This window comes from Streptomyces sp. NPDC021100, from assembly GCF_044333095.1.
Taxonomy (GTDB): domain Bacteria; phylum Actinomycetota; class Actinomycetes; order Streptomycetales; family Streptomycetaceae; genus Streptomyces.
Genome location: NZ_JBIRQH010000007.1, coordinates 105,188 through 218,006 on the forward strand (window position 1 = coordinate 105,188; position 112,819 = coordinate 218,006).

Genomic DNA, 112,819 nt, shown 5'->3' on the forward strand with positions numbered 1-112,819 from the left:
CGGCCCGCGGCCTACCGGCCCGCGGCCTACCGGCCCGCGGCCTACCGGCCCGCGGCCTACCGGCCCGCGGCCTACCGGCCCGCGGCCTACCGGCCCGCGGCCTACCGGCCCCGGTCCGGAACGGGCCGGGCGCCCGGCAGGTCCCGCCCCTGCTCAACCGCCGGGCGGCTACACGCCCGTGACCCCGTCCACCGCCTCCCGGAGGAGATCCGCGTGCCCGTTGTGCCGCGCGTACTCCTCTATCAGGTGGATGAGGATCCAGCGCAGGGACACCACCTCCGAGCCGAGCCCCTCCGCCTCCTCCGGCGACAGCCGCCCCACGTCGTCCAGCGACGCGTCCGCGATCAGCCCCCGCCCCTCCGCGATCTCGGCCCGCCAGGCGGCCAGGGCCTCGTCCAGCCCCTGCGCGGGATCGAGCCCGAAGCCGGCGTGCGCCGGGACCTCCGGCACCGTCCGTCCGGCGAACACCCGCTGGAACCAGTTGCGTTCCACTATCTCCATGTGCCGGACCAGGCCCAGCAGGGACATCGTGGAAGGCGAGACGGAGGTGCGGCGCACCTGCTCGTCGTCGAGGCCCCGGCACTTCGTCTCGAGTGTCGCGCGCTGGAAGTCGAGCCAGCTCTCCAGCGCCTCGCGCTCACCGGCGAGCGGGGGCGGAACGGGTCGGCCGTCGGGTGTCGTCGTCATGGAGCCACCCTCCCACGCACCACTGACAATCGCCCCGGATCGTCAGCCTTCCCGAACTTCCCCGCAGGTCACGGCGTTACAGCCGCTCCACCACGAAGTCGACGCACGCCGTCAGCGCCTCGACGTCCGCCGGGTCGATCGCCGGGAACATGGCCACGCGCAGCTGGTTGCGGCCCAGCTTGCGGTACGGCTCGGTGTCGACGATGCCGTTGGCGCGCAGCACCTTGGCCACGGCCGCCGCGTCGACGTCGTCCGAGAAGTCGATCGTGCCGATGACCTGCGACCGCTTGGCCGGGTCGGTGACGAACGGGGTGGCGTGCTTGGACGCCTCCGCCCAGCCGTAGAGGGCGCGGGCCGAGGCGGCCGTGCGGCGGACGGCGAAGTCCAGGCCGCCCTGGCCGTTCAGCCACTTCAGCTGCTCGTCGAGGAGGAACAGGGTGGCGAGCGACGGGGTGTTGTACGTCTGGTTCTTCAGCGAGTTGTCGATCGCGGTGGGCAGCGAGAAGAACTCGGGGACGTGCCGGCCGGAGGCGTGCACCCGGGCGGCGCGCTCCAGCGCGGCGGGGGAGAAGACGCCGATCCACAGGCCGCCGTCGGAAGCGAAGGACTTCTGCGGCGCGAAGTAGTAGACGTCCGTCTCGGCGATGTCCACGGGCAGGCCGCCCGCGCCGGAGGTGGCGTCCACCAGGACGAGCGCGCCCTCGTCCGCCCCCGCCACGCGGCGGATCGGCATGGCGACGCCGGTGGACGTCTCGTTGTGGGTGAGCGCGTAGACGTCGGTGCCGGGCTCGGCGTGCGCCTCGGGGTGGGTGCCGGGGTCGGCGGAGACGACGGTCGGCTCCGCGAGCCAGGGCGCGAGCTTCGCGGCCTTGGCGAACTTCGAGGAGAACTCGCCGAAGGAGAGGTGCTGCGACCTGGACTCGATCAGGCCGTGGGTGGCGATGTCCCAGAACGCGGTGGACCCGCCGTTGCCGAGGATCACCTCGTAGCCGTCGGGGAGGGAGAACAGCGCGCGGATGCCGTCGCGGACGGATCCGACCAGGTTCTTCACCGGCGCCTGGCGGTGGGACGTGCCGAGCAGGGAGGATCCGGTGGCCGCCAGGGCGGCGAGCGCCTCCGGGCGCACCTTGGACGGGCCGGCGCCGAAACGGCCGTCGGCGGGCTTGATGTCGGCGGGGATCTGGATATCAGCCTGGATGTCAGCCACGGGGGCAGCCTAATCCGTCGTACGGCCGCGGGTGGAGGGATGTCCATCGGGTGAGACGTGCGTTCGGGCAGGCGGGAGCGCGTGGTTGGGCGTGGCCGGGCCGCGCCGAGGCACCGGCCGGGCGGGGCGAGGCACCGGCAGGCGTGGTGAGGCACCGGCGGGCGGGCGAGGCACCGACGGGCGGGGCGAGGTACTGACGGGCGGGGCCGGGCGTCTGGTGCGGAGCAGCCGGCGTCACCTATTCTCATTCTCGTCATAGTCGGAAAGCCGGACAAGGTGAGGTCCCGTTGGCGATGCCGCAGGCGGCGTGGACGCGCGCCGTGCTGAACCTGTGCCTGCTGGGCATCCTGGACGGCGAGGGCCCGAGCTACGGCTACGCGCTGCTCAACCGGCTGCACGCGGCCGGTCTGGACGCGGTGAAGCCGGCCACCCTCTACCCCGCGCTGGCCCGGCTGGCGGAGGAAGGCGCCGTCGACGTGCGGTGGGAGGCGGGCGAACAGGGCCCCGGCCGCAAGTACTACGGCCTCACCGGTGAAGGCCGGCGCCGCCTCGCCGAGCAGCGCGCGGCGTGGACCGCCTTCCACGGCACGGTGACGCGACTGGCGGGAGCGGGAGAGACATCGGGAGCGGGATCAGGAGGGGACAGGGCATGACGTCGGCCGCGGACATCCGATGGGAGCGGAAGGCCGACGAGGAGTGGGCCGCCGCGTTCGAGTTCCACCTGGTGATGAGGCACCTCCCGCCGCGGAAGGTGACCGAGCGGGCCCTCGCCGACGTCCACGAGGCGGTGCGCGAGTCGGGCGGCCCGGCGCGGGAGCTGTTCGGCGAGCCGACCGCGTACGCCGACGCGGTCGCGGCGGAGACCGAGACCGAGACCGGCGAGACGTCGCCGACCGGGGCCGGCCTCGACGGCGTGACGGCGGGCGAACGGTTCGCCCACACCCTCCTGGTGGGCGCACTCATCGGCGGCGGCCTCGCCGCGCTGCGCTGGTTCGAGGACGGGCTGTGGCTCGGCTTCTCGTGGGTCTCGCTCGCGGCCGTCGCCATGGTCGCCACGGCCGTGCTGCTGGTCTGCGGCGCGGTCGCGCTCCGCACGGCGGGCCGGGTACGGGCCGTGTGGGCGGCCCTCGGCGCGGCCGTGGCCACGGCCGCGGGCGGCTCGTTCGTGATGTCCGTCCTGCCGGATCGGCACCTGTTCGCGCTGCCGGCGCCACTGCTGGTCGCGGCCTGCGCCGCCCTGGCGGCGGGCGCGCACCGCCTGTCCGCCGACAGGGTCGACACCTGGTTCGCCCCGCCCCGGCCGCGCGGCGCCGAGGCGTGGCTGCGGCGCCTGGAGGGACTGCTGCGGGGGCGGCACGGGATGTCCCGCAAGGAGGCGTACGAGCACGTCGCCGAGGCCCGCTCGCACGTACGCGAAAAGCCCGGCGCGCTGCGGGAGTTCGGTGACGTCGAGGCGTACGCGGCGGCCCTCGCCGCCGGCCCGCGCCGGGCCCACCGGGCGGAACGCCGCAAGGCGCTCGGCGCCGCCGGCTTCGTCCTCGCCGTCGGCGTCGCGGGCTTCGACACCCTGCGCGCGGCCGACCTGTCGTCGTTCTGGTTCTGGCTGACGGCGGCGGTGCTGGTCTACGCGGTCGCCGAGGCGATCGGCCCCCTCCGGAGAGTGGTCGGCGGCCGTCGCGGACCGGCGTGAGGGCACCCTGACCCGTTCCGCGGGCCCCCTCCCCACCGGAGAACGCGGCCCGCTACCGTCTCCGGATGACCGAATCCGACGCCCTCCCCACCACCCGTGGGGCATACGACGCCGTCGCCGCCACCTACGCGGACCTCTTCCGCGACCACCTGCGCGAACGCCCCCTGGAACGCGCCCTCCTGAGTGCCTTCGCCGAGCTGGTGCGGACGAACGGCGACGGCCCGGTCGCCGACCTCGGCTGCGGGCCGGGCCACATCACGGCTCACCTCCACGAGCTGGGCCTGAACCCCTTCGGCGTCGACGCCTCGCCGGCCATGATCGAGCTCGCCCGCGAAGCGCACCCCGCCCTGCGGTTCGAGACGGGTTCGATGTCCGCCCTGGACATCGAGGACGGCGTGCTCGGCGGCGTGCTCTCGCGCTGGTCCGTCATCCACACCCCGCCGCGCGATCTGCCCGCCATCCTGGCCGAGTTCGGCCGCGTCCTGGCACCCGGCGGACACCTCCTGATCTCCTTCCCCGCGACGGACGCCCCGGACGACGAGCCGCAGCCCTACGACCACACGGTGGCGACGGCCTACCGCTGGTCCCCCGACCGCTTCGCCGCCCTCCTCCGCGAGCACGGCCTGACGGAGTCGTCCCGCCTGCTGATCGAACCGGAGCCCACGGACCGCCGGCAGTTCCGCGAGGTGCAGCTCCTGGCGCGGAAGGCGTAACCGGAAAATGTAGGCAGCCGCCCGAGGCCCCCGCCCGGCCTGCCGGGCCTGCCGGGCGAGGGCACCGGCCCCCGCCCGGCCCGAACGCGCCGTCGGCCGACGCTCCGTCGGAGGCCGACGCCGCGCGGAAGCGGTCGCCGGAGGGGCGGATCGTTTCATCGGACCGTGTGCGTGACGGGCAAGCCTCAGCGCCGGGAGGCGGGTTCCGCCGAGCCGCCCCGAGTCAGCACCCACAGCAGGAACCCGAGGAAGCCGAATCCGGCCCCCAGGGCGCAGACGGCTCCCCAGCCCGCCGCCGCGTAGAGGGAGGTGGCGGCGAGGGCGCCGGTGGCGCTGCCGATCGAGTAGAAGACCATGTAGCCGCCGATCAGCCGGCTGCCCGCGTCGGGGTGCAGGGCGTAGATCAGCGTCTGGTTGGTGACGTGGACCGCCTGGACGGCGAGGTCGAGGACGATCACCCCGACGACGAGGGCCCAGAACGAACCGCGGGTGAAGGCCAGGGGCAGCCAGGAGGCGGTGAGCAGGGCCAGGGCGATGCCGGTGGTCCGTTGCGAGAGCCCGCGGTCGTTCAGGCGGCCGGCGACGGTCGCGGCGAGGGCGCCGGCGACCCCGATCAGGCCCAGCGCCCCGATCGCGCTGTGGGAGAGGTGGTACGGGGCCTCGCTGAGCGGCAGGGCGATGCTGCTCCACAGGGTGCTGAAGGAGGCGAAGACCAGCAGGCAGAACGCGGCCCGGAGCCGCAGGAGCCGTTCCCGGGCGAAGAGGGTGAGGGTGGAGCGCAGGAGCTGTCCGTAGCGCAGAGCGGTCGGCGCGGTGGCGCCGCGGCGCGGCAGCACGCGGTGCAGGACGAGGGCGAGCAGCGCGGTCAGCGACGCCGAGGCGATGTAGACGGACCGCCAGCCCGCGAGGTCGGCGAGGAGGCCGGACGCGGTGCGCGCGAGCAGGATCCCGGTGACCACGCCGCTGGTGACGAGGCCGACGACCCGCCCGCGCCCGGCGGGCGGGGCGAGGGAGGCCGCGAAGGCCACCAGCGTCTGCGTGACGACGGCGAGCAGTCCCGTCGCCGCCATGCCCACGAGCAGCAGCGCCGCCGAGCGGGCGGCGGCGACCAGGGCCAGTGCCCCGACGAGGAGCAGCAGTTGGGCGACGACGAGCCGCCTGCGGTCGGCGACGTCGCCCAGCGGCACGAGGAAGAACAGCCCGAGCCCGTACCCGACGTGCGTGAGCGTCACGACGCTGCCGACGACCGCCGGGCTCATGGCGAGGTCGTGGCCCATGGTCACCAGGAGCGGCTGGGAGAAGTAGACGTTGGCCACGGCCGCCCCGCAGGCCACGGCGAAGAGGAGGACGAGGCCGCGGGTGAGCGTGAACGCGGGCACCTCCCCTTCGAGTTCACTGGTCCGTCGCGTCACGGCCTTGCTGTCGCCGGACATCGGCATCCCGCCTTTCACTGGTTGCAATTTGCCACCAGGGTCCGACCGTAGACCTGCTTGGTAGCATGTTGCAACCAGCCTGAGAGTGAGGACCCCATGGTGACCAGGACCCGCTTCGACGACAGCGAATGCCCCGTCGCCCGCTCGGTGGACGCGATCGGCGACTGGTGGTCCCTGCTGATCGTCCGCGACGCCTTCGACGGGAGCCGGCGCTTCGGTGAGTTCCAGCGCAGCCTCGGCGTCGCGAAGAACATCCTCACCGCCCGGCTGCGCACCCTCGTCGCCGGCGGCATCCTGGAATCCGTCCCCGCCTCGGACGGCAGCGCCTACCGTGAGTACGTCCTGACTCCGAAGGGCACGGCGCTCTTCCCCGTCATCGTGGCGCTGCGGCAGTGGGGCGAACAGCACTTCTTCGCCCCCGGAGAGCCCCACTCGGAGCTCCTCGACCGCCGCCGGGAGCGGCCTCTGCGCCCGCTGGAAGTCCTGTCCGCGGACGGCCGCCGGCTGGACCCCGGCGACACCGTCGTCCACAAGCTGCCCGCCCGGTGAGCCGGGCCGGGGGCCGGCCGGTGTCCCCGCCGGGCGCGGCGGGGCGGTCGTGCCGGCGGAGGGCCGCGCCCCGCGCCGGAACGCGGCCCCGGCTCATGCGCCTACGCCGGCCATCCGCCGTACGGGACGGTGATGAGCTCCATGGCGTGATCCGACGGGTCCATGAAGTACACGCCGCGGCCACCGTCGTTGTGGTTGACCGTGCCCGGCCGCTGTCGCCGCGGGTCGGCGTAGTGCTCGATGCCGCGCCGCGTGATCAGCGCGTACGCCGCGTCGAACTCCTCCTCCGACACCAAGAAGGCGTAGTGCTGCGGAGCGATCTGTTCCGCGGGGATCGTGGCGAAGTCCAACGTGACGCCGTTGTTCAGCTCGACCGCGATGAACGGACCCCACTCCGCGGTGATCTCGAGGCCGAGCAGTTCCGTGAGGAACTCGGCGGATTCCCGGTTGTCCCGGGCGTGGACGATGGTGTGGTTCAGCTCGACTGGCAAGGAATGCCTCCAAGGGCATCTCCCCGGCACCTCCATGCCTCACCCGGCCGGTGACCGGCACGCGATGCCGTCGTCGATCTTACGGCGAGACGCGACGGCGTCCGAGCGCGGCTGCGAAAAGGAGCGGCTGCGAAAAAGAAGTTGAGCGAGCCGGCGCCCCTCGGTTACGTTCATGGCGGACCGCGAAGTCGTCGTATGGAGGTGAGACCCGTGAACGCAGTTACCCGTGGGTGCTCCCTCAATCCGTCACGGTCCGGCGGCTGACGTTCGGTGTCGCCAGGAGCGCCTGAGACCAAGGCACTCCTGAAGGAGACTCCGATGAATACGAAGCCTTTCCCCTCCGGCCTGAGCGAGAACGCCGTGGTGATCACGCGCGTCGCGGACAGGCAGTGGCACGCACTGGACGACGGCCTGGTGGTCGGCCGCGGTTACGCGGAGCGCCGGGCCGACGGGCGCCTGTTCGCCTGCGTCGACGCCTGGCACGACGCCGTCTTCGACCGGCTCGCCGAGGCGATGCTGGCCGAACTGCCCACGCCGCTCTACACGGTGGTCGACGAAGCCGACGCCGGACTGACGGCCTGCTGGCGGCGGGCCGGATTCACGGTCCGGCGCCGCGAGTGGGAGTACACCGTGCCGACCGACCCGCGCGCCACCGGGCTCGGGGCGGTCCTGCCGCCCCCGGGCGTGACGATCGTGCCCGCCGGTCAGGCGGACGAGCGCCTGCTGCGGGAGGTGGACCGCGCGATACGTGACGAAGTCGGCGCGACCGCCGGGTGGCACTCGATGCCCGCGGAGGTGATCCCCCTCCCTCCGGGCGACACCATCGTCGCCCCGTCGAAGTACGCGGTGGCGGCGGGGCCGGACCGCTACCTGGGCCTGATCCGCGTGGTGACGGTGATCCGGCCGCGCATCGGGCTGCTCGCGGTCCGGGCCGGCGAGCGGCGCCGCGGCATCGCGCGGGCGCTGCTGGCCCACGCGCTGGGGACGCTGCACCACGCCGGGTACGCGGCGGCCTGGGCGGAAGTCCAGGAGGCCAACCGCGCGGCCACGGCGCTGGTCGAGGGCTTCGGCGCCCGGCCGATGAGCAGCAACCTGGAGCTGGAACTGGAGCTGGGCCGATGACCAGGAACAAGAACGTCATCGAGGTGCAGGGCAGGGTCGTCGAGTGCCTGCGCAGCGCCATGTTCACCGTGGAGCTCGACAACGGCCACCGGGTGCTCGCGCACATCAGCGGGAAGGTCCGCAAGAACTACATCAAGATCATGCTGGAGGACCGTGTGCTGGTGGAGCTCCCGCCGTACGACCTCACACGCGGCCGGATCACCTTCCGGTACCGGAACTAGAGTCGGGTGCGCTACCGGCGCGCGCTGATGCCGTCCGCCTCGGCGGGCGGGAACCGGGCGCCGGTGATCGCCCAGCCGGTCCAGGCCGACGAGGACACCGTGCGCGATGTGATCGACGGCTTCCGCGGGATCGGCCTGACCCGCTTGGACCCCTGATCCCGCCTGAACCCTGATCCGTTGACAGCGGCGCCGGTTGGCGTCGTCGTCGCCCGAAGCCAACCGGGCTGTTCGACGCCGGGGTCGTCACACCTTTCCGGACCCAGCCCATGGGGCCTGCACCGAGAATGGCGGACGGCCCCGCCGGCACGCGCACTGCCGGCCGTCGCGGTGACGCGCGCGGTGACGCGTGCGGCGACGGCCAGGGCGACGGTCGCGGCCCGTGCGGGGCGACGGCGCGCGGACTTCGTGCGGGACATCGCGGACTTCGTACGGAACATGTGGACGCCCCCGGTGGCCGGGCCACCCACCCCCTAAACCACCTCTTAAAACCTTCTTAGGACATTTCGCCACGCTGTGGCCATGGCTACAGCACACGACGCCACCCTCTCGGTGGTCATCGGGGCGGGCGGCACCGGCGGCCACATCTATCCGGGGCTGGCCGTCGCCGAGGCGCTGCGCAGAGCCGTCCCGGACGCGGTCGTCAGCTTCGTCGGGACGGAGCGCGGCCTGGAGACGCGGCTGATACCGGAGGCCGGGTACCGGCTGCACACGGTCGACATGATCCCCTTCGACCCGTCGCTGGGCGTCCGCAGATTCCTGCTTCCCGCGGACCTGCTCCGCTCGGGACTCCAGGCGCGGCAGGTGATCGAGGAGCAGGGCGCCCAGGTCGTCATCGGCATGGGCGGCTACCCCGGCGCGCCCGCCGTGCTCGGCGCACGGCTGGCGGGCCGGCCCGCGCTGGTGCACGAGTCCAACGCGGTACCGGGGCGCGCGAACCGCTTCGCGGCGACGCTCACCCCGCATGTGGCGCTGGCCTTCGACCGGACGCGCCGGCATCTCCCGGCCCGGGCCGCCGGGCGGGCACGGACCGTGGGCATGCCCCTGGTCGGGGCGGTGGCGGGGCTCGACCGGGCGGCCCTTCGCGGCACCGCCCGACGCGTCTTCGGCCTACCGCCGCACGCACGGCTCGTGCTGTTCAACGGCGGCAGCCTCGGCGCGGCGCGGCTCACCGAGGCCGCGGTCGGTCTGGCGCGGCTCTGGCGCACTCGGCCGGACGTCCATCTGCTGATCAAGACCGGCCCGGCGGCGCTGGAGGCGGTCCGGGCCCGGCTGGCCGCGGACGGATCCGACCGCGTCGCCACGGCCGTCGGCTACCTGGACCGCATGGACCTGGCCTACGCGGCCGCCGACCTCATGGTGTGCCGGGCGGGCTCGGCCACGGTGGCGGAGCTGTCGTCCCTCGGGATGCCCGCCGTGCTCGTCCCCTACCCGCACGCCCCGCACGACCACCAGACCCACAACGCCCGGGTGCTGTCCGACGCGGGCGCCGGGCTGCTGCTGCCGGACGCGGAGGCGGACGGCGACCGGCTGGCGGAGCTGATCGGCCCGCTGCTCGCCGCACCGCACCGGCTGGCCGCGATGGGCGCCGCGGCTCACCCCGGCACCCACGCGACGGCCGCCGACCTGATGGCGACGTGGGCGCTGCGCCTCGCCGGCCGTACCCCCGCCGCCCTGACGACGAGTTGAGAGGCACGAGGACATGAACGCGAACGACGACCGGACCGCCTGGCGCGACCGGACGGTCCTGGTCACCGGCGCCGAGGGATTCATCGGCTCCACCCTGGTGGACCTGCTGGTGGAGCGCGGGGCCCGGGTACGGGCGCTGGCGCACTACAAGCCGTACGCCGAACGCGGCCATCTGGCCCGGTACTTCGGGCCGGAATCCCCCGTGGAGATCCTCGCCGGGGACGTGCGGGACGCGAACCGGGTGGCGGACGCCGTCGCCGGGTGCGACACCGTCTTCCACCTGGCGGCGCTGATCGGCATCCCGTACAGCTACGCGGCCCCCGAGGCGTATGTGCAGACCAATGTGGCCGGTACGGAGAACGTGGCCGCGGCCTGCCGCCGCCACGGCGTGCGCCGCATGCTGCACACCTCGACCAGCGAGGTCTACGGCACGGCCCGGACCGTCCCGATCCGGGAGGACCATCCGCTGCAGCCCCAGTCGCCGTACTCCGCCTCGAAGATCGGCGCGGACATGCTGGCGCTGTCGTACGCGCACTCCTTCGAGCTCCCCGTCACGGTGGTGCGCCCCTTCAACACCTACGGGCCGCGCCAGTCCGCGCGTGCGGTGATCCCCGCGATCCTGGCCCAGCTGCACTCCGGCGCCGACGAGATCCGGCTGGGCTCGACCACGCCCACCCGTGACTTCACCTACGTCACCGACACCGCGGAGGGCTTCCTGGCCCTCGCCGACTGCGACCGGGCCGTCGGGCACGCCGTCAACCTCGGCACCGGGCGCGAGATCTCCGTCGGCGACCTGGCGGCCTCGCTCATCCGCGCCTCGGGCCGGGACGCGAAGGTCGTCGTGGACGAGACGCGGCTGCGCCCGGCCGGCAGCGAGGTCGAGCGACTGCTCTCGGACAACTCCCGCGCCCGCGAATGGGCCGGCTGGAGCCCGCGGGTGGACCTGGAGGAGGGCCTCGCCCGCACCTCGGACTGGGTCAGGGACCACCTGCACCTCTTCGCCCCCGACCGCTACCAGGTCTGAGCGAGAACGGGAACGACGGCATGACGACGACCGAACACCGCCGGACAACGACCAAACACCGCCGGACAACGGCCAAACGCCGCCGAATATGGGCGGTGGCCTGCGTGGCCGCCCTGGCCCTGATCGCCTGGCCGGTACTGAAGTGCACCGGTGCCTTCTCCGACGAGGGCGATCCGATCACCTTCGGCGACGACAGCGGCGGGGTCACCGGCGCCCGCGGCACCCTCATGCCCACCGGACCGAAGGCCGACTTCCGCGTCGCCAACACCGTGCGGGACGGCACCAAGATCGGTGTGGTGACCCTGGACGGCAAGAAGTCCGGCTTCAAGGGCAAGGTGTGGGTCTGGGCCCCGAAGCAGTACGACGACCCCAAGTACGCCAAGTCCGGCTTCCCCGTCCTGATCGCCCTGCCCGGCGGCAACGGCTACCCGGTCAACTACTGGATGGGGACGGACCTCAAGCTCCAGTCGTCGATCGCCCAGTGGTCGGAGGAGGGCAAGAGCCTGCCCTTCATCGTGGCGATGCCGGTGCTCAACCCGGACGACAAGAACTACTACGACGGCAGCGACATCCCCGGGCAGCCCAAGATGGGCACCTGGCTCACCGAGGACGTCCCCGACTTGATCAAGGCCAACTTCCGTACCCTGAAGGAGCGTGACGGCTGGGCCTTCATGGGCTCCTCCTCCGGTGCCTTCGCGGGCCTGAAGGCGGTGCTCCAGAAGCCGAATCGCTTCAAGGCCGTGATCGCGTCCGGCCCGGACATCGTCCCCGACTCCCCGCTGTGGGCCGGCCACTCCGAGGAGAAGGCCGCGAACAATCCTCAGGTGCTGGCGAAGCGGCTGACCGACGGCAAGGGGCCGGACGTCTACCTCGCCTTCCAGGTCGGCACCAAGGAGCGGACGTCGATGAAGAACACCAAGGACTTCATCGCGTCCCACGGCGACAAGGGCCCGGTGCACACCATGCTGCGGGAGATCCCGGACGGCGAGCACAACGCCAAGACCTATGTGCCGAGCATGGGAATGGGGCCGATCCAGTGGATCAGCAAGCACATGACGGGCCCCACGCCGTCCTAGCGCCGTGACCGGGGTCCGCGGGCTCAGAGCCGGCGCTGAGCCGCTTCGACGCTGTCCCCGCCGCTGCTGTTGAACGCGATGGCGGCCTGTGGCGCGTGCTGGCGGATCAGGTTCACGATCTGCTCGAAGAGGGGCAGCAGTTGCTCGGTCTTGCGGATCCCGCCGCCGATCACGACCACGTCCCACGGACGTTCGGTCAACGACGCGACGAGTGCCGGCTCGGCCGACGCGTCGAAGCGGACGAGTGCCATGGCCGCCTGGATGCCGTGCTCGCCGAAACGGGCCAACTCGGCGTCCAGGGCGGCCCGAAGAGCGGTACCGTCGGCACCGGGTATGCCCTGAGGGTCGTAACCGATCACAAGTGCAGAAGACATGCGCCTAAGCTACCGAGGTCCGTCGACGACCGAGCCCCGGCCGGCACGGAGCCGCCCCAGGAGGGGCCCGCCGTAGGCGGCGGCGCTGTGCGCGACGAACCACAGGACGTAGGCGTAGGGGGACACCCAGGCGAGAGCGGCGCTGAGGACGAACCAGAAGCCGACGGACCACGAGGCGTCGGCCTGGCGGCGCGTGCCGGCAGGAGCGCCGACGACCAAGCCGGCGCCGACGGCGATCTCCTTCACGGCCGCCTCGCAGCACACCATGGCGGCCATCGTGCCCGCGAACAGGGTCTGCGCCAGCGGATTGGTGATCGAGGCGCCGATGACCGCCGTCGGGAACGGCAGGAACGCCACCAGGAGCAGGAACGGCGCGTGCCAGAACGCGAACGCCCTGGACAGCCGGCGGACCCCGTCCATCAGCACGTGATGGCGCCGCCACACCGACCAGAGCAGCATGAACGCCAACGCGAACGCCAGGTAGGAACTCCGCTGGCCGGCCAGGAAGCCCCACAGCGCGCGCCCGGAGCCGAGCTGCCCTTCGTCCGGGTGTTTGAGTTCCACCGCCAGCAGGGTCATCGCGATCGCGAAGATCGCATCGGTGAAGAAGGCCAGCCTCTCCGGCGAGAGCCCGGCTTCGAGCCGCGCGTCGGTGCTCATCTCGGTGCTCATGAGGACTCCCTGTCGTCGGGATCTTCGACGTGGTGGGGGCGGGCGCGAGCGCACGGGAACCGAGGGGGCGGCTCAGAGGGTCTGATCGAGCCAGTCGTACATGTGCTGGTGGAGGGTGGAGCGGCCGCCGTACGCGCAGTGCTCGCCGAGCCCGTCGGCCGCCGGCAGAGTGATGAGGGTGCTGGGCGCCCGGAGGGCCTGGTGCAGCCGGGCGGGCTCGCCCTTGAAGAAGGCGTCGTCCTCCGGGTCGAAGATCAGGGCGGGCGTGGTGATCCGGTCGACGACGCCGTCCAGCGTGTAGGCACGGGAGTGGCGGACGTAGTCGGCGATCGAGTCGGCGCCGAACGTCCACACCCCGTTGCGCAGCGCCCACCGCAGGGAGGTGCTGCCTGTCATCGCCATCCTCAGGACGCGCTCCGCGTCGTCGTCCCGGCCGTCCAGGGTCCACTGGAGCAGCCACGGCGGGAGCGGCCGGGTGGTGGCGTCGAAGTAGCTGTAGATGCCGCCGTCGAGGACGAGCGCGGCGGCCCGGTGCTCGAACGCGGCGGCGCGCGGCACGAGGTGGCCGCCGAAGCTGTAGCCGTACAGGACGACGCGGTCGGGGTCGACCTCCGGGCGGGTCAGGGCGTAATCCAGTACCGGGGTGACGACCGCCTCCCAGTCGGGCCGGAAGAACAGCCGCTGCTCGCGGAGTGCGGCGCCCTGGCCCGGGCCGTCGTAGGCCAGGCAGTGGTAGCCGCGGCGCAGCACCGACGCCGCGACGGCGAAGTACGCCTCCTCCAGGATGGAGTCGAACCCGCTGGTGAAGACGATCGTGGGGCGCGGTGCACCCGAGTCGTCGGCGAGGAAGAGGCAGCCGGGCAGGGTGGTGTCCCCGTACGGGATCGCCACCCGTTCCACCGGAGTGTCGAGGTGCGCGGCGGCGGTCGCGAACGTGCTGCGGGCGAGGCCCGCCAGTTCCTTGGCCCGGTCGTCGCGGAACGGGTCGTCGCGGAGGTAGAACTCGGCGGTCCGGTAGTAGTTCGACGCCCGTAACAACGCCTCGCGCGCACCGACGCGCTGCCCGGCCGCGAGCGCCTTGTCGCCCTGCTCATGGACGCGGGCGGCGGTGGCGCGCCACCGGCGGTACCAGGCGTCCTCGTCGCCGTCCGCGATCGCCCGCGCGGTGACGATCACTTCGCCGAGATCGGCCCCGCCGTACGCGGCGAAGCACGCGGTACGCAGGGTCTCGAAGGAGAACGACTCATCCTCGAAGAGGGATTTCACGGCGGGTTCTCCTCGTCTGGGGACGAACGGCACCATCTCGCCCTACCCAGGGCGGCCCGGTGCCAACCGGAGCGCCTGGTGGCGGGAGGCGCTCCGGTCGGCGCCGGGCCGCCCGGTTCGCCTAGGGCCAGTTGTGAAAGTGCTGGTCACAGCCACTCGTTGAGGACTGCGACCAGCACGGTCGCCTCGTAGCGGACCGCGAGCTCGTCATACCTCGTGGCTACAGCCCGGTGGCCCTTGGGGCGGTTGACCCCGCACTCGACCGCGTGCCGCTGCCTGTCGTAGTCCTTGTCGAACTTGGGCGGTCGTCCGCCTCGCGAACCCCGCTCGGGACGGTCGCGGACGCGGTCCGTCGGCACCGGGATCGCGGCCTTGATCTCGCGTCTGCGCTGGGAGGCGCGAGTGCTGCGGGAGTCGTACGCCTTGTCGGCCCGGATTCGGTCCGGCCGTATGCGAGGCCTGCCGATGCCGAGCCGGGGCACCCGGATCGCTTCCAGGACCGACTCGAACCGAGGCGAATCGCCCTGCTGTCCGGTGGTGTTCACCACCGATGGCGGCAGCTGACCCTGCTCGACGGCGAGGTGGACCTCGCTGGTCAGGCCACCCCGGGAGCGTCCGAGCCCGTGGCCGGCCGGCTCGCCGGTGGTCCCGCCGGGCGGTTTCTTCTGGAGGTGCCCCCCTTTTTTTCGCCGTCCCAGCTGCGTGCTGGTGGGCCCGGCAGACCGTGGACTCGATGTTCACGTCCCAGGCGATCAGGCCCTTGGCATCCGCCTCGGCCTGCGGCTGAGTGACGATCCTGGCCCAGGTGTCATCGCGCTGCCGGCGCAGGAACAGGTCATGGACCCGGTTTCACGGCCCGTAGCGTTCCGGCACGTCAGGCCAGGGAGCACCCGGCCGGGTCCGCCACCGTAGGCCGTCTATCAGCTGCCGCCGCGTCCATACCGGCGGACGGCCCGACGTCATGCCCCGCGGCAACAGCGGCTCGAGTCGTGCCCACTGGCCGTCCGCTAGGTCCCCACGTCCCGCAGGACGTAATCATCTCGATCTAGAACAACTCTCGCGAACAGACCTTAGGTGGCCTACGCGGTCGTGGCGATGCCGCCGTCCACGGGGATCACGGCGCCTGTCAGGTATGCGCCTGCCCGGCTGGCGAGGAACACGGCGACACCCGCCATGTCGTCGTCGCGGCCGATCCGGCGTAGTGGGGCCGCCGCCGCGATCGCCTCGCCGAGCTCATCGAGGGTTGCGGCCATCATCATCGACGGGAACGGTCCCGGTGCCACGGCGTTCACGGTGACGTGCTGCGGTCCTAGTTCCTTGGCCAGCACTCTGGTGAGTTGATGCAGTGCGGCCTTGCTGCTGGAGTACGAGTAGTTGGGCCGCTGGGGGATGTGGATGGCGGCGATGCTGCCGACGTTGATGATCCGCGAGGGATCGTCGGCGGTGCCCGCCCTGCGAAGTGCGGGCAGCAGCGCTTGGACCAGCCAGAACGGCGACTTCAGGTTGAGGTCGACGACCGTGTCCCAGGCCGCGTCCGGGAACGTCGCCAGCGGCTCGTCCCACATGGCGCCCGCGTTGTTGACGAGGATGTCGAGGCGTTCCGAGTCGGCGGTGACGAGGTCGGACAGCCGCCGACACTCGTCGTGGCGGGACAGGTCGGCGGGAATGGCCCGCACTTCACCGAATTCGGACAGCTGTTCCTGTACCTGAGCGCACACTTCTGCGTTGCGTGAGCTGATGACCACGCGGGCGCCTGCCTGGAGAAGGCCACGCGCGATCATCATTCCGATGCCTCGGGTGCCACCGGTGACGAGCGCGCGCTTTCCACTCAGATCGAAAAGTGCTGCATGCGTTGTGAATTGGTTGTCTACCACTTGCCGCCATTCTCGTTGGTCGTGCGGGGTGAAGCGTCGACGCGTTGGGTGTTCGGTTCGGCTGTCTCAACGCTATGACCTTAGAGTGCACTCCAAGCAAGCGGATCCCGGTGCCGACGGACCGCGTCCGCGACCGCCCCAAGCGGGGTTCGCGAGGCGGACGGCCGCCCAAGTCCGACAAGGACGACCACAAGCAGCGGCACGCGGTCGAGTGCGGGATCGACCGCCTCAAGCGCCACCGGGCTGTAGCCACGCGGTATGACGAGCTCGCGGTCCGCTACGAGGCGACCGTGCTGGTCACATTCCTCAACAAGTGGCTGTGACCAGCACGTTCACAACCGGCCCTCACGGCCATCCGGCGTCCTCAAGGCCGTCGCCGCCCCGGTGATGAGGAGGTGTTCGTGTGGGCTGACGCCCTCGGCGATGCCGGGGTAGTCGACGAAGGCGAAGGCGGTGATCTCCGTTCGGGCGCCCGGTAGTTGGATGCGTGCGATGTCGTCCGCCTGGAGGTTGTCGCACGCGAACAGGTACGCGCTGGAGCCGGTGCCGACGATCGGCTCCATGCCGAGGACGAACCGGGGCTCGACCCGGATGTGCAGGTCCCGGCGTACGTGGTAGGCCATCGCGTTCCGGGCCGACTCGTTGGGGAGCGCCGGGCCGCCCGGCAGTCGCCAATTGCCCTCTGCGGTCTTGAGCATGAGGAGACGGCCTTCGGTGTCGGTGAGGTGCGCGAGGCCGGCGATGTGGGGGGTGGGGGGCATGGCTCACTTCCTTGCGCGGGCGGATGGTTCCCCTGGGGGAGAGTGGCGAACGCGGAGGTCGGACAGTGGCAGTGCGGCGACCCGAACTGCCTGCCGCGCCCGGCGAGTTCCTGCGGCGCGGTTCGACGTCGCCCGGAGCAGTGGCGACGTACGGAAGGTAGCGGCGCACGGAGTCCCGGTGCAAGGGTTCACCGGTGAACGGTTGCACCGGCATATGACAAACGCCCCCCACCTGCACAGGTGGAGGGCGGCCGAGCTTGCTGGTGCACTAAATCGGGTGACTCAATCCACCGGCCTTGACGCCGGAGATGAAGGTGCGCAACTTGGCGCGAGACGCCTTGATGGTCACTCCTGGTGCATCGCTCTCGCGAATCAGCACTTCGCCGGGGATCTCACTCGCCAGTTCTATGCACTCGTCTCTGTCGTTGGAAAAGGAAGACTTTTGCCACTTCGCTTCCGACATCGGTATGCCTTGCCTTCACAATTGGTTCGCGACGCTGCGGATGAAATCCCGGGAGGCCCTCGGGGAGAGGGCGGTCTTTTTGGCGTGCCGCAGGATGCATCGATAGTTTTCGAGGTGCGAGTCGGTGTCGAGAAAGAGCGACCCGTGCGCGGTGTCGATCTGTACCGTATCCAGTCGCGGAACCGGCCCCGCAGCGTAGGTGCAGGAGCTGTTGGCCCCCGGAAACGAACCGTGGGAGAAGGGGATCACGTGAAGGGTGAGGCCGTCGTGGGTGCTCATCTCCAGCAGTCGCTCCAACTGTCGGAGCTGACCCTCCTTGCCGGGGTGGATCATCCGCAGCGCCGCTTCGTGGATCACGAAGGTGCACGGTGTCGCGGGGTCGCGCTGCATCACGCACTTTCGGCTCATTCGATGCGATACCCGGCGTTCCACCTCTACTGAGCTCAGCGGCGGAACGGTGTTCCGAAAGAGGCTTGCCGCGTATTCCTCGGTCTGGAGGAGCCCCGGGATGTACGCGAACTGCATAACCGTCAAGCTCGCGGCGTGGTATTCCAGCTCCGCGAGGTCGAGCATGCTGGTGGCCAGGATTCCCCGAAATTGCTCCCACCAACCCTTGTGACGCTCCTCCGCCATCCGAACCAAGGTCTCGACGAAGTCGCCGTCCGAGCATGCGTAGAGACCGGCGAATGTGCGGATGCGCTCCGCGCTCACACCGAGCCGTCCGGCCTCGATGTTGCTGATGCGGCTGCGATCCGCGCTGATCAGGCGCCCGGCTTCGGCGACGTTCAAGCCCGCTTGCTCCCGCATCCTGCGCAACTCGGCGCCGATTCGCTGTTGCCGCGCAGTGGGTGCCGTCCTTGGTGGCATGCCGCTCTCGCTCCTTCTCCTGGGCCTGCGGCACAGTCTCGCGTGTGCCATCTGACGGGTCTAGCCGGTGCATGAAGCTTCCAGCGTGGTTGCAAGCGTGCAACGGCGGCCCCTATGGTCCTGCGCAGCACCGGGCCACACGCCGGGAAGGTCCGAAGTGCAGTCGTCTGCACGCCCGTTGGGGCGTCCCAGGAGGCGGCCGAGCCACGGACGGCGTCGAGGGCGCGGTACCGAGATCCGCGAGGGAGGTGACCTCATGAGGGCAGCCCTGGCCAGGCCCGTGCCGTCGGAGCGCGTGGCGCGGCGCCGACGTCCACGCGACGTGCGTTCGTCAGTAGTTCGGATGATGCGAAGCGCCTGTCGGATCATCCGCTCGTTGTCCCGGGCCGGGGACGTACCCGGACGTCAGGACACAGGCGGCGGCGCCGCCGACGCCGCCGCGTGAGGAGGCCACGCATGACCACAGAAACGGCCCGCAGCGCGGCCACCGGCAGGAGCCTGCGCCTTGGGGCCGTTGCGCTCGGCGTCGTCGCACCGTTGCTCGTGCTGCCCGGCGCGCCCCCGGCGCGGGCGCAACAGGCGGCTGGGAAAGCCGTGTTCACCACTCCGGGCGATCACCGTGGCAGCGCCCGGCGGGAGTGAAGGAGGTGACGGTCTACCTCTGGGGCGCCGGTGGTGGCGGAGGAGGGGGTGCGGGCGGGGGCGGTGGAGGCGGAGGAGAAGCGTTTCTCACCCTGGGGAACGTCGGGGAGCCGGGTGAGAACGGTGGCGGAGGAGCCGGCGGGGCCAGCGGCGGTGGCGGAGGCGGGGGTTGGTATCTGGCGTGCCCCCTGAACGTCGAGGACCACCCCTCGTACATGGTGAAGGTCGGCTACGGCGGATCGGCCGGCGGCGGCGGGCGCGCCGGACGCGGCGGCGCCGGCGGCAGCAACCGCTTCGGCCAGGACGGCCGGGACCTTGCGCGGTACCGGCGCCGGATCCGGCCACGTTCCCACGGTGGTTACCCGCCGCGCACATCCGCGTGGACCCCCTCACCGGCGCGTCCACGCGCTACGTCCCCGGCCGGAAACCGAGCAAGCACGCTTGCTTGTTTCCCGGGCCGCTGCCACGCTCCCCAGCGTGCTGAGGATCGGGAACGCCTCCGGCTTCTACGGTGACCGTTTCGACGCGATGGAGGAGATGCTCACCGGCGGCCCCCTGGACGTGCTCACCGGGGACTACCTCGCCGAACTGACCATGCTCGTCCTCGGCCGGGACCGGCTGAAGGCCCCGGAGCGGGGATATGCCCGCACGTTCCTCCGGCAGTTGGAGAGCTGCCTCGGGATCGCCGCCGAGCGCGGCGTGCGGATCGTGGCCAACGCGGGCGGGCTCAATCCGTCCGGACTGGCGTACCGCATCAGCGCGTTGGCCGAGCGGCTCGGCACCGGCACCCGTGTCGCGTACGTCACCGGCGACGACCTGCTCCCCGCCCGCGACTGGGGCCCCGGCGTGCTCACCGCCAACGCCTACCTCGGCGGGGCCGGGATCACCGCCTGTCTGCGGGCCGGGGCGGATGTCGTCGTGACCGGCCGGGTCACGGACGCGGCGCTGGTCAGCGGAGTGGCGGCCGCCCACTTCGAGTGGCGGCCGGGGGCGTACGACGCCCTCGCGGGCGCCGTCGTCGCCGGACACGTGCTGGAGTGCGGGGCGCAGGCGACCGGCGGGAACTACGCGTTCTTCCGGGAGCACGACGTCCGTCGCCCCGGCTTCCCGATCGCCGAACTGCACCCCGACGGCAGCTCGGTGATCACCAAGCACCCCGGCACCGGCGGTGCCGTCACCGTCGGGACCGTCACCGCGCAGCTGCTGTACGAGACACAGGGCGCCCGCTACCCGGGCCCGGACGTGACGGCCCGGCTCGACACCGTCCGGCTCGCGCAGGACGGCCCGGACCGGGTGCGGATCGGCGGCGTCCGGGGGGAGCCGCCGCCGGCCGCGCTCAAGGCGGGGCTGACCCGCCTGGGCGGGCTGCGCAACGAGGCCGTGTTCGTCCTCACCGGCCTGGACATCGAGGCCAAGGCGCGGCTTGTCCGGGAGCAGATGGAGGACGCGCTCGCCCGCCGCCGGCCCGCCTCCGTCCGCTGGACCCTGGCCCGCACGGACCACCCCGACGCGGCCGTCCAGGAGGAGGCGAGCGCGCTCCTGAGACTGGTGGTGCACGACCCCGACCCCGAGACCGTCGGCCGGGCGGTCGGCGCGGCGGCCGTCGAGCTGGCCCTGGCGAGCGTGCCGGGGCTGCACCTCACCGCGCCGCCGGGGCCGGGTTCCCCGTACGGCACGTTCGAGGCGGTGCCCGTGGACCCCGAGACCGTGCGGCACGTCGCCGTCCTGCCCGACGGGACGCGCGTCCCCGTCCTCCCGCCGCCCGTCCGGACCGACGACGCGCCGCCGCTGCCCGACCCCGCGCTCCCGGAACCGCTGCCCGCCGGGCCCGTGCGCCGCGCGCCCCTCGGGCGCGTCGTGGGCGCCCGCAGCGGCGACAAGGGGGGTGGCGTCAACGTCGGCGTGTGGGCACGGGACGAGGACGGGTGGCGGTGGCTGGCCCACGCGCTCACCGTCGACCGGTTCCGCCAACTCCTCCCGGAAACGGACGCGCTGGAGGTCACGCGGCACGTCCTCCCCGGCCTCCGCGCCCTCAACTTCGTCGTCGACGGCCTCCTCGGGCGCGGCGTCGCGGAGAACGTCCGCTTCGACCCACAGGGCAAGGGCGTGGGGGAGTGGCTGCGCGCCCGCTGCACGGAGATACCGGAGGCGCTGCTGTGACCGTCCTGACCTCCCGGCTCGACACCGCCGGACCCGACTACGCGGCCAACCGGGCCGCCATGCTCGACCGCCTCGCAGAGGTCGAGGCCGCCCACGCGCAGGCCGTCGCGGGCGGCGGCGAGAAGTACGCGGCCCGGCACCGGGCCCGGGGCAAGCTCCTGCCGCGCGAGCGCGTCGAGTTGCTGCTCGACCCGGACACGCCGTTCCTGGAGCTCTCCCCGCTGGCCGCCTGGGGCACCGAGTACGCGGTGGGGGCCTCGCTCGTCACCGGCATCGGCACGGTCTCCGGCGTCACCTGCCTGATCAGCGCCAACGACCCGACCGTACGCGGCGGGGCGAGCAACCCGTGGACGCTGCGGAAGGCGCTCCGCGCGCACGAGATCGCCCGCGCCGACCGGCTGCCGGTGATCAGCCTGGTGGAGTCCGGCGGCGCGGACCTCACCGGGCAGAAGGAGATCTTCGTCCCGGGCGGCGCCCTCTTCCGCGACCTCACCCGCCTCTCCGCGGCCGGCATCCCCACCGTCGCCGTGGTCTTCGGCAACTCCACGGCCGGCGGGGCGTACGTGCCGGGCATGTCCGACCACGTCGTCATGGTCAAGGAGCGCGCCAAGGTGTTCCTCGGCGGGCCGCCGCTGGTGCGGATGGCCACCGGGGAGGAGGCCGACGACGAGTCGCTGGGCGGCGCGGACCTGCACGCGCGCGTCTCCGGCCTCGCCGACCACTTCGCCGTCGACGAGCACGACGCCCTCCGCCAGGCGCGCCGCATCGTCGCCCGCCTCCACCAGCCGCCCGCGCCCGCCGCTCCCTGGCCGTCCGCACCGCCCCGCTACGACCAGGACGAGCTGCTGGGCATCGTTCCCGGCGATCTCCGGGTGCCGTTCGACCCGCACGAGGTGATCGCCCGCATCGTCGACGGCTCGGACTTCGACGCGTTCAAACCGCTGTACGGCGCCGGGCTGACCACCGGCTGGGCCCGGCTGTACGGCCGGCCGGTCGGCATTCTCGCCAACGCGCGGGGGGTCCTCTTCAGCGCCGAGTCGCAGAAGGCCGCGCAGTTCATCCAGCTCGCCAACCAGCGGGACATCCCGCTCCTCTTCCTGCACAACACCACCGGCTACATGGTCGGGCGCGCCTACGAACGCGGCGGCATCATCAAGCACGGCGCGATGATGATCAACGCGGTGGCGAACTCCCGGGTGCCGCACCTCTCCGTCCTCCTCGGCGCGTCCTACGGCGCCGGTCACTACGGGATGTGCGGGCGGGCGTACGACCCCCGGTTCCTCTTCACCTGGCCCAGCGCCCGCGCCGCCGTCATGGGACCGAAGCAGCTCGCCGGCGTCCTGTCGATCGTCGCCCGCGCGTCGGCGGCCGAGAAGGGGCTGCCGTACGACGAGGGGGCCGACACCGGGCTGCGGGAGGCGGTGGAACGGCAGGTGGAGGCGGAGTCGCTGCCGCTGTTCCTCTCCGGGCGGCTGTACGACGACGGGGTCATCGACCCGCGTGACACCCGGACGGTGCTCGGGCTGTGCCTGGAGGCGGTGTACGGCGCGCCCGTGGCGGGGGTCAGGGGCGGCTTCGGGGTCTTCCGCATGTGACCGGTTCGGGGAAAGGGTGACCGTGATCGAGACCGTGTTCGTCGCCAACCGGGGTGAGATCGCCTGCCGCGTCGTCCGCACCTGCCGCGCGCTCGGCATCGCGACGGTCGCCGTCCACTCGGACGCCGACACCGGAGCGCTGCACGTCCGCGCGGCCGACACGGCCGTCCGCCTGCCCGGCACCGCGTCCGCCGACACCTACCTCCGGGCCGACCTGCTCCTCCGGGCCGCCGTCGCGGCGGGGGCGGACGCCGTGCATCCGGGGTACGGGTTCCTGTCGGAGAGTGCCGCGTTCGCGCGGGCCGTGCGGGCGGCGGGGCTGGTGTGGATCGGGCCGCCGCCCGAGGCGATGGAGGCGATGGCGTCGAAGACCCGCGCCAAGGAGATCGCGGCCGGCGCCGGCGTCCCGGTGCTGACGCCCCTCGAACCGGCCGCCGTCCGCCCTGCCGACCTGCCCGTTCTCGTCAAGGCGGCGGCGGGCGGGGGCGGCCGGGGCATGCGGGTGGTGCGCGAACGCTGGGCGCTGGGCGCCGCGTTGGCGTCGGCCCGCGCGGAGGCGGCCGCCGCGTTCGGCGACGGCACGGTGTTCGTCGAGCCGTATGTGACGGGCGGGCGCCATGTGGAGGTGCAGGTCCTGGCCGACGCGCACGGCACGGTCTGGACCCTCGGCACCCGCGACTGCTCCCTCCAGCGCCGGCACCAGAAGATCGTCGAGGAGGCCCCGGCGCCCGGTCTGCCCGCCGGTCTGGAGGACGCCTTGTGCGCCCACGCCGCCGGACTCGCCCGCGCGGTCGGGTACGAGGGGGCGGGGACGGTGGAGTTCCTGCTCGGGGGCGACGGGCGGCCGTGGTTCCTGGAGATGAACACCCGGCTGCAGGTGGAGCATCCGGTCACGGAGTGCGTGTACGGGGTCGACCTCGTCGCCCTGCAACTGCGGGTCGCGGAGGGCGGCCGGCTGGAGGGCGAGCCTCCCGTGCGGCGCGGACACGCGGTCGAGGCGCGGCTGTACGCGGAGGGTCCGGCACGGGAGTGGCGGCCGTGGACGGGTGTGGTGCGTGAGGTCGCGTTCGCGGGGGTGCCGACGGGGGGCTCCGGGGGCGGGACGGGCCGTGTGGGGGAGTCGGTCGCGGAGGGGGAGGCGGGTGGGCCGTACGCGACCACTGGTGTGGGCGTGGGGTCCGCTGTCGTGGGCGGACCGGGTGGTTCCGGCGGTGCCGGCGGGCTGCGCGTGGACCTCGGCGTCGGGCCCGGCGACGACGTCAGCCCGTACTACGACGGGCTGCTCGCCAAGGCCGTCGCCCACGCCTCCGACCGCCCGTCGGCCCTCAGGCTCCTCGCCCGCTCCCTCGAACGCGCCCGCATCCACGGCCCGGTCACCAACCGCGACCTGCTCGTCCGCACGCTCCGCCACCCGGAGTTCGCCGCCGGGGGCGCGGGGACGGACTTCTACGACCGCCGCCTCGCCGAACTCAGCACTCCCGGCGGCGCCTTGCACGAGGCCGACGCCCGGCGCGCGGCCCTCGCCGCCGCCCTCGCGGACGCGTGGGGGCGGTCGCCGTTCGGCGGATGGCGCAACGTTCCTTCGGGGCCGCAGGTGAAACGGTTCCGCGCTGAGCCGGAGGGGACGGAGTACGAGGTCCGCTACCGCGTCGGCCGCGACGGCGGCCTGGCGGAACCGTCCGGGCCGGAGGCGCCGCGGCTGTGCGCGGTGGAGGGGGCGCCGGCGGCCCTGGCCGGCGGCGGCCGCGGCGCCCGAGTGGTCCTGGAGACGCCCGACGGCGTCCGGCGGCCGTACGCCGTCGCGCTCCACGACGGCTCGGCGTACGTGGACGGGCCGTCGGGCGCCTGGTCGTTCACCGTCCTGCCCCGCTTCCCCGACCCGGCCCCGGCCGTGGAACCCGGCTCGCTGCACGCGCCCATGCCGGGCACGGTCGTGCGCGTCGCCGACGGGGTCGCACCCGGGCGGGACGTGGCGGCCGGACAACCGCTGCTCTGGCTGGAGGCCATGAAGATGGAACACCGCGTCACGGCCCCCGCCGACGGTACGCTCACGGCCTTGCACGCGTCCCCCGGCCGCCGGGTGTCCACCGGCGACCTGCTCGCCGTCGTCACACCGACGCGCAGGCCGCCGACGCCGCCGGACGGCCGCGTGTCCGTGCCGGACAGCGATGCGGCCTCGCTGGGGAGTTACGCGTCCGCGCCGGACAAACACCTGGCCGGACCGGACGGGCCAACGAACGTGCCGGGCGAGCCCCCGGCCGTATCGGACAAGCCCCCGGCCGTATCGGACAAGCCCCCGGCCGTATCGGACAAGCCCCCGGCCGTATCGGACAAGCCCCCGGCCGCGCCGGACAAGCCCCCGGCCGCGCCGGACAAGCCCCCGGCCGCACCGGACAAGCTCACGGCCGCGCCGGGCGAGCCCATGTCCGTATCGGACAAGCCCACGCCCGTACCGGACAAACCCACACTCGTACCGGGCGAGCCCATGTCCGTACCGGACAAGCCCCCGGCGCTACCGGACACGGCGCCACCCGTACCGGACAAGCCCGCACCCCCGCCCGACCTCCCCGAGGAGGCACAGCCATGACCACCGCTCCGCGCGGCACCACAGCCCCTCACAACACCCCTCACACCCCTCACGCCCCGCACGGCACCGCCGAGCAGCAGGCCCTTCGTGCGGCCGTCGCCGCCCTCGGCGCACGTGCGCTCCCTCCGGACGCGCTCTGGGCGGAGGCAGGCAAGCTCGGCTATCTCGGGGTGAACCTGCCTCAGGAGTACGGGGGCGGCGGCGCCGGCATCGTCGAGCTCGCCATCGTGCTGGAGGAGCTGGCGGCCGCCGGCAACCCCCCTCTCCTCATGGTGGTGTCGCCCGCCATCTGCGGCACGGTCATCGCCCGCTTCGGCACCGACGAGCAGAAGCGGCGCTGGCTCCCGGGGCTCGCGTCCGGCGCCACGCGCATGGCCTTCGGGATCACCGAGCCGGACGCCGGTTCCAACTCCCACCGGATCACCACCACCGCCCGCCGCGACAGGGGCGACTGGCTGCTCACCGGCCGCAAGGTGTTCGTCTCCGGCGTGGACGTCGCCGACGCGACCCTGATCGTGGGGCGCACCGAGGACGCCAGGACCGGCCGGCTCAAGCCCTGCCTCTTCGTCGTCGACCGCGAAGCGCCCGGTTTCCGGCGCAACGCCATACCCATGGAACTCTCCGGTGACATCCGGCAGTTCGAGCTCGTCCTCGATGACGTACGGTTACCCGCCGACGCGCTCGTCGGGAACGAGGACGCCGGCCTGCTCCAGCTCTTCGCCGGGCTGAATCCGGAGCGCGTCATGACCGCCGCGTTCGCCCTCGGCCTGGCCCGGTACGCGCTCCGCAGGGCCGTCGAGTACGCCCGCGTCCGGGAGGTCTGGGACCGGCCCATCGGCGCCCACCAGGCCGTCGCCCACCCGCTCGCCGACGCCCACATCGGCATCGAGCTGGCCCGGCTGATGACGTACCGGGCCGCCGGGCTCTACGACGCGGGCGACGACGCGGCCGCGGGCGAGGCCGCGAACATGGCGAAGTACGCGGCGGCCGAGGTCGCCGTCCGCACGGTGGACCGGGCCGTGCACACCCTCGGCGGCAACGGCCTCACCAAGGAGTACGGCCTCGCCGCGCTCCTCACGGCGGTGCGGGTGGCGCGCGTGGCGCCGGTGAGCCGGGAGATGATCCTCAACTACGTGTCCCACCGGTCCCTCGGACTGCCCAAGTCGTACTGAAACCCGTACCGTTCGTCCGGACGACCCGGGGCCGTACCGGGAGACTGGAGAGGCCATGCCCGTACACCTCGGAACCGCCGCCGGTGTCACCACCCTCACCCTCGACCGTCCCGCCCGCCGCAACGCCCTCTCCGCCGCGCTGATCGACCGGCTCCGCGCCGGACTCGCCCGCGCGGCGGACGACCCGGACACCCGGGCCGTCGTGCTCACGCACACCGGTGGCACCTTCTGCGCGGGCGCCGACCTGGAGGAACCCCCGGGCGCGGCCGAACTGACGGGCCTGTTACGAGAGATCGTCGAGCTGCCGAAACCGGTGGTCGCGCGCGTCGACGGGCACGTCCGGGCCGGCGGTCTCGGCCTCGTCGGCGCCTGCGACATCGCGATAGCGGGGGAAGGCGCCACGTTCGCGTTCACCGAGGCGCGGCTCGGCCTCGCCCCGGCGGTGATCTCGCTGCCGCTGCTGCCCCGGCTCGACCCGCGCGCGGCCGGCCGCTACTACCTCACCGGCGAGACGTTCGACGCGCGCGAGGCGGTGCGCGCCGGCCTGGTGACGGTGGCGGCGCCGGACGTCGACGCGGCCCTGGAGACCGTCCTCGACGGGCTGCGCGCGGCGTCCCCGCAGGGCGTCGCGGAGTCGAAACGCCTGGTCACGGCGGACGTCCTGGCCGCGTTCGAGCGCGATGCGGAACGGCTCGCGGCGCTGTCGGAGCGGCTGTTCGCGACGGACGAGGCCCGTGAGGGCATCGCCGCTTTTCTGGAACGGAGGCGTCCCGCGTGGCGACAGTGACCACCGACACCACGGGCCGGAACCGCGGCCGGGCCACCCGCCGCCGGGTCATGGACGCCGCCGTCGAGTGCCTCGCCGAGTACGGCTGGACGGGCTCGACGGTCACCGTGGTGGCCGAACGGGCGGGCGTCTCGCGCGGCGCCCTGCAGCATCACTTCCCCACCCGCGAGGACCTGTTCACGTCGGCCGTCGAGTACGTGGCCGAGCAGCAGTCGGCGGCGCTCCGGGCGCTCGTCGAGAGCGCGGCGCCGATCGTCGGCCCGGCCCGCCGGTACCTCGCCGTCACCGAACTGGTGGACCTCTACACCGGCCCCCTCTTCCGCGCCGCCCTCCACCTCTGGGTGGCCGCGGCGACCGAGGAGCCGCTGCGCCCGCGCGTCGTCGAACTGGAGGCGCGCATCGGCCGCGAGGCGCACCGCATGGCCGTCGGACTGCTCGGCGCGAACGAGAAGGAGCCGGGCGTCCGGGAGACCGTCCAGGGCCTGCTCGACATGGCCCGCGGGCTGGGCCTCGCCTCGCTCCTCACGGACGACGGGGCACGGCGGCGCCGGGTCGTGGAGCAGTGGATGGCGATCCTGGACGACGTGCTGTAGGGGCGATGTGCCGGAGGGACGGCGTGCTGTAGGGGCCGGGCACCCGGCCCCTACGGGGGGTCAGCGCTCCTGGAACCCGGGGATCTCCCGCGGGTCGCGCGGGCCGGGGCCCACGTACTTGGCCGACGGCCGCACCAGGCGGCCGGTGCGCTTCTGCTCCAGGATGTGCGCGCTCCACCCGGCCGTCCGGGCGCAGGTGAACATCGACGTGAACATGTGCGCCGGCACCTCGGCGAAGTCCAGCACGATCGCCGCCCAGAACTCGACGTTGGTGGCGAGCACCCGGTCGGGACGGCGGTTGTGGAGCTCCTCCAGCGCCGCCTTCTCGAGCGCCTCGGCGACCTCGAAGCGGGGCGCGCCCAGCTCCTTGGCCGTCCGCCGCAGCACCCGCGCCCGCGGGTCCTCGGCGCGGTAGACGCGGTGGCCGAAGCCCATCAGACGCTCGCCCTTGTCCAGGGCCTGCTTGACGTAGGCGGTGGCGTCGCCGGTGCGCTCGATCTCCTCGATCATGCCGAGGACGCGGGACGGCGCGCCGCCGTGCAGCGGCCCCGACATGGCGCCGACCGCGCCGGACAGCGCCGCGGCGACGTCCGCGCCGGTGGAGGCGATGACGCGGGCGGTGAACGTGGAGGCGTTCATGCCGTGTTCGGCGGCCGAGGTCCAGTAGGCGTCGACGGCGGCGACGTGCTTGGGGTCGGGCTCGCCGCGCCAGCGCTTCATGAAGCGCTCGACGACGGTCTCCGCCTTGTCGATCTCCCGCTGCGGGACCATCGGCAGGCCCTGGCCGCGCGCCGACTGGGCCACGTAGGAGAGGGCCATGACGGCGGCGCGGGCGAGGTTGTCGCGCGCGGTGGCCTCGTCGATGTCGAGCAGCGGCTTCAGGCCCCACACGGGGGCGAGCATGGCGAGCGCGGACTGGACGTCGACGCGGATGTCACCGGAGTGGACGGGGATGGGGAACGGCTCGGCGGGCGGCAGCCCGGGGTTGAACGAGCCGTCGACCAGCAGGCCCCAGACGTTCCCGAAGGAGACGTGGCCGACCAAGTCCTCGATGTCGACGCCTCGGTAGCGGAGTGCGCCGCCCTCCTTGTCGGGTTCGGCGATCTCCGTCTCGAACGCGACGACTCCTTCGAGTCCGGGTACGAAGTCGGACATCAGGCGGCTCCTCGTGATGTGTTCGACAAGCGGCTGCCGACCGTGGCGGTGTCCCCGGCCGGTGGTCAGCGGAAGGTCTGGTGAAGTCTGGTGCGTGTGGTGTCTGCGGTGCTGCTGTGGCTGTCCCTGCCCCCGGGCCCGTCCCGGACGGTGGCGGGGCGGGTGCCGGCCGGATGCGCGGCCGTGGCTCGCGCTCCGTGGTGTGTTCCTCGGGTGGTGCTCGGGGTGGTGCTCGGGGGTGGTGCTGGGGGGTCGTGCTCGGCTCGGTCTCGGCTCGTTTCCACCGGTCGTGCTCTTCACCGGTCGGGTGGTCACCGGTCGTGTGGTCACCGGTCGTGCTTTCCACCGGTCATGCCCCGTGCGGGAGCACTTCACCCGGCACTTCACCCGTCTCCTCGGGGGAGCCGGGCCAGGCCGGAAACGATAGCCGGTGCTGTGGGGGGTCCACAGCCTTCCACCTGGCGATTTTGGTGGGTTCGCCACATGCGGGGAAGGGTGATGTCCGGCACACCGTGCATTTCACCACGGGAAGGGTTGGGGGGAGCGGTGACGGGGCAGGATGAGTGGTTCCTTCGTGCGAAGACCGTTCTGCCGACCGGTTGTGGAGGAGCGGGCCGGCGTACGACGGGCGGCCGCGGCCGGCGCCCGGTCCACGGGCGCACGGGTGCTGCGGACGCCCCCGCGTGTGCTGCAAGATGAGCGGATGCCCCACGTCATCCCCGTCCCGCCGGCCGAGGACCCCGACGGCCCGCTGGACCCCGCCGCCATGCGCGCCCAGTACCGCACCTCCGGCCTGCGGGAACAGGACCTGGCCGACGACCCGTACCGGCAGTTCGCCCGGTGGTTCGCCGAGGCGACGGCGAGCGGGCTGGAGGAGCCCAACGCCATGATCGTCTCCACGGCGGACGCGGGCGGGCGGCCGAGTTCGCGGACGGTGCTGCTGAAGGCGTACGACGAACGCGGGTTCGTCTTCTTCACCAACTACGGTTCGCGCAAGGGCCTGGAGATCGCGGCCAACCCGTATGTGTCGCTGCTGTTCCCGTGGCATCCGCTGGCCCGTCAGGTCATCGTCGCGGGCCGGGCGGAACGCGTCGCTCCGGAGGAGACGGCGGCCTACTTCCACTCCCGCCCGCACGGTTCGCAGGTCGGCGCCCTGGCGAGCGCCCAGTCGACGGTGGTCGGCTCCCGGGAGGAGATCGACGCGGCGTACGCGCGGCTGGCGGCCCGCTACCCGGAGGGCACGGAGGTGCCGGTGCCGACGGAGTGGGGCGGCCTGCGGGTGGTGCCGGAGAGCGTGGAGTTCTGGCAGGGGCGGGAGAACCGGCTGCACGACCGGCTGCGGTTCGTGCGGGTGGCGGAGCCCGCTTCCGGCGAGATGTGGCGGGTGGAGCGGCTGTGCCCGTAGACCCGTAAAGAGGCGCGCGTTGCCTCGGCCGCGTACGGCCGCCCGTTCGCGTAGGCCCCTGAAAACGCAGACGATCCGTGGGCCGCTGACCGCCGCGCCTGACGGCGCGTCGGTGCCGAGCGGACGACTCGGCGGCCCACGGATCGGGTGACTGCTGGGAATTGGGCCGGCTACCCCGGGGCCCGTCAGGACCCGGAAGACCCGGCGCTGCGCTCTGCGCGACGACGGGCGCTAGCCCGCAGTCACCTCACGCGTCCGGACTGAAATCACTGTCCGATCACCTCCCTTCTCGTGTGCCCCACACAGTAGGCAGCCGCCGGGAGGGTCACAACCGAATTTCCGCGAGCACCGATTTCGCCGAAGACGGTGTGGTGTCCGGCGGTGTCGAGTTGAATGGCCCGTCGTGCAGGACATGCGGACGCGTCCAGCAGGGGGTATCTCGTGACCGCTCCACACCACTCCGGTCCCGCCCGCCACGAGGCCCGGCCGGCGACGGGGGACACCGACGCCGTCGCCCCCGGATCCGTCCCCGGCGCCGGCCGTGACGCCGACGGCCGCGGGTCCCCCTCCGACGGTGACGACCACGACCTCCTCGCCGCCCTCCTCGACGGCATGGACGCCGCGCTCTGCGCGTTCGACGCCGAAGGCACCGTGACCCACTGGAACCGCGAGGCCGAACGCATCCTCGGCTGGACGGCGCAGGAGGCGGTGGGCCGGCAGGGCCTCGCCGGCTGGGCGGTGCGCGAGGCGGACGCGGCGGCGCTCGACGCCCGGCTGGCGGACGCGATGGGCGGCAACGGGCGCCAGGTGGACGAGTTCGCGCTGCTCACCAAGGACGGCGGCCGGGTCCTGGTCCGCACCCAGACCTCGGCCGTGCCGGGACCCGACGGCGAGCCGGCGGGCGTGTACTGCGCGTTCAGCGAGGTCCACACCCAGATCGACCTGGAACGCTCGGTGGCGCTCAGCGAAGCCCTGTTCGGGGACGCGTCCTGGGGCGTCCTGCTGATCGACGCCGACCTGCGGCCCGCCCTGGCCAACGCGCACGCGGCGCGCGCCCTGCGGTGCAGCCGCTCCGGACTGCTCGGCCGCCCGCTCGGCGACCTGCTCGACCAGGGGCTGGAGGACGTGGAGAGCGCGCTCCAGCACGTCCTCGCGACCGGTGCGCCGCCCGCCCCCACCGAGCTCTGGGTCACCGTCCGGGGCGGCGCCGACACCGCGTCGGACGGCCGCACGGCGGGCGCGCCCGAGCGCCGCTGCTGGCGGAGCGGGTTCCTCCGGCTGGCCACGCCCCTCGCCGAGGAACCGGTGCCGCTGGGCGTGGCCTGGCTCTTCCTCGACGTCACCAAGGCCCGGCTCGCCGAGCAGGAGAGCGCCCGGCTGCGGTTCCGCGGCAGCCAGCTGCACCGCGCGGGCCGGGCGGTCGCCGAGTGCGAGGACCCCATGGAGGCCGCCGCCCTGTACATGGACTTCGCCCTCGCCGGCTTCGCCGACCACGCCCTGATCGACCTGCTCCCCGAGCCCGAACCCGATCCCGAGCACCCGATCCGGCTGCTCAGAGCCGCCGCAACCCCGGCGGGAGCGACGGGCGGGAGCGGCACCGCCTCCGTCCGCGGCTGCCTCCCGGTGCCGTACGCGGAGGGGCACCCGGCCCTCCAGGCGGTCGAGCGCTGCGGCTCGGTCCGGGCCGTCTCCGACCGCACCCGCGACTGGGCCGCCGCCCGCAAATGGCCCGCCGGCACCCAGCACGCCCTCTCCACCGCGCTGCGCAGCAGGGGGCGCACAGTGGGCGTGGTCACCTTCCTGCGCGGCCCGTCACGCCGGCCGTTCGACCGGGCGGACGCGACGTACGCGGAGGACATCGCGACGCGGGTGGCGGCGGCGGTGGACCTGGCGGCGGCGACGGCGGGGTAGCGGCGCCGCGTTTTCCGGCCGCCCTGCCGGCCCGCCCTTTCCCGTGCCGGAAGGAGATCCGTCCCGTGCCGGAAGGAGATCCGGCTAGTGCCGGAAGAAGATCCGGTCCCGGTACTCCGCGAGCACCCGGCCGTTCCACTCGTGCCCGCCGTCCACGTTCCCGGACCGCAGCATCGGCGGCTCGATCCCGCGCGCGGCGAGCTCCCCGGCGGCCGAGGCGATCACGGCCTGCATCAGGGCGCTGGTGACGACGGTGGAGGCGGGCGCGAAGGGCGCGGCGATGCCCTCGGCCGTCAACTCCGCGTCCCCGATACCGATCTTGCTGTCGAGGACGATGTCGCAGTGGTCCTTCAGGAACGTCCCGGACACGTGCCGGGACCTGGTGTGCTCGGCGTAGGCGAGCGAGGTCACGCCGACGACCTTGAGGCCGAGCGCACGGGCGTTCATCGCCATCTCGACGGGCAGCGAGTTGCGGCCGGAGAGGGAGATCACGACGAGGACGTCGCCCGCCTGCACGGGACTGGTGTCGAGCACCGCGCCCGCGAGCCCGTCCACCCGCTCCAGGGCGCTGCCCAGGGTGGCCGGGGTGACGTCGACGCCGACCGTCCCGGGCACGGCGAGCAGGTTGACCAGGGCCAGGCCGCCGGCGCGGTAGACGACGTCCTGGGCGGCGATGGACGAGTGGCCGGCACCGAAGACGAAGAGCCGCCCGCCGTCCGCGACGGTGTCGGCGATCAGGGCCGCCGCGTCGGCGATGTGCTCCGCCTCCTCGTCGCGGGCGCGCCGGAGCAGCTCGATCGCGGCGTCGAAGAACTGGCCGGCCAGCTTGTTCCCGCTCATCGCCATGGGCTCCTCGGCATCTCTGTCGGCGTCGTCGGCGTCAGGTCAGGTCGCCCGCGCGGCGGCGACCTGCGGCGCCGGCGCGGTGCCGGCGGCGCGGGGGCCGTCGTGGTGGCGCGGCTCACGTTGCGGGTTTGACCTGGGCCCTGTCAATACGGCGGCCCCGGCCCGGGCGGTACACGCCCGGCTTGTCAGTGGTATGCGTCAGAATTGGTGCCAGGGCCAGCGCACGACTTATCGAGGGGCACGCATGTCCGGACTGATCGACACCACGGAGATGTATCTCCGCACCATCCTGGAGCTGGAAGAGGAAGGTGTGGTCCCGATGCGTGCGCGCATTGCGGAGCGGCTGGACCAGAGCGGTCCGACGGTGAGCCAGACGGTCGCGCGGATGGAGCGCGACGGCCTGGTCACGGTCGCCGGCGACCGCCACCTGGAGCTCACCGAGGAGGGCCGCCGGCTGGCGACGCGCGTCATGCGCAAGCACCGGCTCGCCGAGTGCCTGCTGGTCGACGTGATCGGCCTGGAGTGGGAGCAGGTCCACGAGGAGGCGTGCCGCTGGGAGCACGTGATGAGCGAGGCCGTCGAGCGCCGCGTGCTGGAGCTGCTGCGCCACCCCACCGAGTCGCCCTACGGCAACCCGATCCCCGGCCTGGAGGAGCTCGGCGAGAAGGCCGAGGCCGACCCCTACCTGAACGAGGACATGGTCAGCCTGCTCGACCTGACGCCCGGGACGGAGGGCAAGACCGTCGTCGTGCGGCGCATCGGGGAACCGATCCAGAGTGACGCGCAGCTGATGCACACCCTGCGGCGCGTGGGGGTGCAGCCGGGTGCCGTGGTCAGCGTGACGGAGTCGCCCGGTGGGGTGATGGTCGGCAGCAGCGGCGAGTCCGCCGAGCTGGCCTCGGAGATCGCCTCGCACGTCTTCGTCGCCAAGCGCTGAGCCGGGGCTCGTCCCGGGCCTTTCTCCGGGACGACCGGCGCTGACCGGTGGATTCACCTCCGCCACCGGTTCCGCCACCGGCTCGTACGGCACCCGCCCGCGCGGCCCGCACGGCCCACGCGCGCCGGCCCCGCGCCGCCGCGCGGGCCCACGCGCCTCTCCCGGCGGGGTGCCGGCGGGGTCGGCGGTGTGGTCAACTACCCATTCCCCGGCCGGAGTCGGCGGAAGTCGACGGATCGCGTACAGACGCCCCCGGGGCGTGTCACGCTGGCGTAGTGGCATATGCGCTCGCGCCGCCGACCAGGGAGGGGAGCCGATGAGGCACGGGGTGCTTCCTGCGCTGCCCGCGCCTGCCGGGGCGCGTGTGCCGCTCGCGGCTTCGACCGGGACGGCGACAACGACCGAGGGCGCGACGACGCGTGCCGCGGCCACCGCCCGGGCCGCCGCCGCGATGCGGGCCGTGGCTACTGCCCGCTCTGCCCACGCGGCCACTGCCCGCCCCACCCACGCGGCCACTGCCCGCTCCGCCCATGCGGCTACTGCCCGCTCCGCCCACGTGGCCACGGTCCGCTCCGCCCACGTGGCCACGGTCCGCTCCGCCCACGCGGCTGCCGTCCGGTCCGCCCGCGCGGCCACGGCCCGGCCCTTCGCGGCGCGGAGGCCCGCGTTCCCGCATCGCGTCCGGGAACCTGCCCGCTCCGCCGACGGAGCGGCCGCCCGGGCCGCCGCCGGGACGCGGGCGCCGTACGGAGGACCGGTCGCAGGCGAGGCGGCCCGCCCGGCGGGAGCGCCGCGCGCGATCACCCCCGCACGCCCGGCGTGTGCGACCCGCATAGCGCGCGTGTGGGCGGCGGCCGGGGCGGCACGCTGCGGCGCGTCGACGCGGCCGACGCGAGCGCCGCTCACCGGACATCCGCGCCCCGCAGGGGCGCCAAGCATGACAAGGGCCCCGGCGCCCTCGCGGGCGGCCGGGGCCCCGCCTCCCCGTATTCCCCCTCTGGCGACCCGGGGCCCCGAGCTCCCAGGGTGCGCCTCGCGGACCTGTTTCCCCGAGCGGTCCGCGCCCGAGTCGATTTCTCCCCTTGGCGACGACGGTCAACCCTCGGCCCCGGTCACTCGAACGAGGGGTGTTGAGCGCGAGAACCGTCCCATTCGAAAGGGGGTTCCATAAGGTGGAGCTGTCCGGGGGTGAAGTGGGGATGCCAGGAGTGATGGCGCGGCGTATCGATGTCAGCGGCAGCGGTGGAGTGCGGCTCGCCGCCTGGGAGTTCGCCGACCGGACGCGGACGGTCGACGCGCTCGGCAGGACGCCTGTGCACACGGTGCCCGCCGTGGCCCGGGGGCGGGAGCCCGGCGAGGGCGGGGTCCTGCTGCTGCACGGGCTGATGGGCCGCGCGGCGCACTGGGCCGAGACGGCCCGCTGGCTCTCCGCCCGGTACCGCGTGGTGGCCCTCGACCAGCGCGGGCACGGGCGCAGCGAGAAGCCCGTCGGCGGCCCGTACGTGCTGGACGCCTACGTGTCCGACGCCGAGGCGGTCGTCGAGCGGCTGGGGCTCGCCCCGGTCACCCTCATCGGTCACGCGATGGGCGCCCTCACGGCCTGGCGGCTGGCGGCGCGCCGGCCCGACCTCGTCCGGGCCGTCGTCATCTGCGACATGCGCGCCTCCGCGCTGGGCGCGGCCACCCAGCGCCGCTGGGGCGAGTGGTTCAAGTCCTGGCCGGTGCCCTTCGCCACGCTGGCGGACGTCCGGCACTGGTTCGGCCAGGAGGATCCGACCCTGGACCGCCCGGCCCCCGCGCGCGGCGACTTCTACGCCGAGGTGATGGCCGAACGCGCGGACGGCTGGCGTCCGCTCTTCTTCCGCCGCCAGATGCTCATGGCCCGCGAGGCGTACGCCCACGACGCCCACTGGGAGGAGCTGGCCCTCGTCGAGTGCCCCGCCCTCGTCGTCCGCGGCCTGGACGGGGAGCTCGGCCGCGCCGAGGCACAGGAGATGGTCCGCGTCCTCCCTCAGGGCCGCTACGCCGAGGTGGCCGACGCGGGCCACTTCCTCCACTACGACCAGCCCGCCGCCTGGCGCCGCGCGGCCGAGCCCTTCCTCCGGGCGGCGGCGCCGGTGTAGCCGCGGCCCGGGTCGCGCATCGCGCCTCACCTCCCACCCCCGCAGCCTGCCGAAACGCTCACGGAAGGGGCTCGCGGCCGCACGCCCGGAATGAATTCAACGGGCGTTGACATTCCTCCGGTCCAGGTGTGCACTGGAAGGGAACAGGTCAGAGGAATCGGCCAAAGGAGGCCGTCATGTCCGCTCGTACCGCCACCGCCACTTCCACGTTCACCCGCACCGAGCGGCCCGCGGACGTCCTCGTCGTCGGGGCCGGCCCGACCGGTCTGCTGCTGGCCGGGGATCTCGCCGCCTCCGGTGTGAACGTCGTGCTGCTGGAGCGGCGGAGCGCGGAGTCCAACCTCACCCGGGCCTTCGCCGTGCACGCCCGGACCCTGGAGGTGTTCGACGCGCGGGGGCTCGCCGAAGCGCTGATCGCCACGGGGCATCTGGTGGACGGCGTCCGCCTGTTCGGGCGGGTGGCCATCGACCTCACCCGGCTGGAGACCCGCTTCCCGGGCGTCCTCATGACCCCGCAGTACCACGTCGAACACCTCCTCGAGGAGCGTGCCGTGACGGCGGGCGCCGACATCCGGCGCGGGGTGCGCTGCACCGGACTGCGGCAGGACGCCGACGGGGTCGAGCTGGACGTCGAGGAGGCGGACGGCACCGCGCGCACCCTGCGGGCGCGGTACGCGGTCGGCACCGACGGTGTGCGCAGCACCGTCCGGAAGGCGCTCGGCATGCCGTTCCCGGGGCGGGCGGTGCTCGACTCCGTGATGCTCGCCGACGTACGGCTGTCCGCCGCGCCGCGCGAACTGCCCGCGTTCCGGGGCGGCGCCGAGGGCTTCGCGTTCGTCGTCCCGTTCGGCGACGGCTGGTTCCGGATCATCGCCTGGCGGCGCGGCACCCGGCTGCCCACCGACGCCCCCGTCGATCCGGACGAGCTCGAGGGCGTCACCCGCGCCCTCTTCGGCACCGACTTCGGCATCCACGACGTCCGCTGGACCTCCCGCTTCCACAGCGACGAGCGCCAGGTGCCCCGCTACCGGGACGGCCGGGTGTTCCTGGCCGGCGACGCCGCCCACGTCCACTCGCCCGCCGGTGGCCTGGGCATGAACGCCGGCCTCCAGGACGCCGCCAACCTGGGCTGGAAGCTCGCGGCCGTCCTCCACGGCCGGGCCGGGGAAGCCCTGCTGGACAGCTACCACGACGAACGCCACCCCGTCGGCGCACAGGTGCTGCGCGTCAGCGGCGCCATCGTCCGCGCGGTGCTGCTCGACTTCCCGGTGATCCGGGGCGCGCGCAACGTCGCCGCCCGCGTCCTGCCCTTCACCCCGGCCGTGGGACACCGGCTCGCCCGTACCGTCTCCGGACTCGCGGTCGCCTACCCGGCACCTCCCGGATCCCACCCGCTCACCGGCCGGCGCGTGCCGGACCTGCCGCTCGTCGAGACCGGCGACGGACCCACCCGCCTCTACGAGGCACTGCGCGCCGGCACCCACCTCCGCGTCCTGCCGCGCGACACCGGCCCCGACGTCCCGCCGGCCCCGCCCGGCGCGCTCACCGTCACCCGCGCCGACGCCGTACGGACGGCCCTGCTCGTCCGCCCCGACGGCTACGTGGAGTCGGCGGAGGAGCTGCCGCCGAGCTGGACCCTGCCGGAGGCGGAGGCGGGAACGGGAGCACGTCAGGGGACGGCGGCGCCGGCCGGACCGGAGGCCGCGGAACGGAACGCCGTCGTGGCGTGACCGCTCGGCGCCGCGCCGCGGGAGCGGAACGGCCGTATCCGGCACCGGGGCCCGGCTCCGGTGCCGGTACGCCGTCTCACGACAGGAAGCCGACGACCCCGAATCCCGGCATCCGCCCCGCCGCCCGCATCCAGCCGACGCACTCCTCGATCACCTCCAGCGTCATCGGGTCCACGGCCCGCCGCTGCTCCTCGGTGGTGGCCTCCCACTGCGCCAGGCCCTTGGCGCACTGGTCCGCCGTCCACTCGCCGTAGCCGGGCAGGTCGGTGAACGGCAGCGGGTCGGGGAGCGAGTAGGTGAGCTCGGACACGGAGACGGCGGTGATGCCAAGCCCCGCCATCGCCTCGTCGAGGACGGGCAGCCACGAGGCGCGTATCGGGCAGAAGTTGTCGTTGGGCAGGCGGTATCCGGTGAGCTCGCAGAGCCTCTTGTACGCGTAGCCGTACTGGAAGGCGAACCCCTCGTCGAACGGACCACCGTTGACCACCGCTTCCAGCGCCTGGTACGAGGTGGGGGCGCCCCGGCGTATCTCACTCCCGAAGTAGTCGTCGTCGGCGGCCAGATCGGCGCCGAAGTTGTCGCGGACGGCGTGCAGCAGCCCCTCGTCGCGGCAGCCGATGAAGGCGCGCGCGGCGGCGAGGTCGAGCAGCGTGAGGGACATCGCGGAACTCATGGAACCACCGTAGACCCGGGCACTGACAACGCCCCGGGCCCACGGTGGCACCCCACGTGAGCGGCCCTGCCGCCCCTACGCCTTGCTCGCCGCCTCCAGGATCTCCGGCAGCCGCCGCGCCATCCGCGTCGCGGCGAACCGCAGCCCTGCCCAGGCGGCCAGCGGCCCGTAGACGACGCCCAGCGGCAGCACGGCCCACAGGAGCCCGTGGCCGCCCGCCAGGTGCAGGCCGATCGTCAGCCCGATCAGCGGCGCGCAGACGGCCAGTCCGACCAGCGACCAGAGCGTGCCGAGCCAGGCGATGCCGGACTGGCCGGGGGCGATGTTCTTGAAGGCGTGGTCCTGCGGGACGGAGTACGGGTACTGCACCGAAGCGATGGCCCCCGTTCCCAGGAAACCCCCCAGCGCCGCGAAGCTCAGTCCCAGCACCTCCGGGCACTGGTCCCACCTGCCCGTGATCACCGCCATCGCCAGGACGAGCACGAGGAGGTAGGGCACCGTGATCAGGGTCAGGGCGAGCGCGCGGCCGCGCAGTTCGGCGAGCGCGTCGCGCGCCGAGCCGATCGTCTGGAGGACCATCCAGAAGGCCGGTCCGTCCTGACCGAACTGGTTGTACATCAGACCGGTCAGCATGATGACCGCGACGGAGATGAAGTACAGATTGTGCGAGCCCTGCACGATGTTGATCAGAGGTATCGCGGTGCCGATGCCCAGCGTCGACCCCCAGGTCGTCTTGATCTTCGGATCGCGCCAGGCGTAGCGCAACTGTCGCTGGGCGGCCGTGCCCATCCGCCCGGCGGGCAGCAGGCGGGCGAGGCCCGCGCCGGCCCCGTGCTCCTTCTCCGGCTTCGCCGTGGAGACGAGGGTGGAGGAGTCCGGCGAGGTCATGACCTTGGTGAGGGTGCGCTGCCACCAGAGCATCAGCACGGCCAGCAGGGCGGCGGTCAGGGCGAGTTCCGCGGCGGCGAGCCCGTACTCGCCCTCGCCCGCGGCCCGTACGGCGTCCAGCGCCGAGCCCGGCGGGATCCAGCGCGTCACGTCGGCCACCGGCTCCAGCCGGGCCAGCCCGGCCTCGCTCAGCTTCTGCACCGCCAGGTTGACGAGCTGTGCCCCGACGCCGATGATCACGCCGCTGAGCAGCGCGAGATCCTTTCCCTTGCGGCTGGACAGCAGCCGGACGTTGGCGGTGGCGACGGCCCGTGTCAGGGCCACGCACACGAGCAGCGTCAGCAGCACCGCCGGCACCGCGACGGCGAACGCCGCGGCCCCGTGCGCCGTCGCGATCACCGAGCCGATCAGGATCAGCAGGGTGAACGCCGGGCCGATGCCGATCAGCGAGCTGACCAGCAGCGCGGCGATCAGCGGCGCGGGCCGCAACGGCAGCATCGCCAGCCGCGTCGGGTCCAGGGTCTCGTCGCCGCCGGGGTAGAACAGCGGCATCACCGCCCAGCCGAGCGCGACCAGCACCATCAGCGGCACGATGAACGCCGCCGCGTGCTCGGTGCCCCGCAGCGCCACCAGGCCGAGCAACTGGAGCGCACCGAACAGGGCGACGAGGACGACGGACGCGATGAAGACGGCCTTGCGCTTGTTCGACTGCCGCAGGCCGTTGCGCAGCAGCGTCAGCTTCAGGCGGGCGAAGAGCGGGGTCAGCGAGAGGAGAGGGGCGGCGGGGGCGGCGGGGGAGGGGGTCGCGGGCGTCATCGGACGCCGCCCAGCCAGTCGAGCTCCTGGCCGTCGCTCGTCCCGCGGGCGCCCACGAGGTCGAGGAACGCGGCCTGGAGCGTCGGCGCCTCCCCCCGGACCTCCTCCAGGGTGCCGTGCGCGCGGATGCGGCCCGCGGCGAGGACGGCGACCCAGGAGCAGAGGGACTCCACCAGCTCCATCACGTGACTGGAGAAGACGACCGTGGCGCCGGAGGCGGTGTAACGTTCCAGCACCCGGCGGATGGACTGCGCGGAGACCGGGTCGACACCCTCGAACGGCTCGTCCAGGAAGAGGACTTCGGGGTTGTGCAGCAGCGCCGTCGCCAGCCCGATCTTCTTGCGCATGCCGGTCGAGTAGTCGACGACGAGCTTGTGCTGCGCGCCCGCGAGGTCGAGCACGTCGAGGAGTTGGGTGGCCCGCTGGTCCACCTCGTCGCCGGGCAGCCCCCGCAGCCGCCCGGTGTAGGCGAGGAGTTCGCGCCCCGACAGCCGCTCGAACATCCGCAGCCCCTCGGGCAGCACACCGATCACGGACTTGGCGGCGGCGGGATCCTCCCAGACATCGCGTCCGGCGATCTCCACGCGTCCCGAGTCGGGCCGCAGCAGGCCGGTGACCATCGACAGCGTCGTGGTCTTGCCCGCTCCGTTCGGCCCGACGAGCCCGATGAACCGGCCGGCGGGTATCTCCAGATCGATCCCGGCCACGGCCACCTGTTCGCCGAACCGCTTCCAGAGTCCCTCGACGCGTACGGCCGCGGATGTCGTTTCCCGTCCCACTGCCATCCCTCGTTCCTGGTGGTGCTCGGGGGCGGCAGGCCCCGCCCCGTCCTCAGCCTAGGGTCGGCCGGGGACGGAAGCAGGTGACAAACGTCAGGGACTTCCGGACGAGGCGGGTCCTGGAGCGGAAGCCTTTCGGAGGGCCGGCCCGCTACCGTCCCCGGGCCTCCGCGGACTGCCCGCCGCACGCGTAGGCGAGCGCGCTGACCAGCTCCTCCGCGTCCGGCAGCCAGCGGTTGGCGGCGGTGGGCTGGCGCGCCCACTGCACGGCACCGCGGTTGCCCACCCGGCTGGGCGGCGCCACCACGTAGTCGCCCTCGCCCCGCGCCACCAGGTCCAGTGAGGAGGGGCGCCAGCCCAGCTTGCGCGCCGCGTCCGCGACCTTGAGCGCCCCGCCCGGCAGGACGAAGAAGAGCATCCGGCGGAACGGGGTGCTGGTGATCGGCCCCAGCTCGATGCCCATCCGTTCCATGCGGGCCAGCGCCAGGCAGCCCGCGGACTCGGAGACGTCCAGGGCGTCGAACGTCCGCCCCGTCGGCAGCAGGACCGCCGCGTCCGGGTGTTTCGCCCACATGCGGCGCGCGCCGACCGCGCTGCCGGTGGCCTGCGTGGCCCAGTCCGGCCGGGCCGGGTGGGCGCCGGGGGCGGGGCAGTCGAGGTCGCCGCAGGAGCAGCGCTCCCGGCCGTCCACGGCCTCCAGCCAGGTGCCGGCGAAAACGTCCCAGTGCCGCTCCTCCGCGTACCGCACCGCGGCGTCGAGGACGCGCTCGCCGCGTTGTTGGGGAATGCGCGGGGTCCCTACTCCGATCGTCTCTTCCACGTTCATCACAACTCCCCTTGTCACCAGGGGTTACGGGCCGTTCCGGGGGTGCATGGGGGCAGCGGGGATCAGCACACGGGGCGCACGGATGCATGTGCGGGGGCGCAGAGGCGGCTTCGCCCCGGGAGGGGGGTAGCCACTGGCGAGGCGGAAGCCGGCACAGCCGACGCATTCATCAACGCTCTGGCATCAATACGGGAAAGTCCGGCATTCTCAGGACATTGGGGGGAAAGATCGCAGAGGAAGGCGCTCTCAGCTGTCCCAGCTTCTCCGTATTTCGTGAGGTCGTTCGCGAGGAACTCCGCGAAGGGCCCCGCGAAGAGCTCCGCGAAGTCCTTCGCGAACACATAGCAGTCTCAGGGGGTACAGATGGCCGCACGGCCACTCGTCGCGCGGCAGCCGAACGAACGGCTGCAGGCGCTCATCCAGGAGGCCGGCTGCTCCAACGCCGGCCTGGCGCGCCGCGTCAACATGTGCGGCGCCGAGCACGGCCTTGATCTCCGTTACGACAAGACGTCCGTCGCCCGCTGGCTGCGCGGCCAGCAGCCCCGCGGCCGTGCCCCGGCCGTCATCGCCGAGGCGCTCGGCCGCAAACTGGGCCGGACGGTCACCATCGACGAGATCGGCATGGCCAACGGCAAGAACCTCGCCTCGGGCGTGGGCCTGCAGTTCTCCCCGACCGTCATGGGAGCGATCGAGCAGGTCTGCGAGCTGTGGCGGAGCGACGTCGGCCGGCGCGACTTCCTCAGCGGCACCTCGGTGGCCTCGTCCGCGCTGGTCGAGCCCAGCCGCGACTGGCTGATCACCGGCGCCGACCCGCAGGTCGCGCGGAGCGCGGGCGCCCGGGTCGGGGTGTCGGACGTGGAGGCGGTCCGCGCCACCACGGAGGCGCTCGTCGAGCTCGACCACCGGTACGGGAGCGGGCACGTCCGCCCGGTCGTCGTCCACTACCTGAACAGCGTCGTCTCCGGGCTGCTCGCCGGCTCGTACCGGGAGGCGGTCGGACGTGAACTCTTCGCCGCCGTCGCACGGCTGACCGAACTCGCCGGCTACATGGCCGTCGACACCGGGCAGCCGGGGCTCGCCCAGCGCTACTACATCCAGGCCCTGCGGCTCGCGCAGGCCGCGGGCGACCGCGGCTACGGCGGCTACGTACTCGCCGCCAGCATGAGCCACCTCGCCGCGTCGCTCGGCAACCCGCGGGAGATCGCCCAGCTCGCGAAGGCGGCACAGGAGGGCGCCCGGGGGCAGGTCACACCGCGGGTCGAGGCGATGTTCCACGCGGCTGAGGCGCGCGGGCACGCGCTCCTCGGCGACGCCCGGTCCTGCCAGACCGTCGCCGCCAAGGCCGTCACCAAGCTCGAACAGGCCGACGGAGGCATCGGTTCCGGCGACGATCCCTCGTGGATCCGGCACTTCGACCGCGCGTACCTCTCGGACGAACTGGCCCACTGCCACCGCGACCTGGGCCAGTCCGAACCGGCCCGCCGGCATGCGGAGGACGCCCTGGCCAACCACCCCGAAGGCCGCGTCCGCCGCCGCGCCATCGGCCTTCTCCTGCTCGCCACCGCACATGTGCAGCAACGCGAGGTGGAAGAGGCCTGCGCGACGGGCACCCGGGCCCTGGAACTCCTCGGCACCCTCCGGTCCAACCGCGGCGCGGAGTACCTGGAGGACTTCCAGCAACGCCTCCAGCCGTTCCGGGACGAGCCGGCGGTAAGGGACTTCGGGGCGCGGATGGAGATGCAGGCGGCTTAGGGGGAGGGGTGGGGCCCCGGTCCCACCCCTTCGCCGATTCCTGGGCTGCGCCCCAGACCCCGCTTGTCGCGGCCTCGCCGCTCGTCCTCAAGCGCCGGACGGGCCATTCAGCGTCCGGCGCTTGAGGACAACCGCGCGGAGCGCGGTTTCAGGGGGTGCGGGGTCCTCCCCGCGGAAACGGTGAAAGGGCGGGACGGGGCATCCCTCCCTCCCCTCCCCACTGCACGTGGCCTGCCGACAAGTCACCGGGTAGCGTGAGCCGCCGTTCCGTACCCGTACAGCATGAGGAGTCCCGGTGACGCAGAGCGGACAGGGAAACGAGCCGCAATTCCCTGCGACCCCGCCGGGCGGGCGACGGACGCCGCTGCCACCCGAGATGCCTCCGCCCGGCGCCGGCACGGCGCCCCGAATACCCGGCGCGCCCGTGCCCCCGCAGGGACTCGGCCCGGCGGCGCGCGCCTTCGACCCCGTACCGCCCCTGCCGGGCCGCGCCCCGGCGCCCGAGTACCTGCCGCCCGTCGCGGGCGCGGGCGTCGGCGGTGCCGAGGACGAGCCGGCCACGCAGTACTTCCCGCCGTTCCAGGAGCCGTCGGCCCCCGGACCGAACGGCGACGGAGAGGCGACGCGTTACCTGCCTCCGGTCACTCCCGGCACTCCGCCCACCGGAGCAGCTTCGGATTCGGCCGCCACGCAGTACCTCCCGCCGATCCCGGGCGGGAACCCGGCCGGCCCGTCGCAGGACGCGACGTCGGCCGCCACGCGGTTCCTGCCGCCGGTTCCCGGCGCCCCGACCGCCGGGGAGGCGGCGACGCAGTACCTTCCGCCGGTTCCCGGCCCGTCCCCCGCCGGTTCACCCGCCGGGGAAGCGGCGACCCAGTACCTCCCGCCGGTGCCGGGCGGTCCCGCCGGAGCCGGTCCCGACGCGGCGTCGGCCGCCACGCAGTTCCTGCCGCCCGTCCAGGGGGGCATGGGGAGCACCGCCGCTCCCGGCGACTCGGCCGCCACGCAGTACCTCCCGCCGGTCGCTCCCGCAGCGGCAGGCACACCAGGCGCGGCGGGCCCGGCAGGAGCCGCGGCACCCGCAGGCGCCCCCGCCCCGCCCTCCGGCGACCGCAGCGCCCCGCCCGCCGAGTTCGACACCCTCTTCCGGCAGTCGGCCGCCTCCTTCCGCGAGGCGCCCGCACGGCCCGGCCCCACGGGCGCCGGGCCGGCGACACCGCCCGGCCCCGCCGGCCCGCGCGTCCCCGGCCCTCCGCCGCCCGGGGCCGCCGCTCCGGTCACCGGCTACGCGCCGCCACCGTCCGCCCCGGCGAAGCCGGCCCGCTCGGGCCGGGGCCGGAGCGTCGCCGTGATCGGCGGCGTCGTGGCCGGCTGCGCCGTCGCGGGTCTCGCCGCGGGTGCGTTCTTCTGGGGCGGAGGCGACGACAAGGACAAGGGACAGGAGCCCCAGAAGGCCGCCTCGGTCACGACGGAACCGAGCGCCCCGACCACCCCCGACGGCACCAAGAGCAAGAAGCCCAAGCCCGCTGACCCGGCGGAGGGCCAGGCCAAGGCGCTGGACGCGCTGCTCCAGGACAGCGGCAGCAGCCGGGGCGCCGTCGTCCAGGCCGTCGACGCCACCCGGAACTGCAAGGACCTCGGCAAGTCGGCCGGTGACCTCCGCGACGCCGCGAAGGACCGGAACGGCCTGGTCGACCGGCTGCGCAACACCTCCGTGGACAAACTGCCCGGCCACGGCGACCTCACCGCGCAGCTGACCAAGGCGTGGCAGTCGTCCGCGTCCGCCGACACCCACTACGCGGCCTGGGCCGATCAGGTCGGCGGCAAACACGGCTGCCACAAGGGTCACGCCCGTCCCAGTAAGGAGGCCCTCGCCGGCGACCGGGCCAGCGGTGAGGCGACGGCCGCCAAGAAGCGGGCGGCCGACCTGTGGAATCCGATCGCGAAGAAGTACGGGCTGCCGCAGCGGCAGTGGACACAGCTCTGACGTCGTCCGGCACCCGTGGACACGATGGCGGGTCGGGAACGTACGATCGATCGCTGTGCAAGGTTCGGAGAAGTCTTCCCGTCGCGGCCGCCGCTCGACCACCATGGACGGCATGCCGCTCAATGACATGCCATGGTGGCGCTGGCGGGCGAACGTCCGCTCGGCGCTGCACATGCTCTCGGACCCGGCCTTCCAGCAGGAATGCTGGCTGACCGGGCGTGAAGGGTACGGAGACGTGACCGACGCCGTCTACCGCCTGGTCGAGGACACCTGGCTGGACAACTGGTCGGCTGAGAAATACGTCGGAACGGTGTTCCGCGACTCGGGCGAGGCCGCCCTGGTGGACGTGGCGGTGCTGCGCGTGCTGCGGATCATGCACCAGGTCGGGGCCGACGCGCCGGTCTCGGCCTATCTGGAGCACCACGGCTGGCCCGAGGCCGTCCGGGCGGCCCGCGAGGCGCATGTGCGGCTGGCGGCGGGGGACGGGGACGATCCGGACGTGCCGCCGCGCTCCCTGCCCGTCCTGGCCGTCCTGACGAAGGTCTGACCCGGGCGGGACGGGTCGGCGGCCCCCGCCGGGCCGGACGGCGCCGCGCCGGCCGGACGGGACCGTACGCGCCGGGGCTCGGTGCCCCGGCCCCCCGCCCCGGCCCCGCGCCCGAGCCCCGCGCCCGAGCCCCGCGGAACCGGGTGGTCCGGTGGAGCCCCGCGGATATGCGACGCTATTGGGCTATGAACGCCTCGCAGCCGGCGCCGCCCGCGCGGACCGCACAGCCCGACCAGTACGTCCTCACCCTCTCCTGCCCGGACAAGCAGGGCATCGTCCACGCGGTGTCCAGCTACCTCTTCATGACCGGTTGCAACATCGAGGACAGCCAGCAGTTCGGCGACCACGACACCGGGCTGTTCTTCATGCGGGTGCACTTCGGCGCCGAGGCCCCGGTGACGCTGGAGAAGCTGCGGGCCAGCTTCGCCGCCATCGGCGACGCGTTCCACATGGACTGGCAGATCCACCGCGCCGACGAGAAGATGCGCATCGTCCTGATGGTGTCCAAGTTCGGGCACTGCCTCAACGACCTGCTCTTCCGCTCCCGGATCGGCGCCCTGCCGGTGGAGATCGCGGCGGTCGTCTCCAACCACACCGACTTCGCCGAGCTCGTCGGCTCCTACGGCATCCCCTTCCACCACATCCCGGTGACGAAGGACACCAAGCAGGAGGGCGAGGCGCGGCTGCTGGAGATCGTCCGCGACGAGAAGGTCGAACTGGTCGTCCTGGCCCGCTATATGCAGGTGCTCTCCGACAACCTCTGCAAGGAACTGTCGGGCCGGATCATCAACATCCACCACTCCTTCCTGCCGAGCTTCAAGGGCGCGAAGCCGTACCACCAGGCGCACGCCCGCGGTGTGAAGCTGATCGGTGCCACCGCGCACTACGTCACCGCCGACCTCGACGAGGGCCCGATCATCGAGCAGGAGGTCGAGCGGGTCGGCCACGAGGTGACCCCCGAGCAGCTGGTCGCCATCGGCCGGGACGTGGAGTGCCAGGCCCTGGCCCGCGCGGTGAAATGGCACAGCGAGCACCGGGTGCTGCTGAACGGCCGTCGCACGGTCGTCTTCGCGTAAGCGCAAGGCCGCCCCGGGCCCGCCCGCGTTCGCGGGCCCGGCGGTCCTCCCCCCCTCTCTCCCGCTCCCGCCGCCTACAGCCGTGACAGCGAGGCCGTGGCGAAGAGGACGTCCCGGATGGCCTCCGGGTCCCCGTCCTGTCCGGCTGTGGCCTCCTGCGGCTCGACCCGCCCGGCGGCGAGCCGGCAGAACTCCACCCCGTCGAGCGCCACATGGGCCACTTCCGTCCCCGGGGAGGCGTGGGCGGTGGGGGAGTCCAGGGCGATGTACCAGTGGCCGCCGCCACTGCCCTCCACCTCCAGGTGCAGTGCGCGTCCCGGCGCGCCGGCCGTGGTCAGCACGTGCGCCGGCGGGGCCAGCCCGGCCCGGCGGCGGCCGGCGATGGCGCCCGGCAGCATCCGGGCCGCCAGGTCGATCATGCGGTGCAGATGGGACGGCGCCGGTGGCTCGTACGGGTACGCGACCGCGTCGGCGACGTCCTCCGCGTGCACCCAGCACTCGAAGGCGCGGTCGAGGAAGGCGTCGTGCAGCGGGAGGCTGAACGGGCCGTACTCGACGCTCGTGGCGGCTGTGGCCTCGGCGTTCCCAGCGGTCTCGCCGTTCCCGGCGCTCCCCGCGGCGAAGGACGCGCTCCTTATCAGGGCGCGGCTCTGGTCGCGCCAGGCCGCGTGGGCGCTGCCGGAGGGCCGGCCCTCCTCGGCCGTCCAGAGGGCCTCGGTGCGTCCGTCGGGCGACACCGGCACGCGGCCGGCGGGCACCTCCGCCGCTCCGCCGCCGGACGGGACGGCCACCGCGGCGGCCGGCGCCGGCACCGGGTCGGGCAGGCCCAGCGAGCCGGCGACGAGGCCGTCCACCGCCGTGAGGTGGCTGATCACGGCGGCCACGCTGACCTGCCGTTCGGCGGGCCGGCGCCCGTCGAACCAGGCGAGCCGCACCGGCGCCCGCCAGTCCTGCTCGCCGATGTCCCGCAGCAGGGCGTCGAGGCGGGCCGTCTCCGCCTCGTAGGGCGCGGCCCAGCCGGGCACCGGGATCCGGGCCGGGCGGCGGCCGAGGCAGTGCGCGAGCACCCGGGAGCGCAGGGACGGATCGAGGTCGAGGCTGTCCTCGGGGTGGAGTAAAGCGACCGCGTCCCGCAGCCGGACGGCCTCCTCGGCGCAGGAGGCGCAGTCGGTCAGATGCTCCTCGACGGCCGCGGTCTCGTCGGGGGAGCAGGCGGCCAGCGCCCAGGCGCCGAGCAGCGAGGTGAGCGCGGGGTGTGGCCGGGACGGCCGGCGCGGGTGTCCGGTCATCGTGGGTCTCCGCCGGCGGAGGGCGGCGGCGGGCCGGCCGCGCGGTAGCCCGGGCGGCGGGGGCCGTGGGCGGTGGAGAGCAACTGGAGCCCCAGGCGCAGCCGGCGGCGCGCCTCGTCCTCGGTGACCCCCAGGCCGGCGGCGGCCCGGCGGTAGTCGAGGCGGCGGGTGTAGGCGAGGTCGAGGGCCTCGCGCAGGGGCGCGGGCATGGAGCCGACGATGTAGTCGGCGCGGGCGGCGGCGGAGGCCGCGCGGACGCGTTCGTCGATCTCCTCGGGGGTGGCCGGGCCGCCGGGGCCGTCGCTCTCCGACCGGCGCAGCCGGGCGACGGCCTGCCGGTGGGTGAGGTCGGCGAGCCAGGAACGCAGCGGGCCCTGCCGGGGGTCCCACTCACCGGGGTGCTCCCAGACGTGGCCGAAGACGTCGCGCGTGACCCGGTCGGCGCCGGCCTCGTCGCCGAGGACGCGGTGGGCGAGGCCGTGCACGAGGGAGGCGAAGCGGTCGTACAGCTCGCCGAGCGCGGCCGCTTCGCCGTGCGCGAGCCGCTGCTGCATCCTCCGGTCCCACCGTGGTGGTGCGTCCGTCGTCATCCGCCCCTCCTCCCGTGCGTCGTCTCGACGCCTGCACTTCGCAATGTAACGGGAGGGTCCGACAACGGGCGCGCGTTCGGACGGAAATCCGGGTAACTCCGGGGAAGATCAGGGAAGCCCGGGCGCGGGACCGCCACGGGTGGTAGGGCTTGACGGAGCCGGGGCGCCGCCGGCCGCCGGCGCGGGTGCCAGGGTGGCCCGGATCGTCCCCGCAGGTGGCGCGTGGGGTGGCGGCAGTGCGTCGGCCGTCCGTCAGGCGATCGGTGTTTGACCGGACATGCTCGAATGTGCCGATGTGTTATGCGGGTGTGACCGGATCCGGGGGGAGGAAGCGTCCGGGCTGGGCATAGGGTCAGGGCGGTGGTTTATGCCAGACGGCAATTCGCGGCGGATCCGGTTGCCGGATCCCCGAGGGTCGTAGGACCGTCGCGGAGCGCGCGGGACGGCGGCCACACCGCGGAAGGGCTCAGTCCGGAATTGCGCCGGGAAGCGCGAACAGCCGGCGGACCGAGTGGAAGGGCTCGAGCGCGTGACGTTGAAGGTGTGGGAGCGCGAGCAGGGGAACTGGGCCGTGCTCCAGGTCAGCGGCGAGATGGATCTGGTGACCTCCCCGGCGGTCCGGCAGCGTGTGCACGACGCGGTGGCGGAGGGGCGGCGGAGTCTGGTGCTCGACCTCGGCGAGGTGCGGTTCTGCGACTCCAGCGGGGTCGGCGTGCTCATCGCCGCCCGGCGTCTGATGCGCTCCTGCCAAGGACGGCTGCGGCTGATCCTGCCCGCCCAGGGGGCGGTCGAGGGATCCCACGTCAACAGGGTGCTCGCCGCGCTCGGCGTGCGGCGCCTCTTCGAGGTCTACCCGGACCTGGCGAGCGCCACGGCCGAGACCGACCCCCTCTCGGCCTGAAGTCGCCCGGCCGCGGAAACGGCCGGGCGACCACCCCGCGCCGCCCGGCGCCGGGGCCGTCGGCCATGCCCGGAGACGCGGCACACCGGCTCCGCCCCATGGCATACGGGTCGGCTCCCGGCCGGCTCCGTCCGGCGCCACACGGTCACCTTCCGCGTGGAACAGCACACGGTCACCGCCGTCCGGGAAGTGCGCCGCCGGAAAGCACACGGTCACCCCCGCGCGAAAAGCGCACCGCCGGAAAGCACACGGTCACCCCGCGCGGAGGCCGCACGCTCATCCCCCGCGCGGAAAGCGCGCCCGCACCACGAACCCGTCGTCCTCCGTCGGCTCCGCCTCCAGCGTGCCGCCGAGGCTCTGCGCGCGCTCCCGCAGCCCCACCAGGCCGTGGCCGCCGCCGGGCAGCCCGGGGGCCGGAACGGCCGAGTCGGCCGGCCCGTTGCGGACCTCGACGCGCAGCCCGTCGTCCGGCTCGTCCACCCGCACCCGCACCTTCGCCCCGGGCGCGTGCTTGCGCACGTTCGTCAGCGCCTCCTGCACGGTGCGGAAGGCGGCCCGTTCGACCGCCTCCGAGCGTTCGGCGGCCGGGTCGTACGCGGCCTCGTACGTGACGTCGAGCGCGCTCAGTTCGACCAGCCGCGGCAGGTCCGCGAGCTTCGGCTGCGGCGTGAGCTCCTCGGTGTCCGCGCCCGCCGCCCGCAGGATGCCGACCATGTGCCGCAGTTCGTCCAGCGTGCGCACCGACAGCTCGCGGATGGTCCGCGCCCCGGCACGGGCCCGGGTGTCGGCCGTGCTGACCTGCACCGCGCCCGCCTGAAGGCTGATCAGGCTCACCTGGTGGGCGACGACGTCGTGCATCTCGCGGGCGAGCCGGGCGCGTTCGGTCGCGAGGACCCGGTCGGCGAGGAGCCGGTCCTCGCGGGCCCGGCTGCGGGTCAGTTCGTCCAGCCGGGCGGCCAGTTCGCGGCGGGTCCGGGAGAGCAGCCCCACCGCGATCGGAGCCGCCGCGATGACGACCGCGTTGATCGCGTCCAGCGCCAGCCCGCGCGGATTGCCCACCGGAAGGTCGGAGACGGGGTAGGGGAGGAAGTGGACGACGGCGAAGAGCAGGCCGGTGACGCCCAGCAGCCGCCGGTCGGGCCGGCGCACGGCCGCCACCGTGTAGAGCGCGATCAGCGGCGCGAACCAGATGTAGCCGATGTAGAAGCCCGGCAGAACGGCCAGGAAGACCGTCACGGGGAAGCGCCGCCGCCACAGCAGCGCCACGGCGGCCGCCAGGGAGAGCAGCAGGGCGGCCCCCGGGGTCACGCCGTTGACCAGGAGGGCGTCGGCGACGGCCAGCGCCACGGGCGCGACGAGCGGCACCCAGGCCGGCCGGCTCCGCGCCCGGGGGTTCACCGGACGCCGTCCCCGGGCCGTGGCACGGGCACCAGCCCCGCGCGGTCGGCCACGACGGCCGCCTGCACCCGGTTGATCCCGCCGAGCTTGCCGAGGACCGCGCGGACGTGGTCCTTGACCGTGCTGGGCGCCAGGCCCATGCGCTCGGCGATCTGCGGGTTCGCCAGTCCGGCGCCGACGTGGGCCAGCACCTCGCGCTCGCGCGGGGTCAGGCTCCGTACCGCCTCGGCGGCCGAGGCCCCGGCGCCCGCCGCGAGGTAGCCGCCGATCACGGTCCTGGTCACCCCGGGGTCGAGCACGCTGCCGCCGGCCGCGAGCGTCCGCACGGCCCGGACGAGCTGGTCGGGGTCGGTGTCCTTGAGCAGGAACCCGGCCGCTCCGCCGCGCAGCGCGGCGGCCAGGTACTCGTCGGCGTCGAACGTGGTGAGCATGGCGACGGCGGGCGGCTCCGGCGCGGCCCGCAGGGCGCGCAGCACGGTCAGCCCGGAGACGTCCGGCATCCGCACGTCGAGGAGGACGACGTCGGGCGCGCAGGCGAGCACGGTGGCCACGGCGTCGCCGCCCCCGCAGTCCGCGACGACGTCGATGTCCCGGGCCGTGCCCAGGATCATCCGCAGTCCGGACCGGACCAGTTGCTCGTCGTCCACCACAGCGACACGGATCAACGCCCGCTCCCTCGTCCCTTTCACACCAGGAGCCCCGGAGGACTCCCGGCACCTTCCAGCCTGCCGTACCGGCACGGAGAAAGCGGAATCCAATGCTCCGCCGGTCGGCCGGGACCGGTCGGCCGCGGCCGGATGGCCACGGCGGCCGGCGTACCGGGTGGATTTCCCTCCCGGTCTGCCGTCCGGCAGAGTGCTGCCCATGCTGCACCATGCCGGGTCCGGCCCTGGTACGCCGTCCCGCGCACGGTACGTCCGTATTCTGCCCGCGACGCTGGCCTGCGCCTTCATGGCCACGGTCTGCGCCTTCACGGCCACGGCCTGCGGTGGCGGCGGAGACGGCGGCGCGGGACCGGACGACGGCACGGCCCCGCGCCCCGGAAGCGGAGTGACCGTCTCCTACCGCACGGCCGACGGCGGCGACACGGAGCACCTCGCCTTCCTGCGCCGCCGGCGCCTCGCCGAGCGGGTCGCGGACGACCTGAACGCCACCCTCCGGCTGCCCCGGCGGATCGCGATCGTCGGCCGCTCCTGCGCCGAGGACGACGTCCCCGAGTACGACCCGGAGACCGGGCGGGTCGGCCTCTGCTACGGCTATGTCGGCGAGGTCCGCACGATGTTCCGCGCGGCCCGCGACCCGGACGTGCCCGGCCGCACCGCCGGAGTGATCACCGAGACCCTGTACCACGAGGTCGCCCACGCCCTCATCGACCGGCTGGACCTGCGGTTCACCGGACGCGAGGAGGACGTCGCCGACCAGTTCGCCGCGTACCGCCTGCTCTCGGGCGGTGCCGAGGGCCGGGCCGCGCTGCGGGCCGCCGCCGACAACTACGCCCAGTACGCCGCCGACGACCCCGAGGACGGCGACCCCAGCGACGAGCACGCCCCCGACGCCGTCCGCAGCGCCAACTACCTCTGCTACCTGCACGGTTCCGCCGGCGATCACGAGCCCGTCGACGGCAAACGGCTCACCCGCGAACGGGCCGAGCAGTGCGCGGACGAGTACCGCGCCCTGCGCCGCGGCTGGGAGGCGCTGCTGAAGCCGTATGCCGTACGGGGCAAGTAGTCAGCCTGTCCGGCGTCTGAGGACGAGCGGCGGAGCCGCGAAGGGGGGCTGGGGCGCAGCCCCGGGAAAGGGCGAGGGGGAGGGGCTGGGGCACCCTCCCTCCGGCCCGCCCCCCCCGCTCACCCGCACGGCCGCCGCAGCGGTACCGGCGGCGCCGGCCCCAGCGTCGTCGTACCGGGCGCGGCACGGTGGCCGAGCCCCGTCCGGTACGCGTTCAGCGCCGCCTCCGTGCGTCCGGTCCGCCGCAGCAGGTCCCCGAGCAGCCGGCACAGGTCGGCCAGGTCACCGGCCGCCCCGGTGCGTTCCAGCAGCGACAGGGCCGCGCAATAGTGCTCCTCCGCCGACTCGGTGTCGCCCCGGTCCTCCGCCATCAGGCCGAGCAGCCGGTGCGCCCCGCCCGCGTGCACGGCACCCCGCTCGGCCCCCAGCGCGGCCGGCGTCAGCAGCGGGGCCAGCAGGCCGGCCGCCTCGTCGGCCTTGCCGCGCCGCCGCAGCACGTCCGCCAGCTCCACCTCCACCTGCACGGTGAACAGCGGCGCCCGCTTCGCGGCCAGCATCGCGCGCGCCGTGCGCAGTTCGCGTTCCGCGGCGCCCAGGTGCCCGTCCTGGGCGTGGACGTAGCCGCGCGCCCAGTGGCAGTGCGCCAGTTCGGTGCGGATCCGCCGGCTCCGGCACAGCTCCTGGGCCCTGGCCAGAGCGGTGCCGGCCTCGGCGAACCGCCCCTCGACGACGAGCGTCCTGGCCGCTCCCCGCAGCGCGCCCGCCACCAGCACCGGATCGTCCACCTGCGCCGTGAGCGCCAGCGCGAGCTCCGCGGCGCGCGCGGCCCGCGCGTACGCCCCGAGGTCGACGTACGGCGCGATGGCCGTGGTGTGCAGGGCGAGCAGGGCCCGCGGGTCCCCCGCGCCCGCGGTGCCGAGCTCGTCCAGCGCGGTCTCCAGCAGGTGGCAGCAGTACCGCAGTTCGCCCGCCAGCAGGTGCGCGGTGGCGCGCCCCCGTCGGGCGGGCGCCCGGCGGGCCGGCGGTCCGTCCGCGAGCAGCAGCTCCGCCTCCGCGAAGTGGTCGCGCGCGTCGCTCAGTTCACCGGACTCCAGGGCGCAGTCCCCGAGGCCGACGAGCGCCGCCGCCCGCTCCGGGACGAGACCGAGCCGGGCGGCCTCCTCCTGTAGTACGCGGTAGATTTCGGCGGCTTCCGCCGCCGCTCCCCAGTGCAGAACGTCCCGGGCCTCGGCGAGGCGCGGAACGATGTCGTCCGGCTCGTGGGCCGGTATCCCCTTCGTGCTGTTCTCGGCCACTTCAACCCCCCGGTACATGACGCCGTCGTCCAGGTGGCGGGTTGCGTCCGCACAGGGTCATCCCTGCCCGGAACGGCGCCGTCGCACGGCGATCCGCCCTAATTCGCCAACTCCCGCTCCAGCGGCGCGCGGAACCGGGGCGTGACGCGTACGCCGCCGATCCACCCGGTCAGCCGTTCCGCCTCGGCCTCGACGGCGGCGACCGCCTCCCGGCCCACGTCGTCGAGCAGCCGCCACACCACCTCGCCGTCCGCGCGCTGCGCCCACGCCCCCACCACGCGGCCGTTCCACCAGACCGTGGGGCCCGCGTTGCCGGCGCGGTCGAAGAGGGCGGGGACGTGTCCGGGCGACAGGTACCAGTCGCGGTGGCGCCAGCCCATGGTCGTCGGGTCCAGCCCGGGCAGCAGGGCGGCCCACGGTCCGGCCGCGGGCGCCTCCTCCTCCAACTGGCCGGGGAGCGCGCGGCCGGGCCCGCAGTCCAGCTCCACGTCCACCGCGCCCGCGTCGGCGAGGGCCTTCCGGGTGTCCCCGAGCGACCAGCCGGTCCACCACTTGAGGTCCGTCTCGGTCGCCGGACCGAACGAGTCGAGCCAGCGGCGCGCCAGTTCGGCCTTGGCCTCCCGTACGGGCAGCTCGGGCAGCTGCTCCACGGCGGCCCAGGGGAACATGCTGCTCGTCCAGGAGCCGCGCGGCCGGGCGCGGCGGATGTGGCCGTCGGCGGCCAGCAGCCGCAGGACGCGGCTGCCGACGCTCTGGCGAGCGGCGTAGGGCTTGTCCGGGGACGTCAGGATCGTCTCCCGCAGGGCGGGCACATCCTTGTTGAGCTCGGCGGTCGTCGCCTCGCCGCGGGCCGCGAGCGCGTCGAGGGCGGCGCGTTCGGTCGTTGCGAGCCGTTCCTCGTCCCAGTGCGCCCCCTCCTCGATGTTTTCCCGGAGGTGCTTCAGCAACTGCACACGCTCGCGGGCGGCGATGGCCCGTGCGGTCGACGAACCGACGTAGGGGGCGAGTTCGGTGGTGACGGCGAAGAGGGTGCGCCGCATGGAGAGCAGCTTCACCAGTGTGACGTCGTCGTACAGCGCCCGGTCCACCTCGTCCGCCGCCGGCTTCGCCAGCCGGGCGCAGACGGACAGGTACACGGTCGCCGGGTCCGTCGCGTGCAGGGCCACGACGGCGTCGGCGACCTCTTCGGCCGAACCGGCCCGGTGCGCGGGCGCCAGGAGATGGCGGCGTCCGATGCGGGCACGGCGCTGATCGTCGCTGAAGCGGGGGCGGAGGCTGCTCATGACCGCAGGGTAGGGGGTATGTAGGTCGACTCCTGGCCTACTTGGGGGCCATCCGGCGGGCGGGACGGTAGGGGCCGCCCCGGGCCGCGTTCAGGGGTGCGGATCGGGGACAACCCTGACAGGAAGTCAGGGGTACGTCGGGGGTCTCCCGGATGGGCCGGGAGCCGTTCCGCCGGAAGACTGGACGGCATGGAGACGACGAGGACGGGGCCACGCGGAGTGGGGACGGGGATGCCCCGGCGTGGGGCGGAGTCGAGAACGAGGGCGCGCGGCGCGGGGTGGGCGGCGCTGGCGGCCGGGCTGTCGGCCGTGATGCGGAGCGGGAGCGCCGGGCTCGGACAGGCGCCGCCGCTGGATCGCGCCGCGCTGCGGCGGGCGGTTGACGGGATACCGGCCGGGGAGGTGACGGGCGCGGTGGTCCGGGTGGCCGGGGCGGACGGGCACTGGTGGGGCTCGACGGGCACCGGCGACCCGGCGGCGGGCGAACGGGCGCGCGCGGACGGCCTGTTCCGGGCGGACGGCGTCAGCGCCCTCTTCACCGGCACCCTCGTGCTGCGGCTGGCGGGGGAGGGCCTGCTCGCCCTGGAGGCGCCCGTCCGCGACTACCTTCCGGACCTGTTGCCGGGCGGGCCGGACGGCTACGACGCGGTCACCGTCGGCATGCTGCTCGACCACACCAGCGGCCTTCCCGGGCCGCACCCTTCCGTCTTCCGTTCACCGGAGGAGGCGGTCGAGGCCGCGCTGCGGGGCGGTGGCCGGGCCTTCGCGCCGGGCGAGTGCCAGCAGGAGAACGACGTCAACGCGTGGGTGGCGGCCCTGGTCGTGGAGCGGGCGACCGGCCGGCCCCTCGCCCAGGAGCTCCGGGAGCGCATCACGCGGCCCCTGGGGCTGTACCGCACCCGCCTTGTGCGTGCCGCCGTCCCGCAGACGGGCACGCGGCCCGGGGACGCGGGGGTTCCCGGGGGCGCGGCGGGCGAGGGTGGAGAGTGCGCGGGCGGCATGGTGTCCACGGCGGCCGACCTGGACCGCTTCCTCGACGCGCTCCTGGGCGGCCGGCTCCTCGGACCGGCCCAGCAGAGACTGCTGTTCGAGCTCCCGGGATCCGGCGTGACCACCCTGCCGCGGGCCGGGGTTACCGGCGGGAGAGGAAGAAGCGGACCGGGAGCACCGGCGGCGGATCCGGCGGCGGTGACAGGTCCGGCGGTGGCGACGGAACCGGCGGCGGTGACGGATCCGGTACCGCACCGGATCAGCCGGGGCGGCCTGACGCGGGTGGTCCTGGCGGGCGGCACGCCGTCCGGCGCACCGGACGGAACGCCGGACGGAACGGCGGTCTGGGGCCGGACCGGGGCGGGCCCGGGGTACGTCAACGGGCTGTTCGGGACCCGGGACCGTACGCGCCGGCTGGCCTGCTCGCTGATCCGGTCCACTCCGCCCGTGCAGGACGGGGAACGGCACGTCGACGACCTGATACGGGCCGCCTTCACCGCCGGGCGGCCGGCCGGAAGGTGACGCGGCGGCCCCGGCACCGCGCCGGGCGGTGCGGCGATCCCATGGGACCACCCCGTGGGGCAAGATATCGCCCATGGGGAGTTTCGCTGCACACGACGGCGTGATCGCGGGGCGCTATCGGCTGGGGCGGCGGATCGGGCGCGGTGGCATGGGCACCGTCTGGCGTGCCACCGACGAGCTGCTGGGCCGCGAGGTGGCCGTCAAGGAGCTGCACACGGACGACGCCGCGTCCGCCGGGGCCGCGCTGTCGTCCCAGGAGCGCACCCTGCGCGAGGCCCGGGCGGTGGCCCTCATCAAACACCCGAACGTCATCGTGCTGCACGACATCGTGGAGCAGGACGGCCGGCCCTGGATCGTCATGGAACTGGTGGACGGCCGGTCGCTGTCCGACCGGCTGGCGGCGGACGGTCCGGTGGACGCGCGCGAGGCGGCCGGGATCGGGCTCGCGATGCTGGGCGCGCTGCGCGCCGCCCACGAGCGGGGAGTCCTGCACCGGGACATCAAGCCGCCGAACGTCCTCCTGGAGGCGGACAGCGGGCGCGTGGTGCTCACGGACTTCGGCATCGCCCAGGTGTCGGGCGCCACGACGATCACCGAGACCGGGGCGTTCGTCGGATCGCCCGAGTACACCGCGCCCGAGCGGATGGCCGGCGGCCGGGCGGGCCCGGAGTCGGACCTGTGGTCGCTGGGGGTGCTGCTCTGCACGGTGCTCAGCGGCGAATCGCCGTTCCACCGCGACTCGCTGGGCGGCATCCTGCACGCGGTGGTCTACGACGAGATCCGGCCGCCGTCGTCCGCGGGTCCGCTGCTGCCGGTCGTCCGCGGCCTGCTGGAGCGCGACCCGGCCCGGCGCATGGGCGCGGACGAGGCCGAACGACTGCTGCGCGCCTACCTGGACACCGGCCGTACCCCGGCCGCCTCCCTCCACTACACACCCACCCAGCGCAGTGTCCCCACCCCGACACCCGCCCCGCCCGCCTCACCGGCCCCGCCCGTCGATCCGCGAACCCCAACTCCGGCGCCCCACACCCCGGATGCGGCACCCGCCACGCCCGCTTCCCCTTCCGGCCCGCGCACTCCGCCCACTCCGGTCGCGACACCCCCCGCGCCCGCACCGGAGGCGGCGGCTTCCGGCGCGCACCCCGGGACGCCCGCGGGCACACCGCCCGCGACGCCCCCGGCCGCGTTCGTCCCGCCCCCCGGGCCGTCCGGCGGGCCGGCCGCCGCGCCCCGCCGCACCGTGCGGGTCCGCACGGCCGTCCTGGCGGGTGTCGCCGTGGTCACCCTGGCCGGGCTGGGCGCCGGGGCGGCGGCCTGGCTGCTGCTGCGCGACGACGGGGACCGGGACGACGCCCGTGGGCCCGTCGTGGTTCACGGCACCCCCGCCCACCCGTCCGCCGCCGCGTCCGCGCGCCCCGGGCCGCACGGGCCCACCGCCGGGGCCTCCGCCGCGGGACCGGCCGCGAGCGCCGCCCCGGAGACCCTGCCGCCCGGCTCGCCGGCCCCGCCCGCGTCCCCGGCGGCGGGCAAGGCGCCGGCGGGCTACCACGTCGTCCAGGACCCGATGGGCTTCACCCTCGCCGTCCCCGACGGCTACACCCGCTCGCTGGAGCCGCCGCGCGTCTTCTACTACTCGCCGGACAAGGAGTTCCGCATCGGAGTGCTGATCTCCGACCCCAAGGACGGCGGCCCCGTCGGCTTCATGCGCGACTCCGCCGCGCAGGGCCCGGACCACTACCCGGGCTACCGCGACGGCCGCGTCACGCGCACCACGCACAACGGGAACCAGGCGGCCTCCTGGGAGTTCACCTGGGACGGCTTCGAGGACACCGCCGGTCCGCGGCGCACCGAGGACGTCTGCTGGAACGAAGGCGGCAAGATGTACGACGTGTGGGTGTCCGCCCCGGCCGCCCGGTCCGCGGAGGGGCGCCGGCAGTTCGACACCGCCCTTGGGAGCTTCGGCCGGTCCGGGTAACCCCCGGGCCCCGGCGTTCCCTATCCCGCGAGGCCCCGCCCCGGGCCACCCCACCGACTCCGCCATCAACCACTGGCGGGATTGTGGATGACCGGTGAAAACAAGCTACTTGCGGGTACCCAAAAGGCCGCGCCCCCGCCTACGCTCGCCCTCATGACGGACTCGCGGCACAGCACAGCAGCGGCGGCGCAGGCCCCGGCGGACCCCGGGGGCAACCCCGTCGCCCCGGCCAAGGACACCCGGACGGCGGCCGACGTGGTCACCCCGGAGCTCGTCGCCCGCCTCACCCGGGGGGTGACCGGTTCCGGCACCACCGCCAACCACACCCCGTTCACCGAGGAGGAGCTGGCCCGCCTTCCGGAGGCGACCCCGGAGGACGTCGCGGCGGCCTTCGCGCGGGCGCGCGAGGCGCAGCGCCGGTGGGCGGACGTGCCGGTGCGCCGGCGCGCGGATGTCCTCCTGCGCTTCCACGACCTCCTGTTGAGCCGGCAGTCCGAGGTCCTCGACCTCATCCAGCTGGAGACCGGCAAGGCCCGCCTGCACGCGCACGAGGAGGTGCAGGCCGTCGCCGTCGCCGCCCGGCACTACGGCCGTAGCGCCCCCTCCTACCTGCGGCCGAAGGCGCACACGGGAGTGCTGCCGCTGCTCACCAAGGTCACCGAACTGCGGCGCCCGCGCGGTGTGGTGGGCCAGATCGCGCCCTGGAACTACCCGCTGGAGCTGTCGGCCGGCGACGCCCTCCCGGCCTTCGCCGCCGGCAACGCGGTGGTCATGAAGCCGGACACCGAGACGGCCCTCACCGCGCTGTGGGCCCGCGAGCTGCTGATCGAGGCGGGGCTCCCGGAGGAGCTGTGGCAGGTGGTCCTGGGCGAGGGCCCGGTCGTCGGCTCCGAGGTCGTGGCGCACGCCGACTACGTGACGTTCACCGGTTCCACCCGCACCGGCCGCGACGTCGCCCGGCGCGCCGCCGCCCGCCTGGTCGGCGCCTCGCTGGAGCTCGGCGGCAAGAACGCCATGCTGGTCCTGCACGACGCGGACGTGGAGAAGGCCGCCGCCGGGGCGGTCCGCGGCTGCTTCTCCACCGCCGGCCAACTGTGCGTATCCATCGAGCGGCTGTACGTCCACCGCTCCGTGGCCGACGCCTTCCTGGAGCGCTTCACCGCCCGTACCCGCGCCCTGCGGCTCGGCACCTCCCTGTCGTACGGCGCCGACATGGGCTCGCTGACCTCCCGGCGGCAGCTGGAGACGGTCGTCCGGCACGTCGAGGAGGCCGTCGCCAAGGGGGCCACCGTCCTCGCAGGCGGCCGACCCCGGCCGGACGTCGGCCCCCTCTTCCACGAACCCACCGTCCTGGAGGGCGTCGAGCCCCCGATGGCCGTGTGTGCCGAGGAGACGTTCGGCCCGGTCGTCTCCGTCTACCGCTTCGACGACGAGGACGAGGCCGTGCGCCTCGCCAACGCCACGCCGTACGGGCTCAACGCCAGCGTCTGGACCCGGGACGGCCGGCGCGGCCGGGAGATCGCCGGCCGGCTCCGGGCGGGCACGGTCAACGTCAACGAGGCGTACGCCGCCGCCTACGGCAGCGCCGCCGCGCCCATGGGCGGCATGGGGGAGTCCGGCATCGGCCGCCGGCACGGCGCCGAGGGCATCCTCAAGTTCACCGAGGCGCAGACCGTCGCCCACCAGCGGCTGGTGCCGCTCGCGCCGTCCTTCGGGCTGGACGACGCGGCGTACGCACGGCTGATGACCGGCGGCCTGCGCGCGCTGAAGGCCCTCCGCCTGCGCTGACGCACCCGGCCGCGCCGCCCCGCACACCCCGACCCCTTACACGGAGGTACTGGTGGCACAGTTCGACTACGACGTCATCGTCGTGGGATCCGGTTTCGGCGGCGCGGTGGCGGCCCTCCGGCTGTCGGAGAAGGGCTACCGCGTCGGGGTGCTGGAGGCCGGCCGGCGCTTCACCCGGGACTCCCTGCCGAAGACGTCCTGGGACCTGCGGAACTTCCTGTGGGCGCCGGCCCTGGGCCTGTACGGCATCCAGCGCATCCACGTGCTGGGCCACGTCATGGTCCTCGCGGGCGCCGGCGTCGGCGGCGGCTCGCTCAACTACGGCAACACCCTCTACGTCCCGCCCCCGTCGTTCTTCACCGACCCGCAGTGGGCGGACATCACCGACTGGCGGAAGGAGCTGGAGCCGTACTACGAGCAGGCGCGGCGCATGCTCGGCGTACGGCTCAACCCGACGACGACGCCGTCCGACGTCCACCTCAAGGCCGCCGCCGACCGGATGGGCTACGGCCACACCTTCCGGGCCGCCCCGGTCGGCGTCTTCTTCGGCGACGGGCGGGACGGGGAGGGCAACGCCCCGGTCGCGCCCGGGACCGAGGTGCCCGACCCCTACTTCGGCGGCGCCGGACCGGCGCGCACCGCCTGCACCGAGTGCGGCGAGTGCATGACCGGCTGCCGGCGCGGCGCGAAGAACACCCTCAACGAGAACTACCTCCACCTCGCCGAGCGGGCCGGAGCCGTGATCCACCCGCTGACCAAGGTGGTGGCGCTGAGCGAACTCCGCGACGGCGGCTGCCGCGTGGTCACCGTCCCCACCGACCGGCGGCGCGGCGCCCCGCCCCGGGTGCTGCGCGCGGAACACGTGGTCGTCGCCGCCGGCACCTACGGCACCCAGACGCTCCTGCACACCATGCGCGACCGCGGCCTGTTGCCCCGACTCTCGCCCCGCCTGGGGCACTTGACCAGGACGAACTCCGAGGCGCTGTTCGGCGCGCAGACCACCGGCCACCGCTACCGCGCGCTGCACGGCACCGACGTCGACTTCACGCGCGGCGTGGCCATCACCTCGTCCGCGTACCCCAACGAGAACACGCACATCGAGCCCGTCCGCTACGGCAAGGGGTCGAACGCGATGGGGTTCCTGTCGATCCCGCTGGTCCCGCTCGCCGGCCGGGCGGTGCCGCGCGTCCTGGGCTTCGCCGCGACCTGCGCGCGGCACCCGGCGGTCCTCCTGCGGTCGTTCTCCAAGCGGCGCTGGTCCGAGCGGACCATCATCGGCCTGGTGATGCAGTCCGTGGACAACTCCCTCACCACGTACCGCCGCGGGAGGGGGCCGGGGAAGGGGCTGCTCACCGCGCGGCAGGGGCACGGCGCGCCCAACCCGGTGCAGATCCCCGAGGCGGTGGAGGCGGCGACCAGGATCGCCGAGGAGATCGGCGGGTTCGCCGGCAGCAACGTGGGCGAACTCATGGGCACTCCGCTGACGGCCCACTTCCTGGGCGGCTGCACGATCGGTTCCGGTCCCGACCGGGGCGTGATCGATCCGTACCACCGCGTCTACGGTCATCCGTCGATCTCGGTGGTCGACGGCTCCGCGGTCACCGCCAACCTCGGCGTCAACCCGTCCCTCACCATCACCGCCCAGGCCGAACGGGCCATGTCCTTCTGGCCCAACAAGGGCGAGACCGACGCCCGGCCCGCACAGGGCGGCGCGTACGAGCGCGTGGCCGCCGTGGAACCGCGCGAACCCGCGGTCCCGAAGGACGCGTTCGGAGCGTTGCGGCTGCCGTTCCTGCCGGTACCGCCGGTGCCGCCCGCGCCCCGGGAGTGAACGCCGGGCGCCGGCGCGGGCGGTGAACGCGGAGTCGCGCGCAGGCGGCGTGCGCCGCGCGACGGGCCGTGCACGGCGCACGGCAGGCGAAGGGCCCCGGACCGTCTACGCGGGGGCGTGCGGACGGCCACGGGGCCCTTGACAGCCGGCACCGGTGGAACAGGGCGGCCCGGTGCCGCGGTACGGCGCCGGGGGGAGCGCCGTGGTCCTCGGGTGGTGCGGTGTTCCTTGGGTGGTGCGGTGTTCCTTGGGTGGTGCGGTGCCGGAACCGTACGGTCCCGGGTGGTGCGGGGCGTTCTTCCGGTGGTCCGACCAATGGCGGAGCGGTACGGGGGAATTGGCGCCCTCTTCGCATCGTGGGGTATGAACCGCGTCGAACGCAACCGTTCGGGGTGGATACGGTCGGTTCCAGGCGTCCCCGGAACCGACCGTTCCTTGGTGGCGGCCGGGCTGCTGTCCCCTGCCGACCGGCCGCCGTACCACCGGAGTGAGGTCCCACGACGCGCGTCGGCGCGCGTCTCACACTCCGGTGGAATCCGCCCTGTCGTTGCCGGGCGCCCTGGTGAACAGGGGCGGAGACCACGCGTGGATTCAGGTGGGCCGCTCCTGGCTGGCGCGGACACCGACTCCAACGAAGGCGGATCGCGCCCGGTCACGCGCCGTACGGGTGACGGGACGGGCGGCGGGTTTCCGCCGCGCCGCCCGTCCCGTCACCCGGAGTGTCAGACGCGGCCCCGGCAGAGGTCCAGCAGGGTCATCGCGAGGACGGTGCCGTTCTTGCCCAGCCGGTCGCTGTAGTGGGTGAGGATCTCCATCTCGCGGGAGAGGCTGACGCGCCGCCCGCCGGAGGCGATGCGCTCGCGCTGGATCTCCTCCGAGACGGCCATCCGTTCCTGGACGAGGCCGATGATCCTGCCGTCGAGATCGTCGATGCGCTCACGGGCGCCGGTGATCAGGCGGGCGGCCTCGTCGGTGCGGGCGCCGGTGTCGGTGGTGGCGGGGGCGGCGGGGGTGGCGGTCGTGGTCATGTCGGGTGTTCTCCTCGGATCCGGGGCCCGGCGCCGGCACGGCCCTGGGGAGAAACGCACGAGCGCCCCGGGCCTTGGCCGGCCCGGGGCGCTCGTGGAAGTCGCTGTTCTATCGCTGAGCAGCACGACCATGGCAGCCGGACGGGCCGGTGCCATAGGTAAAGACGAAGGTCGAGTGCTCGCGCATGGCGGACAGTATGGCCCCCGGGGGGTCCCGGAGCCAACCGCATTCGGATGGTGAGACAAAAGCGACCACCCCCGTCCCGGTAGAATCGACAAATAGAGACCCCCACCCTCGACCGCCGGAAGGGCCGCTCCCGTGTCAGCAGCACCACCCCCCGCCGCCCACGACAACACCGCGGAGCCGGTCCTCGTCGTCGACTTCGGCGCGCAGTACGCCCAGCTCATCGCCCGCCGCGTCCGTGAGGCCCGGGTCTACAGCGAGGTCGTCCCGTCCACCACGCCGGTGGCCGAGATCCTCGCCCGCAAGCCGAAGGCGATCATCCTCTCCGGCGGCCCCTCGTCCGTGTACGAACAGGGCGCCCCGACGCTCGACCGCGAGATCTTCGAGGCCGGCGTCCCCGTCTTCGGCATGTGCTACGGCTTCCAGCTGATGGCCACGACCCTCGGCGGCACGGTCGACAACACCGGTGCCCGCGAGTACGGCCGCACCCCGCTGTCCGTCTCCCGGCCGTCCTCCACCCTCTTCGAGGGCACCCCGGCCGAGCAGCCGGTGTGGATGTCGCACGGCGACGCCTGCTCCGCCGCGCCCGAGGGCTTCACCGTCACCGCGTCCACGGACCTGGTGCCGGTCGCCGCCTTCGAGAACGACGAGAAGAAGCTCTACGGCGTGCAGTACCACCCCGAGGTCATGCACTCCACCCACGGCCAGCAGGTCCTGGAGCACTTCCTCTACCGGGGCGCGGGCATCGAGCCCACCTGGACCACGGGCAACGTGATCGAGGAGCAGGTCGCGGCCATCCGCGAGCAGGTCGGCACCAAGCGCGCCATCTGCGGCCTGTCCGGCGGCGTGGACTCCGCGGTCGCCGCGGCCCTCGTCCAGAAGGCCATCGGCTCCCAGCTGACCTGCGTCTACGTGGACCACGGGCTGATGCGCAAGGGCGAGACCGAGCAGGTCGAGAAGGACTTCGTGGCCGCGACCGGCGTCAAGCTGAAGGTCGTGGACGCGCAGGACCGCTTCCTCGCCGCCCTCGCCGGCGTCTCCGACCCGGAGGAGAAGCGGAAGATCATCGGCCGGGAGTTCATCCGGGTCTTCGAGCAGGCCCAGGCCGAGATCGTCGCCGAGGCGCCGGACGACCAGCCCGTCGAGTTCCTGGTCCAGGGCACGCTCTACCCGGACGTCGTCGAGTCCGGCGGTGGCACGGGCACCGCCAACATCAAGTCCCACCACAACGTGGGCGGCCTGCCCGAGGACCTGGAGTTCAAGCTCGTCGAGCCGCTGCGCCAGCTGTTCAAGGACGAGGTCCGCATGGTCGGCAAGGAGCTCGGCCTCCCGGACGAGATCGTCCAGCGCCAGCCCTTCCCGGGCCCGGGCCTCGGCATCCGCATCGTCGGCGAGGTCACCAAGGAGCGCCTCGACCTGCTGCGCGAGGCCGACGCCATCGCCCGCGAGGAGCTGACGGCCGCCGGTCTCGACCGCGAGATCTGGCAGTGCCCGGTGGTCCTGCTGGCCGACGTCCGCTCGGTCGGCGTCCAGGGCGACGGCCGCACTTACGGCCACCCGATCGTGCTGCGCCCGGTCTCCTCCGAGGACGCGATGACGGCCGACTGGTCGCGCCTGCCGTACGAGACCCTGGCGAAGATCTCCACCCGCATCACCAACGAGGTCCGCGACGTCAACCGCGTCGTCCTCGACGTGACCAGCAAGCCGCCGGGGACGATCGAGTGGGAGTGACCCCTCCCTGAGTCCCGACCGTGCCGCCCTTCGTCCACAGCTGTGGACGAAGGGCGGCACGGCTTTTCCCGGCCGCCCGGGCGCGGGGGGCCGTCCGCTTCACCGCGGCGGTGCGTAGGGTCGGGGGTCGTACGACGCATGACCGGGGCGCGGGCGGACAGGCGCCGCCCGGGCCGGGAAGCGAGAGGAGCGGTGGACGGCATGACACTCCTGGGGCGAGGGGAAACGGTGAGCGGCGGTACGGGACGACGTCCCTCGGCTTCTCTGTACGCGCTGCTGCCGCTACGGCTGTTCCTCGGCGTCACCTTCCTCTACGCGGGGCTCGACAAGCTCACCGACGGAGCGTTTCTCGCGAGCGACGGCCCGGGCTCGCTCGGGGAGCTGATGCGGTCCTGCCGGGACAGCGCCGGCGCTCCCTGGCTCGTCGACCTGGGGCTGCACAGCCCGGTCGGCTTCGGCTGGGCGATCGGCCTCGGCGAGGCGGCCGTGGGCGCGGCCACGCTGCTCGGGCTCTTCGCCCGCGTGGCGGCCGCCGGTGGCGCGCTGATCTCGCTCTGCCTCTGGCTGACGGTCAGTTGGCCCTCGACCCCCTACTACTACGGCAACGACCTCGTCTATCTGATGGCCTGGATCCCACTGGTCATCGCGGGGGCTCCGCTCCTCTCCCTGGACGCCGTCCTCCCCCGCCGCCGGGCCCGTGCCCGGCGGGGCGCCTTGTTCACCTGAGCCCGGCACGGGCCGGGGTGCGGCGGGGGCTCACTCCCGCTCGCTCCGGCTCCGCGCACGGGCCGCCCGGTGCCGCTGCACCAGGAGGCTGACGGACGAGGTGGCCCCCGCCAGGCAGAGCCCCCCGACCAGGGCGGGCAGCAGCGCGAAGGCGGGGAAGTGCCAGCGGCCCGCCGCCGCCGCGAGGTAGGCCAGCCCACCGCCCGTCAGCACCAGCCCGATGATGAGCTTGCCGGGTTCGAAGTCATGGCGTCGCACGGGTCACCTCCACTTCACCGAGACCGGCCTTGAGCCGCAGTTCCAACGTGCCGCGCGAGGTGTGCCCCGGCCGCGGGCCCACGGTCACCCGCTTGCTCTGGCGGGGCTGGACGTCCACGTCGTCGCGGCCGCTGCCGGGCAGCTTGATGTATCCGATGCCGACCTCCGCCGTCAGCTCGGCCGTGACGTCGTCCGGGAGAACGACCGTCAGCCGTCCGGCACCCGCCTCGGCGCGGACGGCCAGGGGCTTCGAGCCCGGCCGCCCTCCCGCCGGCCAGGAGAGGCGGGACAGGTCGAGGATGCCCACGCCCGTGCCGACCTCGTACTCCGGCCGGAGCTCCGCCGCGCTCACGGGCTGCCACGTCACCCGGCGCCACTCCGCTGTGACCGACTTCGGCAGGGCCGCCGCCCCCACCAGCAGCAGCCCGGTCAGCACGGCCGCGGTGACCGTCCCGCCGCCGGTGCGGCCGTAGCGGGAGCTGACGGCTATGCCCAGCCCGTACACGCCCAGCGCGCACGCCAGGCCCGTCTCCAGCGAGGTGCCCAGGGGGTGCCCGTGCCAGGTGAGGGCCGTGCCGGCCGAGAACGCCGCGAGGGCCAGCAGGAACGTCCAGCCGCCGAGCTGCCGCCCGTCCCGCGCCGGGCGCCCGCGCCGCGGCTCCCGCCGGACGGCGTCGTTCGGGCCGTCGCCGTCATCCGGGCCCCACAGGTAACCGGTGCCGTGATACGGCAGGCCGGCCACCTCCACATGGAGGAGCGGATCCCGCCACCACGACGGAGCGGCCGGCGGCGGAGGCGCCTGGGTCTCGGGCGGCGCGTCCACCGTCTTCTGCGCCTTCGACGGCCTCCCGGCGCCGGGCACCGAGGCCGCCTCCTGGTCGGCGTCGGGCGTCCGGCGCCGCTGCGACCAGTACGCCGTCCCCACCAGGGTCACGGTCAGCAGGAGCGAGAACGACATGGCACCGCTGTTGTTGAGCATGGACAGGAACAGTCCGCAGCCCACCAGCGCGCACAGCACCGCCGTCAGCGCCGGGCCGTCCACCCGGCCCGACAGCATCCGGCGGCCCTCGTTCTCCTCCTCACCCTCCAGGGGGATCAGCAGCCACGCGAAGCCGTACACGATCAGGCCGAAACCACCGGTGACCGCCAGGACCCCGAGAACCACCCGGAAGATCACGGGGTCCAGGTCGAAGAAGCGGCCCAGCCCTCCGCACACGCCGGAAAGCACCTTGTGGTCGCGGCTGCGCCGCAGCGGTGGCCCGGACGCGGCGGGTGGCGCGTCCCGGTGCTGCGGGTTCTCGGTGGGCGGTGCGTCGGTCATGAGCACATGGTGTCAATCGCGGCGGCCGGGCGGCATCCGTGATGACCCTGGCCCGTCCCTGAGATCGACCCTGAGATCGGGACGGTTAGGGTGGCGCATCGAACAGATAGTCGTCATCCGGAGGGGCGCGCGGTGTCCGAGTCAGTGTCCGGTGCGTCGGCCGGGGCCCCCGGCCCGGCCTCCGGCCGCCTGCTCGCCGGCCGGTACCGGATCCTCGAGCGCATCGGCCGCGGCGGCATGGGCACCGTGTGGCTCGCCGAGGACGAACTGCTGGGCCGCCGCGTCGCGGTCAAGCGACTGCACGTGTCCCGCGGGCTGGACGAGGAGGAACTCGCCACCCTCTACGAGCGGACCCGCCGGGAGGCGCGCAGCGCGGCACGGATCAGCCACCCCAACGTGGTCGTCGTCCACGACGTGGTCGAGGACGACGGCCTGCCGTGCATCGTGATGGAGCACGTGCCGTCGAAGACCCTCGGGGACGTGTTGAAACAGGGGCCCCTGACGCCGGAGGAGGCGGCCCGGATCGGGCGCGGGATGATCGCCGCGCTGCGGGCCGCCCACGCGGCCGACGTCCTGCACCGCGACGTCAAGCCGGGAAACGTGCTGCTCGGCGACGACGGCCGCGTCGTGCTCACCGACTTCGGCATCGCGCACCTGGCCGGGAACTCCACCCTCACCAAGACCGGCGAGATGCTCGGTTCGATCGACTACATCGCCCCCGAACGCGTCCGGGGTGCCCGTCCCGGCCCGGCCTCGGACCTGTGGGCGCTGGGCGCCACGCTGTACGAGGCGGTCGAGGGCCGGACGCCGTTCCAGCGGCCCACGCCCGTCGAGACGGCGTACGCCATCGCCGTGGACCCGCTGGAACCCCCGCTGCGCGCCGGCCCGCTGACCCGGTTGATCGAGACCCTGCTGTCCCGCGACCCGGACCTGCGGCCCCCCGCCGACCTGGTCGAGCAGATCCTCCGCGAGCCGGCCGCCGAGGCGGGGACGGCCCGTCACCAGGCGCCGGGAGCGGAGGGGTTCGAGCGGTCCGAGGCCACCACCGCCGTGACGCCGCCCCGCGTGGAACCCGTCGCGGAGCCGGCCGTTCCGGCACCGGATCCCGCACCGGATCCCGCGCCGGCTCTCCGTCCGCGGCCGACCGTGCCCACCGCCGTCGCGCCTCCCGGGCCTGTCACCGCCTCAGCTTCTCCCCGGCGCCGGGGGATCGGGAAGTGGGTCGCGGTGGCGGCCGTCACGAGCGTCGTGGGCGCGGTCTGCGCGTTCTTCCTCCTTCCGGGGAAGGAGGACGACGCCGCGCCGCCGGCGCCGAAGCCCCCGGCGTCCTCAACCGCCCCCACGCCCACTCCCTCCTCGCCGCCGCCCGTACCGCCCGGCTACCGCCTGGTGACCGAGAAGCGCCTCGGGGTCACCTTCCCGGTGCCGGCGGGCTGGAGCCGGAAGGAGAAGTCGGCCGTCGAGGTGGACTACATCGATCCCACCGGCCTTGTCGACCTCAAGGTCAACGTCCTGGACCTGGCGAGCCCCGATCCGCTGAAGCACTGGCAGGACGTCGAACAGGAGGTGAGGACGAAGGTCGACGACTACCGGCGGCTGCGCATGCAGTCCACCGCCTACCGCGGGGACCCGGCCGCCGTCTGGGAGTTCGCCTTCAAGGGCCGCGCCCGCGAGTACCGGGCCATCGACCTGGGCTTCGGCCGCGCCGGCGGCGACGAGTACGCCGTGTACCTCTCCGCGCCCTCGGCCGACTGGGACCGCCACCGGCCCGTCTTCGACGCGGTCCGGGACGGGTTCCGGGTGCTCCCGCGCTGACCGGTGCCGCACCGGCCGCGGCGGCTCGGGTGGGGACCCGCGTACTCGGGCGGGAAACCGGTGTAAGGGACGCCAACAGGGTTCCCTCAGGGGAACAGATCGGGGTCCGGTCAGGGACGACCCCGATACCGCAGGGGCCCGCGACGTGTGACGATCGTGCCATGACCGGCGCATCGACGACGCAGCCCCGAGCCGGCGGTGCCTACGCGCCCGCCGCCCCCGACCCCGTGCCCCTGCGCAAGCTCTACCGCAGCGCCGAGGGCCGGATGCTCGGCGGCGTGGCGCGCGGCCTCGCCGGGCACTTGGGCGTGCCGGTCTCCTGGGTGCGGCTGGTCTTCCTCGCCCTGCTCATGGCCCAGGGCATGGGCGCCCTGCTCTACGCGGTCTTCTGGTTCGTCGTACCGCTCGGTGTCGGTGGCGTCGAGGCCCGCCTGCCGGACGCGGAGGTGGCGCCGGACGGCCGGAGACACCTTTTCGCCCGCAAGCCCGACCGGGGCCAGGTCTTCGCGTTCCTCGCGCTCATCGTGGGCGCCGCGATCTTCCTGGACCGGCTGCACCTCGGCCGCGCCAACGTCTACGTCTGGCCGCTGGTCCTGATAGGAGCCGGCGTCGCCCTGGTGTGGCGGCAGGCGGACAACGCCCGGCGGGCCCACTGGGTGGAGGTGAGCCGGCGCAAGCGCGTCCTGCCGCTGGCCCGCGGCGCGGCCGGCGTCCTGCTGGTCGGCGCGGGGGTGACGGGCATAGTCGTGCTCCAGGGCTCCGCCGAGCATCTGGGCACCGTGCTGCAGGCGTCGCTCGCGGTTCTGGTCGGCATAGCCCTGCTGGCGGGTCCCTCCGTCGTGCGTATGACGCAGGACCTGTCCGCCGAACGCACCATGCGCATCCGCGCCCAGGAGCGCGCCGAAGTCGCCGCGCACGTCCACGACTCGGTCCTGCATACGCTCACCCTGATCCAGCGCAACGCGGAGGACTCCAGGGAGGTGGCCCGCCTCGCCCGGGCCCAGGAGCGGGAGTTGCGGGCCTGGCTCTACAACCCCGAGGGTCACGGCAAGGACGAGTCCGACGAGCCCGAGACCCTGGCGGAGGCCGTACGCGCCAACGCCGCCGAGGTCGAGGACCACCACGGCGTCCCCCTGGAGGTGGTCGTGGTCGGCGACTGCCCGCTCGACGAACGCCTGCGGGCACAGATGCAGGCCGCGCGCGAGGCCATGGTCAACGCCGCGAAATACGGTGGCCAGGGCGGGGCCGTTCAGGTTTATGCCGAGGTCGAAGGGCGTACGGTCTTCGTCTCGGTGCGTGACAGAGGTCCGGGCTTCGACCCGGAAGCCGTGCCCGACGACCGGATGGGGGTCCGGGAGTCGATCATCGGCAGAATGCAGCGCAACGGTGGCACCGCGCGCCTGCGCTCCGTTCCCGACGGGGGGACGGAAGTGGAGTTGGAAATGGAGAGGGCGGAACAGACATCATGACGAACGGGACGACGACCGAACCGACGGACCGGCGGGTCCGGGTGGTGCTGGTGGACGACCACCGGATGTTCCGCACCGGGGTGCAGGCCGAGATCGGGGTCACCGACCGGACGGGTGTCGAGGTCGTCGGCGAGGCCGCCGACGTCGACCAGGCCGTCACCGTCATCACCGCCACCCGCCCCGAGGTCGTCCTGCTGGACGTCCACCTGCCCGGCGGTGGCGGGGCGGAGGTGCTGCGGCGCTGCGCCGGGCTGCTGTCGACGACCGAGGCGCCGGTCCGCTTTCTCGCGCTCTCCGTGTCCGACGCCGCGGAGGACGTCATCGGGGTCATCCGCGGCGGCGCACGGGGTTATGTGACCAAGACGATCACGGGCTCCGACCTGATCGCCGCGATCTTCCGGGTCCGGGACGGGGACGCCGTGTTCTCCCCGCGGCTGGCCGGGTTCGTCCTCGACGCCTTCTCCTCCACCTCCGCCCCGGCCGTCGACGAGGACCTCGACCGCCTCACACAGCGTGAGCGCGAGGTGCTGCGCCTGATCGCGCGCGGTTACGCCTACAAAGAGATCGCCAAGCAGCTGTTCATCTCCGTGAAGACGGTCGAGTCCCATGTCTCGGCGGTGCTGCGCAAGCTCCAGCTGTCCAACCGGCACGAGTTGACCCGGTGGGCGACGGCCCGGCGTCTGGTGTGAGAGACGGCACCTTCCGTCACCGTGCGGAACCGTAGACACGCGCCTCCCCTCTGGAAAGGGTGAGTGGCTCTCGACAAGCAGGGCCCGGGCCCATCGGGCCTGACGTCGGAAACGAGAGCCGCTGACTCGATGAGCCTGATGGGGACGCCCTTCTTCGTGACCACGATCGCCCTGGTCGTGGTGGCACTCGTACTGCCGCTGCTGGTGTGGAGCAGGGTCCCGGGGCCGAGGTTCGTCCGGTATGCGACGCGGCTGCTGATGCTGCTCTTCGCCCAGGCCGCCGCGATCACCGCGGTCTTCGTGGTCGTCAACGACGACAACGACCTGTACGACAACTGGGACGACCTGCTCGGCACGGGCAACCACGTCACCTCGGCCGCCTACCTGGGAGCGGACGGCACCGGCGGCAAGAAGATGAAGGACCTGCCGAAGGTCGTCCAGAAGTTCACGGCCGCGACCGACTCGCTCATGGGGGACGGCGTCCGGCAAACACAGCTCAAGGGTGCCGTCTCCGGCGTGAGCGGTGAGGTCTACGTCTGGACCCCGCCCCAGTACGACGACCCCCGGTTCAAGGACAAGAAGTTCCCCGTGGTGGAGGTCCTGCCCGGCTTCCCCGGTTCGGCGAAGGCGTGGTTCGGCTCCCTGAAGGTCAACGAGCAGCTCAGGCCCATGATGGAGCGGGGCGAGATCCAGCCCTTCGTCATCGTCGCGCCCCGCACCACCCTCCTCGGCGGCAGCGTGGACACCGGCTGTGCCAACACCCCCGGCACGATCAACGCCGACACCTGGCTCAGCTTCGACGTCCGCAAGATGGTGGTCGACAACTTCCGCGTCAGCGACAAGCCCAAGGCCTGGGGCGTCGCCGGCTACTCGGCGGGCGCGCACTGCGCCGCCAAGCTCACCATCGCCCACCCCGACCGCTTCCACGCCGGGGTGAGCCTCTCCGGCTACAACGACCCCGCCGGCGTCCGCTCCTCGCTCACGGCCAAGACCCCCGAGCTCCGGCGCGCGAACAACCCGCAGTGGATGCTCGAGCGGGCCAAGACGCCGCCGCACGTGGCGCTGTTCTTCTCGGGCAGCGAGCTGGACGGTTACCGGGCCGGTATGGACGTCAAGAAGGTGGCGAAGCCGCCGACCACCGTGGTGGTCAAGAGGATCCCGGCCGACGCCGGCGGCCACAGCACGGCCGTCTGGAAGGAGCAGGTCCCCGAGGTCTTCCGGTGGCTCACCAAGCAGCTCGCCCCCTGACCCTCCCCGCGCGGCCCGCTACGCGGGTCTGACCGCGCCGGCGAAGGGCATCGAGTCCACCGGCGCGATGCTGACGGGCGCCCCCGGATGCGGGGCGTGGATCATCCTCCCGTCGCCGATGTAGAGACCGACGTGGCTCACGCCGGAGTAGAAGAACACCAGGTCACCCGGGACCAGTCGGGACCTGGTGACCCGGTGTCCGGAGTTGATCTGGGTGTAGGTGGTGCGCGGCAGCGAGACACCGGCCGCCCGCCAGGCCGCCTGCGTCAGCCCCGAGCAGTCGTACCCGGAGGGCCCGGTGGCCCCCCAGACGTAGGGCTTGCCGAGCGCCCCGTAGGCGAAGGCCACGGCCTGCGCGGCGCGGCCCGTCGCCGGGGCGTGGCCGGCCGGCGCCGCCGCGGGGGGCGGCGCGTCCGCGGGCGCCGAGCGCCCGGCCGCGTGGCCGGCCCCCGCGGCGGCGCCGTGCCCGTCGTCGGCGGGCTGTACGGCGGGCGGCAGCGTACGGAGCAGGTCGCGCGCGGCGGCGAGCTTGGCCTCGATGGTCCGGCGGTGCCGCGCGAGCGCGTTCCGCTCGTCCTCCAGCTCCCGGAGCTTGCCCTCGGCCGTGGTCCTGACCTGCCGTACCTGCCGGAGCTCCTCCCGCACCCGGGCCACCTCGGTGGCCTCGCGGGCCCCGGTGCGCTCGGCCATCGACGCCCGGTCCAGGAAGTGCCGGGGCGAGGACGAGAGCAGCAGCCGCACCGAGGAGGGGATGCCTCCGGCGCGATACTGGGCCGTGGCGTACGACCCGAGGGCGTCGCGGGCGGCGTTGAGCCGCTCGGTCCGGCGGGCGGCGTCGTCCTGGAGGCCGTCGAGCACGGCCCGGGCCCGGTCCGTGCGCTCCTTCGCCCCGTTGTACCGCTCCGTCGCCACCTCGGCCTGCCGGTAGTAGCGCGCGACCTGTGCCTTCACCTCGTCCGGGGTCCGCTGGGGCGCCGCGTGGCCGATGCCGGCCGGCACGGTGGCGGTGGCGGCACCCGCCAGGGCGAGGCCGACCGCCGTCCGGGCGGTGCCGCTGAGGAGCGGGTGGTGCTTGGGCTTGCGGTGCGACGCCACGGCGGCCGTCACTTCCTTCCTGTCCGGGGGCAGGCTGGGGGCTCAGGCGGCGGCCCGTCCGAGGGGGGAGGAGGGCGGGCCACCGCCGTCTGGGGCAGGACGCTAAACCGCGAGATCCGCCGGTAACGCACATGACTGTTAATGGCCGGAACCGGTGGTGAAAAGACCGGTGCGGACCGGGAACTCCTCAGCCGCGCGGAAGGTTTGGATCCAGGACTGACCGGATCGATGATCTTTGCCCGGTTACGGGGGAGTTGGTGCTACGGGACCCGATTTATGAGGAGCCCGAACGTCCGGTTAGGGTCGGCCGTCATGGACCCTCTGATTCACGCCATGATCGGCCTGCACATCATCGGCATCGCCGCCCTGCTCGGCGGCTTCCTGGCCCAGATGAAGGTCATGGGCAAGGGGGAGGCCCGGATGACCCCCGGGATGCTGCACGGCGCCCTCACGATGCTGTTCACCGGCATGGCGTTGGTCGGTCTGCACCGAACGCAGGGCGACGCGGTGAACACCTTCAAGATCGGCCTGAAACTGACCCTGCTGATGGTGGTCCTCGCTCTCGTGTACGTGAGGCGCGACGAGGACCGGGTGAACGCGGCGGCCTTCGGCACGGTCGGGGCGCTGACCACGGCCGACGTCTTCATCGCCGTCCTCTGGACGTGACCCGCGTCACGGCACTGCCCCCCGGCCCCGGGAAGCGGGGAGGGACGGGTTGTCAGTGGGGCCGCCTAGACTCGGATGACGATGAGCAGCCTCTTTGACGACAGCTTCCTGGCGGATCTCGTCCCTTCCGACGAGGAGCCGCCGCCCCCGGAGGACACGGCCCCCGAGCCGCTGCCGGACGACCTCTTCGGCGGTGCCTTCGACGCGCCCGTCCCCAGGGAGGCCTACTACCGCGACGGCGCCCCGCGGCCCGTCGTGGACCCCGCCGCGCTGCTGGAGGGCATGAACGAGCAGCAGCGCGCCGCCGTGGTGCACTCCGGCTCCCCGCTGCTCATCGTCGCTGGCGCCGGCTCGGGCAAGACCCGCGTCCTCACCCACCGCATCGCCCACCTCCTCGGCGCCCGGGGCGTCCACCCCGGGCAGATCCTCGCGATCACCTTCACCAACAAGGCCGCGGGCGAGATGAAGGAGCGCGTCGAGCAGCTCGTCGGCCCCCGCGCCAACGCGATGTGGGTGATGACGTTCCACAGCGCCTGCGTCCGGATCCTGCGCCGGGAGAGCAAGAAGCTCGGCTTCACGTCGTCCTTCTCGATCTACGACGCCGCCGACTCCAAGCGGCTCATGGCCCTGGTCTGCCGCGACCTGGACCTCGACCCGAAGAAGTTCCCGCCGAAGTCGTTCAGCGCGAAGATCTCCAACCTCAAGAACGAGCTCATCGACGAGGAGGCGTTCGCGGCGCAGGCCGCCGACGGCTTCGAGAAGACCCTCGCCGAGGCGTACGCGATGTACCAGTCGAGGCTGCGCGAGGCCAACGCGCTCGACTTCGACGACATCATCATGACCACGGTCCACCTGCTCCAGGCGTTCCCGGACGTCGCCGAGCACTACCGGCGCCGCTTCCGGCACGTCCTGGTCGACGAGTACCAGGACACCAACCACGCCCAGTACACGCTGATCCGCGAGCTGGTGGGCACCCCCGCGACGGCGGGCGAGGAGGGCCCCGGCGAGCTGTGCGTCGTCGGTGACGCCGACCAGTCCATCTACGCCTTCCGTGGTGCCACCATCCGCAACATCCTCCAGTTCGAGGAGGACTACCCGGACGCCACGACGATCCTGCTGGAGCAGAACTACCGCTCCACGCAGACGATTTTGAGCGCCGCCAACGCGGTCATCGAGCGCAACGAGAACCGCCGCCCGAAGAACCTGTGGACCGAGGCCGGCGCCGGCTCCACGATCACCGGCTATGTGGCCGACACCGAGCACGACGAGGCCCAGTTCGTCGCCGACGAGATCGACCGGCTGACCGACGCCGGCGACGCCAAGGCCGGCGACGTCGCGATCTTCTACCGGACCAACGCCCAGTCCCGCGTCTTCGAAGAGATCTTCATCCGCGTCGGCCTGCCCTACAAGGTCGTCGGCGGCGTGCGCTTCTACGAGCGCAAGGAGGTCCGGGACGTCCTCGCCTACCTGCGCGTCCTGGCCAACCCCGAGGACACCGTGCCGCTGCGCCGGATCCTCAACGTGCCCAAGCGCGGCATCGGCGAGCGCGCCGAAGCCATGATCGACGCGCTGTCCCTGCGCGAGAAGATCAGCTTCTCGCAGGCGCTGCGCCGCGTCGACGACGCCTACGGCATGGCCGCCCGCTCGGCCAACGCCGTCAAGCGCTTCAACGTCCTGATGGACGAGCTCCGCACGATCGTCGAGTCCGGCGCCGGCCCGGCCACCGTCCTGGAGGCGGTCCTGGAGCGCACCGGCTACCTGGCCGAACTCCAGGCGTCCACCGACCCGCAGGACGAGACCCGCATCGAGAACCTCCAGGAACTCGCGGCCGTGGCCCTGGAGTTCGAGCAGGAGCGGACCGAGGACGAGCCCGGCACCCTCGCGGAGTTCCTGGAGAAGGTCGCCCTCGTCGCCGACTCGGACCAGATCCCGGACGAGGACACGGAGGGAACGGGCGTCATCACGCTGATGACCCTGCACACCGCCAAGGGCCTGGAGTTCCCGGTCGTCTTCCTCACCGGCATGGAGGACGGCGTCTTCCCGCACATGCGCGCCCTCGGCCAGACCAAGGAGCTGGAGGAGGAGCGGCGGCTCGCCTACGTGGGCATCACCCGGGCCCGCGAGCGGCTGTACCTGACCCGGTCGAGCATGCGCAGTGCCTGGGGCCAGCCCGCCTACAACCCGCCGTCGCGCTTCCTGGAGGAGATCCCCGACCGGTACGTCGAGTGGCGCCGCACCGGGCCGGCCACGCCGTCGGCGTCGGTGTCCGGGATCGCCTCGGGCCGGTCCGCGGCCTCCTCCTCGTCGTCGCGTATCGGCGGCCGGGGCGCGGCGGGACCGAGCGGCTTCGCCACGCGGCGCGCCAAGGACCGTCCGGTGGTGTCCCTGGCGATCGGCGACCGGGTCACCCACGACTCGTTCGGCCTGGGCACGGTCGTCGGCGTCAAGGGCAGTGGCGACAACGCCGAGGCGACGATCGACTTCGGGCAGGAGAAGCCCAAGCGCCTGCTGCTCCGCTACGCGCCGGTCGAGAAGTTGTAGCCGAGGGCCGGGGGCGGCGCCGGCCGACGGCCGCCCCCGGACCGGTCAGGTCGGGTCGAGGTCGTGGGCGCGCAGCCACGGCAGCGGGTCGACGGCCGAGCCGCCGGGCCGTACCTCGAAGTGCAGGTGCGGTCCGGTGGAGTTGCCCGAGTTGCCGGAGTAGGCGATCACGTCACCGGCCTTGACCTGCCCGGACCGCACCCGGGTGCTGCTGAGGTGGCAGTACCAGGTCTCGGTCCCGTCCGGGGAGGTCACTATGGCCATGTTGCCGTAGGCGACGTTGTACTGGGTGCGGACGGTGCCGTCGGTGGCCGCCATGACGGGGGTGCCGTAACTGACGGGGAAGTCGATGCCGGTGTGCACGGACATCCAGTTGACGCCCGCCTGCCCGTAGTACGCGCTGAGCCCGTGCTGGGCGACGGGCAGCGCGAACTTGGGCCGTTCGGCCTCCTTGCGGGCGGCCTCCTCGGCCTTCCGCTTGCGTTCTTCCTCCTGGCGCAGCCGCAGGTCGATGCGTTCCTGCGTCCGGTTGGCGCGGGTGGCGAAGTCGTCCGCCCCCCGGCTCAGCCCGGCGAGCTGGGTGTCCAGCTTGTTGTTGGCGGCGGAGAGTTTGACGGTGGACGCGTCGGGGGCGGACGCGGCCTGGGTCTGCTGCGCCTCGTGGCCCCCGCTGGACGCGACGGTCGCGGCGGCCACACCGGCCACGCCCATCACGGCGACCGAGGGCACGGCCACCGTGAGGAGGGCCTTGCGGCGGGGCCGGTAACCGGAGCGGGGGGCGCCGCCCTTGCGCCGGTTGCGTACCGGGCGGTCGCCCGCGGCGGGTGCCTCGGCGGCGTGCCGGTCGTCGTCACCGGCGGCCTGGTCGTCCGGGACGGACCCGTCCGCCGTGAGGTCGCTCGCCGCCGCGTCGTCCGGGGCGAAATCGTCCGTGGACGGGGCGAAGACGGCGTGCATGGTCCGCGTGTCGGCGTCGGTCACCGGTGCCGGGGCGGGCGGCACGGGCTCCGCGCCGAGGCCGACGGCCATCAGCGTCGGGTCGTGCGGCGGCGCGGGCTGTGCGGTCTCCGCCCAGGCGCGGGCGTCCCAGGTCTGTGTCTCCGCCGCGTGGTTGCCGGCCCAGGGGTCGGCGGGCTGGGCCCAGGCCGAGGCGTCCCAGGTCTGGGTCATGGCGTGGTCGACGGGCTGCTGCGGTGCCTGTGGCAGGGAACCGTAGCCACTGGTGTCCCACTGGGCCGAAGTGTCCCACTGGGCGGAGTGTCCGGTGTCCCACTGGCCCGAGGCGTCACCCCAGCCACCACCAGGAAGGTTTCCCCACCCGGCCGAACCCGACGTCTCCCACTGCCATTGCCCGGCGGGCCCGCCGCCGGAGCCGTTCGCCCAGGAGCCGTCCTGGGCCTGCCCCCAGCCGGTCTGCCCGCCGGTGTCACAGGCGCTGAAGTCCCAGACCTGGGTGTGACCGGAGGCGTCCCACTGATGGGTGGTGTCCCACTGGCCGGTGTCGTGACCGGTCCAGCCGTAGGCGGTGGGCTGCTGGGGGGACGGGTGGTGTCCGAATGCTGCATCGGGAGCGGGAACGGACGGATCCGGGGCCGCCGATGGGTGACGGTCGTTCACCACCACTTCCATTTCGCCTCGGGAGCAGGAGAAGTAGCGGCGACTGTACCCGGCGGTATGCGACGGCCACAATCTTCCTCACGTTTCGCGGGCCGGGAGCCTGGGCATTTAGCCGCCTTTTGGTGGACGGGGCACGCCTGAGTCGCTTTGACGTTCGAAAATCGTTCGACAGTAATCGGGCAAGTGGGGTGCGATCAAAGGTTGGCCCATGGATTCCGCGCGTCACACGAAGGGGCGCCGGAGGTCCTGCGGACGCGACGCCGGAGTCATGCCACGGAGACCCGCCCGGTGTCGTCCTCACTCTCGTCCCACGACGCCAGCGCCTGCCGGATGCCCGCCACGACGGCCGGGTGGACGGGGAGGGCGAGGTGCCCGACGCCGCTGACGCGGACGTTCCGCACCATCAGGTCCGGATGGTCGAGGCGGGCCGTCTCCACGGGGACCATCACCTGGTCCAGATCGCTCCAGAAGCCGACGAAGCGCGTCCGGCAGCCGGGGGCCGGCGCGGCCAGCTCCCTGATGACCCCGGAACCCGGGCGCATCTGCCGTACCAGCGGGTGCGCCGACATCGGCGGGGCCACCCGCGTGCCGCCGTGCGGCGTCCCGAGCGTGACCAGCCGGCGGACCAGGGCGTCACCTCCCAGCCGCTGGACGTAGTAACGGGCCACCAAACCGCCCAGGCTGTGCCCGACGACATCGATCCGCGCGGCGCCCGTCCGGGCCCGGAATTCCTCGGCGTACCGGCTCAGCGCCGTGGCGGCGGTGCGGATGTCGCGGGTGAGGAGCGAGTGGTTGAGGGAGGCCACGTGCCGCCAGCCATGTCGGAGCAGCGAACGGCGCAGCAGGACGAACACCGAACGGTTGTCGGCGAATCCGTGGAGGAGGAGCACGGGAACCCGGTCGTTCACGATGTCGCCGCCCTCGGGCGCCTGTGGCGTGGTGAGGGGCGGTGGACGACGCTCCTGGGTGACGCCCGTCGGGTACAGCAGCGTGTGGCAGGCCAGGATGACCAGCTCCAGCGCCGTGGACCGGACCAGCGCGGCCGATGGCCGCGGGGCGCCGGAACCGGTGGATGACGAAGCCCCGGAGACAAGAGCCCCCGAGACAAGGGATAAGGCGGGCAAGGCCCCCATGGCCGACCTCCGAACGGCACACAGGCCGAAGCCCTGTCCCCCGTGTGCCCTCATGGGCAGCTGTGCGCCGGCTGCCGGGACACCGCCGCCGTGCGGCTGTCGGCGGCGGTGCGGCAGACCTCGTCGAGGCTCCCCTTCGCGGCCCGCGCCGCGCTCCTTGGCGCCAGGGCCGGGCGGCTGTACGGCACGTGGCGGGCGGGAGAGGGGCGCGGGTCGCGGCGAACGTGGTGTCCCACGTGTGATTTCCCCCTCCCTCCGCACCGCGAAACGACCGCTTGCGGGATGCTGTAGATAACGTTCGTTCACACCCGGGCCCGTTCGGCACGGGATCCTCGCGGCCGGCTGACGGCAGTCGTACATGGAGGCAGTGATGGGAGTGACCGGTCCGATCCGTGTGGTGGTGGCCAAGCCGGGGCTCGACGGACACGATCGCGGGGCCAAGGTCATCGCACGTGCGCTGCGGGACGCCGGCATGGAGGTCATCTACACCGGGCTTCACCAGACCCCCGAGCAGATCGTCGACACCGCGATCCAGGAGGACGCCGACGCGATCGGCCTGTCCATCCTGTCCGGCGCGCACAACACCCTGTTCGCCAAGGTGATCGAGCTGCTGAAGGAGCGCGACGCCGAGGACATCAAGGTGTTCGGCGGCGGCATCATCCCGGAGGCCGACATCCCGCCGCTCAAGGAGCTGGGAGTGGCGGCGATCTTCACGCCGGGGGCGACGACGACGTCGATCGTCGAGTGGGTCAACGCCAACGTCCGCCAGGCCGCCGGGGCCTGAGCGGACGGCTCCCTCCGGCGGAGCGGGCCGGGTGTGCGTCATCCCGCCAGCTCCGCCCGCATGACGGCGCGCAGCCGGAGCGTTCCGGCCAGCCGCTGGAACGCCTCCGCCCAGTAACCCGTCGCCCCGGGCGGGACGGCGTCCTCGCGCGGGACGCCGCCGGTACCGGCGGGCACGGCCAGCCGGTCGGCCTGGTCCGGGTCGAGGCAGCGCTCGGCCAGGCCCATGACGCCGCTGAAGCTCCAGGGGTAGCCGCCCGCGTCCCGGGCGGTCTCCAGGGCGTCCACCACGGCCCGCCCGAGCGGTTCGGCCCAGGGCACCGCGCAGACCCCGATCAGCCGGAAGGCGTCCGACAGCCCGTGGGCCGCGACGAACCGCGCCACCCAGTCGGCCCGTTCGGCCGCGGGGAGGACGGTGAGCAGCCGGGCCGGGTCCCGTCCCGGCGAACCCTCGGGGGCCGGGGGCGCCGTGGCCGGGCCGAGCAGGGCCCGGGCCCAGGCCGCGTCCCGCTGCCGGACGGCGGCGCGGCACCAGGCCGCGTGCAGATCGGGCCGCCAGCCGTCGGCGACGGGCAGCGCCACCGCCTCGGCGGCGCCGGAGACCCCCAGCCGGGCCGGCCAGACGGACAGCGGTGTGGCCTCCACGATCCCGCTCAGCCACCACGACCGCGCGCCACGCCCCGACGGGGGTTTGGCCGTGATGCCGTCCCGCCGCATCCCGTCGTCGCACTCGTGCGGGGCCTCGACCACGACGACGCCCTGGTCGAGCGCGACGCACGTGCGGGCCCGCGCGGTCATCCGGGCCGTCAGGGCGGAACCGGGCAATCCGCCGAGGAGTTCGGCGGCCAGGGCCCGGACGGAGCGGCCCCGGTCCGACAGGGCCGCCTCGAGGAACGGCTCGTCGTCCGGGGAGAGCCCGTCGCGCAGGGCGCCGAGGAACGCCTGCCGGTCCTCGGCCCGTTCGGTGGTCCAGGTGCCGGCCAGCAGCTCGCGCCCGGCCGCCGGGTCGTGCCGCCGGACCGCGGTGAGGGCGGCCAGACGGTCGGCGAACAGGCCCTCCCGCCACACGCGTCGCGACCCGTCGAGGCCGTCGGCGTCCGGTGTGCCGGAGGAGGCTGCCGCCGATCCCGGCGGACGGGATCGGAGCACGTACGCCCACTGCGGGTTGAGACGCGCCAGCCACCGCCCGCGGGGTCCGGCGAAGGCCAGCGCCTCGGGGCGGAGGTCGGTCCGGGCCCGCGCGGCGTCGAGGAGACCGGGCAGCAGGACGTCCGGGGGACGGTAGCCGTGTGCGTTGGCGGCGGTCAGCCACTGGGGGAGCAGTTCGACGAGGTCGGGGGCCGCCGTCCGGCGCCGTTCCCCGGCGCCGCCGCGCTCGCCGAGGAGCAGCGCCAGCCGTCGCCGGGCGGCCTCGGGCAGCGGCGGGCGGGGATCGGGAGGCGCGGGCTCGGGGCGCCTTCCCGCGGCGACGGGCAGGGCGGCGGCGCGGCGTCGCACGGTGTGGAGGGCGGCGGCGTCCAGCAGGGCGAGGGCGGGGTCCTGCCCGGGGCGTGGCCCGGCCGGTGTGCCGCGGCGGCCCGTACCGATCAGGGCGGCGGTGACGAGGTCGTCCCAGGGGACGTCCGTGGGCGGAGCCTCGGGGCCGGATGCGTTCATGGGTGACCTTTCTCGGGTGGCGAGGGAGGGGTGGGGGTGCGGACGGGACCGGTCCGGGTGGTCAGTGCCGTAGCGAGGTCAACTCCGGTGCCCAGACGGCCAGGGGCGCGAACCCGCGGTGCCCGCACTCGCCGAAGACCCGTACCGGCCCGCCCGCGGACACGGCCACCAGCCGCCACCAGCCCGATTCGTCGGTGCGGGCGGCGTCGACGGCCAGTGCGGCGTCCCCTTCCGCGTCGGCCAGCCGGCGGCCGGGATCGGGATCGGGCAGGGGGACCACCCCGTCGAGGACCACCGGCCACGCGTCCAGCCACGGGTCGTCGCGCAGAGCCGTCCCGTAGGCGCCGAGAGCGGCCGCGACGCCCACGCCCGGCGGCGGTCCGGCGGCGGGCTCCGGGTCGCCGTGGCGCGTTCCGAGGACGGCGCGCAGCGGCACGGCGGCGGGGTGGAAGACCAGGTCGGCGTCGAGGGAGAAGCCGACCGGGAGCGAGAGCTCGGGTGCCCGGCCGGCCGCTCCGTAGGACAGCAGCAGCGCCGCGCGGCCGGTGCGTCTCCCGTGGAGCCGGATGCGCCGGGTGGTGAGGGCGCCGTCGTCTGAGGTGTCGTTCTGGGAGAGGACCAGCCAGTCGTCCCGGATGGGGGGTGCGGAGGCCGCCAGGGCGGCCGAGTCCACGGTGATCCCGACGCGGGCGCGCACGGTCGCGGCCAGTCCGGCGGGCAGGCGGTCGACTCGCGCGTACGCGCGGTTGAGCGTATGCAGGAGCGCGCACTCCTCCAGCAGCCGTGAGGCCCAGTCCGGGCCCGCCGCGGACAGCGAGCCCAATTCGCGGGCGAGGGCGGCGAGTCCGGGCGCCTGGGCGTCGACCATGCGGGCGGCGGCACGGTCCCACTCCTCCCGTGTGCCGCCGCCGGAACCGGCGAGGCCGCCATGCACCAGGTCGGCGAGCCGGCGCTCCAACTCCGCGGCGCCCTCGGCGATTCGGAGCGCCCGGTGCGCCGCCCGGCGATCGGACGGCGCCGACGCGGAGGGCGGACGGGCCGCAGGCGGAGAGGCCCGCCGTCTCCGACGCCCCTCCAGCCACTCGTGCGCCCACGGCGGCGGCTCCCCGGCAGGCCGGACGGACTCGTGGCCCGCCGCCCACAGCAGCAGCAACCCCACCGCGTGCTTGCACGGCACCTTGCGGCTCGGGCAACTGCACGTGCAAACCGGTCTGTTGGCGTCCGAGATGTCGACGGCGGTCCGGTACGTCCGGCCGCCGCCGCCCGCACACTCCCCCCACACCGAGTCCGGGCGCGCTCCCGTCCCCGTCCACGATCCCGGCGTCGCGAGCCTGCCGCCCGCCGTGCGCGACGCGGAGTCGGGTGCCGGCGCGAGCACCTGGTCCGCCGTCCGGCGTTCCCCCTGCGGATTCATGTCACCGACGGTAGGGCCCCCCACTGACAATCGCCCTGACCTGCGGCTTCGTTGCGGCCGAGGGCGATTGTCAGTGGTGTGGTGCAGGGTGGAGTCACTTCCCGGACCGCACGACGAGGGGGACTTGTGACCGTGCCCGGAAACCGCTTCGTACCCGCCGACGCGCCTGTCACCACCGACGCGTCCACCACCCACGAGACACCCGCCGCCCACCCCCGCCCGGCCCCGCCGCCCGGCGGCCCGGAGCCCTCCGCCGACGTCATCCGCCCGCACGCGGAGGCGGCGTTCGCCGGCGAGCTGGCGGCCCTGGCGGCGGCGGACGACCGGCCCAGGCCCGAGCGCTGGCGGCTGTCGCCGTGGGCCGTCGCCACCTACCTGCTCGGCGGGGTGCTGCCCGACGGCACGGTGATCACCCCGAAGTACGTGGGCCCGCGGCGGGTCGTCGAGGTCGCCGTCACCACCCTCGCCACGGACCGGGCGCTGCTGCTCCTCGGCGTCCCCGGCACCGCCAAGACCTGGGTCTCCGAGCACCTGGCCGCGGCCGTCAGCGGGGACTCCACCCTCCTCGTCCAGGGCACGGCCGGCACGGCCGAGGAGGCCGTCCGCTACGGCTGGGACTACGCCCGGCTGCTGGCGCACGGGCCCAGCCGGGACGCCCTCGTGCCCAGTCCCGTCATGCGGGCCATGGCCCAGGGCATGACCGCCCGCGTCGAGGAACTGACCCGCATCCCCGCCGACGTGCAGGACTCGCTGATCACGGTGCTGTCCGAGAAGACCCTGCCCGTTCCCGAGCTCGGCGAGGAGGTCCAGGCCGTGCGCGGCTTCAACCTCATCGCCACGGCCAACGACCGTGACCGCGGCGTCAACGAGCTGTCCAGCGCCCTGCGCCGCCGCTTCAACACCGTGGTCCTGCCGCTCCCCGCCACGCACGAGGACGAGGTCGACATCGTCGTGCGGCGCGTCGACCAGATCGGCCGCTCTCTCGACCTGCCGGCCGCGCCGAGTGGCGCGGACGAGATCCGCCGGGTCGTCACCGTCTTCCGCGAACTGCGCGGCGGGGTCACGGCGGACGGCCGGACCAGACTGAAATCGCCTTCCGGGACGCTCTCCACGGCCGAGGCGATCTCCGTCGTCACCGGCGGCCTGGCGCTGGCCGCGCACTTCGGCGACGGCGTGCTGCGCGCCGGGGACGTCGCGGCCGGCATCCTCGGGGCGGTCGTCCGCGACCCGGCGTCGGACCGCACGGTCTGGCACGAGTACCTGGAGACGGTCGTCCGGGAGCGGGACGGCTGGCAGGACTTCTACCGCGCCTGCCGCGAGGTGTCGGCATGAACGCGCCCGCCCTGCTGGGCGTCCGCCACCACGGTCCCGGCTCGGCGCGGGCCGTGCGCGCCGCCCTGGAGCGGCTCCGGCCCCGCGCGGTGCTCGTCGAGGGCCCGCCCGAGGCCGACGGGATCGTCCACTGCGCGGCGGACGAGGACATGCGGCCCCCGGTCGCACTGCTCGCCCACGCCGCCGACGACCCCGGCCGCGCCGCCTTCTGGCCGTTCGCCGCCTTCTCGCCGGAGTGGGCCGCCATCCGCTGGGCCCTCGCCCACGACGCCGAGGTGCGGTTCATCGACCTGCCCGCCGCCCACACCCTCGCCGCCCCGGGAACGGCCGGCCGGGACGGACGGGACGGGCCGCCCCCCGACCCGCTCGCCCTGCTGGCCGGGGCCGCGGGCCACGACGACCCCGAACGCTGGTGGGAGGACGCCGTCGAGCACCGCGGCGCCGTCCGGCCGGGCGACGGCGGGCCCGGTGACGGCCCCCTCGGCCCCCTCGGCCCCTTCCGGGCCGTCGCCGAGGCCATGGCCGCGCTGCGCTCCGCACCGGAGGGCGGGCCGCCGGGCGGCGAAGCGCCGCCGGCCGAAGGCAGCCCGCCGGACCCGCGCGACGACGCCGTACGGGAGGCCCACATGCGGCTGCGGCTCCGCGAGGCGGTCAAGGAGTTCGGGCACGAGGTCGCCGTCGTCTGCGGCGCCTGGCACGTGCCCGCCCTGGCCGTCCGGCGTCCCGTCACCGCCGACCGGCGGACGCTCAAGGGGCTGCCGAAGGTCAGGACGGAGATCTCCTGGGTGCCCTGGACCCACCGCCGTCTCGCCCGGAGCAGCGGTTACGGTGCCGGGATCGCCTCGCCCGGCTGGTACGCCCACCTCTACGCGGCCCCGGACCGCCCGGTCGAACGCTGGATGACCACGGTCGCCCGGCTGCTGCGCGAGGAGGGCCGGCCGGTCTCGTCCGCGCACGTCATCGAGTCCGTCCGGCTCGCCGACACGCTCGCCGCCCTCCGCGGCCGGCCGCTCCCCGGCCTCACCGAGACCACCGACGCCGTGCGCGCCGTGCTGTGCGACGGCTCGGACGTGCCGCTCGCCCTGGTGCGCGACCGGCTCGTCATCGGGGACGACCTCGGCGAGGTCCCCGACACCGCACCCGCCACACCACTCCAACGCGACCTCGCACGCCTCCAGCGCACCCTGCGCCTCAAGCCCGAAGCGGGCGCGCGAGAAAAGGAGTTGGACCTCCGCAAGAACACCGACACCGAGCGGAGCCGGCTGCTGCACCGCCTCAGGCTCCTCGGCGTCGACTGGGGCACACCCCTCGCCTCGCGCGCCGGCCTCGGCACCTTCCGCGAGGCGTGGCGCCTGTCCTGGCAGCCGGAACTGGCCGTTCGGCTCGCCGAAGCGGGCGTCTGGGGCACCACCGTCGAAGCCGCCGCGACCGCCCGCGTGGAAACCGCCGCACGCGAGGCGGACGGCCTCGCCGACCTCACCACCCTGGCGGAACGGTGTCTGCTCGCCGCGCTGCCGGCCGCCCTCCCCGCCGTCCTGGGCGCCCTCGCCGACCGCGCCGCCCTCGACACGGACGTCGGCCGCCTCGCCGAGGCCCTGCCCGCGCTGGTCCGCTCGGTGCGCTACGGGGATGTGCGCCGCACGGACACCGCGGCCCTCGACGACGTGGCGGCCGGCCTCGCCGACCGGATCTCCGTCGGTCTCCCCGCCGCCTGCGCCGGGCTCGACCGCGACGCCGCGCGGGGGATGAGGGGCCATGTCGACGCCGTGCACCGGGCGGTGGCCCTCCTGGAACGCCCCGGCGTCGGCGACCGCTGGACGGCGGTGCTCACCGTCCTCGCCGAACGCGAACACCTCCCCGGAGAGGTCCGCGGCCGGGCGGCCCGGCTCCTGCTCGACGAGGGCACGCTGACCGCCGACCGGGCGGCCCGGCTCCTGGGCCGCGCCCTCTCACCCGCCGCGGCCCCCGCCGACGCGGCGGCCTGGATCGAGGGGTTCACCGGCGGCACCGAGCCCGGCGGCGGGCTGCTGCTCCTCCACGACGAGCGGCTGCTCGGGCTGATCGACACCTGGCTCACCGGCATCCCCGCCGACGTGTTCACCGACGTCCTGCCCCTGCTCCGCCGCACCTTCTCGGAGTACGAGCCGGCCCTCCGCCGCGCGATCGGCGAACGCGTCAGGAACGGCCCGGCCACCGGCCCGGCGCACCGGAGCACCGCACCGGCCTGGGACCCGGAGCGCGCGGCGGCCGTACTGCCCACGATGCGGCTGCTTCTCGGCCTGGACGACGAAGAGTGCGGCGCACAACGCCCGCCTGATGAAAGGGAGATGATGGAGACGGGAGCGAGCGCTTCGGTGGCGACCACCGGGGGAGGAGCGCGATGACCTCGACGGCCACTCCCGCGACGCCCCCTCGTCCCACGGATCCGCTGTCCCCCGTCCCCACGGAATCCGCCGACTCCGCCGCCCCCGCCGACTCCGTCGACGAACGGCTGCGCCGCTGGCGGCTCGTGCTCGGCGGGGAGGCGGGCGAGGACGGCACCGGGCGGCCGCTCTCGGGCCGTGACGCCGCCGTGGACCGGACGCTGGAGGCGCTCTACGGGGCGGGATCCCGCCCGCCGGGTGCGGGCGCCGGCGGCGGCCGGCGGAGCGGTGGCCTCGGAGCCTCCGCCCCGCGGGTCGCCCGCTGGCTGGGGGACATCCGGTCGTACTTTCCGGCGTCCGTCGTTCAGGTGATGCAGCGGGACGCCCTGGACCGGCTCGGCCTGACCGCCCTCCTCCTCGAACCCGAGCTCCTGGAAGCGGTCGAACCGGACGTCCACCTGGTCGGCACCCTGCTGTCGCTCGGCAAGGCGATGCCGGAGGAGACGAAGGCCACCGCCCGCGAGGTCGTCCGCAAGGTGGTCGGGGATCTGGAGCGGCGCCTGGCGTCCCGTACCCGGGCCACGCTCACCGGAGCGCTCGACCGGTCGGCCAGGGCCGCCCGGCCCCGCCACCGGGACATCGACTGGAACCGCACCGTCCGGGCCAACCTCAAGAACTACCTGCCCGAGCACCGCACGGTCGTGCCGGAACGGCTCGTCGGCTACGCCCGGGCGGCCCGCTCGGTGAAGAAGGAGGTGATCCTCTGCGTCGACCAGTCCGGATCCATGGCGGCGTCCGTCGTCCACGCCTCCGTCTTCGGCGCCGTCCTGGCCTCGATACGCGCCCTCGACACCCGGCTGATCGCCTTCGACACCTCCGTCGTGGACCTCACCGACCAGCTGGCCGACCCGGTGGACGTGCTCTTCGGCGTGCAGCTCGGCGGGGGCACCGACATCAACCGGGCGCTGTCCTACTGCCAGTCGAGGATCACCCGCCCGGCGGACACCGTCGTCGTCCTGATCAGCGATCTGTACGAGGGCGGCGTACGGGAGGGGATGCTCGAACGGGTCGCGGCCATGAGGGCGTCCGGAGTGCGGTTCGTCACCCTGCTGGCCCTCTCCGACGAGGGCGCCCCGGCGTACGACCGGGAGAACGCGGCGGCGCTCGCCGCGCTCGGCACACCGGCCTTCGCCTGCACCCCGGACCACTTCCCGGAGGTGATGGCGGCCGCCCTGGAGCAGCGGCCCCTGCCCGTACCCGACCCCGGGGCCGGGACGTGACGGAGACGGGGAAACCCGCTGGGCGGAAAGGGAGATGACGGCGAGGAGGGGGACGGGAGGGCGGGAGGGAGCGCACCGGAGGCGGCGGCCGGGCGGCGTGCGGGCCGGGAGGCCGGGGACGCCCCGGCGGGGCGCCGGCGCGTACCCGCGGGCCGGGACCGGGCGGCGTACGCTCTGTCGCGAAGCGTGCGGGGTTTGTACGCGATCTGTGAGCGTAATCACGGCCGGAGTGTGATCTGCGATTTAGGGACCTCCGGCCCTCGGGGATAACCTGCGAGACGGACATGCCGCGTATTCGGCGCACGTGTGCCGCCCTCGTCATAGATCGCGTCCTCACGCTGCCACCGCGGCACGCCCGCGCAGACAACGAACCGCGATATCCATGGAAAAGGGACGGACGCGCGTGGACCTGTTCGAGTACCAGGCGAGGGACCTCTTCGCCAAGCACGGTGTACCGGTGCTGGCCGGTGAAGTCATCGACACGCCTGACGCGGCGCGCGCGGCGACTGAGCGCCTTGGCGGCAAGTCGGTCGTCAAGGCGCAGGTGAAGGTCGGTGGCCGCGGCAAGGCCGGCGGCGTGAAGCTGGCCGCCACCCCGGACGAGGCCGTCGCCCGCGCGACGGACATCCTCGGCATGGACATCAAGGGCCACACGGTCCACAAGGTGATGATCGCCGAGACCGCTCCGGAGATCGCCGAGGAGTACTACGTCTCGTACCTCCTCGACCGCACCAACCGCACCTTCCTCGCCATGGCGTCCGTCGCCGGCGGCATGGACATCGAGGAGGTCGCCGCGACGACCCCCGAGAAGCTCGCCAAGGTGCCGGTCGACGCCAACGAGGGCGTCACCATCGAGAAGGCCCGCGAGATCGTCGCCCAGGCGAAGTTCCCGGCCGAGGTCGCCGACCAGGTCGCCGACGTCCTCGTCACCCTGTGGAAGACCTTCATCGCCGAGGACGCCCTCCTCGTCGAGGTCAACCCGCTCGCCAAGGTCGCCGACGGCCGCGTCATCGCGCTCGACGGCAAGGTGTCCCTGGACGCCAACGCCGCGTTCCGCCAGCCGGAGCACGAGGCGCTGGAGGACAAGGCCGCCGCCGACCCGCTGGAGGCCGCGGCCAAGGCCAAGGGCCTCAACTACGTCAAGCTCGACGGCCAGGTCGGCATCATCGGCAACGGCGCGGGTCTCGTCATGAGCACCCTGGACGTCGTCGCCTACGCCGGTGAGAACCACGGTGGCGTCAAGCCCGCCAACTTCCTCGACATCGGTGGCGGCGCCTCCGCCGAGGTGATGGCCAACGGTCTCGAGATCATCCTGGGCGACCCGGACGTCAAGTCCGTCTTCGTCAACGTCTTCGGTGGCATCACCGCCTGTGACGCGGTCGCCAACGGCATCGTCCAGGCCCTGCAGCTCCTCAAGGACAAGGGCGAGAAGGTCGAGAAGCCGCTGGTCGTGCGCCTCGACGGCAACAACGCGGAGCTGGGTCGCAAGATCCTGAACGACGCCGACCACCCGCTGGTGCAGCAGGTGGACACCATGGACGGCGCCGCCGAGCGCGCCGCCGAGCTGGCTGCGAAGTAAGGAACGAGGTCACTAGAACACCATGGCTATCTTCCTCACCAAGGACAGCAAGGTCATCGTCCAGGGCATGACCGGCTCCGAGGGCCAGAAGCACACCAAGCGCATGCTGGCTTCCGGCACCAACATCGTCGGCGGCGTGAACCCGCGCAAGGCCGGCACCACCGTCGACTTCGACGGCACCGAGGTCCCCGTCTTCGGCTCCGTCAAGGACGCCATGGAGCAGACCGGCGCCGACGTCACGGTCATCTTCGTCCCGGAGAAGTTCACCAAGGACGCGGTCGTCGAGGCCATCGAGGCCGAGATCGAGCTGGCCGTCGTGATCACCGAGGGCGTCGCGGTGCACGACACCGCCTCGTTCTGGGCGCTCGCCCAGGCCAAGGGCAACAAGACCCGCATCATCGGCCCCAACTGTCCCGGCCTCATCAGCCCCGGCCAGTCCAACGCGGGCATCATCCCGGCCGACATCACCAAGCCCGGCCGCATCGGTCTCGTGTCCAAGTCCGGCACGCTGACCTACCAGATGATGTACGAGCTGCGTGACCTGGGCTTCTCGTCCTGCGTCGGCATCGGCGGCGACCCGATCATCGGCACCACGCACATCGACGCCCTCAAGGCGTTCGAGGCCGACCCCGAGACCGACCTGATCGTCATGATCGGCGAGATCGGCGGCGACGCCGAGGAGCGTGCGGCGGACTTCATCAAGGAGCACGTCACCAAGCCGGTCGTCGGCTACGTGGCCGGTTTCACCGCGCCCGAGGGCAAGACGATGGGCCACGCCGGTGCGATCGTGTCCGGTTCGTCCGGCACCGCGCAGGCCAAGAAGGAGGCCCTGGAGGCCGCGGGCGTGAAGGTCGGCAAGACCCCGTCCGAGACCGCCCGCCTGGCGCGCGCCGCGCTGAGCGCCTGATCGCTCCCCGGATCGGCGGCCTGACCGGCCGTCCGGTCTGATCCGGTCCCCCGTGGGCCGGGGTACGCGTGGGCCCGTACCTCTCCGGAGGTACGGGCCCACGCGCGTTCCGTTCCGGCGGCCCCGACGCAAGGGCCGGCGGTCTCGGCGCAAGGGCCGGCGGCCCCGACGCAAGCGGACCGGCCGCCCTCCGGACCGCGCCGCCCTGAACACGACACGACGGTCATTTGTCGCTACCCGCCCGAAAGGCGCGTTGTTGGCAGCATGGCCCTTGTGACCCCATATGCCCACAGCGGTCCGCCACTGCCGTCGCACCCCCGATCCGCGGCGCGTCACAAGCCGGGGGCGGGCAGGGCCTTCCTGGGCGGGGCGGTCGCCGCCGGACTGGGACTCGGGGCGTTCGCCACGCTCGTCCTGGTGCTGTGGATCGTGTCGCCCTACCCGGACAGCGGGCCCGCCGGAGCGCTCCACATCGCCACCGGTCTGTGGCTGCTGGCCCACGGCGCCGACCTCGTCCGCACCGAGACCCTCTCGGGCAGCCCCGCACCGGTCGGGCTGACCCCGCTGCTGTTCTCCGTCGTGCCCTGCCTGCTCATCCACCGGGCGGCGCGCCAGGCGCCCATGCCGCCGGACGACGCGGAGCACGCGGACGAAGCGGATGAGGTGATCGAGGCGGACGCATCAGGTGGCCCAGGCGACCCGCGCGGGGACGATTTCCCCACCGCCGCGCCCGTGCCCCCCGGTGCGCTCCCGGCGCCCTGGGAGGTGCCCCTGCTCCCCGCGCACCTGCCCGTTCCACCGCTGCCGCCGCGCACCGCGTTCGCCGCGCTCCTCGGCGGATACCTGCTGGTGAGCGCCGCCGCCGTGCTCTACGCCTCGTCCGGACCGATCCGCGTCGACCCCCTGAGCGCGCTGATCCACGTCCCGCTCGTCGCCGCGGTCCCGGCCGCGGCCGGGGTGTGGATGGCGGTGGGCTGCCCGCCCTGGACGCCTTCGGCCCGGGTGCGCCGGGTGTGCCGGGTGGTGCCGGGGTTCGTACGCCGCTGGTTCACGGCGCCGCACGTCGTGGCGGTCGCCCGGGCCGCCGCGGCCGGTACGGCGACGCTGTTCGGTGGCGCGGCGCTGCTGCTGGCGGCGTCGCTGGCCGTACACGCCGGTGCGGTACGGGACGCGGTGGAGCACCTCACGGTGGGCTGGCCGGGACAGTTGGGGGTGGCGTTGCTGAGCGTGGCGCTGCTGCCCAACGCGGTGATCTGGACGGCCGCCTACGGGCTGGGGCCCGGGTTCGCGGCCGGCGTCGACGGGTTCGTCGCTCCGCTGGCGCTGCCCGTCCTCGGTTCGCCCGACCGGTCTCCGCTCCCGCCCTTCCCGCTGCTCGCCGCGCTGCCCGCGCCCGGCGAGGCCGAGCCGGTGGGCCTGGCCGGTGCCGCCGCCCTGGTGACGGCCGTCGGCATCGCGGTGGCGGCCGCGGCCGTGCCACGCCGTCCGGCGTCCGTCGGGCGGCGCGAGACGGCCGCCGTCGCCTTCCTCGCCGCGCTGCTCTGCGCGACCGTCGCCGCCCTGCTCGCCTACACCGCAGGTGGGCCGCTCGGCGTCGCCGCCCTGTCCCGCTTCGGTCCCTCATGGCGCCTCACCGGGCTGGCATGCCTGGCCTGGGCGCTGGTCATCGGCGTTCCGGGGGCGCTGGTCGTCCGTCGGATCCGCAGGGAGGAACGGGCCGTGACGGCATCCGAAGAGTCCCGGCCGCGCGGCTGGGGGCGAAAGGCGCGGAAGGTCCTCGGACTGCGCGCTGCCACGGCGGTTTCCACGGAGGGCGCGGCGGGTGGCGGAACGGCCGCTGGGAAGGGTGCGGCGACGGTGATGGACGAGAAGAGTGCGCCGGATGAGGCGAACGCGGAGCCGGCCGCGGGCCCGTCCGCTCCGCGACGCGTACGGCCCTGGGGCCCGCGTGCCTGGTGGCGGGGGATCGCCCGCTGGCTGGGCTTCGCCGTGGGCGACGACGGCCCGGACGCAGATCGGGCGGCCCCGGCGGCGCCCGAACTGCGGCGGACGAAGGACCGCGGGCAGCGGTCGGCGGCGGGCCGTTCACCGGACGCGGACGGTCCGTGGCCCGGAACGCCGGATGATGCGTGGGACGGTTCGCGGACCGGCTCGCGCGACGGTTCGCGGACCGGCTCGTGGGACGGCTCACGGACCGGCTCGCGCGACCGCTCGCGGACCGGCTCGTGGGACGGCTCGCGCGACGGCGAGCCGGCCGCCGGGGCCCACGCCGGAGCTGACGACGGGCCGGCCGGCGCGGCGGGTCCCGGAGCGGGCCGGAAGCCGGCCGGGGGAACGGACGCGGGCCGGGACGGCGAGCCGGACGGACTTCGGCCGCCCATGCCGCCGCAGCAACCTCAGCCTCAGCAGCAACCATCCCGGCCGGAGCAGCCCGTCCACCGGAACCCCGCGCACCCGGTGAACCCCGTCTCCTACGCCCCCGAGAGCCTGCCCCTCCTCCCCGTCCACGGCATCGTCCTGGGGGCCGACGGGCGGGCGGAGCCCCCGCGGCGCAGGCACCGCGGTGTCCGGGCGTCCCGGGCCGAGCGCGCGGCCCGGCGCCAGGCGGCGCGGACCGCCCGGCGCGAGGCGAAACAGGCGGCGCGCAGGGCGCGGAAGGCACGGAAGTCACCGATGCCGCCCGTCCCGGGCCCGGCGCCGGCCGGCCGTCCCGACGGGGCCGACTGGCGCGATGGGGCCGGCTGGCACGACACCGATGTGCGTCAGGCCCGCTGGGCGGCGCTGAAGGACTCGGGCGGCGGGCTGATGCCGGACTTCGAGCCCCGCGACCCGGCACGGCTGCTCGACGAGCGGTGGGGCGAGGGGTGACGCCCCCGCGCAGGCGCCGCGGCCCCACGGCGCAGGGGCCCCGCACGCCCCTCCCGTACCTCCGTCAGTCGTCCACGCTCAGCAGCGGCCGCAGCGGCTTCGGCAGGTGGTTCTCGCAGGACTGGCGGGACGTCTGCGTCAGCGCGTCGTCCACACAGGTGTAGTAGTCCCGGTAGATCAGCTGGAACGAGAACGTGGAGACCACGATGACCAGCGCCAGCCCGCCCATCACCAGTCCGCTCACGGCCGCCGTCGTCTGCGGCCGGAAGCCGCCGGGCTGCGGCGCGGGCGCCGGGGCCGGGCCGTCGCCGTTCCGCCGGCCGCTCTTGGCGCGCAGCGAGCTGACCGCCCAGTAGACCGAGAGCGCCCCCAGCAGCAGGGCGATCTCGGGGAGGCTGAAGAGCGCGAAGAAGAAGCCCCAGAGCCCGGCGAGGAGGGCGTAGCGGGCGCGACGCTGGGCCGGGTCGGTGGGGTCCCAGCGCGGGCCGCCGCCGGTGCCGCCGTTGGCGGGGTCCTGGCCGCCGCCCTGCGGGCCGCCGAACCCACCGCTGTGGCGGCCCGGCTGCCGGCTGCTCCACTGGCTGCCCCACGCGGGCGGCTGCCCGGACCCGTCCCGGCCGTCGGAACCGGACGAACCGTCGGATCCGCCGCCGTGCCGCGGCTCGCGCGGCCGCCACGGCTGGTCCGGCCGGCCCGCAGGCGGTGCGGCGAAGGGGTTGTCGGCCCCGTCGGCACCTTGTCCGCCGCGACCGTCGTCCTCGCCCCGGCCGTCCCCGTCCCGCTCCGAGCCCTCCCGGCCCTGCCGCTCCGGCGACCGCCGCTCGCGGAGGGCCACCGCACCCGGCTGGGGGCCGAAGGGGGCCACTGCGGCCGACGCGAAGCCGCGACCGGAACCGAAAACGGAAGCAATAACGGAAGCGAAAACGGAACCGGACCCGAGTCCGGAGGCGGAAGGCGTGGAGACCGTCGAGGTCACCGAAGCCACGTGATCGCTCGACGCCGCCTCCACGGCGAACGGCCGCGTCCGCGTCCCGGCGGACGCGGCGGACAGCGGAAGGGGGCGGTGAACCGCGGGGCGGCGTCGGTCCGGCATGTGGAGTGTGTCTTCCCCTGGTGTCGTCTGTGTCGCGTCCTGCTGGTCGCGCTCCGCGGCCCCGCGCTCCGCTGATCAGCATTCCTGCTGGGCAGCGTCCCGCGGTCCCGCGTCCTGCTGTGTCGCGTGTGTTCGCGTCCTGCACTTCGAGCGTACGGCCGGGAGCCCGGTTTCCCGGAGCCGGTCCCGTGCCGCGTCGGCCCCACCGGACGCCTGGCGGACGCCCGACGGGCGGCCGGCGGACGCCGTCCACAGACGCTACCTTCCACGCGCGCCCCCGTCCCGCGGGGGCCGTCGGGTGTGCCGGTATCGTTGCTGGCGGTCGGCGGCTTCGTAGGGTCCCCCGTATTCGGGGACCCCTCTGTCTCGTACGACCATACAAACCGCACCGCGCGCGAGAAAGGGCCCGCCGTGGCGTCCCCGGCCCCCCAGGCTCACCCCGCCCCCTCCGACCGTCCCGACGAACCGGCCCGGCCGGCCCGTCTCGTCGTCCTCGTCTCCGGTTCCGGTACGAACCTCCAGGCGCTGCTGGACGCGATCGCCGCCGACCCCGACGGTTACGGCGCCCGGATCGTGGCCGTCGGCGCCGACCGGGACGGCGTAGCGGGCCTCGAACGCGCCGAACGCGCCGGGATCCCGGTCTTCGTCGAACGCGTCCGGGACCACGCCTCCCGCGCCGGCTGGGACCGCGCCCTGGCCGAGGCGACCGCCGCGTACGCCCCGGACCTGGTGGTCTCGGCGGGCTTCATGAAGATCCTGGGGAAGGAGTTCCTCGCGCGCTTCGGCGGGCGGACGGTCAACACGCACCCCGCCCTGCTGCCCAGCTTTCCCGGCGCCCACGGCGTGCGCGACGCGCTCGCGTACGGGGTGAAGGTCACCGGGTGCACCGTCCACTTCGTCGACGACGGCGTCGACACCGGACCGATCATCGCCCAGGGCGTGGTCGAGGTCCGGGAGGAGGACGACGAAGCCGCTCTGCACGAGCGGATCAAGGAAGTCGAGCGACAGCTGCTCGTCGAGGTCGTGGGGCGTCTGGCCCGGCACGGCTACCGCATTGAGGGACGAAAGGTACGGATCTCGTGACCGCCGAAGGTACGAAGCGGCCCATCCGCCGGGCGCTGATCAGCGTCTACGACAAGACGGGTCTCGAGGAGCTCGCCCGCGGGCTGCACGAGGCCGGCGTCGAGCTCGTCTCGACCGGTTCGACGGCCGGCCGGATCGCCGCCGCCGGGGTGCCGGTCACCCCCGTCGAAGAGCTGACGGGCTTCCCCGAGTGCCTGGACGGCCGGGTCAAGACGCTGCACCCGCGCGTCCACGCCGGCATCCTGGCCGACCAGCGCCTCGACGCCCACCGCGCGCAGCTCGACGAACTGGGCGTGCGCCCCTTCGAGCTGGTGGTCGTCAACCTCTACCCGTTCCGTGAGACCGTCGCCTCCGGCGCGACCCCGGACGAGTGCGTGGAGCAGATCGACATCGGCGGCCCCTCCATGGTGCGCGCCGCCGCCAAGAACCACCCGTCGGTCGCCGTGGTCGTCAGCCCCGCCCGGTACGGTGAGGTCCTGAAGGCCGTTTCCGACGGCGGTTTCGACCTGACCGCGCGCAAGCGGCTGGCCGCCGAGGCGTTCCAGCACACGGCCGCCTACGACGTGGCGGTGGCCAACTGGTTCGCCGCCGACTACGCCGCGGACGAGGGCCCCTGGCCGGACTTCATCGGCGTCACCTACGCCCGTCAGCAGGCCCTGCGCTACGGCGAGAACCCGCACCAGCCCGCCGCCCTCTACACCGACGGCACGGGCCGGGGCCTCGCCCACGCCGAGCAGTTGCACGGCAAGGAGATGTCGTACAACAACTTCGTCGACACCGAGGCGGCTCGCCGCGCCGCGTACGACCACGACGAGCCCTGCGTCGCGATCATCAAGCACGCCAACCCCTGCGGCATCGCGGTCGGTACGGACGTCGCCGAGGCGCACCGCAAGGCGCACGCCTGCGACTCGCTGTCGGCCTTCGGCGGTGTGATCGCCGTCAACCGCCCGGTGTCGGTGGCGATGGCGGAGCAGGTCGCCGAGATCTTCACCGAGGTCATCGTCGCCCCGGCCTATGAGGACGGCGCGGTCGAGGCCCTGGCGCGCAAGAAGAACATCCGCGTGCTGCGCTGCGCCGACGCCCCCGCGGCCGGCGGCGAGTCGCGGTCGATCGAGGGCGGCGTGCTCCTCCAGGCCAAGGACCGGCTCCAGGCCGAGGGCGACGCCCCGGACCGGTGGACGCTCGCCGCGGGCGAGGCGCTGTCCGCCGACGAGCTGGCGGATCTGGCGTTCGCGTGGAAGGCGTGCCGCGCCGTGAAGTCCAACGCGATCCTGCTCGCCAAGGACGGCGCCACCGTCGGCGTCGGCATGGGCCAGGTCAACCGCGTCGACTCCGCGAAGCTGGCCGTCCAGCGGGCGGGGGAGGAGCGGGCCCGCGGCTCGTACGCGGCCTCGGACGCCTTCTTCCCCTTCCCCGACGGTTTCCAGGTGCTGGCCGACGCGGGCGTCAAGGCCGTGGTCCAGCCCGGCGGTTCGGTCCGCGACGCGGAGGTGGTGGAGGCGGCGAAGGCGGCCGGGGTGACGATGTACTTCACGGGTACGCGGCACTTCTTCCACTGACCGGTCTTCCACCGACCACCGGACGGAGAACGGCCGGACGGAGAACGGTCGGAGGCCGCACCCTCGGTGAGGGTGCGGCCTCCGGGCCGGACGGTGCGCGGCGCTCGATGACGCGGCACGGTGCTCAGTAACGCGGACGCTGAAACCATTCGGCGGACGCGCGCTTGGCGCAGAAGACGATGGTCAGGATCGCCATGACCAGCGTCAGCAGGCCCAGGCCGTAGGCGGGGGCGGTGAACAGGCCGCTGATGATGGCGAACGACGCGTAGACGATGGAGCCGACGCGGACGCCGTTGCGGCCCTTGCCGTAACGGATGGCGAGGATGATGCCGATGATCGCGAAGACCGCGGCCAGGATGGCGAGGAAGGCCACGAAGCCCCGGGCGAGGCCGAAGGCGGTCTCGGTGTCGATGGTGTCGCCGTTACGCGTGGTGTACGTCTCGCCGGTGTGCTTCCCCGACTCGTCCTTGATCGCCACGTAGGCCGCGATCATGAGGCTGGCCACGGTCACGTGCACGGCCGCGATGACCCACATGAAGATCCGCGCGGCCTTGGTGATGCCGGGCATCTCCGCCGGCACCGGAGGCATTCCGTTGTACCCGCCCTGCTGCGGGAACGGCGCGTACGGCTGCCCCGGGTACGGGGCCTGCTGCGGGTAGGCGTAGCCGGCCTGCTGGGGCGGGCCGTACGGGTTGTTCTGCTGACCGAAGCTCATGGTCGGGGAATTCCTCCGTTGGTCGTGCGGGGACGGACGCGGACTTCCGGAGGACTGGCTGAGCGGCGCTCCCCCCGTCACCGCCCGCGGCACTGGCGATTCATCGTGGTAGGGCTCTTGACATTTGTCCAGCGGATACCCTCTGCGTTGTTCAAGCGCCGCGCGACCGTGATCTCCACGTGAACGTGAACCGACCACGGTGCACCAGTGACCCACCACGGCGCACCAGTGGCGACAACGGTGTACCAGTGAACACAGGGCGGCGTGCCCTCCTGATTGGAAGGGCCGCCGCCGGATCCAGGAGTATGGAGCCATGACCGCTCAGATTCTCGATGGCAAGGCCACCGCGGCCGCGATCAAGTCCGAACTCTCCACGCGCGTGGAAGCCCTCAAGGCCAAGGGCGTCACCCCAGGCCTGGGCACGCTGCTGGTCGGCGACGACCCGGGCAGCAAGTGGTACGTGGCGGGCAAGCACCGCGACTGCGCCCAGGTCGGCATCGGGTCCATCCAGCGCGAGCTGCCGGCGACCGCGACGCAGGAGGAGATCGAGGCGGTCGTACGGGAGCTCAACGAGAACCCCGACTGCACCGGCTACATCGTCCAACTCCCGCTCCCCAAGGGCATCGACACCAACCGGGTGCTGGAGCTGATGGACCCGGCCAAGGACGCCGACGGCCTGCACCCGATGAGCTTGGGCCGCCTGGTGCTCAACGAGACCGCGCCGCTGCCCTGCACCCCGAACGGGATCATCGAGCTGCTGCGCCGCCACGGCGTGGAGATCAACGGCGCGCACGTGGTCGTCGTCGGGCGCGGCATCACCGTGGGCCGGTCGATCGGCCTGCTGCTCACCCGCCGCTCCGAGAACGCCACGGTCACCCTCTGCCACACCGGCACCCGTGACCTCTCGTCCCACCTGCGGCAGGCGGACATCATCGTCGCGGCGGCCGGTGTCGGGCACCTGATCAAGCCGGAGGACGTCAAGCCGGGCGCCGCGGTGCTCGACGTCGGCGTCAGCCGGGACGGCGAGGGCAAGATCATGGGCGATGTGGACCCCGGAGTCGCCGAGGTCGCCGGCTGGATCTCCCCCAACCCGGGCGGCGTCGGGCCGATGACCCGCGCCATGCTGCTCGTCAACGTCGTCGAGGCGGCGGAGCTCGCCGCGGGTGTCTCCGGCGACGAGGCCGAGGGAAGCGTCGATGCCGGCTGAGAAGGGCAAGGCGGCGGGCTCCGGGCGGTCCCGGGTGTCGCGCCGCTTCCCCCAGTTCACCCGCGACACCGCGCGGCCGGAGGGCGGCGGGCGCGCCGCCCCCGGGGGTGCGCCCGCCCCGGCGCGGCAGTGGCCGCTGCTGGTGGTGCTGGGGCTGACGGGGCTGGGGTTGCTGATCGTCGCCCTGGACGGCTTCCGGATCGGGACGATGCTGATCGGCATCGCCATGATCGGCGGCGCGGTGCTGCGCTGGGCGCTGCCCTCGGTCGGCATGCTGGCCGTGCGGTCGCGGTTCACGGACATGTTCACGTACGGCGGGCTGGGGCTGGCGATCCTGCTCCTGGCGATGCTCGCGCAGCCGCACGCGTGGCTGAAGATCCCTTTCCTGGACGACATTCTGCACTTCACGGTCTGAGCGATCCGAGTGGTCTGAGCGGTCGGGACGGTCGGGACGGTCTGGCGGTCGGGAGGGTGCGGGCGGTCCGGTTGGTGCGGGCGGTCCGTACGGTGCGGGCGGCGGACCGCCCTCTCCCCCGTAAGCGGACCGTCCTCTCCCCCGTGAGAGGACGGTCCGGCCGGGAGACGGCCGGCCGGCGCGGGGTGGACCGCGCCGACCGGCTCGCCGCACCTGACTGTGATGCGCCACATCCCCACCCGCCAAGCGTTCCGCGGCAGATGGGCCGTCGTGGGACATCCCACGTTCTCACCTGCGGTGATGCCCGCGCTCCTGAAGACGCTGTGGGACGCCCCGACGCCACCGCCCCTGGCCGGAAACCTGCGCGACGGCCGACGGCGCGGGAAAACGCGGCCCGGCGTCGCCATCATGTGCGACACAGGAGGCTCGTGCCTCGGGGGACCATGTGACGGTGTGGGGTGGAACATGCCGCGTTGGAAGGAACTGCCGGCGTCGCTCGACCAACGGGTGAGCCAGTTCGTCGTACAACTCCGCAGGCTCAAGGACCGCAGCGGACTCAGCCTCGCCGCGCTGGCGGCCAAGACGTCGTACAGCCGGTCCTCCTGGGAGCGCTACCTCAACGGGCGGCAACTGCCGCCGCGCGGCGCCGTGGAGGAGCTGGCCCGGGTGTGCGGGACGGATGCCGCACGCCTACTGGTGCTGCACGAGATAGCGGAGGAGGCATGGCCCTCCGCCACGTCCGCAATGCCCGCCACATCCACCACCCCTGTCGCATCCGGCACGTCTCCCACGTCTCCTACACCTGTCACGCCGCCGGGCGCAGGGGAGTTCCAGGAGGCCAGGCGGCGCCTGTGGCTGTACGTCGCGGCGGTGGCCGTGCTCGTCGTCGCGCTGGCGGCCGGGCTGCTGGCCGCCCGCCCCTGGAAGGACGACGACGCCCGCGCGAAGGCCGACGGGCCGTCGGCCACGGCCTCCCCATCCCCCTTCGTCTTCGTGCAGGGACGTTCCCGCCCGTGCCACGTCGAGCGCTGGGGCGGGGAACTCGGGGCCGGGTACAGCCCGACCCGCACGGTGCTCATGGACCTCAAGAGCACCGGCTGGGAGGTGCTGGAGGCCCAGTGCCTGCTCAAGTACCACGGATACGACCCCGGTTTGACCGACGGCTCCTTCGGCGAGCGGAGCAAGGCGGCGGCGGAGCGGTTCCAGAAGGCGAAGGGCCTGGTCGTCGACGGGATCGTGGGCCCCGACACCTGGAAGGAACTGCGCCGGTGAGCGGCGGGCGCCCGCTGCCCGCGGAGTGCGCCCGGCTGGCCGCCGTGCTGCGGGAGTTGAGGGAACGCACCGGCCTGAGCCTGGCCGCGCTCGGCGGGCGGACGGCGTTCAGCAAGTCGTCCTGGGAGCGGTACCTCAACGGGAAGAAGCTGCCGCCGCGCGAGGCCGTCGAGGCGCTGTGCGCGCTGGCGGGCGAGCCGCCCGCCCGGCCGCTCGCCCTGTGGGAGCTGGCGGAGCAGCGGTGGACCGGACGGGCCGCGTCCGCTCCCGGGGACACCGGCGGGGGAGCGGGGGGCGCGCCGGTACCGCCGCCCGGACCCGTCGACGCGCCCGCGGCTCCCGTGCCTACGGCGGCGGTCCCGGACACCGGGCGGCGGGCGGGCCGGCGCGTCCCCGGGTGGTACCTCGTCGTCGGAGCGGTGGCGCTGGCGGCGGCCGTCCTGCTGGCCCTGGTGCTGCTGTCGGACGAGGACGCGGCGACCGGGACGGCCCCCGGCCCCGGCGCGGCGGGTTCGTCCTACGCGCAGTCCGCGCCGTCCGGAATGTCAGTACCGTCCCCTCCTTCTTATGCCCAGTCCTTCGAGCCCGGCTGCCACGGCAAGGACTGCGAAGGGGCCGACGCGCAGGCGATGGGGTGCGGCGCGCAGGGGCTGCCCGTCACCCTGGCCTCCCGGCGGTCGGCGGGCGGGGACCGGATCGAGATCCGGTACGCGGAGAAGTGCGGCGCCGTCTGGGCCAAGGCCACCGGCCTGCGGCTGGGCGACCGGGTGGAGCTGACGCTGCCCGGCGCCGACGCCAAGGAGGTCAGGGCCGCCAGCCGCCGCGACACGGAGGTCTATCTGTCGACCGCGATGACGGCGACCGACGATCCGCGCCGGGCCCGGGTCTGCCTGCGTCCCGCCGAAGGGGCCGCCGAGTGCTTCGCCGCGCCGGGCCGGTGACGTGCGGGACGCGGGGGAGCGGGGGCGCGGGTGAGGCGGGTGGGGGGCGGGCGGACCCAGCCGGTCCTCCACCCCCGTGGGAGGACCGGCCGGACGTCCTCCCCGAGCATCCAGACGGCGGCATTCCGGTTCAAGGCGGGGCCGGGTCTTGTGACGCGGAACAGATCATTGCGCTACGAGGTCACCGTTCTGTACCGGAATGGCGCCGTGCCGTACCGGAAGGGTTCGTTTCCCCAAGGGTGTTTCGGGTGCACGGCGGGCGAGGGGGCGTGCGCCCTGGTGCGTTGATCAACCCGGAACGCCCCTATGCGCCCGCCGACGAGGAACCGGGAGGCTGTGTCGCGGCATCCCCTGGGTAGCACCGCGGTACGCAGGGTGACTAGGGGGAGGGCCATGCCTCGTTGGAGAGCGCTGTCGGACGAACTCGACCCGCAGGTGCGCGAATTCGTGGAACAGTTGCGCCGCATCGTCGAGCGCAACGGGATGAGCGTCGGCGCGGTCGCGGACCGCACCGGGTACAGCAAGACCTCCTGGGAGCGCTACCTCAACGGCCGCTTGCTGCCGCCACGTGGTGCCACCGAGGCGCTCGCGGAGGCGACGGGCACGGACGTCGGACACCTGCTGACCATCTGGGAGCTGGCCGAACGCGCCTGGAGCCGGTCCGAGCTGCGGCACGACGTGACGATGGAGGGGCTCCGGGTCGAGGCGGCGCGCGCCGCGCTGGCCGAGTACGCGCCGCCGGCCGCCACGGGGAAGCGGGGCTGGACCCTCCGCAGGGGGAAGGCGGCGGAGCCGGATGCGGGCGATGGTGAGCATGTGACATCCGGGGCGACACCCGAGGTGGCGCCAGGGGCGACACCCGAGGTGACACCCGAAGTGGCGCCGGAAGTGGCGCCGGAGCTGACGGAGTCGCAGCAGGGCCAACGGGACGGGCGAGGCGAAGCGGAGGGCCGGGACGGCCCCCAGCCCCGTACCGGCCTCCCGTCCGCGAGGGCGGCCGGCGTGGACGCCCGTGCGCAGGCGATCCCCCTGGCGGATCTGTCGGCGGACTCGTCCGCCGCTCCCTCCGTCACCCCGTCCACCGATCCGTCCACCGACGCCTCCGCGGGCCCGCCCGTCGGCCCGCCCGCAGGTGCGGCGAAGCGGCCTTCGGCCGGCCGGCGCCCGTACCCCCGTCCGTACCCCCGCTCCCACCCCCGCCCGAAGCGCCGCGCGGCGCTGCTGTTCGCGGTGGGGGCGGTCGGCGCGCTGTTCATGGTCGTCGCGGCCGTCCTGCTGCTGGGGTACGGGCCGGCCGGCGGCGCCCGGAAGGCCCCGCCGCCGGCCGCCGCGCGGGACGCCGGCAGTCCGGCCGGTCTCCCGGCGGGCGTCAGGTGCGCGGGCGGTGCGTGCACGGGCAAGGACCCCGAGAGCATGGGGTGCGGCGGCCGGCGGGCGACGACGGCGGGGTCGGCGACCGTCGGCAGCACCTACGTGGAGGTGCGCTACAGCGAGACCTGCAAGGCGGCGTGGGCCCGGATGACACAGGGCGGTCCCGGCGACACCCTGCGGGTCAGCGCGGCCTCCCATACCGGCGAGGGCCGGATAGAGCGCGGCACGGACGGCCACAGCACCATGGTCGCGGTCGCGGCTCCGGGCGAGGCCAGGGCCTGCGTGGTGCTCAGCTCCGGACGCCAGGGCTGCACGCTCCCCACGAAGCCGGGGACGGGTGGGACGAGCAGGACGGCCGGGACTGACGGTCCGAAGGGGGCCGCCGGGGCGTCTGGTGCCGCCGGGGCGGAAGAGGCTTCCGAAGCGTCACGGGAGGTGCCATAGGCCCAGGTGAGGCGTCCCACACCGGTTCGGGGGTTCCGGGCGTGCGCGGTCGGATAGCCTGGCGCCGGATCTCTTGATACCAAGAGAGGTCCGCACAACAGGGGCAGGGACACCCACCGCCAGTTTCGCAGCAGGAGATCGCCATGACCCGCACTCCCGTCAATGTCACCGTCACCGGCGCGGCCGGTCAGATCGGCTACGCGCTGCTCTTCCGCATCGCCTCCGGTCACCTCCTCGGCGCCGACGTGCCGGTCAAGCTGCGACTTCTGGAGATCCCGCAGGGTCTCAAGGCCGCCGAGGGCACCGCCATGGAGCTCGACGACTGCGCGTTCCCGCTGCTGCGCGGCATCGAGATCACCGACGACCCGAACGTGGCCTTCGACGGCGCCAACGTCGCGCTGCTCGTCGGCGCCCGCCCCCGTACCAAGGGCATGGAGCGCGGTGACCTCCTGGAGGCCAACGGCGGCATCTTCAAGCCGCAGGGCAAGGCCATCAACGACCACGCCGCGGACGACATCAAGGTCCTGGTCGTCGGCAACCCGGCCAACACCAACGCCCTCATCGCCCAGGCCGCCGCGCCGGACGTGCCGGCCGAGCGCTTCACCGCGATGACCCGCCTGGACCACAACCGCGCCATCTCGCAGCTCGCGAAGAAGACCGGCACCGCCGTCTCCGACATCAAGAAGCTGACGATCTGGGGCAACCACTCCGCCACCCAGTACCCGGACATCTTCCACGCCGAGGTCGCGGGCAAGAACGCCGCCGAGGTCGTCAACGACGAGGCGTGGCTGGCCGACACCTTCATCCCGACCGTCGCCAAGCGCGGCGCCGCCATCATCGAGGCCCGCGGCGCCTCCTCGGCCGCCTCCGCCGCCAACGCCGCCATCGACCACGTCCACACCTGGGTCAACGGCACCGCCGCGGGCGACTGGACCTCCATGGGCATCCCCTCGGACGGCTCCTACGGCGTCCCCGAGGGCCTCATCTCGTCCTTCCCGGTCACCTGCAAGGACGGCAAGTACGAGATCGTCCAGGGCCTGGAGATCAACGACTTCTCCCGCGCCCGCATCGACGCCTCCGTCAAGGAGCTCGAGGAGGAGCGGACCGCGGTGCGCGAGCTCGGTCTCCTCTGACCGGACGGGTTCTGATCGGGCGGTTCTGATCGGGCGGTTCCGATCGGACGGGCGGCCCTGCCGCCGGCGACTTCACGTCGCCGGGGCGGGGCCGCCCGTCTGCGTGAAGGGGGTTCGCGCCTCATCGACGCGGCTGAGCGGACGGGTGCCGACAGCCGTCCGCCTTTCGACGGCGGCCCCGCCTGAGCGGGCGCTCCGGTCACGTGCCACGCAGGGCGGCACGTGCGGCGGCGGCACCCCGGACGGCGGCCCCCCGCGCGGCGTCCGCCGCGGCCCGCGCCCGCTCCATCCGGCAGTCGCGGCACCACGGTTCGTCGTCCACGGGCCGGAAGAGGAACACTTGCGTGTGATCGCCCCGGCATTCGCGCATGTTCAGGGCCTTCGGCTGTGCCGGCTCGGGGGGCGGGGGCGGAGCGGGAATCGGCGGAGCTTCCGGCAGCTTGCGCAGCAGCCGGTTGCGGACGAGGGCCGCGGCGTGATGGATCCGCTCCGGCAGTCCGACGCTCAACTCCTCCCGCAGTTGAGGCGCCTTCACCCCGCGCAGCAGCCAGTCCGCCGCCAGCGGTGCGAGCTCCTTGACCTCCCGGCCGGTCAGCCGCAGCCGTGGTTCGCGGTGGGAGACGGAGGCGAGGATCAGGGCGCCGTGCTCGACGAGTTGCCCGGGCAGACATGCCGGGGGAGTCGGGCGCGGCCCGGGTGGGGGAGGCGGCGGCAGCTCCTCCGCTTCCGCTTCCGGTTCCGCCTCCGGCTCAGGCTCCGGCTGCGGAGGGGCGGGCGGAAGGGACGTGTTGCTCACCGTCTTGTCCCTAGGGTGACCACCGACCACCCGACGCCCCGGCTCACCGACGGCCGGTTCCCCGGCACTCGGCGAGCCGAGCACCCCTTCCCCGTCCCGCACGGCCCGCGCCTCCTCGGCACTCAACGGCACCGAAGCCACCAACTGCGTGGTCACCCACCGCCCGTCGGCCCCCTGCCGCCGCCACTCATGCGCGTAACCGGCCTCCTTCAACTGCGCCTTGGCCCGCTGGAACGCCCCGTTTTTGATCCCGGCCCGCCGCGCGACGTCGGAGAAGGAGACGCCGGAGGTGTCGGCGAGCGACAGCAACCAGACGAGAAGGCGTACGGCGTCCGAAGAAAGATCCGCGTGGTGAATGATGTCGTTCGATACCTGGGTGAAGCGACGCTGAGGCGCGCTAACATGGCGCATCATCCCGTGGGTCTCCTCTTTAGACCTCGGCGGTGTAGGCCCTCGCGATGTCCTGCCAGACATGCGGGGGCCGCTCCGTTTGTGGGTTTGGATTGCGCCCGAGCGTATAGGCAACTAGGGGAGCCAAGCGTCCAGTTATGACTGGCTGACATTCGAGTGGTTGCTTGGCGAGTGTCGGAGGCGTGTGAGTTACGCTGTGCGCCCCCTCCGGCCTACGCGAGCCGTTGACCCGGGTGCGCCCGCGCGGGCAAGGTCATGCAAAGCAGAGCAACCACTCGCAAGGGAGGCTGTCATGGCGTTGCACTTGGTGGGCGTCGACCCTGAAAGCGGAGGCGGTAACTGCCCCACGATCTGGGTGGACCCGGACACTCGCGATCTCGTCATCCAGGGCAGGAAGGCCGATGAACAGACCACCCGGGACTGCTTGAAGACGGGGGCGATCCCCGCGACGGAAGCGGTGGTCCGGATCCCGGCCAGTATGGTGTCGATGATGAGGGAGGCATGCGATGCCGCGGAACGTCCCGAGCTTTGACGAACTACTGGATTCGGCGCGGAGTTCGGCTCTTCACCTCGAGATGCGCGACGTCTACACGGTAGATGGAGAACAGGCATCATTCGCCGCCTGGCGCCGGGGTGAGCGGGTTGACGACCCCGAGTCGGCCCACTGGCGCGATTGGGTGGCCCTTGTCAGGCGCACCACCGGACGTGGCGTGCAGATGCGCCGTGCGCGGATCGTCTCGGTGCCTGTCACCGATTACATCCGCTATGAGCACGCGGGGACGTCCGTAGTCGTGGACGCAGGCGAGCAAGTCCGTTGGCTGGCACGGTCGGAGGCATCCGACATCGCACTGCCGGGCAACGACTTCTGGTTGATCGATGGCCGAGCGGTCCGGTTCAATGTCTTCACGGGGGACGGCGTGCCGGCGGAGCCCCAGTTCAGCGAGGACCCGCGCGTGACTCGCCTGTGCGCTGCCGCCTTCGAGGAAGTGTGGCGGCGCGCTGTGCCGCACGAGGACTACAAGGTCAGCTAGCCCCGATAACCGGACAGCCAGTTCATGTCAGAGCGCAGGCCCAGTACCGTCCAGCGGGCACGTGACTCCCTCGCGGCCAGGCTCAGGGACATCCGGCTGGACGCGGAGCTCAATGGGCGTGAACTGGCTCGCCGGTGTGGGTGGAGCGAGTCGAAGACATCACGGATCGAAAACGCCAGAACTCCCCCTTCGGACGCGGATATCCGTAAGTGGTGCACTGCGTGTCAGGCGGAAGATCAAGCTCTCGACTTGATTGCCGCGAACCGCGCAGCCGACACCATGTACGCGCAGTGGAAACGGCTCCACCGCACTGGCATTCGCCGTCATCAGGAATCGGTCATCCCGCTGTACGAGCGGACGCGTGAGTTTCGCGTGTACTGCTCCAACGTGATTCCCGGCCTCGTGCAGACGGAGGGGTACGCCATGGCGCTGCTGTCAACGATCAGCGAATTCCAAGGCACCCCGAACGACGCGCCGGAAGCCGCTGCCGCCCGGGTGGAGCGCTCCCAGGTCATTCGCCGAGGGAACCACCGCTTTGCGTTGCTCATTGAAGAGGACGTCTTGTACCGCTCCCATGGCGGGCCCGAAGTGATGGCCGGACAGCTTGGCCACCTCCTGGCGGTCATGGCGTTGCCATCGGTTTCCCTGGGAATCGTGCCTCGGACCGCTCATCGGCACATGTGGGGCCTGGAGACGTTCATGATCTTCGATGATTGCGAGGCCCAAGTCGAGCTGCTCACTGCCGAAGTAAAGATCACTGAGCCGAGTGAAATCGCCGCGTACCGCAAGGCGTTCGGGCGGCTGTCGGCCATGGCTGTCCACGGGTCCGAGGCGCGGTGCCTGGTCGGCGGGGCCATTACCGCCCTCGGGTAAGCGGGCTGCAAATACGTGCAAGGAAGTGGCTGTCGTAGCCACGGCGCATCTACGGTCCCTCGCATGGAGCTGACCGACCGATCAACCGGGAATCACGCCTGGCGCGTGGAACTCACTCCCTTCCGCCGCCCGTACCTGGACGTAGACGGAACCGTCTGCGTCCCCTTGTGGCTGTGCAGGGATGGTGAGCACATCACGGACACCACGCTGCGCCTCCGTCCGTCCGAAGCGGCCCCGTTCCGGGAACACATCGATCGTGTGCTCGGCGACGTAGGCCCCGTCGACGGAAGGAACCAGACATGAGGAGCGTCCTCGCGGACGACGGCACCCGCCTGGTCACCGTCTACAAGCGCGAGCCCGGCGTCACACCCGACAAGGCGCGGACGAAGCAGGTGCCGATCCAGGAGCTCGGCAGGCTGCGGGGGGAGTGGGTGGTGTGCAGGTGCCAGCTGTGTTGGGCGTGAGGCGGCAGATCGTCGGGGGCGCCGGGTGGGAAGTGGGTCTGGCCCGGTTGCGTGACGTGGTCACGCGGCCTCAGGTCACGTCGGCGTGGCCGGCGTTCACCTGCGTGGTCAGTCCGGCGTGAACGGCGCCGTAGCCGCTGCTCAGGCCGTTCGCGAAGGTGCTGACCCCGGACAGGCCCGCGGCTTTGGCCTCGGCGATCCGCTGGGGCAGGAGGAGCCCGTCGAGGAGGGTGAGTATCTCGGCGAATGTGGTGACCAGACGGGCGGTGGAGCTCAGTTCGGGACAGTGGGCCAGGAGGGCGTTGCGCCGGACGGCATCGTCCGCCGTGGGGCCGTCGGGATGGCGAGTGAGCCAGTCGGTGGCCTCGCGGACCGTGGGCGGCCGCGGTGGGGGTGGGCCGTCCGGGAGTAGTTCGCGCTGCTTCCATGCGGCGAGCTGGGTGTGTCCGCCGCGCTGCGGGTGCCCGGCGGCGGGAACCCGCCGGATCGTGCCGGGCGTCGTACGGGGATGGGGCGGTCCGTTCGCTCCGGGGAGGGATGGATCCATGCGCCGAGATCGGCCGACCGACGACCAGTTGGCGAGGGTTTTCGCCACCGTGCTGAAAGAGGTGCTGAGCGGCCAGGGTCTGCGGAACCACACCGGCCTCGACATGGAAACGGATGACGCGCTGTGGGAGATCGCCAAGTATGGTCCGGGGGCCCCTCCCGAACTCGTCGACGCCGCCCGTGCCGCCTTCGCCGGACAACTGGACGGCAGCAACGCCGCGCGTTGGCGCGCAGAGCTCGCGCGCAAGATCGGACCCCGCCGGCAGCCCGTCGCCGAGCCTGAGTCAGGGCCCACGGACACCGAGGCCCGCGGTGGTGCCGAGCCGCCGGTGAAGCCGCTCGGGGCGACGCCGGCCTCCGAGCGGGCGGTGCGCGTCAAAGGCGATCAGACCTCCTTGGACGAGTACGGGCGCACCTGCTACGAAGGGGAACTCTTCACCGGCGAAGTCGAGGAACTCGCGGACGACGGGCGCACCTTGCTGCTCGGCACCTACTACTTGGGCATCGAGCACGGGCGGCAGCAGGAGTGGTGGCCGGACGGGACCAAGCGGGCCGACGGCGTGACCATCATGGGGGCCGCGGTAGGTGAGTGGCGGTACTGGCACGCCAACGGCCGGCTGTCGGAGTTGGTCGTTTTCGACGAGAACGGCCGGGAGATGACGAGAAAGCGCTGGAATGCCTTGGGCGAGGTGAGCATGGATCTGTGACGCGGCGGGCCTGATCCCGAAACAGGATCACCGAAGCGCTCGCCCCCACCGGGAGGGGCCGGCCGGTGCACCTCTGTGGCAGTCGGCCGCTCCCGCGTCAACCGACGGCGCCGCCCGCACCTGGACGCCAAGTCCGGCAGACGGGCGTCCGCCACGGCCGCGGTGGACGCGGCGTGGTGCCCAAGCGCACCCCATGGGCGCGGCGACTGCCGCCGGTGCGGCGGGAAACGCGTCTGCTGCCCATCCGGCGGGGCGGAGCGCGGGCCAGTCGGCCGTCTCCGAGTCCTTCCGGCCTGACGCTCCGCGACCACGCCCCACCACCTGGGCCAGACCCTGGGAAGTGGCCCATGTTTCCCTGGCGGAAGTGGACCACTCTCTTGGGCCGGTCTGCCCCTAGTCTGATCGACGAGCGGCGTGGACGCGCCGCCTGATCAGGGGGAACGCCACCATGGGCAGCACCAGCACCAGCACCAGAACCAGCACCAGCGCCGACTTCGCCGCCGTCCTCACCCGGGCCGCCGAGGCCGAGACCGCGAGTGACCCGAGCAGCGTGATGACGCTGCTGGCGGACTCCGACACCACCGGCGGTCTGCTGACCAGCTACCGCTCGACCTTCGCCGAGGGGGCGGTCGGGGCGCCGGCGCACTTCCACACGCGTGCCGCCGAGATGTTCTTCGTCGTCGACGGCTCGCTCCGCGTGCTGGTGGACGAGGAGATCAAGGTGCTGAACAGCGGGGACTTCCTCCTCGTCCCGCCGAACACCCCGCACGCGTTCGCCGCCGCCCCGGGCCGCACGGCCGACGTCCTGTTCGCCTTCACACCCGGGATGGCGCGCTTCGACTACCTGCGGCTGCTGGGGCGGGTCATGCGCGGCGAGGCCGGTCCGGAAGAGATCAGGGAGTCCTCGGAGCGGTTCGACAACCACTACGTGGACAGCCCGGTCTGGAACGCCGCGCTCGGCGCGTGACGCCTCAGCCCTTCAGCTGGGTGAAGCGGATGCGGTTGCCGAAGGGGTCGCGGAGGCCGCAGTCCGTGCCGTACGGGCGCTCGGTCGGTTCCTCGGTGAACTCGACGCCCTGAGCCAGCAGGGTCTCGTACGTCTTGCGGCAGTCGTCCGTCGTGAGGATGAGCCAGCCGGCCATCGCGCCCTTGGTGACCAGGTCGCGGACCTGGGCGGCGGTCTCCTCGGACATGGCCGGGGCGCCCGGCTTCTCCAGCAGGATCTCGCGGTCGGGGTGGCCGGGGACGCGGACGGTGAGCCAGCGCATGAAGCCCATGTCGATGTCGGCGCCGACCTCCAGGCCGAGCTTGCCGACGTAGAAGTCGAGGGCCTCGTCCTGGTCGAGGACGAATATCTGCGAGTGCGTGATGGCGGTGAACATGCGCCTTACGTTAGTGAGCGGGCGGGGCGGAAACTTATCCGAAACTGCTCGGTTCCCAGGGTTCCCGTGAGCTCAGGCGCTCGGGCGTGTCCAGGCCATCGCGAAGCACGTCGGTACCCTCGCGGCCGACGCTTCCTTGCGGTAGGCGCGCGGGGAGCGGCCGACGATGTCGCGGAAGGTGCGGCTGAAGGTGCCCGGGCTGCCGAAGCCGACCTCGAAGCAGATGTCGGTCACGCTGCGGTCGGTGTCGCGCAGCAGGGACATGGCGCGTTCGACGCGGCGGCGCTGCAGGTAGCGGTGGGGCGTCTCGCCGAACGTGGCCCGGAAGACGCGGATGAAGTGGGCCTCCGAGACATGGGCGATCCGGGCCAGCGCCGGGACGTCCAGCGGCTGCGCGTAGGCGCGGTCCATCGCGTCCCGGGCGCGGAGCATCCGGCGGTTGGTCTCTTCGGTGGCGCGGCTCACAGGGGTATCCCACCACGTCGCCCGACGGCCGGGAGCCCGGCCCCGGCTCAGCGCACGGTCACGGGGTACGTGACCGAACGGGCGAGCTCCGGGGAGTAGCAGCCGGCCGTGCGGTCGGAGCCGCAGCGGTTGGTGAGGACGATGCGTGTGGTGCCGGTACCGACGGCCTCGAAGGTGAAGTACAGGGCGTGGCTGGAACCGATCAGCTCCTTCTCCCGCTCCGTCTGGTGGCTGCTGGTGCCGGCGGGGCGCGCGATGGCGCGGTCGGGGCCCGGGGCGGCGAGGCTCCAGTTCAGGCGCGCGGACGCGCTCTCGCGCATCGCGATCGTGAAGCGTTCCCCGTGCCGGACGGTGAGCGTGCCCTCGGTGCGGTCGCGCGGGTTCGGCCGCGCCGGGTCGTACGGCGGCATCCGGTCCTCGTGGACCGTGCCGAGCCCGGCGGGACGCTGCCGGTC

The 112,819-nt window shown here is 73.5% G+C and carries 99 protein-coding genes and 3 pseudogenes (1 of these 102 only partly in view); 63 read left to right on the forward strand and 39 right to left on the reverse strand.

Going from position 1 to position 112,819, the window contains the following annotated elements:
- Positions 1-168: 168 nt before the first annotated feature.
- Together ACH4PU_RS15880 and serC are read right to left on the reverse strand one after the other, a co-directional pair.
- Entirely contained in the window at positions 169-687 is a 519-nt protein-coding gene (locus ACH4PU_RS15880; protein WP_398271762.1) for a DinB family protein, read from the reverse strand.
- A 76-nt stretch (positions 688-763) separates the two neighbouring features.
- Complete coding sequence (serC, locus tag ACH4PU_RS15885; RefSeq protein ID WP_398272156.1) at positions 764-1,885, reverse strand: phosphoserine transaminase; 1,122 nt, start codon at positions 1,883-1,885, stop codon at positions 764-766.
- Between the two features lie 302 nt (positions 1,886-2,187).
- Between serC and ACH4PU_RS15890 the strand changes: the two genes are divergently transcribed.
- The 3 genes from ACH4PU_RS15890 (at position 2,188) to ACH4PU_RS15900 (ending at position 4,297) form a co-directional block, all read left to right on the forward strand.
- Positions 2,188-2,547, forward strand: coding sequence for a PadR family transcriptional regulator (locus ACH4PU_RS15890; RefSeq protein WP_398272158.1), 360 nt, complete (start codon positions 2,188-2,190; stop codon positions 2,545-2,547).
- Entirely contained in the window at positions 2,544-3,584 is a 1,041-nt protein-coding gene (locus ACH4PU_RS15895; RefSeq protein WP_398271764.1) for a hypothetical protein, read from the forward strand. Before ACH4PU_RS15890 ends, ACH4PU_RS15895 begins: the two co-directional genes overlap by 4 nt.
- Positions 3,585-3,649: 65 nt before the next feature.
- Positions 3,650-4,297 (forward strand): class I SAM-dependent DNA methyltransferase, encoded by a 648-nt coding sequence (locus ACH4PU_RS15900; RefSeq protein WP_398271766.1) that lies wholly within the window; start codon positions 3,650-3,652, stop codon positions 4,295-4,297.
- Between the two features lie 185 nt (positions 4,298-4,482).
- On the opposite strand, the gene ACH4PU_RS15905 is transcribed toward ACH4PU_RS15900, so the two are convergent.
- Positions 4,483-5,730, reverse strand: coding sequence for an MFS transporter (locus ACH4PU_RS15905; protein WP_398271769.1), 1,248 nt, complete (start codon positions 5,728-5,730; stop codon positions 4,483-4,485).
- 96 nt (positions 5,731-5,826) lie between these two features.
- On the opposite strand from ACH4PU_RS15905, the gene ACH4PU_RS15910 reads away from it, so the two are divergent.
- Positions 5,827-6,279, forward strand: coding sequence for a winged helix-turn-helix transcriptional regulator (locus ACH4PU_RS15910; protein ID WP_398271771.1), 453 nt, complete (start codon positions 5,827-5,829; stop codon positions 6,277-6,279).
- 101 nt (positions 6,280-6,380) lie between these two features.
- Here ACH4PU_RS15910 and ACH4PU_RS15915 read toward each other — a convergent pair whose 3' ends face one another.
- The gene (locus ACH4PU_RS15915; protein WP_398271773.1) at positions 6,381-6,770 is read right to left on the reverse strand and encodes a VOC family protein; all 390 of its coding nucleotides are present in this window, start codon (positions 6,768-6,770) and stop codon (positions 6,381-6,383) included.
- A 318-nt stretch (positions 6,771-7,088) separates the two neighbouring features.
- Between ACH4PU_RS15915 and ACH4PU_RS15920 the strand changes: the two genes are divergently transcribed.
- From ACH4PU_RS15920 to ACH4PU_RS15945, 6 genes and pseudogenes are all read left to right on the forward strand, one after another.
- The gene (locus ACH4PU_RS15920; protein ID WP_398271775.1) at positions 7,089-7,892 is read left to right on the forward strand and encodes a GNAT family N-acetyltransferase; all 804 of its coding nucleotides are present in this window, start codon (positions 7,089-7,091) and stop codon (positions 7,890-7,892) included.
- Complete coding sequence (gene infA / locus ACH4PU_RS15925; protein WP_398271777.1) at positions 7,889-8,113, forward strand: translation initiation factor IF-1; 225 nt, start codon at positions 7,889-7,891, stop codon at positions 8,111-8,113. Before ACH4PU_RS15920 ends, infA begins: the two co-directional genes overlap by 4 nt.
- Before the next feature lie 27 nt (positions 8,114-8,140).
- A pseudogene (locus tag ACH4PU_RS15930) lies at positions 8,141-8,266 on the forward strand (IS630 family transposase); the annotation flags it as partial.
- A gap of 366 nt (positions 8,267-8,632) precedes the next feature.
- Positions 8,633-9,799, forward strand: coding sequence for a UDP-N-acetylglucosamine--N-acetylmuramyl-(pentapeptide) pyrophosphoryl-undecaprenol N-acetylglucosamine transferase (locus ACH4PU_RS15935; RefSeq protein ID WP_398271779.1), 1,167 nt, complete (start codon positions 8,633-8,635; stop codon positions 9,797-9,799).
- A 13-nt stretch (positions 9,800-9,812) separates the two neighbouring features.
- Positions 9,813-10,823 (forward strand): SDR family NAD(P)-dependent oxidoreductase, encoded by a 1,011-nt coding sequence (locus ACH4PU_RS15940; protein WP_398271780.1) that lies wholly within the window; start codon positions 9,813-9,815, stop codon positions 10,821-10,823.
- A gap of 20 nt (positions 10,824-10,843) precedes the next feature.
- On the forward strand, positions 10,844-11,899 hold the full coding sequence (locus ACH4PU_RS15945; protein WP_398271782.1) for an alpha/beta hydrolase: 1,056 nt from the start codon (positions 10,844-10,846) through the stop codon (positions 11,897-11,899).
- Positions 11,900-11,922: 23 nt separating this feature from the next.
- On the opposite strand, the gene ACH4PU_RS15950 is transcribed toward ACH4PU_RS15945, so the two are convergent.
- The 5 genes and pseudogenes from ACH4PU_RS15950 to ACH4PU_RS15970 form a co-directional block, all read right to left on the reverse strand.
- On the reverse strand, positions 11,923-12,273 hold the full coding sequence (locus ACH4PU_RS15950; protein WP_398271784.1) for a hypothetical protein: 351 nt from the start codon (positions 12,271-12,273) through the stop codon (positions 11,923-11,925).
- A gap of 9 nt (positions 12,274-12,282) precedes the next feature.
- Positions 12,283-12,945 carry a TMEM175 family protein gene (locus tag ACH4PU_RS15955; RefSeq protein WP_398271786.1) on the reverse strand — a complete coding sequence of 221 codons (663 nt, stop codon included), beginning with the start codon at positions 12,943-12,945 and terminating at the stop codon, positions 12,283-12,285.
- Between the two features lie 72 nt (positions 12,946-13,017).
- Positions 13,018-14,211, reverse strand: a complete 1,194-nt coding sequence (locus tag ACH4PU_RS15960) for an alpha/beta fold hydrolase (RefSeq protein ID WP_398271788.1) — start codon at positions 14,209-14,211, stop codon at positions 13,018-13,020.
- Between the two features lie 146 nt (positions 14,212-14,357).
- Positions 14,358-15,189: pseudogene (locus ACH4PU_RS15965) on the reverse strand (IS5 family transposase).
- 101 nt (positions 15,190-15,290) lie between these two features.
- Positions 15,291-16,085: an SDR family oxidoreductase gene (locus ACH4PU_RS15970; protein ID WP_398271790.1), complete on the reverse strand. Its 795-nt coding sequence runs from the start codon at positions 16,083-16,085 to the stop codon at positions 15,291-15,293.
- A gap of 74 nt (positions 16,086-16,159) precedes the next feature.
- Between ACH4PU_RS15970 and ACH4PU_RS15975 the strand changes: the two genes are divergently transcribed.
- Positions 16,160-16,408: a hypothetical protein gene (locus tag ACH4PU_RS15975; protein ID WP_398271792.1), complete on the forward strand. Its 249-nt coding sequence runs from the start codon at positions 16,160-16,162 to the stop codon at positions 16,406-16,408.
- 9 nt (positions 16,409-16,417) lie between these two features.
- On the opposite strand, the gene ACH4PU_RS15980 is transcribed toward ACH4PU_RS15975, so the two are convergent.
- From ACH4PU_RS15980 to ACH4PU_RS15990, 3 genes are all read right to left on the reverse strand, one after another.
- Positions 16,418-16,846, reverse strand: a complete 429-nt coding sequence (locus tag ACH4PU_RS15980; RefSeq protein ID WP_398271794.1) for an NUDIX hydrolase — start codon at positions 16,844-16,846, stop codon at positions 16,418-16,420.
- Between the two features lie 268 nt (positions 16,847-17,114).
- Positions 17,115-17,309, reverse strand: a complete 195-nt coding sequence (locus ACH4PU_RS15985) for a DUF397 domain-containing protein (protein WP_398271796.1) — start codon at positions 17,307-17,309, stop codon at positions 17,115-17,117.
- Between the two features lie 15 nt (positions 17,310-17,324).
- On the reverse strand, positions 17,325-18,227 hold the full coding sequence (locus tag ACH4PU_RS15990) for a helix-turn-helix domain-containing protein (protein WP_398271798.1): 903 nt from the start codon (positions 18,225-18,227) through the stop codon (positions 17,325-17,327).
- A 405-nt stretch (positions 18,228-18,632) separates the two neighbouring features.
- On the opposite strand from ACH4PU_RS15990, the gene ACH4PU_RS15995 reads away from it, so the two are divergent.
- From ACH4PU_RS15995 to ACH4PU_RS16025, 7 genes and pseudogenes are all read left to right on the forward strand, one after another.
- Complete coding sequence (locus tag ACH4PU_RS15995) at positions 18,633-18,818, forward strand: hypothetical protein (protein WP_398271800.1); 186 nt, start codon at positions 18,633-18,635, stop codon at positions 18,816-18,818.
- 477 nt (positions 18,819-19,295) lie between these two features.
- Positions 19,296-20,978, forward strand: a complete 1,683-nt coding sequence (locus ACH4PU_RS16000; protein ID WP_398271802.1) for an acyclic terpene utilization AtuA family protein — start codon at positions 19,296-19,298, stop codon at positions 20,976-20,978.
- Positions 20,975-22,573 carry an acyl-CoA carboxylase subunit beta gene (locus tag ACH4PU_RS16005; protein WP_398271804.1) on the forward strand — a complete coding sequence of 533 codons (1,599 nt, stop codon included), beginning with the start codon at positions 20,975-20,977 and terminating at the stop codon, positions 22,571-22,573. The genes ACH4PU_RS16000 and ACH4PU_RS16005 overlap by 4 nt, the downstream gene beginning before the upstream one ends.
- A 22-nt stretch (positions 22,574-22,595) precedes the next feature.
- Positions 22,596-24,692 (forward strand): annotated as a pseudogene (locus tag ACH4PU_RS16010) (biotin carboxylase N-terminal domain-containing protein); the annotation flags it as partial.
- Between the two features lie 464 nt (positions 24,693-25,156).
- The gene (locus ACH4PU_RS16015) at positions 25,157-26,332 is read left to right on the forward strand and encodes an acyl-CoA dehydrogenase family protein (protein ID WP_398271806.1); all 1,176 of its coding nucleotides are present in this window, start codon (positions 25,157-25,159) and stop codon (positions 26,330-26,332) included.
- Positions 26,333-26,387: 55 nt separating this feature from the next.
- A complete protein-coding gene (locus ACH4PU_RS16020) occupies positions 26,388-27,119 on the forward strand; it encodes an enoyl-CoA hydratase family protein (RefSeq protein WP_398271808.1) in 732 nt (243 codons plus the stop codon).
- A 50-nt stretch (positions 27,120-27,169) separates the two neighbouring features.
- Positions 27,170-27,712: a TetR/AcrR family transcriptional regulator gene (locus ACH4PU_RS16025; RefSeq protein WP_398272160.1), complete on the forward strand. Its 543-nt coding sequence runs from the start codon at positions 27,170-27,172 to the stop codon at positions 27,710-27,712.
- A 60-nt stretch (positions 27,713-27,772) separates the two neighbouring features.
- Here the strand turns inward: ACH4PU_RS16025 and ACH4PU_RS16030 are convergent, their stop codons facing one another.
- Positions 27,773-28,867 carry a citrate synthase 2 gene (locus ACH4PU_RS16030; protein ID WP_185941436.1) on the reverse strand — a complete coding sequence of 365 codons (1,095 nt, stop codon included), beginning with the start codon at positions 28,865-28,867 and terminating at the stop codon, positions 27,773-27,775.
- 703 nt (positions 28,868-29,570) lie between these two features.
- On the opposite strand from ACH4PU_RS16030, the gene pdxH reads away from it, so the two are divergent.
- Positions 29,571-30,272, forward strand: coding sequence for a pyridoxamine 5'-phosphate oxidase (pdxH, locus tag ACH4PU_RS16035; RefSeq protein WP_398271811.1), 702 nt, complete (start codon positions 29,571-29,573; stop codon positions 30,270-30,272).
- A gap of 441 nt (positions 30,273-30,713) precedes the next feature.
- A complete protein-coding gene (locus tag ACH4PU_RS16040; protein WP_398271813.1) occupies positions 30,714-32,183 on the forward strand; it encodes a PAS domain-containing protein in 1,470 nt (489 codons plus the stop codon).
- 84 nt (positions 32,184-32,267) lie between these two features.
- On the opposite strand, the gene ACH4PU_RS16045 is transcribed toward ACH4PU_RS16040, so the two are convergent.
- Positions 32,268-33,023, reverse strand: a complete 756-nt coding sequence (locus ACH4PU_RS16045; RefSeq protein ID WP_398271815.1) for an SIS domain-containing protein — start codon at positions 33,021-33,023, stop codon at positions 32,268-32,270.
- A 250-nt stretch (positions 33,024-33,273) separates the two neighbouring features.
- Here ACH4PU_RS16045 and ACH4PU_RS16050 point away from each other — a divergent pair, with 250 nt between their 5' ends.
- The 3 genes from ACH4PU_RS16050 (at position 33,274) to ACH4PU_RS16060 (ending at position 37,819) form a co-directional block, all read left to right on the forward strand.
- Positions 33,274-33,966 carry a metal-dependent transcriptional regulator gene (locus ACH4PU_RS16050; protein WP_185941432.1) on the forward strand — a complete coding sequence of 231 codons (693 nt, stop codon included), beginning with the start codon at positions 33,274-33,276 and terminating at the stop codon, positions 33,964-33,966.
- Positions 33,967-35,177: 1,211 nt separating this feature from the next.
- The gene (locus ACH4PU_RS16055; protein ID WP_398271818.1) at positions 35,178-36,089 is read left to right on the forward strand and encodes an alpha/beta fold hydrolase; all 912 of its coding nucleotides are present in this window, start codon (positions 35,178-35,180) and stop codon (positions 36,087-36,089) included.
- A gap of 176 nt (positions 36,090-36,265) precedes the next feature.
- Positions 36,266-37,819, forward strand: coding sequence for an FAD-dependent monooxygenase (locus ACH4PU_RS16060; protein ID WP_398271820.1), 1,554 nt, complete (start codon positions 36,266-36,268; stop codon positions 37,817-37,819).
- Between the two features lie 76 nt (positions 37,820-37,895).
- Here ACH4PU_RS16060 and ACH4PU_RS16065 read toward each other — a convergent pair whose 3' ends face one another.
- The 4 genes from ACH4PU_RS16065 to ACH4PU_RS16080 form a co-directional block, all read right to left on the reverse strand.
- Positions 37,896-38,492 (reverse strand): hypothetical protein, encoded by a 597-nt coding sequence (locus tag ACH4PU_RS16065; protein ID WP_398271822.1) that lies wholly within the window; start codon positions 38,490-38,492, stop codon positions 37,896-37,898.
- A gap of 75 nt (positions 38,493-38,567) precedes the next feature.
- Positions 38,568-40,196 carry a transporter gene (locus tag ACH4PU_RS16070; protein WP_398271824.1) on the reverse strand — a complete coding sequence of 543 codons (1,629 nt, stop codon included), beginning with the start codon at positions 40,194-40,196 and terminating at the stop codon, positions 38,568-38,570.
- Complete coding sequence (locus tag ACH4PU_RS16075) at positions 40,193-40,981, reverse strand: ABC transporter ATP-binding protein (RefSeq protein WP_398271826.1); 789 nt, start codon at positions 40,979-40,981, stop codon at positions 40,193-40,195. Before ACH4PU_RS16075 ends, ACH4PU_RS16070 begins: the two co-directional genes overlap by 4 nt.
- 145 nt (positions 40,982-41,126) lie before the next feature.
- Positions 41,127-41,801: a bifunctional DNA primase/polymerase gene (locus ACH4PU_RS16080; protein ID WP_398271828.1), complete on the reverse strand. Its 675-nt coding sequence runs from the start codon at positions 41,799-41,801 to the stop codon at positions 41,127-41,129.
- A 363-nt stretch (positions 41,802-42,164) separates the two neighbouring features.
- Here ACH4PU_RS16080 and ACH4PU_RS16085 point away from each other — a divergent pair, with 363 nt between their 5' ends.
- The 4 genes from ACH4PU_RS16085 (at position 42,165) to purU (ending at position 47,163) form a co-directional block, all read left to right on the forward strand.
- Positions 42,165-43,553, forward strand: coding sequence for a transcriptional regulator (locus tag ACH4PU_RS16085; protein ID WP_398271830.1), 1,389 nt, complete (start codon positions 42,165-42,167; stop codon positions 43,551-43,553).
- 424 nt (positions 43,554-43,977) lie between these two features.
- Positions 43,978-45,540, forward strand: a complete 1,563-nt coding sequence (locus ACH4PU_RS16090; protein ID WP_398271832.1) for a hypothetical protein — start codon at positions 43,978-43,980, stop codon at positions 45,538-45,540.
- 103 nt (positions 45,541-45,643) lie between these two features.
- Positions 45,644-46,087, forward strand: a complete 444-nt coding sequence (locus ACH4PU_RS16095; protein ID WP_040890138.1) for a hypothetical protein — start codon at positions 45,644-45,646, stop codon at positions 46,085-46,087.
- Positions 46,088-46,272: 185 nt separating this feature from the next.
- On the forward strand, positions 46,273-47,163 hold the full coding sequence (purU, locus tag ACH4PU_RS16100; protein ID WP_398271834.1) for a formyltetrahydrofolate deformylase: 891 nt from the start codon (positions 46,273-46,275) through the stop codon (positions 47,161-47,163).
- Between the two features lie 74 nt (positions 47,164-47,237).
- Here the strand turns inward: purU and ACH4PU_RS16105 are convergent, their stop codons facing one another.
- Both ACH4PU_RS16105 and ACH4PU_RS16110 read right to left on the reverse strand, forming a co-directional pair.
- Positions 47,238-48,452, reverse strand: a complete 1,215-nt coding sequence (locus tag ACH4PU_RS16105) for a zf-HC2 domain-containing protein (RefSeq protein WP_398271836.1) — start codon at positions 48,450-48,452, stop codon at positions 47,238-47,240.
- Positions 48,449-49,042 carry a sigma factor gene (locus ACH4PU_RS16110; protein ID WP_398271838.1) on the reverse strand — a complete coding sequence of 198 codons (594 nt, stop codon included), beginning with the start codon at positions 49,040-49,042 and terminating at the stop codon, positions 48,449-48,451. Before ACH4PU_RS16110 ends, ACH4PU_RS16105 begins: the two co-directional genes overlap by 4 nt.
- Before the next feature lie 529 nt (positions 49,043-49,571).
- On the opposite strand from ACH4PU_RS16110, the gene ACH4PU_RS16115 reads away from it, so the two are divergent.
- The gene (locus tag ACH4PU_RS16115; RefSeq protein ID WP_398271840.1) at positions 49,572-49,943 is read left to right on the forward strand and encodes an STAS domain-containing protein; all 372 of its coding nucleotides are present in this window, start codon (positions 49,572-49,574) and stop codon (positions 49,941-49,943) included.
- A 276-nt stretch (positions 49,944-50,219) separates the two neighbouring features.
- Here ACH4PU_RS16115 and ACH4PU_RS16120 read toward each other — a convergent pair whose 3' ends face one another.
- Together ACH4PU_RS16120 and ACH4PU_RS16125 are read right to left on the reverse strand one after the other, a co-directional pair.
- Positions 50,220-51,341 carry a sensor histidine kinase gene (locus tag ACH4PU_RS16120; RefSeq protein ID WP_398271843.1) on the reverse strand — a complete coding sequence of 374 codons (1,122 nt, stop codon included), beginning with the start codon at positions 51,339-51,341 and terminating at the stop codon, positions 50,220-50,222.
- Positions 51,338-52,006, reverse strand: coding sequence for a response regulator (locus ACH4PU_RS16125; RefSeq protein WP_398271845.1), 669 nt, complete (start codon positions 52,004-52,006; stop codon positions 51,338-51,340). Before ACH4PU_RS16125 ends, ACH4PU_RS16120 begins: the two co-directional genes overlap by 4 nt.
- Before the next feature lie 199 nt (positions 52,007-52,205).
- Here ACH4PU_RS16125 and ACH4PU_RS16130 point away from each other — a divergent pair, with 199 nt between their 5' ends.
- Entirely contained in the window at positions 52,206-53,069 is an 864-nt protein-coding gene (locus ACH4PU_RS16130) for a DUF4344 domain-containing metallopeptidase (protein ID WP_398271847.1), read from the forward strand.
- Positions 53,070-53,188: 119 nt separating this feature from the next.
- On the opposite strand, the gene ACH4PU_RS16135 is transcribed toward ACH4PU_RS16130, so the two are convergent.
- The gene (locus tag ACH4PU_RS16135; protein ID WP_398271849.1) at positions 53,189-54,364 is read right to left on the reverse strand and encodes a tetratricopeptide repeat protein; all 1,176 of its coding nucleotides are present in this window, start codon (positions 54,362-54,364) and stop codon (positions 53,189-53,191) included.
- Between the two features lie 98 nt (positions 54,365-54,462).
- Complete coding sequence (locus ACH4PU_RS16140) at positions 54,463-55,647, reverse strand: winged helix DNA-binding domain-containing protein (RefSeq protein WP_398271851.1); 1,185 nt, start codon at positions 55,645-55,647, stop codon at positions 54,463-54,465.
- A gap of 231 nt (positions 55,648-55,878) precedes the next feature.
- On the opposite strand from ACH4PU_RS16140, the gene ACH4PU_RS16145 reads away from it, so the two are divergent.
- The 4 genes from ACH4PU_RS16145 to ACH4PU_RS16160 all read left to right on the forward strand — a co-directional run bounded on the left by ACH4PU_RS16145 (position 55,879) and on the right by ACH4PU_RS16160 (position 62,753).
- Positions 55,879-57,159, forward strand: a complete 1,281-nt coding sequence (locus ACH4PU_RS16145) for a serine hydrolase domain-containing protein (RefSeq protein ID WP_398271853.1) — start codon at positions 55,879-55,881, stop codon at positions 57,157-57,159.
- A gap of 73 nt (positions 57,160-57,232) precedes the next feature.
- Positions 57,233-59,134 (forward strand): serine/threonine-protein kinase, encoded by a 1,902-nt coding sequence (locus ACH4PU_RS16150; RefSeq protein ID WP_398271855.1) that lies wholly within the window; start codon positions 57,233-57,235, stop codon positions 59,132-59,134.
- A gap of 153 nt (positions 59,135-59,287) precedes the next feature.
- A complete protein-coding gene (locus ACH4PU_RS16155) occupies positions 59,288-60,922 on the forward strand; it encodes a succinic semialdehyde dehydrogenase (protein ID WP_398271857.1) in 1,635 nt (544 codons plus the stop codon).
- A gap of 52 nt (positions 60,923-60,974) precedes the next feature.
- The gene (locus ACH4PU_RS16160) at positions 60,975-62,753 is read left to right on the forward strand and encodes a GMC oxidoreductase (RefSeq protein ID WP_398271859.1); all 1,779 of its coding nucleotides are present in this window, start codon (positions 60,975-60,977) and stop codon (positions 62,751-62,753) included.
- Positions 62,754-63,475: 722 nt separating this feature from the next.
- On the opposite strand, the gene ACH4PU_RS16165 is transcribed toward ACH4PU_RS16160, so the two are convergent.
- Positions 63,476-63,781, reverse strand: a complete 306-nt coding sequence (locus tag ACH4PU_RS16165) for a chorismate mutase (RefSeq protein ID WP_398271861.1) — start codon at positions 63,779-63,781, stop codon at positions 63,476-63,478.
- A 319-nt stretch (positions 63,782-64,100) separates the two neighbouring features.
- Here ACH4PU_RS16165 and guaA point away from each other — a divergent pair, with 319 nt between their 5' ends.
- Complete coding sequence (gene guaA, locus ACH4PU_RS16170; RefSeq protein ID WP_398271863.1) at positions 64,101-65,696, forward strand: glutamine-hydrolyzing GMP synthase; 1,596 nt, start codon at positions 64,101-64,103, stop codon at positions 65,694-65,696.
- A 201-nt stretch (positions 65,697-65,897) separates the two neighbouring features.
- Positions 65,898-66,422, forward strand: a complete 525-nt coding sequence (locus ACH4PU_RS16175; RefSeq protein WP_398271865.1) for a DoxX family protein — start codon at positions 65,898-65,900, stop codon at positions 66,420-66,422.
- A 30-nt stretch (positions 66,423-66,452) separates the two neighbouring features.
- Here the strand turns inward: ACH4PU_RS16175 and ACH4PU_RS16180 are convergent, their stop codons facing one another.
- Both ACH4PU_RS16180 and ACH4PU_RS16185 read right to left on the reverse strand, forming a co-directional pair.
- Entirely contained in the window at positions 66,453-66,680 is a 228-nt protein-coding gene (locus tag ACH4PU_RS16180) for a hypothetical protein (RefSeq protein WP_398271867.1), read from the reverse strand.
- Complete coding sequence (locus tag ACH4PU_RS16185; protein WP_398271869.1) at positions 66,667-68,001, reverse strand: PspC domain-containing protein; 1,335 nt, start codon at positions 67,999-68,001, stop codon at positions 66,667-66,669. The genes ACH4PU_RS16180 and ACH4PU_RS16185 overlap by 14 nt, the downstream gene beginning before the upstream one ends.
- A 132-nt stretch (positions 68,002-68,133) precedes the next feature.
- On the opposite strand from ACH4PU_RS16185, the gene ACH4PU_RS16190 reads away from it, so the two are divergent.
- From ACH4PU_RS16190 to ACH4PU_RS16205, 4 genes are all read left to right on the forward strand, one after another.
- Entirely contained in the window at positions 68,134-69,816 is a 1,683-nt protein-coding gene (locus tag ACH4PU_RS16190) for a serine/threonine-protein kinase (protein WP_398271871.1), read from the forward strand.
- 161 nt (positions 69,817-69,977) lie between these two features.
- Positions 69,978-71,285 carry a PspC domain-containing protein gene (locus ACH4PU_RS16195; protein ID WP_398271873.1) on the forward strand — a complete coding sequence of 436 codons (1,308 nt, stop codon included), beginning with the start codon at positions 69,978-69,980 and terminating at the stop codon, positions 71,283-71,285.
- Positions 71,282-71,974 carry a LuxR C-terminal-related transcriptional regulator gene (locus ACH4PU_RS16200; protein WP_398271875.1) on the forward strand — a complete coding sequence of 231 codons (693 nt, stop codon included), beginning with the start codon at positions 71,282-71,284 and terminating at the stop codon, positions 71,972-71,974. Before ACH4PU_RS16195 ends, ACH4PU_RS16200 begins: the two co-directional genes overlap by 4 nt.
- Before the next feature lie 129 nt (positions 71,975-72,103).
- Positions 72,104-73,222 carry an alpha/beta hydrolase gene (locus ACH4PU_RS16205; RefSeq protein WP_398271877.1) on the forward strand — a complete coding sequence of 373 codons (1,119 nt, stop codon included), beginning with the start codon at positions 72,104-72,106 and terminating at the stop codon, positions 73,220-73,222.
- Between the two features lie 18 nt (positions 73,223-73,240).
- On the opposite strand, the gene ACH4PU_RS16210 is transcribed toward ACH4PU_RS16205, so the two are convergent.
- Positions 73,241-74,317, reverse strand: coding sequence for an NlpC/P60 family protein (locus ACH4PU_RS16210; RefSeq protein ID WP_398271879.1), 1,077 nt, complete (start codon positions 74,315-74,317; stop codon positions 73,241-73,243).
- Positions 74,318-74,629: 312 nt separating this feature from the next.
- On the opposite strand from ACH4PU_RS16210, the gene ACH4PU_RS16215 reads away from it, so the two are divergent.
- Both ACH4PU_RS16215 and pcrA read left to right on the forward strand, forming a co-directional pair.
- The gene (locus tag ACH4PU_RS16215) at positions 74,630-74,983 is read left to right on the forward strand and encodes a hypothetical protein (RefSeq protein WP_398271881.1); all 354 of its coding nucleotides are present in this window, start codon (positions 74,630-74,632) and stop codon (positions 74,981-74,983) included.
- 81 nt (positions 74,984-75,064) lie between these two features.
- Complete coding sequence (gene pcrA, locus ACH4PU_RS16220; protein ID WP_398271883.1) at positions 75,065-77,524, forward strand: DNA helicase PcrA; 2,460 nt, start codon at positions 75,065-75,067, stop codon at positions 77,522-77,524.
- A 45-nt stretch (positions 77,525-77,569) separates the two neighbouring features.
- Here pcrA and ACH4PU_RS16225 read toward each other — a convergent pair whose 3' ends face one another.
- Together ACH4PU_RS16225 and ACH4PU_RS16230 are read right to left on the reverse strand one after the other, a co-directional pair.
- Positions 77,570-79,141 (reverse strand): M23 family metallopeptidase, encoded by a 1,572-nt coding sequence (locus ACH4PU_RS16225; protein ID WP_398271885.1) that lies wholly within the window; start codon positions 79,139-79,141, stop codon positions 77,570-77,572.
- Positions 79,142-79,407: 266 nt separating this feature from the next.
- Positions 79,408-80,274 (reverse strand): esterase/lipase family protein, encoded by an 867-nt coding sequence (locus tag ACH4PU_RS16230; protein ID WP_398271887.1) that lies wholly within the window; start codon positions 80,272-80,274, stop codon positions 79,408-79,410.
- A gap of 370 nt (positions 80,275-80,644) precedes the next feature.
- Between ACH4PU_RS16230 and ACH4PU_RS16235 the strand changes: the two genes are divergently transcribed.
- A complete protein-coding gene (locus ACH4PU_RS16235; RefSeq protein ID WP_185941399.1) occupies positions 80,645-81,058 on the forward strand; it encodes a cobalamin B12-binding domain-containing protein in 414 nt (137 codons plus the stop codon).
- 38 nt (positions 81,059-81,096) lie between these two features.
- On the opposite strand, the gene ACH4PU_RS16240 is transcribed toward ACH4PU_RS16235, so the two are convergent.
- Together ACH4PU_RS16240 and ACH4PU_RS16245 are read right to left on the reverse strand one after the other, a co-directional pair.
- Positions 81,097-82,713 carry a DUF5691 domain-containing protein gene (locus tag ACH4PU_RS16240; RefSeq protein WP_398271890.1) on the reverse strand — a complete coding sequence of 539 codons (1,617 nt, stop codon included), beginning with the start codon at positions 82,711-82,713 and terminating at the stop codon, positions 81,097-81,099.
- Positions 82,714-82,774: 61 nt separating this feature from the next.
- On the reverse strand, positions 82,775-84,127 hold the full coding sequence (locus ACH4PU_RS16245) for an SWIM zinc finger family protein (RefSeq protein WP_398271892.1): 1,353 nt from the start codon (positions 84,125-84,127) through the stop codon (positions 82,775-82,777).
- Positions 84,128-84,253: 126 nt separating this feature from the next.
- Here ACH4PU_RS16245 and ACH4PU_RS16250 point away from each other — a divergent pair, with 126 nt between their 5' ends.
- From ACH4PU_RS16250 to ACH4PU_RS16275, 6 genes are all read left to right on the forward strand, one after another.
- Positions 84,254-85,459 (forward strand): AAA family ATPase, encoded by a 1,206-nt coding sequence (locus ACH4PU_RS16250; RefSeq protein WP_398271894.1) that lies wholly within the window; start codon positions 84,254-84,256, stop codon positions 85,457-85,459.
- On the forward strand, positions 85,456-87,843 hold the full coding sequence (locus ACH4PU_RS16255) for a DUF5682 family protein (protein WP_398271896.1): 2,388 nt from the start codon (positions 85,456-85,458) through the stop codon (positions 87,841-87,843). The genes ACH4PU_RS16250 and ACH4PU_RS16255 overlap by 4 nt, the downstream gene beginning before the upstream one ends.
- The gene (locus tag ACH4PU_RS16260; protein ID WP_398271898.1) at positions 87,840-89,102 is read left to right on the forward strand and encodes a vWA domain-containing protein; all 1,263 of its coding nucleotides are present in this window, start codon (positions 87,840-87,842) and stop codon (positions 89,100-89,102) included. The genes ACH4PU_RS16255 and ACH4PU_RS16260 overlap by 4 nt, the downstream gene beginning before the upstream one ends.
- Before the next feature lie 403 nt (positions 89,103-89,505).
- Positions 89,506-90,681 carry an ADP-forming succinate--CoA ligase subunit beta gene (gene sucC / locus ACH4PU_RS16265; protein ID WP_398271900.1) on the forward strand — a complete coding sequence of 392 codons (1,176 nt, stop codon included), beginning with the start codon at positions 89,506-89,508 and terminating at the stop codon, positions 90,679-90,681.
- A 22-nt stretch (positions 90,682-90,703) separates the two neighbouring features.
- Positions 90,704-91,588, forward strand: a complete 885-nt coding sequence (gene sucD, locus ACH4PU_RS16270; RefSeq protein ID WP_398271902.1) for a succinate--CoA ligase subunit alpha — start codon at positions 90,704-90,706, stop codon at positions 91,586-91,588.
- A 273-nt stretch (positions 91,589-91,861) separates the two neighbouring features.
- Entirely contained in the window at positions 91,862-94,456 is a 2,595-nt protein-coding gene (locus ACH4PU_RS16275) for a DUF6350 family protein (protein WP_398271904.1), read from the forward strand.
- A gap of 64 nt (positions 94,457-94,520) precedes the next feature.
- Here ACH4PU_RS16275 and ACH4PU_RS16280 read toward each other — a convergent pair whose 3' ends face one another.
- On the reverse strand, positions 94,521-95,321 hold the full coding sequence (locus ACH4PU_RS16280) for a hypothetical protein (protein WP_398271906.1): 801 nt from the start codon (positions 95,319-95,321) through the stop codon (positions 94,521-94,523).
- A gap of 639 nt (positions 95,322-95,960) precedes the next feature.
- Between ACH4PU_RS16280 and purN the strand changes: the two genes are divergently transcribed.
- Positions 95,961-96,632, forward strand: coding sequence for a phosphoribosylglycinamide formyltransferase (gene purN, locus ACH4PU_RS16285; RefSeq protein ID WP_398271908.1), 672 nt, complete (start codon positions 95,961-95,963; stop codon positions 96,630-96,632).
- The gene (purH, locus tag ACH4PU_RS16290) at positions 96,629-98,191 is read left to right on the forward strand and encodes a bifunctional phosphoribosylaminoimidazolecarboxamide formyltransferase/IMP cyclohydrolase (protein ID WP_398271910.1); all 1,563 of its coding nucleotides are present in this window, start codon (positions 96,629-96,631) and stop codon (positions 98,189-98,191) included. Before purN ends, purH begins: the two co-directional genes overlap by 4 nt.
- A gap of 124 nt (positions 98,192-98,315) precedes the next feature.
- Here purH and ACH4PU_RS16295 read toward each other — a convergent pair whose 3' ends face one another.
- Positions 98,316-98,906 carry a hypothetical protein gene (locus ACH4PU_RS16295; RefSeq protein ID WP_398271912.1) on the reverse strand — a complete coding sequence of 197 codons (591 nt, stop codon included), beginning with the start codon at positions 98,904-98,906 and terminating at the stop codon, positions 98,316-98,318.
- Positions 98,907-99,219: 313 nt separating this feature from the next.
- Between ACH4PU_RS16295 and ACH4PU_RS16300 the strand changes: the two genes are divergently transcribed.
- From ACH4PU_RS16300 to ACH4PU_RS16325, 6 genes are all read left to right on the forward strand, one after another.
- Complete coding sequence (locus ACH4PU_RS16300) at positions 99,220-100,113, forward strand: bifunctional methylenetetrahydrofolate dehydrogenase/methenyltetrahydrofolate cyclohydrolase (protein WP_398271914.1); 894 nt, start codon at positions 99,220-99,222, stop codon at positions 100,111-100,113.
- On the forward strand, positions 100,103-100,528 hold the full coding sequence (locus ACH4PU_RS16305) for a DUF3017 domain-containing protein (RefSeq protein WP_398271917.1): 426 nt from the start codon (positions 100,103-100,105) through the stop codon (positions 100,526-100,528). The genes ACH4PU_RS16300 and ACH4PU_RS16305 overlap by 11 nt, the downstream gene beginning before the upstream one ends.
- A 465-nt stretch (positions 100,529-100,993) precedes the next feature.
- Entirely contained in the window at positions 100,994-101,800 is an 807-nt protein-coding gene (locus ACH4PU_RS16310) for a helix-turn-helix domain-containing protein (RefSeq protein WP_398271919.1), read from the forward strand.
- Positions 101,797-102,741 carry a helix-turn-helix domain-containing protein gene (locus tag ACH4PU_RS16315; RefSeq protein WP_398271922.1) on the forward strand — a complete coding sequence of 315 codons (945 nt, stop codon included), beginning with the start codon at positions 101,797-101,799 and terminating at the stop codon, positions 102,739-102,741. The genes ACH4PU_RS16310 and ACH4PU_RS16315 overlap by 4 nt, the downstream gene beginning before the upstream one ends.
- Before the next feature lie 393 nt (positions 102,742-103,134).
- Positions 103,135-104,556, forward strand: coding sequence for a DUF2690 domain-containing protein (locus tag ACH4PU_RS16320; RefSeq protein WP_398271924.1), 1,422 nt, complete (start codon positions 103,135-103,137; stop codon positions 104,554-104,556).
- A 143-nt stretch (positions 104,557-104,699) separates the two neighbouring features.
- On the forward strand, positions 104,700-105,689 hold the full coding sequence (locus tag ACH4PU_RS16325) for a malate dehydrogenase (RefSeq protein ID WP_185941384.1): 990 nt from the start codon (positions 104,700-104,702) through the stop codon (positions 105,687-105,689).
- 199 nt (positions 105,690-105,888) lie between these two features.
- On the opposite strand, the gene ACH4PU_RS16330 is transcribed toward ACH4PU_RS16325, so the two are convergent.
- On the reverse strand, positions 105,889-106,899 hold the full coding sequence (locus tag ACH4PU_RS16330; RefSeq protein ID WP_398271927.1) for a hypothetical protein: 1,011 nt from the start codon (positions 106,897-106,899) through the stop codon (positions 105,889-105,891).
- 289 nt (positions 106,900-107,188) lie between these two features.
- On the opposite strand from ACH4PU_RS16330, the gene ACH4PU_RS16335 reads away from it, so the two are divergent.
- From ACH4PU_RS16335 to ACH4PU_RS16355, 5 genes are all read left to right on the forward strand, one after another.
- Positions 107,189-107,428 (forward strand): hypothetical protein, encoded by a 240-nt coding sequence (locus ACH4PU_RS16335; protein ID WP_398271929.1) that lies wholly within the window; start codon positions 107,189-107,191, stop codon positions 107,426-107,428.
- Positions 107,403-107,927, forward strand: coding sequence for a DUF6879 family protein (locus ACH4PU_RS16340; protein WP_398271932.1), 525 nt, complete (start codon positions 107,403-107,405; stop codon positions 107,925-107,927). Before ACH4PU_RS16335 ends, ACH4PU_RS16340 begins: the two co-directional genes overlap by 26 nt.
- Before the next feature lie 24 nt (positions 107,928-107,951).
- Positions 107,952-108,800, forward strand: a complete 849-nt coding sequence (locus tag ACH4PU_RS16345; protein ID WP_398271934.1) for a helix-turn-helix domain-containing protein — start codon at positions 107,952-107,954, stop codon at positions 108,798-108,800.
- A 63-nt stretch (positions 108,801-108,863) separates the two neighbouring features.
- Positions 108,864-109,103, forward strand: a complete 240-nt coding sequence (locus tag ACH4PU_RS16350; protein WP_398271936.1) for a hypothetical protein — start codon at positions 108,864-108,866, stop codon at positions 109,101-109,103.
- Positions 109,100-109,264, forward strand: coding sequence for a hypothetical protein (locus tag ACH4PU_RS16355; protein ID WP_398271938.1), 165 nt, complete (start codon positions 109,100-109,102; stop codon positions 109,262-109,264). The genes ACH4PU_RS16350 and ACH4PU_RS16355 overlap by 4 nt, the downstream gene beginning before the upstream one ends.
- A gap of 70 nt (positions 109,265-109,334) precedes the next feature.
- On the opposite strand, the gene ACH4PU_RS16360 is transcribed toward ACH4PU_RS16355, so the two are convergent.
- Positions 109,335-109,811, reverse strand: coding sequence for a hypothetical protein (locus ACH4PU_RS16360; RefSeq protein WP_398271940.1), 477 nt, complete (start codon positions 109,809-109,811; stop codon positions 109,335-109,337).
- Here ACH4PU_RS16360 and ACH4PU_RS16365 point away from each other — a divergent pair.
- Together ACH4PU_RS16365 and ACH4PU_RS16370 are read left to right on the forward strand one after the other, a co-directional pair.
- Complete coding sequence (locus tag ACH4PU_RS16365) at positions 109,810-110,517, forward strand: toxin-antitoxin system YwqK family antitoxin (RefSeq protein WP_398271942.1); 708 nt, start codon at positions 109,810-109,812, stop codon at positions 110,515-110,517. The genes ACH4PU_RS16360 and ACH4PU_RS16365 overlap by 2 nt on opposite strands.
- 448 nt (positions 110,518-110,965) lie before the next feature.
- Positions 110,966-111,484, forward strand: a complete 519-nt coding sequence (locus ACH4PU_RS16370) for a cupin domain-containing protein (protein ID WP_398271944.1) — start codon at positions 110,966-110,968, stop codon at positions 111,482-111,484.
- Between the two features lie 4 nt (positions 111,485-111,488).
- On the opposite strand, the gene ACH4PU_RS16375 is transcribed toward ACH4PU_RS16370, so the two are convergent.
- From ACH4PU_RS16375 to ACH4PU_RS16385, 3 genes are all read right to left on the reverse strand, one after another.
- The gene (locus ACH4PU_RS16375) at positions 111,489-111,899 is read right to left on the reverse strand and encodes a VOC family protein (RefSeq protein WP_398271946.1); all 411 of its coding nucleotides are present in this window, start codon (positions 111,897-111,899) and stop codon (positions 111,489-111,491) included.
- Positions 111,900-111,971: 72 nt separating this feature from the next.
- A complete protein-coding gene (locus tag ACH4PU_RS16380; RefSeq protein ID WP_398271949.1) occupies positions 111,972-112,364 on the reverse strand; it encodes a helix-turn-helix domain-containing protein in 393 nt (130 codons plus the stop codon).
- Positions 112,365-112,411: 47 nt separating this feature from the next.
- Positions 112,412-112,819: the 3' portion of a protease inhibitor I42 family protein gene (locus ACH4PU_RS16385; RefSeq protein WP_398271951.1), read on the reverse strand. 135 nt of this gene lie beyond the right edge of the window; the window shows 408 of its 543 coding nt (coding positions 136-543); the start codon falls outside the window, past its right edge; the stop codon is at positions 112,412-112,414.

Coding starts and splice junctions, on each gene's coding strand:
- ACH4PU_RS16045 (WP_398271815.1), bottom strand. CDS start 33,023: ATGAGCGGGAACAAGCTGGCCGGCCAGTTCTTCGACGCCGCGATCGAG.
- ACH4PU_RS15920 (WP_398271775.1), top strand. CDS start 7,089: ATGAATACGAAGCCTTTCCCCTCCGGCCTGAGCGAGAACGCCGTGGTG.
- ACH4PU_RS16175 (WP_398271865.1), top strand. CDS start 65,898: ATGACACTCCTGGGGCGAGGGGAAACGGTGAGCGGCGGTACGGGACGA.
- ACH4PU_RS16050 (WP_185941432.1), top strand. CDS start 33,274: ATGTCCGGACTGATCGACACCACGGAGATGTATCTCCGCACCATCCTG.
- ACH4PU_RS15955 (WP_398271786.1), bottom strand. CDS start 12,945: ATGAGCACCGAGATGAGCACCGACGCGCGGCTCGAAGCCGGGCTCTCG.
- ACH4PU_RS16070 (WP_398271824.1), bottom strand. CDS start 40,196: ATGACGCCCGCGACCCCCTCCCCCGCCGCCCCCGCCGCCCCTCTCCTC.
- ACH4PU_RS16080 (WP_398271828.1), bottom strand. CDS start 41,801: ATGAACGTGGAAGAGACGATCGGAGTAGGGACCCCGCGCATTCCCCAA.
- ACH4PU_RS16025 (WP_398272160.1), top strand. CDS start 27,170: ATGGACGCCGCCGTCGAGTGCCTCGCCGAGTACGGCTGGACGGGCTCG.
- ACH4PU_RS16065 (WP_398271822.1), bottom strand. CDS start 38,492: ATGAGTTCCGCGATGTCCCTCACGCTGCTCGACCTCGCCGCCGCGCGC.
- ACH4PU_RS16055 (WP_398271818.1), top strand. CDS start 35,178: ATGGCGCGGCGTATCGATGTCAGCGGCAGCGGTGGAGTGCGGCTCGCC.
- ACH4PU_RS15985 (WP_398271796.1), bottom strand. CDS start 17,309: ATGTCGGAAGCGAAGTGGCAAAAGTCTTCCTTTTCCAACGACAGAGAC.
- ACH4PU_RS16295 (WP_398271912.1), bottom strand. CDS start 98,906: ATGAGCTTCGGTCAGCAGAACAACCCGTACGGCCCGCCCCAGCAGGCC.
- ACH4PU_RS16215 (WP_398271881.1), top strand. CDS start 74,630: ATGGACCCTCTGATTCACGCCATGATCGGCCTGCACATCATCGGCATC.
- ACH4PU_RS16140 (WP_398271851.1), bottom strand. CDS start 55,647: ATGAGCAGCCTCCGCCCCCGCTTCAGCGACGATCAGCGCCGTGCCCGC.
- ACH4PU_RS15940 (WP_398271780.1), top strand. CDS start 9,813: ATGAACGCGAACGACGACCGGACCGCCTGGCGCGACCGGACGGTCCTG.
- ACH4PU_RS16185 (WP_398271869.1), bottom strand. CDS start 68,001: ATGACCGACGCACCGCCCACCGAGAACCCGCAGCACCGGGACGCGCCA.
- ACH4PU_RS15945 (WP_398271782.1), top strand. CDS start 10,844: ATGACGACGACCGAACACCGCCGGACAACGACCAAACACCGCCGGACA.
- ACH4PU_RS16165 (WP_398271861.1), bottom strand. CDS start 63,781: ATGACCACGACCGCCACCCCCGCCGCCCCCGCCACCACCGACACCGGC.
- ACH4PU_RS15880 (WP_398271762.1), bottom strand. CDS start 687: ATGACGACGACACCCGACGGCCGACCCGTTCCGCCCCCGCTCGCCGGT.
- ACH4PU_RS16060 (WP_398271820.1), top strand. CDS start 36,266: ATGTCCGCTCGTACCGCCACCGCCACTTCCACGTTCACCCGCACCGAG.
- ACH4PU_RS16345 (WP_398271934.1), top strand. CDS start 107,952: ATGTCAGAGCGCAGGCCCAGTACCGTCCAGCGGGCACGTGACTCCCTC.
- infA (WP_398271777.1), top strand. CDS start 7,889: ATGACCAGGAACAAGAACGTCATCGAGGTGCAGGGCAGGGTCGTCGAG.
- purU (WP_398271834.1), top strand. CDS start 46,273: ATGAACGCCTCGCAGCCGGCGCCGCCCGCGCGGACCGCACAGCCCGAC.
- ACH4PU_RS16020 (WP_398271808.1), top strand. CDS start 26,388: ATGCCCGTACACCTCGGAACCGCCGCCGGTGTCACCACCCTCACCCTC.
- ACH4PU_RS15890 (WP_398272158.1), top strand. CDS start 2,188: ATGCCGCAGGCGGCGTGGACGCGCGCCGTGCTGAACCTGTGCCTGCTG.
- ACH4PU_RS16370 (WP_398271944.1), top strand. CDS start 110,966: ATGGGCAGCACCAGCACCAGCACCAGAACCAGCACCAGCGCCGACTTC.
- ACH4PU_RS16375 (WP_398271946.1), bottom strand. CDS start 111,899: ATGTTCACCGCCATCACGCACTCGCAGATATTCGTCCTCGACCAGGAC.
- ACH4PU_RS16110 (WP_398271838.1), bottom strand. CDS start 49,042: ATGACGACGGACGCACCACCACGGTGGGACCGGAGGATGCAGCAGCGG.
- pcrA (WP_398271883.1), top strand. CDS start 75,065: ATGAGCAGCCTCTTTGACGACAGCTTCCTGGCGGATCTCGTCCCTTCC.
- sucD (WP_398271902.1), top strand. CDS start 90,704: ATGGCTATCTTCCTCACCAAGGACAGCAAGGTCATCGTCCAGGGCATG.
- ACH4PU_RS15900 (WP_398271766.1), top strand. CDS start 3,650: ATGACCGAATCCGACGCCCTCCCCACCACCCGTGGGGCATACGACGCC.
- ACH4PU_RS16145 (WP_398271853.1), top strand. CDS start 55,879: ATGCCCCGGCGTGGGGCGGAGTCGAGAACGAGGGCGCGCGGCGCGGGG.
- ACH4PU_RS16310 (WP_398271919.1), top strand. CDS start 100,994: ATGCCGCGTTGGAAGGAACTGCCGGCGTCGCTCGACCAACGGGTGAGC.
- ACH4PU_RS16355 (WP_398271938.1), top strand. CDS start 109,100: ATGAGGAGCGTCCTCGCGGACGACGGCACCCGCCTGGTCACCGTCTAC.
- ACH4PU_RS15905 (WP_398271769.1), bottom strand. CDS start 5,730: ATGTCCGGCGACAGCAAGGCCGTGACGCGACGGACCAGTGAACTCGAA.
- ACH4PU_RS15990 (WP_398271798.1), bottom strand. CDS start 18,227: ATGGCACACGCGAGACTGTGCCGCAGGCCCAGGAGAAGGAGCGAGAGC.
- ACH4PU_RS16105 (WP_398271836.1), bottom strand. CDS start 48,452: ATGACCGGACACCCGCGCCGGCCGTCCCGGCCACACCCCGCGCTCACC.
- ACH4PU_RS16300 (WP_398271914.1), top strand. CDS start 99,220: ATGACCGCTCAGATTCTCGATGGCAAGGCCACCGCGGCCGCGATCAAG.
- ACH4PU_RS16320 (WP_398271924.1), top strand. CDS start 103,135: ATGCCTCGTTGGAGAGCGCTGTCGGACGAACTCGACCCGCAGGTGCGC.
- ACH4PU_RS16305 (WP_398271917.1), top strand. CDS start 100,103: ATGCCGGCTGAGAAGGGCAAGGCGGCGGGCTCCGGGCGGTCCCGGGTG.
- ACH4PU_RS15950 (WP_398271784.1), bottom strand. CDS start 12,273: ATGTCTTCTGCACTTGTGATCGGTTACGACCCTCAGGGCATACCCGGT.
- ACH4PU_RS16205 (WP_398271877.1), top strand. CDS start 72,104: ATGAGCCTGATGGGGACGCCCTTCTTCGTGACCACGATCGCCCTGGTC.
- ACH4PU_RS16195 (WP_398271873.1), top strand. CDS start 69,978: ATGACCGGCGCATCGACGACGCAGCCCCGAGCCGGCGGTGCCTACGCG.
- ACH4PU_RS16360 (WP_398271940.1), bottom strand. CDS start 109,811: ATGGATCCATCCCTCCCCGGAGCGAACGGACCGCCCCATCCCCGTACG.
- ACH4PU_RS16095 (WP_040890138.1), top strand. CDS start 45,644: ATGGACGGCATGCCGCTCAATGACATGCCATGGTGGCGCTGGCGGGCG.
- ACH4PU_RS15980 (WP_398271794.1), bottom strand. CDS start 16,846: ATGCCCCCCACCCCCCACATCGCCGGCCTCGCGCACCTCACCGACACC.
- ACH4PU_RS16015 (WP_398271806.1), top strand. CDS start 25,157: ATGACCACCGCTCCGCGCGGCACCACAGCCCCTCACAACACCCCTCAC.
- ACH4PU_RS16150 (WP_398271855.1), top strand. CDS start 57,233: ATGGGGAGTTTCGCTGCACACGACGGCGTGATCGCGGGGCGCTATCGG.
- ACH4PU_RS15995 (WP_398271800.1), top strand. CDS start 18,633: ATGACCACAGAAACGGCCCGCAGCGCGGCCACCGGCAGGAGCCTGCGC.
- ACH4PU_RS16330 (WP_398271927.1), bottom strand. CDS start 106,899: ATGATGCGCCATGTTAGCGCGCCTCAGCGTCGCTTCACCCAGGTATCG.
- ACH4PU_RS16230 (WP_398271887.1), bottom strand. CDS start 80,274: ATGGGGGCCTTGCCCGCCTTATCCCTTGTCTCGGGGGCTCTTGTCTCC.
- ACH4PU_RS16325 (WP_185941384.1), top strand. CDS start 104,700: ATGACCCGCACTCCCGTCAATGTCACCGTCACCGGCGCGGCCGGTCAG.
- ACH4PU_RS16245 (WP_398271892.1), bottom strand. CDS start 84,127: ATGAATCCGCAGGGGGAACGCCGGACGGCGGACCAGGTGCTCGCGCCG.
- ACH4PU_RS16240 (WP_398271890.1), bottom strand. CDS start 82,713: ATGAACGCATCCGGCCCCGAGGCTCCGCCCACGGACGTCCCCTGGGAC.
- ACH4PU_RS16075 (WP_398271826.1), bottom strand. CDS start 40,981: ATGGCAGTGGGACGGGAAACGACATCCGCGGCCGTACGCGTCGAGGGA.
- ACH4PU_RS15895 (WP_398271764.1), top strand. CDS start 2,544: ATGACGTCGGCCGCGGACATCCGATGGGAGCGGAAGGCCGACGAGGAG.
- ACH4PU_RS15935 (WP_398271779.1), top strand. CDS start 8,633: ATGGCTACAGCACACGACGCCACCCTCTCGGTGGTCATCGGGGCGGGC.
- ACH4PU_RS16335 (WP_398271929.1), top strand. CDS start 107,189: ATGGCGTTGCACTTGGTGGGCGTCGACCCTGAAAGCGGAGGCGGTAAC.
- ACH4PU_RS16365 (WP_398271942.1), top strand. CDS start 109,810: ATGCGCCGAGATCGGCCGACCGACGACCAGTTGGCGAGGGTTTTCGCC.
- ACH4PU_RS16130 (WP_398271847.1), top strand. CDS start 52,206: ATGCTGCACCATGCCGGGTCCGGCCCTGGTACGCCGTCCCGCGCACGG.
- ACH4PU_RS16235 (WP_185941399.1), top strand. CDS start 80,645: ATGGGAGTGACCGGTCCGATCCGTGTGGTGGTGGCCAAGCCGGGGCTC.
- ACH4PU_RS15975 (WP_398271792.1), top strand. CDS start 16,160: ATGACCTTAGAGTGCACTCCAAGCAAGCGGATCCCGGTGCCGACGGAC.
- ACH4PU_RS16200 (WP_398271875.1), top strand. CDS start 71,282: ATGACGAACGGGACGACGACCGAACCGACGGACCGGCGGGTCCGGGTG.
- pdxH (WP_398271811.1), top strand. CDS start 29,571: ATGCCCCACGTCATCCCCGTCCCGCCGGCCGAGGACCCCGACGGCCCG.
- ACH4PU_RS16260 (WP_398271898.1), top strand. CDS start 87,840: ATGACCTCGACGGCCACTCCCGCGACGCCCCCTCGTCCCACGGATCCG.
- ACH4PU_RS16030 (WP_185941436.1), bottom strand. CDS start 28,867: ATGTCCGACTTCGTACCCGGACTCGAAGGAGTCGTCGCGTTCGAGACG.
- ACH4PU_RS16155 (WP_398271857.1), top strand. CDS start 59,288: ATGACGGACTCGCGGCACAGCACAGCAGCGGCGGCGCAGGCCCCGGCG.
- ACH4PU_RS16085 (WP_398271830.1), top strand. CDS start 42,165: ATGGCCGCACGGCCACTCGTCGCGCGGCAGCCGAACGAACGGCTGCAG.
- ACH4PU_RS16340 (WP_398271932.1), top strand. CDS start 107,403: ATGCCGCGGAACGTCCCGAGCTTTGACGAACTACTGGATTCGGCGCGG.
- ACH4PU_RS16350 (WP_398271936.1), top strand. CDS start 108,864: ATGGAGCTGACCGACCGATCAACCGGGAATCACGCCTGGCGCGTGGAA.
- ACH4PU_RS15910 (WP_398271771.1), top strand. CDS start 5,827: ATGGTGACCAGGACCCGCTTCGACGACAGCGAATGCCCCGTCGCCCGC.
- ACH4PU_RS16255 (WP_398271896.1), top strand. CDS start 85,456: ATGAACGCGCCCGCCCTGCTGGGCGTCCGCCACCACGGTCCCGGCTCG.